Raw genomic sequence first — 115,343 nt, 5'->3', positions numbered from 1 at the left:
TCAAAAGCAGCGATTTGTTCCGCGGTTAAATCACGATGAGCACCGGAGTACTTCGGAACCTGACCATTAGCTCGTTGCTGTTCTCTTTCTGCCTCAAGCTCTTCTTCCGTCATATAGCATTTATAAGCCAAGCCTCTTTCTAACAGCTCCTCCACATATTTTTGATATACATCGAGACGCTCCATTTGTCGGTACGGTCCGTAGCTTCCACCTACATCTGCTCCCTCATCCCATTCAACACCTAACCATTTTAAAAATTTCAGCTGGCTTTCTTCTCCGCCTGCTACATTTCGCTTATCATCTGTGTCTTCAATACGAATGACCATTTTTCCGTTAAAATGTTTCGCATATAAATAATTAAATAATGCTGTGCGTGCGTTTCCGATATGCAAATGACCTGTTGGACTTGGTGCATAACGTACACGAACCTGATTTGTCATGGTTCTTCCCCTTTCTATAATCAAACAATTAAAATGAAATCAGAAACCTTCTTATGCCTCAAGATAGTTAGCGAGTCACGGCAGCATGGCACTGCGCTATAAACGTCTCTTGAACAATTTTTAAAGCTTCTTATACGGTGTGTATGTATGATGGTTTCCCATCCACCCCGTGTATGCTATTTTCCCTTAAGGAAGACAAAAAGTATAAAGTGAACCCTCAATCAACAGGGGCCTTTTATCCCTACTGAGTTAGCACTGCAAGGGAATGATCTAAAGGTCTCTGAAACAAAGGCGCAAGCGCCCGTTTAGCAACGTAGCGAATGGAACGAATCAACTAAAGATAAAGGAATCATGCCACTAAAAACAGGGGTATGCCGACGCCTGAGCGGCACGGCAAGCCCGGTTTTAGTCGGCCTTCCTCTTTGCCGCGAACCGATGAGGCCTTATCGTAGGGCGCATTTCTAAAGTCGCATCGTTGCTGGGCTCATGCGCCGGACGTGGCTATTCGGTTCGTTACCCCAAGCACCTCATTTTATACTTTTGTATGAAAAAAACGCTATTTTACCATTATATAAGTTATTTATTTTAGGTAGTATTTCAATAATCTAAACATTATATAGCAAAATTTTTCATCATAGATGGTGGCTCGCGCTCTTGGCGAGCCATGGTGGTTTCTTATCTTCAAAAAAATCGAATATTCGCCTCATAGCTACTTGAGAGATATAAAATGATTTCAATATTAATTATACTTTGGTTAACCGTATAACAAAAGTGATAACAACCACTGTTATCACTTTTGCCTATCCTTTATAAGTTATACCCTTTTTATAGCGCTTTTTCAAGTAATTTTGGTTTCGCAAAAATCATTCTACCAGCTGACGTTTGCAACACACTTGTAATTAGCACTTCAATAGTTTTGCCAATATAGTTTCTTCCTTCTTCAACAACAATCATCGTTCCATCATCAAGGTAAGCGATCCCTTGATTATGCTCTTTCCCATCTTTAATCACATGTACCGTCAATTCTTCACCAGGTAATACGACTGGCTTCACAGCATTAGCCAAATCATTAATATTTAAAACTGGAACACTTTGCAAATCACATACTTTATTTAAGTTAAAATCGTTAGTTACAACAATACCATTAATCACTTTTGCCAACTTGATTAATTTGCTGTCCACCTCATGGATTTCTTCAAAATCACCTTCATAGATTTCAACTTTTACAGGTAGATCTTTTTGGATCCGATTTAAAACGTCTAAACCTCTACGACCTCGATTTCGTTTTAATACGTCCGAAGAATCAGCAATATGCTGTAACTCACCAAGAACAAATTGCGGAATGACTATTGTTCCTTCAAGGAAATTCGTCTGACAAATATCAGCGATCCGACCATCTATAATAACGCTTGTATCCAATATTTTTGCTTTTGGATGTATAGGAGAATTACTCGTATCACCTTCAGACACTTTCCGCTTCTCTTTTTCCTTTCGATTAATATTAAATAAATTGACAATCTCTTCACGCCGGCGAAACCCGACTTGAAATCCTAGATAGCCTAATAAAACCGTTACAAACAATGGAAGAGTTTGTGAAACTAATTTAATATTAATATCTCCTATAGGTATGGTAACTAGAAATGCAATAAACAAACCGGCCATGAGACCTAACGTTCCTGAAAACAAATCACCTGCAGGCAGGCGAATAAGTGCTTCCTCTACCCATTTTAAAAACCCTACAATATAATCGACAAGCCAATATGATATGAGAAAGAAAATAATAGCACCGACTATCATTCCCACATACGGAGAAAATATCCAGTTAGAATCAGCAATATTTAATAGTGCTAAAAAAACAGGAACATAAAGATAGCCGATCGTTCCTCCTAAGATAAGAAAAAACAAATGAACAATCTTTTTCATCAGCAATGCCACCTCCTAACTTATATTATTGCCTAAGATGAAAAAAAATAATCCTTGAAAAATAATAAAAAGAAATAATTTCCATATAACAATTTGCATTGCGAATTTCGATGGAAGAAAAAGCTTAAAACCTTATTTATAATAACTAATCGTTATAACCTGTACAAGATCCATACATAAAACGAAAAGTCATTCAGTAAGGCTTTTCCTTAACACCTAACAAGTTCTAAAAACAAGACTTTATATCTGGAAGTCTTGAAAAATAGCAATATATTCCTTGCTAACTTTATTACTCCTTATATATACATAAATCTGCTTATTGTTCTTGTAGTATTGGTGTTTGTTGGATAAAAGCAGTGAACAAAAAAGGATACTTTTTCCGGACATTTAAATAAAACATATTAATTCATATGATTTTATAAATCATAATAAAAACAAAACTTATCTACTTACCCCGATTTGTAACGCTTCCTGTACGGAACTCACACCAATAATTTCAATGTTATTTGGAGCTGTCCATCCACCTAAATTATTTTTAGGACAAATTACTCGTTTAAATCCTAGCTTTGCAGCCTCTTGAACGCGCTGTTCAATTCGAGAAACACGCCTTATTTCACCAGTCAAACCGACTTCCCCAATAAAAATATCTTCCGGTTTTGTAGGTTGGTCACGGAAGCTTGAAGCGATACTAACAGCAATCGCTAAGTCAATGGCAGGTTCATCTAGCTTAACTCCGCCAGCCACTTTTATATATGCATCCTGATTTTGTAGCATTAACCCGACCCGCTTTTCCAACACGGCCATTAGAAGCGGAACGCGATTCTGATCTACTCCCGTCGCCATTCTACGCGGATTCCCGAATGCAGTAGGGGAAATTAATGCTTGTATCTCAACCAGTACTGGTCTTGTGCCTTCCATGGAAGCTACAACAGTAGACCCGGAGGCCCCTTGTGAGCGCTCTTCCAAAAATATTTCAGAAGGATTTAAAACCTCGCGCAACCCTTCCTCTTTCATTTCAAAAATACCCATTTCGTTCGTACTGCCAAATCGATTCTTCACGCCCCGTAATATTCGGTACGTATGATGACGTTCCCCTTCAAAATAAAGTACAGCATCAACCATATGCTCCAAAAGTCTTGGTCCTGCAATTGAACCCTCTTTCGTCACATGTCCCACTATAAATATCGGTATACCGTTTGTTTTTGCTAGTTTCATCAATTCGGAGGTACATTCTCTTACTTGGGAAACACTTCCCGGAGCACTTGTGATTTCTTCACGATAGATGGTTTGAATCGAATCAATAACGACAAAGGATGGCTTTATTGTTTCAATTTGATTTGCTATATCCAATAAATTCGTTTCAGCTAATACATATAATGAATCGGAGGTAACACCTAAGCGATCAGCCCGCAGCTTCGTTTGTCTCGTTGATTCTTCTCCAGAAATATATAGTACGGATAAGCTTTTATCTGCCAATTGTGATGATATTTGCAATAATAAAGTAGATTTACCAATTCCGGGATCTCCACCGATTAACACAAGGGATCCTGGTACAATACCGCCACCAAGCACACGATTAAACTCTTTCATACTTGTTGTTATCCTCGGTTCTTGCTGTGATTTAATTGCGGTTATTTTTTCAGGCTTTCCAACTGATCTATTCCCAGTATGAAAAGCTTGTTTTTGTCTGCCACCAGTGACTTCTATTTCTTCTACAAATGTATTCCAATTATTGCAACCGGGACATTTCCCGAGCCATTTTGCTGCTTCATAGCCACATTCCTGACAAACAAATTTCGTTTTTCGTTTTGCCAACTTACCACTACCCCTTCACTTATCTATTATATACGATTTTAACAACCAAAAAGTTACAGGTTCCTATCATTTTGTCTACATATTTCCATAGTCCTGCCACAAATCCAACATCTACTGTGTTTAATACCATGTGTAATTCATTTCAGTTCAATCTGTTTATATATATATAAATATCTCTTTTTACCCTTATTTTTATTAGTTTAACATATTTTAGTGATAAAAAAATGGTCCGCATCATCTATTATTTTGTAAATAGAACAGGTCGATCTACCTAATTCATAACCAATCTTAATGCTTCATTATTAAAAATTTTGCTAGCGTAAAGCCACTCCTACAGGCATTCGCGGGTTAGCTTAAACAGCGCGAATTTTAAAATTCCACATATAGAGAAAGTTTGCTGTCACTTTTGCAGTTGAGCTGAAGAGTTGCTACTCTGAAAACTACTATCACCTTATGCGTATATCCAATTAAAAAAACTCCTTCCGTGAACCTATTGTTCCCACGGAAGGATCGTTTTTTATGAAAGGTCTGTTCACATTTTCCTTCGATGAAGAGATTACGGAAGAATAATAAATTCCCCTTTATTGTTTAAACCGATTTTGACTCGTTGTCCTTTTTCAATCGTTCCTTTTAGTAATTCCTCGGACAATAAATCCTCTATATTCTTTTGAATGGAGCGGCGAAGCGGTCTTGCTCCATATTCCGGATCAAACCCTTCGTTGGCAATTTTTTCTAATGCTTTGTCCGTAAGTGAGAAGTCAATATCCTGATCCTTTAAGCGCTTCTGTAGCTGCTGGATCATTAATGTGACGATATGCTTCATATGCTTTTTCTCCAGGGAATGGAAGACGATTGTTTCATCAATCCGATTTAAAAATTCTGGTCGAAACGCTTTTTTCAACTCTTCGGTAACTTTTGATTTCATATTTTTATAATCTTGGCCTTCCTCACCTAAATTAAAGCCTACATACTTATTTCGTTTTAATTCGCTAGCACCGACGTTCGATGTCATAATCAATACCGTATTACGAAAATCAACCACACGTCCTTTTGAATCTGTTAAACGTCCATCCTCAAGGACTTGCAATAAGATGTTAAATACCTCTGGGTGTGCCTTTTCTACTTCATCTAATAGCACAACAGAATATGGTTTTCTACGTACTTTCTCCGTTAATTGACCACCTTCTTCATACCCTACATAACCAGGAGGTGATCCGACTAGACGAGAAGTAGCATGCTTTTCCATATACTCCGACATATCAATTCGAATCATAGCATCCTCATCAGCAAACATCGCTTCAGCTAAAGCACGAGCTAATTCTGTTTTCCCAACTCCTGTTGGACCTAGGAAAATAAAGGAACCAATTGGACGTTTTGGATCCTTCAAACCTGCTCGCGCTCTGCGAATTGCTTTTGAAACAGCATTTACAGCTTCTTCTTGCCCAATCACACGATTATGAAGTATCTCTTCCATGTTGAGCAGGCGATCACTCTCGTCCTTTGTTAATTTCGACACAGGCACTCCTGTCCAGATAGATACGACACTTGCTATATCTTCAACAGTAACTTCTGTATCTGTTTGTCCTTGCTTTTCTTTCCACTTCTTCTTTGTCTCAGCGACCTCTTCACGTAGCCTTTGCTCTGAATCGCGAAGCGAAGCAGCTTTTTCAAATTCCTGACTCTGTACGGCAGCATCCTTTTCTTTTCGGACTTCTTCTAGCTTCTGTTCAAGCTCCTTCAAGTTTGGCGGAACTGTATAGGATTTTAAACGAACTTTAGATCCCGCTTCATCGATTAAGTCGATTGCCTTATCCGGCAAAAATCTGTCGGTAATATAACGGTCAGATAAATTAGTAGCTGCTTCGATCGCCTCATCCGTAATCGTGACCCGGTGATGTGCTTCGTAGCGATCACGCAACCCTTTCAAAATTTGAATCGTTTCTTCCAACGTTGGTTCATCCACTTGAATAGGTTGGAATCTGCGCTCAAGGGCGGCGTCTTTTTCTATATATTTGCGATATTCATCTAACGTCGTTGCACCAATACATTGCAATTCCCCACGAGCAAGCGAAGGCTTTAAAATATTGGAAGCATCAATAGCACCTTCAGCACCGCCTGCACCAATTAATGTATGCAATTCATCAATAAACAAGATAATATTTCCGGCTTGGCGAATTTCCTCCATTACCTTTTTCAGCCGATCTTCAAATTCTCCGCGATATTTTGTACCGGCAACAACCGTTCCCATATCAAGAGTCATGACTCGCTTATCTCGTAATGTTTCCGGTACTTCGTTTTGAATAATCTGCTGAGCAAGACCTTCAGCGACAGCGGTTTTCCCTACCCCTGGCTCTCCGATTAATACCGGGTTGTTCTTCGTACGACGGCTTAAAACTTGAATGACACGTTCAATTTCCTTACTTCGTCCAATTACCGGGTCAATATTTCCTTCCTTTGCGCTCACAGTCAAATCACGTGCCAGCGAATCAAGTGTCGGTGTATTAGCACTGGATTGTTGCCCACGTCCTTGGCGATTTGCCTGTGATTCGTTACTTCCTAGTAGCTGTAAAACCTGCTGCCTAGCTTTATTCAAACTAACACCTAAGTTATTTAAAACCCTGGCAGCAACACCTTCTCCTTCGCGGATAAGCCCGAGTAAAATATGCTCTGTCCCTACATAAGAATGTCCCAGCTTACGTGCTTCATCTTGACAAAGTTCCACCACTTTTTTAGCACGCGGTGTATAGTGGATTGTTTGCATTGGCTGCTTTCCAACGCCAATCAGCTTTTCCACTTCTTCTTGAATTTTGGAAATTTCTAGCCCAAGTGATTGTAATGCTTTTGCAGCAATGCCTTCTCCTTCGCGGACAAGCCCTAACAAAATATGTTCTGTTCCAATATTATTATGCCCCAATCGCACAGCTTCTTCTTGGGAAAGCGCGAGCACTTTTTGCGCCCTTTCAGTAAAACGTCCAGACATCATATATTAGTATCCTCCTATCTATTGCTCTAATTGCAACCGTTGGCGAATAAGAGAAGCTCGCAATTGGTCGCGTTCGCTTGCAGCTAATGTTTTTTTAGCATAATGCTGTAAAAATCCTGGTTGTGTTAAGATCATTAATTCATTTAGAATATTTCGTGAAACATTTTTTAATAGTCCCAAGTCAATTCCTAACCGTACATTCGATAAACATGTTGCAGCCTCTTTAGATTCAATAATTCGCGCATACGCCAAAACGCCGTAGGAGCGGTAAATGCGATCTTCCAACTTATCTCCAGACTGCTTTATTAATTGCTGACGAGCGTATCGTTCCTGTTCAATTAATTGTTTTACGACACTTTGTAAATCGGCCACAATATCTTGTTCGGATTTTCCAAGGGTAATTTGATTCGAAATTTGAAAAATATTTCCTTGAGCTTCACTACCTTCACCATAAATGCCACGTACAACTAACCCTAACTGGTTAATAGCCGGAATCATTCGGTTGATTTGCTTCGTTAGAACTAATGCTGGAAGGTGCATCATAACAGAAGCTCGCATCCCAGTTCCTACATTAGTCGGGCAGCTAGTCAAGTAACCTCTTGTTTCATCGAAAGCATAGTTTATTTTCTCCTCCAGCCAATCATCAAATTCAAATGCTTGCTGCAAAGCTTCTGACAATTGAAAACCAGGTAAATAAAGTTGCAATCGGATATGGTCTTCTTCATTTATCATGAGAGATACTTGCTCATTTTCTGAAATAAGCACAGCTGCAGCCTCTGAATGCTTTGCTAATAAAGGACTAATCAAATGTTTTTCTACCAACACACGCCGCTCTATGGCAGACAAATCTCGAATGGACACAAATGCTAAATCTTTATACGAACCAAAATCCTGCCCTTCATATTTCTCTTTAAAGAAACTGCGTATTTCCTCCAATTCCTTTGGATCAGCAGCTATTGGATATGGCACATTAGCAAAGTTGCGCGCAAGGCGAATTCGGCTACTTAATACGATGTCACTATCCGGTCCGTCCTTTCGCATCCAAGGACTAATCGCTTCGTTCATAAACTGCTGCAATGTCATGATTGATCACCTGCCTCTGAATGATCGTCATCCTGATTCAAAGCTCTTATTTGATCCCTTACTTTAGCTGCTTCTTCAAATTCTTCATTTTCAATTAACTTTTTCAAATGCAGCTTTAAATCCTCCAATTGTTTTTTCTTATGCAAATCTCCACCTTGGCGTTTCGGTATTTTCCCATTATGCTTTATATTACCAGCATGCACTCTGCGGAATATGGGGTCTAAGCGTTCATTAAAAGTTTCATAACAAACAGCACAGCCAAATTTTCCTATTTGCTTAAATTGGGAAAAAGTCATTTCACATTTTGGGCATTGTAAATCCTTTGATTGCTGGTAGTTTTCAGCATGTGTACTGGTTAAACCAGAGGTGTCAAAATTAAATAACCCGGAAAGTAAATGATGCAGCGAATAACCGTCTTCTGGATAGGTCATATACCCTTTTTCCTTTGCACAGACATTGCAAACATGAACCTCCATTTTTTGTCCTTGAATAATCTGTGTGAAATGAAGCGTCGCAGGACGTTTATGACATTCTTGACATTGCATGTTCACACTCCTCCCTATTTATTTAAATACTTGAGTGTTGTAAGCATGGACGTTAATACACGTGCACGAATTTCATCTCGTAATGGTAACTGAAATGGCAACGTCGTTCTTTCTATTGCACTTAACATAATTTTTGCCTCTCGTTCAGTGACCAATTCTTCCTCAAGCAATCTTTCCAATATACCGACCGCTTTTTGTTGTGATACGGATGGATTAATCATTTCAATAATTTCATCAATCAGCTTTGACTCATCCTGGTGGATGACTCGCATAATCCGGATATAACCTCCACCACCACGCTTACTCTCGACAATATAACCCTTTTCCACGGTAAATCGAGTATTAATTACATAGTTAATTTGTGAGGGGACACATTGAAATTGGTCAGCTATCTCACTTCGTTTAATTTCAATCACATTTTTACCTTTTGCCTGAAGAATTTGCTTTAAATAATTTTCAATTACATCTGATATATTACTCATATGCCCACCCCCTTTTATATAGAAACAAACTTTTGACTTTGACTATCTTTGACTATACTTTTATTATACGGGAAATTACAGAAGATGCAAATACAAGATCTATGTTTATTGTAGACAAAAATAACTATTAAAAAACACAAAAAGAGAATGGTTTAAAAACAAATAGCATATTCAGCAATAATAGCAAGCAAATCAATTTTATTTAAGCAGCTCACTTGCTACAGAATTTTAAAGCTTATTCTAAGAACAAAGGCGCAAGCTCCCGTTTAACAACGTAGCGAATGCAACGAATCAACTAAAGATAAAGGAATCATGCCACTAAAACAGGGGTATGCCGACGTCTGGGCGGCAAGCCCGTTTTTAGTCGGCCTTCCTCTTTGCCACGAACCGATGATGACTTATTGTAGGGCGCATTTCTAAAGACGCATAGTTGCTGGGCTCATGCGCAGGACGTGACTAGTCGGTTATTTCATTATCCATAAGCTCCTAATTTTATAGGTTCCTATATAATGAAAAAAATGGGTTTCCACTATCATTGGAATTCCCATCTAATCTGAACGTATTTAAAAAGCAATGTAACCCAATTCTAAAATAATTTTGAGACTTGACTATGTTGATGTTTCGTGCTTACGTTAATTCGGTTACACTTCTAACATGATTTATTTGCGAAATTTCAGCAAACAAGGCGATTCGATCTAAATCTGTATTTCTTTCAATAACTATATAGATGTTTCGATGGTTATTTTCTGATTTGGAAATTTCTACTTTCTTGATCGCCATATGATATTTGTCAAACACAGCAACTACTTCATGTACAGGTAAGTCTGGTACTGTGACAATTTGAATAACATGTGATGATTTTCCACGTCTGAATAGACGTTCAAAGTTATTAAGAAAAATAAGACTAAGTAATATAATTGCCGTTGTTAATACTGCTGCTGCATACATTCCTGCACCTACAACTAATCCTAGCCCCGCAACTGTCCATATAGAAGCTGCTGTTGTCAATCCTCTAATCGTACCACCATAAACAATTATTGTACCAGCACCTAAAAATCCTATACCACTGATCACATAAGATGGTATTCTTGCAGGATCAAAGCGAATGTTATCATACTCTTCTAAAAAAAATTCAAATCCAAATAAAGAAAGCAACATCATTAAACAAGAGCCTACTCCAACTAAAATATGGGTCCGAAAGCCGGCTGAATGATTTTTTAACTCTCTTTCAAATCCAATTAATCCAGAGAGGAATAATGCAACAAGCACTCGTATTAATATAATATAAAAATGGTCGCCTAAAAGTTCATTAAATAATTCCTTCAATGCAAACTCCCCCTATTGTTAAAGATTTTAACATATAAATGCAGTGTACGTACTTGAATGTATATGTGAAAAGGATCTTGTTTATTTCTTTATAGCAGGAAAGGAATTCTAGCGATGATATAAGAAAGGGTCCTCTCCTAAAGATCCTACTTAATTTGTCATACCTCTACATATTTATTTTTAATCTCTAGTATATCAACTATTTAAGGTGTCCTTCTTAAATTGGGTAGCGGCAGGTGAGCTAGGCTTAAGTTTAAGAAGGGTTTTACAATGTTAATGGTATTTACTCTTGTCTGTTTTACTTTAACTTTACTTGGGAATATAAGATGCTATATTTAACTGTCAGATTTCATTATATTTTTCATTAATTTCTCGCTATTAACATCTTTTTCACTTACCCATAAATCTAAGTAGAGGACAGTTAATTGTTTCTCAACAACCAATAGACCAGATAGAGTGAGAATGTATTTTTTATCTTAACTCTAATATAGGGGTATCAATACATTTAGTATAGAGCCTGAATTGTATAATGTCCTAGGCACACAAAAAAACTGACCATCTTATTTGATGTGTCAGTTTTCACCTTATTGCCTGGCGGCGTCCTACTCTTGCAGGGGCAAAGCCCCAACTACCATCGGCGCTGGAGAGCTTAACTTCTGTGTTCGGCATGGGAACAGGTGTGACCTCTCCGCCATTACTACCAGGCAAAGTTGCTATTTGTTATGTTGTGCTAAAAAATAGGCACAAATCTTATTATAAGCGTTTTTGAGAAAAAATCAAGATTTTTGTTGAAAAAAATCGATTCCTGATTTATACCTCGAAAACTAAATAAGAGATCATCCAACGATTCATCTTCCAAAATGGTTAGTTAAGTCCTCGATCGATTAGTATCCGTCAGCTACACGTGTCACCACGCTTCCACCTCGGACCTATCAACCTCATCATCTCTGAGGGATCTTACTCACTTTTAGTGATGGGAAGTCTCATCTTGAGGGGGGCTTCATGCTTAGATGCTTTCAGCACTTATCCCTGCCACACGTAGCTACCCAGCTATGCTCCTGGCGGAACAACTGGTACACCAGCGGTGTGTCCATCCCGGTCCTCTCGTACTAAGGACAGCTCCTCTCAAACCTCCTGCGCCCACGACGGATAGGGACCGAACTGTCTCACGACGTTCTGAACCCAGCTCGCGTACCGCTTTAATGGGCGAACAGCCCAACCCTTGGGACCGACTACAGCCCCAGGATGCGATGAGCCGACATCGAGGTGCCAAACCTCCCCGTCGATGTGAACTCTTGGGGGAGATAAGCCTGTTATCCCCGGGGTAGCTTTTATCCGTTGAGCGATGGCCCTTCCATGCGGAACCACCGGATCACTAAGCCCGACTTTCGTCCCTGCTCGACTTGTAGGTCTCGCAGTCAAGCTCCCTTCTGCCTTTACACTCTGCGAATGATTTCCAACCATTCTGAGGGAACCTTTGGGCGCCTCCGTTACCTTTTGGGAGGCGACCGCCCCAGTCAAACTGCCCGCCTGACACTGTCTCCGGACCGGATCACGGCCCTGGGTTAGAAGGTTCGTACAGCCAGGGTGGTATCCCACGGTTGCCTCCACGTAAGCTAGCGCTCACGCTTCGATGGCTCCCACCTATCCTGTACAAGCTGTACCAACATTCAATATCAGGCTACAGTAAAGCTCCACGGGGTCTTTCCGTCCTGTCGCGGGTAATGCGCATCTTCACGCATAGTATAATTTCACCGGGTCTCTCGTTGAGACAGTGCCCAAGTCGTTGCACCTTTCGTGCGGGTCGGAACTTACCCGACAAGGAATTTCGCTACCTTAGGACCGTTATAGTTACGGCCGCCGTTTACTGGGGCTTCGGTTCTACGCTTCGTGCCGAAGCACTAACGTTTCCCCTTAACCTTCCAGCACCGGGCAGGTGTCAGCCCCTATACTTCGCCTTTCGGCTTCGCAGAGACCTGTGTTTTTGCTAAACAGTCGCTTGGGCCTATTCACTGCGGCTCCTCCTTAAAGGAGCACCCCTTCTCCCGAAGTTACGGGGTCATTTTGCCGAGTTCCTTAACGAGAGTTCTCCCGCTCACCTTAGGATTCTCTCCTCGCCTACCTGTGTCGGTTTGCGGTACGGGCACCTATGAACTTACTAGAGGCTTTTCTTGGCAGTGTGAAATCCGGAACTTCGGTACTCTATTTCCCTCCCCGTCACAGCTTGAAATTATCGGACGGATTTGCCTATCCGACTTTCTCACTGCTTGGGCGCACACATCCATCCGTGCGCATTCCTTATCCTACTGCGTCCCCCCATCGTTCAAACGTTCATGAGGTGGTACAGGAATATCTACCTGTTGTCCATCGCCTACGCCTTTCGGCCTCGGCTTAGGTCCCGACTAACCCTGAGAGGACGAGCCTTCCTCAGGAAACCTTAGGCATTCGGTGAAAGAGATTCTCACTCTTTTTTCGCTACTCATACCGGCATTCTCACTTCAAAGCGCTCCACCAGTCCTCACGATCTGACTTCACTGCACTTTGAACGCTCTCCTACCATTGTTCGTAGAACAATCCGCAGCTTCGGTGATACGTTTAGCCCCGGTACATTTTCGGCGCAGAGTCACTCGACCAGTGAGCTATTACGCACTCTTTAAATGGTGGCTGCTTCTAAGCCAACATCCTGGTTGTCTGGGCAACTCCACATCCTTTTCCACTTAACGTATACTTTGGGACCTTAGCTGGCGGTCTGGGCTGTTTCCCTTTCGACTATGAACCTTATCACCCATAGTCTGACTCCCAAGGATAAGTAGCTGGCATTCGGAGTTTGACTGAATTCGGTAACCCGATGAGGGCCCCTAGTTCAATCAGTGCTCTACCTCCAGTACTCTTTCCTTGAGGCTAGCCCTAAAGCTATTTCGGAGAGAACCAGCTATCTCCGTGTTCGATTGGCATTTCACCCCTACCCACACCTCATCCCCGCATTTTTCAACATACGTGGGTTCGGGCCTCCAGTCAGTGTTACCTGACCTTCACCCTGGACATGGGTAGATCACACGGTTTCGGGTCTACGACCGCATACTATATCGCCCTATTCAGACTCGCTTTCGCTGCGGCTCCGTGTCTTCCACTTAACCTTGCATACGATCGTAACTCGCCGGTCCATTCTACAAAAGGTACGCCGTCACCCATTAACGGGCTTCGACTACTTGTAGGCACACGGTTTCAGGTTCTCTTTCACTCCCCTCCCGGGGTGCTTTTCACCTTTCCCTCACGGTACTGGTTCACTATCGGTCACTAGGGAGTATTTAGCCTTGGGAGATGGTCCTCCCGGATTCCGACGGAATTCCTCGTGTTCCGCCGTACTCAGGATACACTCCGGAGGAGATTCCTTTTCGATTACAGGGCTGTTACCTTCTTTGGCGGATCTTTCCAGATCGCTTCATCTAAAGAATCTCTTGATAACTCCTATGGAGTGTCCTACAACCCCAGAAGGCAAGCCTTCTGGTTTGGGCTGTTTCCGTTTCGCTCGCCGCTACTTGGGAAATCGCATTTGCTTTCTCTTCCTCCGGGTACTGAGATGTTTCAGTTCCCCGGGTATGCCTCTTCTATCCTATGAATTCAGATAAAAGTACTACTCCATTACGAGCAGTGGGTTCCCCCATTCGGAAATTCCCGGATCGACGTCTACTTACGACTCCCCGGGACATATCGGTGTTAGTCCCGTCCTTCTTCGGCTCCTAGTGCCAAGGCATCCACCGTGCGCCCTTATTCACTTAACTAACTTTCTATTTATGAATAAGCATATTACTTTTCAGCTTTTGGTTTTCTAGCTTCAGCTCATAGCAATAGCATGACTTCCTTCCTCTCCATACGATAAGTCAACATCGATTCACTTGCGTTCACCGTGTTTCCTTTATCTCCTTCGAGTCAGTCCAGTCTGTACATCGCTACACATTCGCTTCCGCTTTTAGTTTGATGTCGTTGTTACTCTTATTTAGTTTTCAAGGTACAAAGTTTCTACAGGATGTCGTGACTTCTGTGTTCGTCACAGGACGTGACGGATTTTAACAGAAAATCCTTTTATCCTTGAGAGGTATAATTTACTCTCTCAAAACTGAACCAAACAACCAAGTATGTCTTCCGCATAGTCTAGCTTCAACGTTCAAACAACGCCAAAGCTTCCTATCTATTCCTTAGAAAGGAGGTGATCCAGCCGCACCTTCCGATACGGCTACCTTGTTACGACTTCACCCCAATCATTGGTCCCACCTTCGGCGGCTGGCTCCAAAAGGTTACCTCACCGACTTCGGGTGTTACCAACTCTCGTGGTGTGACGGGCGGTGTGTACAAGACCCGGGAACGTATTCACCGCGGCATGCTGATCCGCGATTACTAGCGATTCCGGCTTCATGCAGGCGAGTTGCAGCCTGCAATCCGAACTGAGAATGGTTTTATGGGATTTGCTTGGCCTCGCGGCTTCGCTGCCCTTTGTTCCATCCATTGTAGCACGTGTGTAGCCCAGGTCATAAGGGGCATGATGATTTGACGTCATCCCCACCTTCCTCCGGTTTGTCACCGGCAGTCACCTTAGAGTGCCCAACTAAATGCTGGCAACTAAGATCAAGGGTTGCGCTCGTTGCGGGACTTAACCCAACATCTCACGACACGAGCTGACGACAACCATGCACCACCTGTCACTCTGTCCCCGAAGGGAACTCCCTATCTCTAGGGGCGTCAGAGGATGTCAAGACCTGGTAAGGTTCTTCGCGTTGCTTCGAATTAAACCACATGCTCCACCGCTTGTGCGGGTCCCCGTCAATTCTTTTGAGTTTCAGCCTTGCGGCCGTACTCCCCAGGCGGAGTGCTTAATGCGTTAACTTCAGCACTAAGGGGCGGAAACCCCCTAACACCTAGCACTCATCGTTTACGGCGTGGACTACCAGGGTATCTAATCCTGTTCGCTACCCACGCTTTCGCACCTCAGCGTCAGTTACAGACCAGAGAGTCGCCTTCGCCACTGGTGTTCCTCCACATCTCTACGCATTTCACCGCTACACGTGGAATTCCACTCTCCTCTTCTGTACTCAAGTCCCCCAGTTTCCAATGGCCCTCCACGGTTAAGCCGTGGGCTTTCACATCAGACTTAAAGGACCGCCTGCGCGCGCTTTACGCCCAATAATTCCGGACAACGCTTGCCCCCTACGTATTACCGCGGCTGCTGGCACGTAGTTAGCCGGGGCTTTCTGGTTAGGTACCGTCAAGGTGCCAACCTATTCGAATGGCACTTGTTCTTCCCTAACAACAGAGTTTTACGATCCGAAAACCTTCATCACTCACGCGGCGTTGCTCCGTCAGACTTTCGTCCATTGCGGAAGATTCCCTACTGCTGCCTCCCGTAGGAGTCTGGGCCGTGTCTCAGTCCCAGTGTGGCCGATCACCCTCTCAGGTCGGCTACGCATCGTCGCCTTGGTGAGCTTTTATCTCACCAACTAGCTAATGCGCCGCGGGCCCATCTGTAAGTGACAGCATATGCCGCCTTTCAACATCTCGTCATGCGACGATATGTATCATCCGGTATTAGCCCCGGTTTCCCGGAGTTATCCCAGTCTTACAGGTAGGTTGCCCACGTGTTACTCACCCGTCCGCCGCTCGTTCCACAAGCGTCACCCCCGAAGGAGATCTGCTTGCTTCCCGCGCTCGACTTGCATGTATTAGGCACGCCGCCAGCGTTCGTCCTGAGCCAAGATCAAACTCTCCATAAAAGTTTGTGATGATGAACACCGTTCTTCATCATTCTTAGCTTCTTCCGAGATTGCTCTCGGTCGATTTTTTAAAAGAAAAACAGAGATTGCTTTTCTTGACATACTGGTTGTTTTGTTCAGTTTTCAAAGAGCAAATTTGTTTTGGTGGAGCCTAGCGGGATCGAACCGCTGACCTCCTGCGTGCAAGGCAGGCGCTCTCCCAGCTGAGCTAAGGCCCCGTATATAAACTGGTCGGGAAGACAGGATTTGAACCTGCGACCCCATGGTCCCAAACCATGTGCTCTACCAAGCTGAGCTACTTCCCGTATGATGGCGCGCCCGAGAGGAGTCGAACCCCTAACCTTTTGATCCGTAGTCAAACGCTCTATCCAATTGAGCTACGGGCGCATATGGTGCCGAGGGCCGGACTCGAACCGGCACGGTAGAAACCTACCGCAGGATTTTAAGTCCTGTGCGTCTGCCAATTCCGCCACCCCGGCTTGGCTTGGAGCGGAAGACGGGATTCGAACCCGCGACCCCCACCTTGGCAAGGTGGTGTTCTACCACTGAACTACTTCCGCATAAAGACCAAACTCTTATTTTATGGTGCGGGTGGAGGGAGTTGAACCCCCACGTCCGAAGACACTAGATCCTAAGTCTAGCGCGTCTGCCAATTCCGCCACACCCGCAAAAAAAACGAATGGTGAGCCATGGAGGATTCGAACCTCCGACCCTCTGATTAAAAGTCAGATGCTCTACCGACTGAGCTAATGGCTCGTATATTTTTTCATTCAAGATTTGCGCTATTACGTTAAATGGTGCCGGCCAGAGGACTTGAACCCCCAACCTACTGATTACAAGTCAGTTGCTCTACCAATTGAGCTAGGCCGGCAATGGTGGAGGATGCAGGGCTCGAACCTGCGACCCCTTGCTTGTAAGGCAAGTGCTCTCCCAGCTGAGCTAATCCTCCAACGCACGCAACGATAATTCGTTACGAACATCAATGAATAAATAATGTATTGCCTGGCGGCGTCCTACTCTTGCAGGGGCAAAGCCCCAACTACCATCGGCGCTGGAGAGCTTAACTTCTGTGTTCGGCATGGGAACAGGTGTGACCTCTCCGCCATTACTACCAGGCAAAGTTGCTATTTGTTATGTTGTGCTAAAAAATAGGCACAAATCTTATTATAAGCGTTTTTGAGAAAAAATCAAGATTTTTGTTGAAAAAAATCGATTCCTGATTTATACCTCGAAAACTAAATAAGAGATCATCCAACGATTCATCTTCCAAAATGGTTAGTTAAGTCCTCGATCGATTAGTATCCGTCAGCTACACGTGTCACCACGCTTCCACCTCGGACCTATCAACCTCATCATCTCTGAGGGATCTTACTCACTTTTAGTGATGGGAAGTCTCATCTTGAGGGGGGCTTCATGCTTAGATGCTTTCAGCACTTATCCCTGCCACACGTAGCTACCCAGCTATGCTCCTGGCGGAACAACTGGTACACCAGCGGTGTGTCCATCCCGGTCCTCTCGTACTAAGGACAGCTCCTCTCAAACCTCCTGCGCCCACGACGGATAGGGACCGAACTGTCTCACGACGTTCTGAACCCAGCTCGCGTACCGCTTTAATGGGCGAACAGCCCAACCCTTGGGACCGACTACAGCCCCAGGATGCGATGAGCCGACATCGAGGTGCCAAACCTCCCCGTCGATGTGAACTCTTGGGGGAGATAAGCCTGTTATCCCCGGGGTAGCTTTTATCCGTTGAGCGATGGCCCTTCCATGCGGAACCACCGGATCACTAAGCCCGACTTTCGTCCCTGCTCGACTTGTAGGTCTCGCAGTCAAGCTCCCTTCTGCCTTTACACTCTGCGAATGATTTCCAACCATTCTGAGGGAACCTTTGGGCGCCTCCGTTACCTTTTGGGAGGCGACCGCCCCAGTCAAACTGCCCGCCTGACACTGTCTCCGGACCGGATCACGGCCCTGGGTTAGAAGGTTCGTACAGCCAGGGTGGTATCCCACGGTTGCCTCCACGTAAGCTAGCGCTCACGCTTCGATGGCTCCCACCTATCCTGTACAAGCTGTACCAACATTCAATATCAGGCTACAGTAAAGCTCCACGGGGTCTTTCCGTCCTGTCGCGGGTAATGCGCATCTTCACGCATAGTATAATTTCACCGGGTCTCTCGTTGAGACAGTGCCCAAGTCGTTGCACCTTTCGTGCGGGTCGGAACTTACCCGACAAGGAATTTCGCTACCTTAGGACCGTTATAGTTACGGCCGCCGTTTACTGGGGCTTCGGTTCTACGCTTCGTGCCGAAGCACTAACGTTTCCCCTTAACCTTCCAGCACCGGGCAGGTGTCAGCCCCTATACTTCGCCTTTCGGCTTCGCAGAGACCTGTGTTTTTGCTAAACAGTCGCTTGGGCCTATTCACTGCGGCTCCTCCTTAAAGGAGCACCCCTTCTCCCGAAGTTACGGGGTCATTTTGCCGAGTTCCTTAACGAGAGTTCTCCCGCTCACCTTAGGATTCTCTCCTCGCCTACCTGTGTCGGTTTGCGGTACGGGCACCTATGAACTTACTAGAGGCTTTTCTTGGCAGTGTGAAATCCGGAACTTCGGTACTCTATTTCCCTCCCCGTCACAGCTTGAAATTATCGGACGGATTTGCCTATCCGACTTTCTCACTGCTTGGGCGCACACATCCATCCGTGCGCATTCCTTATCCTACTGCGTCCCCCCATCGTTCAAACGTTCATGAGGTGGTACAGGAATATCTACCTGTTGTCCATCGCCTACGCCTTTCGGCCTCGGCTTAGGTCCCGACTAACCCTGAGAGGACGAGCCTTCCTCAGGAAACCTTAGGCATTCGGTGAAAGAGATTCTCACTCTTTTTTCGCTACTCATACCGGCATTCTCACTTCAAAGCGCTCCACCAGTCCTCACGATCTGACTTCACTGCACTTTGAACGCTCTCCTACCATTGTTCGTAGAACAATCCGCAGCTTCGGTGATACGTTTAGCCCCGGTACATTTTCGGCGCAGAGTCACTCGACCAGTGAGCTATTACGCACTCTTTAAATGGTGGCTGCTTCTAAGCCAACATCCTGGTTGTCTGGGCAACTCCACATCCTTTTCCACTTAACGTATACTTTGGGACCTTAGCTGGCGGTCTGGGCTGTTTCCCTTTCGACTATGAACCTTATCACCCATAGTCTGACTCCCAAGGATAAGTAGCTGGCATTCGGAGTTTGACTGAATTCGGTAACCCGATGAGGGCCCCTAGTTCAATCAGTGCTCTACCTCCAGTACTCTTTCCTTGAGGCTAGCCCTAAAGCTATTTCGGAGAGAACCAGCTATCTCCGTGTTCGATTGGCATTTCACCCCTACCCACACCTCATCCCCGCATTTTTCAACATACGTGGGTTCGGGCCTCCAGTCAGTGTTACCTGACCTTCACCCTGGACATGGGTAGATCACACGGTTTCGGGTCTACGACCGCATACTATATCGCCCTATTCAGACTCGCTTTCGCTGCGGCTCCGTGTCTTCCACTTAACCTTGCATACGATCGTAACTCGCCGGTCCATTCTACAAAAGGTACGCCGTCACCCATTAACGGGCTTCGACTACTTGTAGGCACACGGTTTCAGGTTCTCTTTCACTCCCCTCCCGGGGTGCTTTTCACCTTTCCCTCACGGTACTGGTTCACTATCGGTCACTAGGGAGTATTTAGCCTTGGGAGATGGTCCTCCCGGATTCCGACGGAATTCCTCGTGTTCCGCCGTACTCAGGATACACTCCGGAGGAGATTCCTTTTCGATTACAGGGCTGTTACCTTCTTTGGCGGATCTTTCCAGATCGCTTCATCTAAAGAATCTCTTGATAACTCCTATGGAGTGTCCTACAACCCCAGAAGGCAAGCCTTCTGGTTTGGGCTGTTTCCGTTTCGCTCGCCGCTACTTGGGAAATCGCATTTGCTTTCTCTTCCTCCGGGTACTGAGATGTTTCAGTTCCCCGGGTATGCCTCTTCTATCCTATGAATTCAGATAAAAGTACTACTCCATTACGAGCAGTGGGTTCCCCCATTCGGAAATTCCCGGATCGACGTCTACTTACGACTCCCCGGGACATATCGGTGTTAGTCCCGTCCTTCTTCGGCTCCTAGTGCCAAGGCATCCACCGTGCGCCCTTATTCACTTAACTAACTTTCTATTTATGAATAAGCATATTACTTTTCAGCTTTTGGTTTTCTAGCTTCAGCTCATAGCAATAGCATGACTTCCTTCCTCTCCATACGATAAGTCAACATCGATTCACTTGCGTTCACCGTGTTTCCTTTATCTCCTTCGAGTCAGTCCAGTCTGTACATCGCTACACATTCGCTTCCGCTTTTAGTTTGATGTCGTTGTTACTCTTATTTAGTTTTCAAGGTACAAAGTTTCTACAGGATGTCGTGACTTCTGTGTTCGTCACAGGACGTGACGGATTTTAACAGAAAATCCTTTTATCCTTGAGAGGTATAATTTACTCTCTCAAAACTGAACCAAACAACCAAGTATGTCTTCCGCATAGTCTAGCTTCAACGTTCAAACAACGCCAAAGCTTCCTATCTATTCCTTAGAAAGGAGGTGATCCAGCCGCACCTTCCGATACGGCTACCTTGTTACGACTTCACCCCAATCATTGGTCCCACCTTCGGCGGCTGGCTCCAAAAGGTTACCTCACCGACTTCGGGTGTTACCAACTCTCGTGGTGTGACGGGCGGTGTGTACAAGACCCGGGAACGTATTCACCGCGGCATGCTGATCCGCGATTACTAGCGATTCCGGCTTCATGCAGGCGAGTTGCAGCCTGCAATCCGAACTGAGAATGGTTTTATGGGATTTGCTTGGCCTCGCGGCTTCGCTGCCCTTTGTTCCATCCATTGTAGCACGTGTGTAGCCCAGGTCATAAGGGGCATGATGATTTGACGTCATCCCCACCTTCCTCCGGTTTGTCACCGGCAGTCACCTTAGAGTGCCCAACTAAATGCTGGCAACTAAGATCAAGGGTTGCGCTCGTTGCGGGACTTAACCCAACATCTCACGACACGAGCTGACGACAACCATGCACCACCTGTCACTCTGTCCCCGAAGGGAACTCCCTATCTCTAGGGGCGTCAGAGGATGTCAAGACCTGGTAAGGTTCTTCGCGTTGCTTCGAATTAAACCACATGCTCCACCGCTTGTGCGGGTCCCCGTCAATTCTTTTGAGTTTCAGCCTTGCGGCCGTACTCCCCAGGCGGAGTGCTTAATGCGTTAACTTCAGCACTAAGGGGCGGAAACCCCCTAACACCTAGCACTCATCGTTTACGGCGTGGACTACCAGGGTATCTAATCCTGTTCGCTACCCACGCTTTCGCACCTCAGCGTCAGTTACAGACCAGAGAGTCGCCTTCGCCACTGGTGTTCCTCCACATCTCTACGCATTTCACCGCTACACGTGGAATTCCACTCTCCTCTTCTGTACTCAAGTCCCCCAGTTTCCAATGGCCCTCCACGGTTAAGCCGTGGGCTTTCACATCAGACTTAAAGGACCGCCTGCGCGCGCTTTACGCCCAATAATTCCGGACAACGCTTGCCCCCTACGTATTACCGCGGCTGCTGGCACGTAGTTAGCCGGGGCTTTCTGGTTAGGTACCGTCAAGGTGCCAACCTATTCGAATGGCACTTGTTCTTCCCTAACAACAGAGTTTTACGATCCGAAAACCTTCATCACTCACGCGGCGTTGCTCCGTCAGACTTTCGTCCATTGCGGAAGATTCCCTACTGCTGCCTCCCGTAGGAGTCTGGGCCGTGTCTCAGTCCCAGTGTGGCCGATCACCCTCTCAGGTCGGCTACGCATCGTCGCCTTGGTGAGCTTTTATCTCACCAACTAGCTAATGCGCCGCGGGCCCATCTGTAAGTGACAGCATATGCCGCCTTTCAACATCTCGTCATGCGACGATATGTATCATCCGGTATTAGCCCCGGTTTCCCGGAGTTATCCCAGTCTTACAGGTAGGTTGCCCACGTGTTACTCACCCGTCCGCCGCTCGTTCCACAAGCGTCACCCCCGAAGGAGATCTGCTTGCTTCCCGCGCTCGACTTGCATGTATTAGGCACGCCGCCAGCGTTCGTCCTGAGCCAAGATCAAACTCTCCATAAAAGTTTGTGATGATGAACACCGTTCTTCATCATTCTTAGCTTCTTCCGAGATTGCTCTCGGTCGATTTTTTAAAAGAAAAACAGAGATTGCTTTTCTTGACATACTGGTTGTTTTGTTCAGTTTTCAAAGAGCAAATTTGTTAGCGTCTTTTTTGCGACGCAACTTCTTAATTATACCATTATGAAACTACTTTGTCAACAACTTTTTTTCAAGATGTTTTTTCGCTTCAAATTGGCGACTTTATAAATATAACATGCGTTCATGATAAAGTCAACATATTTTTAAAGAGATTTTTGTTGTTGTTTAATAACTCTGCTTTCAAGCTGTTTATTAAAGCAACGTACATTAGATTACCACGTTTAATAACGGAAATCAAGACTTTTTTTTAATAAAACCGACGAAAAATCTATTTCTATTGTTTACATAATTCGTTATTTTATTCACAAATTAATGTTTGCATATTTGATTTACGATTATAGATATCACCTTTAATTACATTGGACCATTTAATGAAAGGAAACAGACTGCACTCTCTTCTAATAGAAGCATAAGTTTTATCCTAAAACCTTACCTAACTTTCCGTTTACTTACCTAGCGCGACTAAAACAGCACGTATTGTATTAAGTTTAAGCTATAAGAAATAATTTCGCTACCTCTTCTGGCTCATCTATCTTTTAAAAGAGCTCTATCCTTTTAGAAGGTTATTCAGCAAACCCAAATAAAAAACGCAAGGTCATAATGGTTCCTTGCGTTTTTATTACATGTTACATTTATTTATTTTTCATTTGCGGAAATAATAATACATCGCGGATAGACGCTGAATTAGTTAGTAGCATGACTAAGCGGTCTACCCCTATACCAAGTCCCCCAGTTGGAGGAAGTCCATATTCTAACGCTTCTAAGAAATCTGTATCCATATAGTGAGCTTCATCATTACCAGCCGCTCTTTCTTTCACCTGAGCTTCAAATCGCTCCCGTTGATCTATTGGATCGTTCAACTCACTAAACGCATTAGCATGTTCTCGTCCCACAATAAACAATTCAAATCGATCTGTAAACCGATCATCTTGATTATTTTTCTTAGCTAATGGCGAAATTTCTACTGGATGTCCATAGATAAATGTTGGTTGTATTAGCTCTTCTTCTACTTTTTGTTCAAAGAACTCATTTACTACATGGCCATATGTCATGGAATTTTTAATCTCAACGCCGTGCTCTTTAGCTAGCTCTCGTGCTTCTTCATCACTCATGTGTTGCCAAAAATCAACGCCAGTTTTTTCTTTAATTGCATCAACCATATGCTTTCTTGTCCATTTCGGAGCCAAGTCCACCTCATATTCACCATACGTGACCGTAGTGGTACCTAAAACTTCTTTGGAAATATGTGCAACAAGTCTCTCCGTTAAATCCATGATATCGTGATAATCTGCATACGCCTCATACAATTCTATCATCGTAAATTCTGGGTTATGTCTCGTCGACACTCCTTCATTTCGAAACACCCTGCCAATTTCGTATACTTTTTCTAAGCCACCGATAATCAATCGTTTCAAATGCAACTCAATAGCAATCCGCATATAGAGGTCTACATCTAATGCATTATGATGTGTAATAAAAGGTCTTGCGGTAGCACCGCCAGGAATTCCATGTAACATAGGTGTTTCTACTTCTAAAAAGCCTTGTCCGTCCAGATAACGGCGCATTGCTTGAATAATTTTGCTTCGCAGTACAAATGTTTCTTTACTATCCATGTTCGTAATCAAATCAAGATAACGTTGACGGTATCGTTGTTCAATATCTTTTAATCCATGATATTTCTCCGGTAATGGGCGTAACGATTTCGTAAGCAACTTAAAATCAGTCACTTTAACAGATAGTTCCCCTACCTTCGTCTTGAACATGGTACCTGTTACACCAATAATATCTCCTATATCGCTTGATTTAAAAATTTCATACGCGGCTTCCCCAACAGAGTCTTTTCGCACATAAAGCTGTATTTGACCGCTAATATCTTGAATATGAGCAAAGCCAGCTTTTCCTTTCCCACGCTTTGTCATCATTCTTCCTGCAACGGTTACTTGCTCTTCTTTGTTTTCCAGTTCTTCCTTAGAATACCGATCGTATAAATCTTTCAATTCACTTGCGACGTGTGAACGAGGGAATCGCTCTCCAAAAGGGTTTATTCCCTGTTCTATTAATTGTTCCATTTTCTCTTTACGCACACGCATATGTTCATTTATTTCCTCAGACACCGTGATCACTCCAGTCCTTTTCTATAGGTAGTATAGCCGATATTTTTATATCTTTCATGTATTGCGCTTTTTCTTGATAAAACCGTAAAGGAAAACACAGCTGCGTAATAATATAACAATGTCCAACTCATAAAAATTTAAAGCGTTCAAATCGATAATAAGTGGTAAAAACCTGTCGGCATTTGGCTGACAGATCCCATCTTAAGTTCAACAAATAGGTACCACATACGTTTAGTGCATTGGCATATGGATTCCTTGCAAACGGACAGTTAACAGCAAAAACAAAGCCATGAAATCCCTACGTTTTAAAAAGCTTTCATATCGTTATAACTCGTTAACCTAGGTATATAACATATTTAATCATCCATCTCGTGTTTCCACGTCATGACCTTTCGACGAGCCTTCCCGTCTCCACAGGTCTTTTCCTTTTCTAAATTCATCACTTACCTATCTTGATTATCTTCATAATGGAGCATTAGCTCATCTTTTGAAATATTAAGTGTATGCACTACTATATCTATAAGTTCATCAGAAATCGGCTTAACGCCTCGCTCTATTCCACCAATAACAGATAGCGGAATGTCCAGCTCTTTTGCAAATTCCGCCTGGGTATATCCCTTTAATTTACGAAAAGCTTTTAACCGTCTTCCGATTCTTTTTTGGTCCATATCTCTACATCCTTTAAGTCTTTTCCTGGAAGTTTCTTCACAGCCCCAGTTACGTCCTTTTCTCCATCTGGTAAAGGTAATATTACATGCGGTGCAATTTCGTTTAATGGAACAAGCACAAATGCACGCTCGTGCATGCGAGGATGCGGAATCGTTAAACGTTCCATTTCTATATTTTCTTGATTATATAATAAAATGTCAAGGTCTAATGTACGCGGTCCGAATCGAATCGTTCGTTTTCTCCCTAATTCACTTTCTATTTGTTGACAGTAGTCTAAAAGTTCCAATGGTGAACAAGTTGTCTCTACTTCAATCACCATATTCAAAAAATCAGCTTGCTTTGTATATCCTACAGGAGCTGTTTGGTAAATGGATGATGTTTTCATCACGTTTATCTCTTCATGATCTTGTAGTCGATGTAAACCTTCTTCTAAAAACTTTTCCCTTGGCTCAATGTTTGTTCCTAATGCTATATATACCTGATTCATTTTCACTTCTCCCTATATATCTCTACGGCAACCGAATGATATTGACCTGGAATTGGTGGATCTGGCTTAATTAGCTTAATTTCACATGCCTGAAGCAAGTCGAAAGAAGCCAATAACTTTTCCGCAATCATTTCCGCAACAGCCTCGATTAATTTTTTTGCTTCTCCTTCGACAATCTCTTTTATATACTCATAGGCTTCACCGTAGTGAATGGAATCATTCATATCATCACTTTTTCCAGCCTTACTTAAGTCAAGATACAATGTAGCATCCAATTGGAAGCGTTGACCCAATTTATTTTCTTCTGGAAGTAACCCATGAAAACCATAGAACTGCAATTGTTGTAAATGTATTTTATCCAACTTACTCCCCTCTTTCTACTCGAAGCATTGCGTCCATCATTTTAGCAAGCTGCCAGTTCGTTTTCACATCATGTACACGTACCATTTGAGCACCCTTCATAATGCCCATGCAAGTAGTTGCGCCTGTTCCTATATCACGATTTTCTGCTGGCTCATCCAAAATATGTCCAATAAATCGTTTTCTGGAAGTTCCTAAAAGCAGTGGATAGCCTAGCTTAGAAAAACGCTCTAACTGATTCATGACGAGTAAATTATGTTCAGCTGTCTTAGCAAAACCGATACCAGGATCAATGATAATTTGTTCATTAGGAACTCCAGCCTTTAGCGCTATCGCTATACTTTCTTCTAGATCAGCGATCATATCTATAATTAAATCTTGATAATTAGTATTGGTTCGATTATGCATCAAAATAATCGGTACGTCATACGCTTTTGCAACTTGGACAATTTCTGGCTCTCGCTTTGCTCCCCAAACATCGTTAATGATGTCAGCACCAGCCTCTATAGCCGCTTTAGCTGTTTCTGCTTTATATGTATCGATAGATATCGGAATGCTTATATGCTTCTTAACTTCTTGAATAATGGGGACCACGCGGGCAATTTCCTCTGTTTGGGAAACCGGCTCATGGTTAGGGCGTGTAGATTCACCACCAATATCAAGTATATCAGCACCTTCTTTTTCTAGCTTCACTGCTTGTTCAATGGCTTTTTCAAGCGTATTATAATTGCCACCATCAGAAAAAGAATCAGGTGTGACATTTAATATCCCCATAATATGTGTGCGATTGGTTAAATCATAAGTTTGCTTTTTCGTTTTTAATCGCATCATACGTCCATCCTTCTTTCCATCTTTTTTTCTTATCGTATCATACAACGTTTTCGTAAGCGACCGGTATCAATTATGTAAATTGAAAACGAGCTTTTATTCTCTATCATTCATGTTGAAATTTCTCTTACTTCAACAGAGTTATATCTTCCATAGGAAATCTTTGAATGTTAGAAGAAGAAAAAGTCACACGAACCTTATGATGACTATGGAGAATAGTTACAAAATGAAAGGTGACAAAAAAACTTTATAAACAAAACAATTCCTTTTTAATCTTACTACACTTTTAAACCGGACAAATCCACCTCCATACAAAATAGCAACTCGTTATACCAAAATATGATTTCTTGTGAAAATAGGAAAAACCAGCACCGAATATCGATACTGGTCTTCTTTCACACTTTATAAGAGAAGCTCCTCTACTCCTGATCCCCAAATTGATAAAGAGGTGTCGACAAGTAGCGCTCCCCGTTATCAGGGAAAATAGCCAATACTTTCTTACCTTTACCAAGTTTCTTTGCTACTTTCTTAGCAGCCGCAACAGCTGCACCAGCAGACACTCCTCCAAGAATGCCGTTTTTAGTAGCCACTTCTCTTGCGACTTCATATGCCTCATCATTTTCAATCTGGTAAATGTCATCGTAAATAGTTGTATCTAAAATACGTGGTACGAACCCTGCGCCTATGCCTTGAATTTTATGTGGTCCAGGCTTCTCTCCAGAAAGAACTGCTGAAGCTGCAGGTTCTACAGCATATACTTGCAGGTTATCGAAATGCTCCTTTAAGACTTTACCAGCTCCCGTAATCGTACCACCTGTACCGATACCAGCAATAAATGCGTCCAACCCGCCGTCACCCATTTGTGCAATGATTTCTTTTCCTGTCGTTTTGGCATGAACTTCGGGGTTTGCAACATTATTAAATTGCTGTGGCATAAAATAACCATGCTCTTTTTGCAGTTCTTCTGCTTTTTGAATCGCACCCTTCATTCCTTCAGCTCCTGGAGTGAGAACAAGCTCCGCTCCATAAGCACGTAAAAGGTTACGGCGTTCTTGACTCATTGTGTCAGGCATAACTAACACTGCTTTATAATCCTTTGCAGCAGCGACCATCGCTAAGCCTATCCCTGTATTACCGCTCGTTGGCTCAATAATGGTATCCCCTGATTTTAATAGTCCATCTCTTTCCGCAGCCTCGACCATCGCTAAAGCAATTCTATCCTTTACGGAACTACCTGGATTCATAAATTCGAGCTTTACATAAATATCTGCGCTTTCATTATCCGTAATTCCTTTTAATTTTACAATCGGAGTCTCTCCAATAAGTTCTGCTATACTTTGAGCAACTTTCATTTTTCAGCCTCCTAATTCCTACTTTTTCGATAAGATTAATTCTAATTTACGCTTTCTTATGAAGAATGTCAACCTTTCCATTTTGTTTGATTATAAAAAATTCAAATGCCATCACAAATCAACATTTGTACTTTGCAACCATTATCATGAATTATTAACAATAGCACAAAGCATTGGAGTGCATTCGATAGTCGAGGTGAAAAATGCTTCATACATAGTTTTATTTTTCATAACATATTTTTTAAATTAATATCATCACTTTGAGCATAACCGTTACCTTCGACTTCATTTTTAAGTGTCTACGCCTCTTGAAGCAAGGACTATGGATCGGTTGAAGAATATATCCATTCTATATCTTGATTTTTCCAAAGTGGATCTGCTTCTAAAGTCTGGTTTTTCTGATGTAAAGCTAATTCACTTTTTATATACGGTTTCATCTCTTCATACGTAAAGGTAATAGAAGGCAGTTTTCGATGAAGATAAATAATTGCTACACCTTCATCTACCTCAAATGGTTGACTATACGAGAATTCAACCATGTCAGCAGCGATATTTTCATAGTCCTTTGGGAAATATTGGCTCTCGGTAGAAATATACCCTAAATATCCTCCCTCGTCTTTTGTTTCTTTATCCATGGAATACTCTTGAGCTAACAAATTAAATGACGCGCCATCGTCTAGCTCATGGTAAACTTTCTCAGCCGTTTCTGAATCTTTCACTAAAATATGAGATATTTGCATAGATGATGTAAAATTATATTGTTCCCCATATGTATCATAATGCTCTTTTATTTTTTCATCCGATACGGATACATCTTCTGTTAACAGCATTTCCAATTGGTAACGATATCGAATATCATTCTCCCATTCAGCTTCCAGATGTTCATATTCGGGCTTTGAAATAATACCTTGCATAGCAAGCAACATTGATATTTCTCTTTCAACAACTTTATCACTTATAGAAATATCTTTCTCATCTGCTAATTGCTTCACAAGCTTTTGATCGATCATCGATTTTAACTGTTCTTCCCCATATGTATTTCGTAAAGCCTCTTGCCACATCTGAAAACTGATTTCTTCTCCATTAACCGTGGCTGCGGCTTCATTCAGTTTATACTTCTTATGTTCACCTGTTCCTACATCAACTTGTCCGCCTTGATTCCATACTAATAAAGTTGCAATATTTGTTACAAGAAGAATTACAATAATACCTAATAGTAATTTTTTTGACATTCTTCATTCCCCCTGTTAAGGATACATATGAACTTTCTATTAAAAAACTCGCTTCTATTATTTTAACCAATACACCGTTAAGATTATCCATCCGAGAAAAAATTTACAGCAGCCGCCAACCCTTCGCTCTCTTATGTAGCGCTTGCACATAGACATGTGTGATAATTCAGATTATTTCGTTCATCCAAGCTGTATATTCCCTTGAAAACTACCTAGGCAACTGACTCTCAAGAATAAAGCAAGGGGGCACTTCATTAGAAAAACTTGGCTTGTCGCCATGTCTTATGGCGGAAGCCTTTGTTTTTCTTCGTCGCAAACAGGAATTGGACCATTACTTTATTTCCATGTATCACGCTCATTGTTATTAGGAAACTAAAATGCTGCATTTTCGGACACAGCTAAAGCTCCCTTTTTCTGGAATTCATCGTAAACGTAACATCCCCACCAAAAGACTGTCCATTCGCGAAAGTCTTTGGCAGGGTACTTATTGATGCGTTAAACTTAAGACTCACTAAGGTTTTGCTTTAATATACGCAGCTCTTCTTCGGTAAACTGATAAATCTCGTTACAAAAATGACAGCTTGCTTCTGCTCCGTGATCTTCTTCAATCATACTTTGGATTTCTTTTTCTCCAAGCCCTTGAATCGCTCGTTCTAACCGTTCCTTAGAACATTTACAACGAAACTCCATCGGTACCGTTTCATGTATTTTCACCTCTTGATCGTTAAAAAGCCGCTGTAAAATTTGCTCTGGCGTATTTCCTTCTCGAATTAACGTAGATATAGGAGGAAAAGCTTGAATTTGCTCTTCTAGTTGTTGAATAACTTCTTCACTTGCTCCAGGCATGAGCTGGACAATAAACCCTCCAGCAGCTAAAATACTATGATCTGAATTAACTAAAACACCCGCTCCAACAGCTGAAGGAGCTTGCTCGGAATTTGCAAAATAATAGGTGAAATCTTCACTAATTTCCCCGGAAATAATCGGAACTTCTCCGGTAAAATAATCTTTTAATCCTAGATCTTTAATGACGCTAATTGTACCTTCTGTTCCAACTGCTCTCGCGACATCTAGCTTTCCCTTTGAATTAAGTTCAAAATCCACATGTGGATTGGTGACATACCCCCGAACATGACCGTTCGCATTCGCATCAGCAATGATTGCACCCATAGGGCCATTCCCCATTATCTTTGTCGTAATGGTATCATCTCCTTTTAGCATGGCTCCCATCATACCAGTAATGGTTAGTGTTCTCCCTAAAGCAGCTGAGGCTGTTGCCCATGTATCGTGACGGCGACGCGCTTCCTCAACTGTATTGGTGGAAGTAGCAGCATACGCACGCACCATGCCGTTATAGGCTGTTGCTTTTATAATAAAGTCTTTCATACTCGACTTGTCTCCCTTCTTAGCAAAGCTTGTCTATTACCAAGGATTTAGCAAAGACGATTACCGTTTTATATTGTTCCGACTGTAAAATTAATTGTGCTATACGTTGTTAGGATTATACCTGTGCTTATTCTTATCATAGATAATCCGCAGCCCTTTTAAAGTTAAATAAGGATCTACATAATGAATCACCTCTGATTCATCAGCTATCAAAGGCGCTAATCCTCCTGTAGCAATAACTGTTGCATTAGCATTCATCTCTTTTTCCATACGGCGAACAATGCCTTCAATTTGACCAACATATCCATAAAGCGCACCGGATTGCATAGCTTCTACGGTAGAAGAACCAATAACATGAGCAGGAACTTGTATTTCGATTTTTGGCAATTTCGAAGCTCTATTATATAAAGCCTCCATTGCCACATTTATTCCTGGGGTAATAACTCCACCATAGTATTCTTTTCGTTCGTTAATATAACAGTAGGTTGTTGCTGTACCAAAATCAATAATAATCAGTGGTGCTCCATATTCTTCAATTGCTCCTACCGCATTAACAATCCGATCTGCACCAATTTCTTCTGGATTCGGATATTGCATTTGTAAGAAGTTGTGAACAGATTCTTTTCCAATAATCATTGGTTCCAATTGAAAATAGTCCGTACACATCTTTTCTAACGCATACATAATTGGAGGTACTACGGAAGAAATAATCACCCCTGTAATAGATGAAAAAGCTATCTCTTGATAATCAAACAAAGATTTAATTAATATTCCATATTCATCTTCTGTTTTATGGCGATCCGTTTTAATTCGCCATTGGTGCTTTAGTTCTTTCCCGTCAAAGACCCCTAGCACTGTGTTTGTATTCCCAACATCTAGCACAAGTAACATATGGTTCCATACCTTTCTTTTTCAAACTCTTTTCTAGTTTCTTTTTCCTGGTTTTTAATATACCATATTTATTTTGTCATGAGTATGTTGGTGCTTTAGTCATCTAAACAAAACAACTCCCCACTTAAACAAAGCTATAGTGGGGAGTTGTTTATACTTATTTGTCTTCATCCTCTGATGAAGGTTTATTATCTGTTGTTATATCCTCTTTAGATGAAAGTTGTGTTGGTTCCGTCGTTGAACCATTTGTAGAATAAGGCTTATTATCAGTTGTAATTTGATCATCTGGCTTTTCTTGATCTTTCGTCGTAGCTTTTTCTTTTGCCTCTTCATACGTCTCCGGAGTCTCATCCTTTGATTGGATATTGACCTTTACATCACCTTCTTCTGGTTCAGGAAGGACACCCTTTTCAAACAGCGATTGAATCTGTTTCGCATCTAGTGTCTCTACTTCAAGTAAGGTCTGGGCAATTAATTCAAGCTTATCTTTGTGTTCAGTAAGAATTGCTTTAGCACGATCGTAACAGTGGTTAATAAAGTTCTGCATTTCCTGATCAATCTCATATGCAATTGCATCACTATACTGTTGTTCATTGCTAAGATCTCGCCCTAAAAATACTTGACCTCCACCAGAAGTGAACTGTAATGGACCAATTCGATCACTCATACCATACTCGGTAATCATTTTACGGGCAATAGCTGTTGCACGTTGGAAGTCATTATGAGCTCCCGTACTTACTTCACCAAACATAATCTCTTCCGCTACACGACCACCTAGAAGGCCGGTTATCTTATCAAACAATTCCGGTTTCGTCATAAAGTAACGGTCTTCTCTTGGAAGCATAACGGCATATCCACCTGCTTGACCTCGAGGTACGATTGTAACTTTATGAACCATATCGGCATCATCTAAAACCATCCCGATAACTGTATGACCACTTTCGTGATGTGCTACAATATTTCGTTCTTTCTTAGAAATTACCCTGCTCTTCTTAGCGGGACCTGCAATAACCCGGTCTATCGCTTCATCTACATCAATCATATCGATCTTGCTACTATCACGTCTAGCTGCTACTAATGCTGCTTCATTTAGTAAGTTTTCCAAATCAGCACCTGAAAACCCAGGAGTACGCATAGCAATCGTTTTTAAATCAACATCTTCAGCTAATGGTTTGTTTCTGGCGTGTACTTTTAATACTTCTTGACGCCCTTTTACATCTGGACGGTCTACCATAATTTGTCGGTCAAAACGTCCTGGACGCAATAAAGCGGGATCTAAAATATCTGCTCGGTTCGTTGCTGCGATGATAATAATACCTTCATTAGCACCAAAACCATCCATTTCCACAAGCAATTGGTTCAAGGTTTGCTCGCGCTCATCATGACCGCCTCCAAGACCTGCGCCACGTTGTCTACCAACCGCATCTATCTCATCGATAAAAATAATACAAGGTGCATTCTTTTTTGCATTTTCAAATAAGTCACGTACACGGGATGCACCGACACCTACAAACATTTCTACGAAGTCAGATCCACTGATGGAGAAAAAGGGAGTACCAGCTTCTCCTGCTACAGCACGTGCTAGTAATGTTTTACCTGTTCCTGGAGGTCCAACAAGAAGTACCCCTTTTGGAATTCTAGCACCAAGAGCAGCAAACTTCCTTGGGTCTTTTAGAAATTCTACTACTTCTACCAATTCTTGTTTTTCTTCGTCTGCACCCGCTACATCTTTAAAACGAACTTTCTTTTTATCCTCACTATACATCTTCGCCTTACTCTTCCCAAAGTTCATCACACGGCCTCCACCGCCGCCACCTTGAGCCTGACTAAGTATAAACAAGAAGAAAAGTCCAATGATTAAAAATGGAATCATTGTCGTTAACAGAGTTACCCACATACTAGGCTGTTCTTCTTCTTCCACATGAAGCACACTTTGTTCATTTGCTTGCTCCGTAATCGAAGAAACAATATCTGTATTATCTGGAACCTGTGCAACGAACGGCTTTTCGTCATCATTTAAAACACCTTTATAACGAATAATACCGTTAGCTGGTTGCATGGTCATTTCCTTAATCTCACCATTATTTAAAGCATCCATAAATTGCTTTACATTATATTCTTTCGCTTCTTCATTTTGCCCACTGAATACTGAAATAACCGAAATAATTACAAGGACGATCAGTATCCAGAAGATTGCATTCCGAAATATCCGGCTCATTGCTTACCTCCTCCCAAGCGGGGAAAAACTATATTACATCGTACCATACAAAAAAGTTAGAAGACAACTAATTTACCTTAAAAAAACATGATAAATACTGTAAGGGAAATTGAGCTGCTGTAAAGATTCCTGACATATGGTTCCAGCTACCTTTATAGTATTTACTGAATTTAATGAATAGAGCATTTCATCTTTTTTCCGTAACATAACAATTCATATTAACCATTCCCAGTAAACACCACTGTAAACGATAAACTTTTAATCCTGCCTGTTTTGTTGTTTAATCCAAAGCCTGCTACTTTATGACTAAACCAATATAGCATAGTTAGTTCTTTCATGAATACAATTATCCTACACTTTACCAACAAAATAATGGCTTATGCAACAGCTTGCAAAAATTACTCCCCTCCATATACTTCTGGCTTCAACACACCAATATAAGGCAAGTTTCTATATTTCTCTTGATAATCTAAACCATAACCTACAACAAACTCGTTTGGTACTTCAAAACCAATGAGATCCGCTTTTATATCCGCTGTTCTACCAGCTGGCTTGTCGAGTAATGTTACAATTTTAACAGAATTGGCCTTGCGATATTTAAACAGATCTACCAAATAACGTAAAGTTAAACCGCTATCGATAATATCCTCAATGATAAGCAAATCGCGGCCTTCCACTTTTGTATCAAGGTCTTTGACAATTTTTACCTCTCCAGAAGAACGCATCCCTTTGCCATAACTAGAGACGTCCATAAAATCCATCTCTAAATACGTCTCGGTATAGCGCAATATATCGGACATAAATGGCATAGCACCTTTTAAAACCCCAATAGCCAGCGGAAATTTCCCATCGTACTCTCTGGTCAATTGTTCACCTAGCTCTTTGCATTTATTTGCAATTTCCTCCTGTGATATTAACACTTCTTTAATATCGTTATGCATATATCCTGCTCCTCCTACTTGTTGCCTTTTTCAAAATATAGTTGTATTTGTGAGGTATTCATCCGGGGTCTTGCAAGCGCTGCTTTTCGCAACCCAACTAACCAAAGAATCTCCCCGTCATTATCTGTTACAATTGGCCAAGTTGCTCGTTTATGACGAGGCACTTTAGCATCAATAAAAATATCCTTTACCTTCTTCCTTCCGTTTAACCCTGCAACACGCATCTTATCTCCGTTTTTTCGGGTTCGTATATGTAATGGAAGTGCTACCTGATCAGCACTAAAGCTAAGGCTATACTTCGTTTGTTCATATAATGTGTCTACAAATTCAGCATGCATGACTGAACCATCAGGTAAAATTGTTTTTCCTGGAATGACCACAAACTTATGAAATGACGATGAGCCATTAAGGTCATCATGGAAGTAACACCTTATTTGGTCGTAGGATTTCTCTACTTTTAGGCCTTCGGGGAAATCAATTTGTGCATTGCCCATTTGGCGATGAATAAATGCAAAAAATTGTTCTTCATGAACATAGGATAAATCGTTTGGTACATCCACATACAGATAGTTTAATATTAGATGATAGGCACGCCTTTGTAAAGCAAATGCATACGTTTTAAAGGTACGGATTTCAAACGATAATTGCCGCTTTTCTGGCTCAAAACAGACAACAGAGGCTACCATTTTTTTTGCTTCTGCTAATAAATAAGTCTGATCATCGGTTATTGTCTCACTCAGATGCTGCACCGTTGTATGTAAACTGTTGTTTTTTTCTTTTAGCAGAGGTAAAATATGGTGCCTTACATAATTGCGCATATACACGGTTTCTTCATTTGAAGGATCCAGACGTGGTGAAATATGGTTTGCTTGGCAGTAGTTCCATATTTCATCTTTCGTTACACAAAGCAAGGGACGTACAATGGTTCCACCAGCAAATGCTCGTTTTACAGGTATCCCTTTAAAACTTTGTGAATCTGCAGCGCGAATCAGACGCATCACCATTGTTTCAATTTGATCGTCACCATGATGTCCCAAAGCTAAATAATCCGCCTCTAATTTCTCCATTTGTTCTTGAAATACAGCATAACGTAACGTTCTAGCAGCCATTTGAGTACCTTGTTTGTTTTCTTGCTTCCATGCAGGTACATTAACAGATGTACCGATAAACTCAATTTGCCATTGCTGACAGATTTGTTTGACATAGGTCAGATCAGCTAATGACTCTTCGCCTCGAAGCTGATGATCGACGGTTAATGCAATAATTCGCAAATCCCAATCTTCCTTCATGGCATACAAGCAATGCAACAACGCCATGGAGTCAGGCCCCCCTGAAACACCGATTACAATCGTCGCACCCTTGGTAAATAAATGGTGTCTCTGTATAAACTGTCGCACTTTTGATTCCATTTGCCCATCTCCAACAAACGTTTTTATTCTTTTCTCTTATACGTATAACTTAATCCTATCACAATACCTCTTACTGAAAAAGCAAAGAAATTACATAATAAATGATTACTAGTATCGATATACCTCCTATATCGACAACTATAGAGGACGAACGCGTTTGATGTACTGGCCGATGAAAGGATTGAATATTTTTTGGTTGCATTTTATAAATAACTTGTAACAGCTCCTTCTTCATATGCTCGCTCGTATCATAATTGCTGATAATCGCTTTTTTTAAAATAGCTCGATATGGTGCGAGTGCTTTTACTCCATCAATTTTTCGGAATAGTTGTTTTTGTGGTGACGCTTCTTTCACAAACTTGTTTGGATAATAAATTTGTAGAAATACCATAGCAAACGAAAATAAATCATAGCTCGGCTCTGCCTTCCGACTCCCTAACTCCCAATACCCACGGTCATAGAATTCTGTATACTCTTTAATTGCCCTTCCTATTTGCGTGGTTCCACCAACATCTACCCAACGAACTTTTGGCGGTGAGGATACAACAAGTAAATTTTCAACCTTTAAATCACCAAACACCCAGCCGTTTTGATGAAGTTCCTGCAAAGCGTCCAAAAGCTGTAACATAAAAACACCGATCCACGCTTGCCCGCGTCGTTGAATATATGTAATCAATGGCTCCCCCTTTAAATATTCCATAACATAAAAGGAATACTGTGATCCTTGTGGTGATATCCAATCATCAACATCTAACAAGTAAGGTCCAAGCCTGTTACCTTGGACCTTTCCCAATGACTTGAGCACATTTACTTCTACCGTCATGGATGAGCGTTTATCACTAATTTTCAAAGCTGCCTGTTTCCCATTATATTCACAAAGATATACAACGCCAATAGCGCCCGCACCAAGCTTTTTCTTAATAAGATAGGTCTTCCCATACCATTTCCCACGAAGCTTTATTCCTGGACGAACATCGTTATTAAGCTTCTTCCATTCCTGGCTGTTCATCTTCATACTTAAAGCTCCTTCGTAAGCTCTTCTTGCCAAATAAATACATGGCATCACGAATTGCCGGACCAGTTGGAGTAACCCCGCCACTTGTCAACTTCGGGAAAATAGAAGAAATCGTATCTAGTGCTGGAGACCAATCCAGTATTTTTTCAATCTGTTTTCGTTTACCAGGAAAACGATAAATAGCAAACCGATTACGTCCAATCCGAGCGTTTAAACTGATAGATAAATCCATTAATGCTTCTTTAACTGTCGGAAGCTTATCATACATGCTTGCACTCGTATCTACAAGAACTAACACCTCTAAGTCACAGGTCTCGCCCATATCTTCGACAACTTCCATAATTTCTCCGCGTTTTTCCGGTTCAAGGTCTTCGATCGATTGTCCCTTTCCTAGAATTTGTTCTAGTTCTCTATTAACAAATCCTTGCATCGTTTGTGTCATCGCTTGCTTCGTAACAGCCTGCACAGTTTGAGATAATGCTTGCTTATAAACAAGCTGACTAACACCACCTCCAGATAGGGCAATATCCTCCACTTCTTTTAAGCTTTCATCTTGCTCCGAATGCGCATCATCCAATATACCAATTACATTGATAGTAATGCCCTGCTGATGCGCTAATGAAGCTACTGCCACTGGATCCTCTCCTTGATTGGAGCAACCATCGGTAATAAGTAATATTTGCTTTAAGGTTCCTTTTCTCAATGCTATCTACCTCCCAACTTTTCAGTACCATCATCGCCATTTTTCCATTTATCTATACATGGTCTAGTAGCGTATATATTAATAGAAAGCGTGCAATAGTTAGGAAGTAGCATGATTCTGCGAAACTATGATGATACAGGGTAAATAGGAGCTCGAGCCCATTTTGGGATATTTTTCTTTATTTTAGCAACAACGACTGTCATGTCATCTTCAATCTCTCCTGCCCTTGTCCGAATAACCTCCTCTAAAATTAAATCTGCTATTTCTTGAGGATCATTCGTACGCATATCACGAATTTTCCGTTTTAGCCATATATCCGTATTTTCGATATGCTTTGGTCCATCAAAAATCCCGTCACTCATCATAATCAGTAAATCATCAGGAAGTAATTGCTCATTAACGATCTCTACATCAAATTCCTGGATAATTCCCATTGGTAAATTACTTGCTTCAATTTTAATTAACTCGTTTCCGCGCTTAACAAAACTTGGGGAAGAGCCGATTTTTAAAAACTGTACAAAGGCATTATGCAAATCAATAACAGCTAAATCGAGGGTCGCAAACATTTCATCTGTAGAGCGTAAGGCTAAAATCGAATTTATGGACTTAATGGCGACTTTCTCTGGTATACCTGTTTGTAGGATTTGCTGTAAGAGCCTTAATGTTTCTACACTTTCTTCTTGTGCACGTGCTCCATTTCCCATTCCATCACTTATTGCCATCGCATATTTCCCTGCACCTAACTCTATCGTTGTATAACTATCGCCAGAGATTAGACCGCCTCCTTTAGCAGCATTAGCGGCCCCTGTTTCTACTACAAACTCTCTAGCAGACCCAAACGCTAAATAACTGTATCCATTTGGAAATGGAGCGATCTCTTCTTGCTTTACAACAATAACCTCCTTCAATATATCGGATAGTACTGGCGCAATCAGTTTGGCCCCTTCACCACGATAATCATAAAATGTTAACGTCATTTCAATATCTACGTTCCCCTTGTCCAAACTATAAATTTCCAGCTTCTCTAACTCCATCCCGATTTGCTTTAACGCATGAACAATTTGTAACTCCTGTTGTTCATGATGCTCGCGTTCTTTTAATATTTCCTTTGCGAAATCCTCCATCACTTCGGATACACCTTGCAGTTGATCAGCGACCAGTTTCTTACTTTCTAATACTTGCTGCTTTAGCTTTTGATTTGCTTCGAAGTACGATATTTCCTCTTTTATTGCATCTAATACTTTTTGCGGTTTGACACAAAAATTTTCAAATTCCCGCATCGTTTTCTTCGGCGGTCTTCCCCCTTCCTGTATTCCATCTTTCAGCAACTCCATTAATGAATATGTTTTATCAAACTCCTTTTGCCAACACCTTTCTTTCATGAAACAATTTTGACATGATTTCTCAGTAACTTGGCTTAAGAAATAGTCCGTTTCCCTTTGTACCTCTTGTTCATCTTCGATTTGCGCCTCCGCAGTGGCAAAACTATTGGACAATGCTTGAAACACACCAGAAAACTGTTCCACCCGTTGTGCTGTTACATTTCGTACTTTTTGTAAATATTGCTCCTGTTCTTTGGTATACTCTTCCGTACCCGGTATCAAACGCGATAGACTTTTAAACCAAGCTGCCGGTGTAAGTAAAAAGAGAGCTACCGCCATAGACGTTTCTAAAATAGAAGGGATAAGCGCTGTCATATTACCATAAATCCCTATTAGGAATGTTCCAACAAATAAACCAATTGCTACTCCTGGTTTTTTCCCCTCTTTTAATAAACCTCCCAAAAGCCCTGAAAACGCCAATAAACTCATTTGATATAAATTAGCAACGTTTGCAAGCGACAGAATTAAACCAGTCACAACACCAACCGTCGATCCAATGGCCGCTCCACCAATATAAGCAAGAATAAGTACAAAATAGCGAGAAAGCACCTGCTCTATGGATGCTCCGTACAGTGTCCAGCCAATCGTTCCTGTAAGGATCGAAGCAAGAAGAATAATCATACAAACGATTTCTTCATTTTTTAATACAGGATTATATCTTTTTGGTGATAATAAAGGAATGCTTTGCATAAATATTAAAACGAGAACCGTGCCTAAGACGCCTTCTACTAAGACAAGCATCCATTCATAAGCTGCTAGCTGCTGTTCAATGGAATATTGAAAAACCCGAGTACTCACAGAGGCAAAAAATACAAATAATGGTATGAGCATCTGCTGGTTTTTCGCTTGCTTAAACAAGCCTGCTAAGAAAATAAAAACAAGTAAACCTAAAGCGATAAAAATCCCATGATGCACAGAATAGCTTAAAGCACCTAATAATACTGCTATCATAGATTTAAACGCTTTTTCTTTATAGACAAGCCACATGGTAGCTAAAAAAGCTACCGCAAATGGAGAAACAACAGATAAAATGACTGCCCTCCCCAACAAAAAACCAATCATATAAAACAGCCAGCCTCTATCTACCAATATCATTTTCAGCTTTGCATATAGACGTCCTCTCAGCTTGTCCAATTGATTTGTTCGTTGTGCTGCAAATGCTTTTGGCTGTAATCTTGAAAGTGACTCCATCATAACCACCACTCCTTCTCTGTGCCTAATATTAAATCACATTATGCCAACTATTTTTGTCAAAACATAAGAGCCTTTAAAAAAATCGTTCGACTCCTTTCTATCGTTTAAACAAGTTTCAACACGAACAAATGTTAGGCAAGTTTAGCAACTAATGGGGTTCCGTTTATGATTTTGTTTGGAGGCAAACTCACTTGGCAGTATAAAAACAGATCCTAAAAGCTACTCGGTTTCTGTAACAATTTGAAAATTTTTTAGTGAGAATATTTATTCGTTTCCATAGCTAAAGGATAGAAGTCCCCATTTTCCTCAGGCGGCGTTTCGCTACCGTAGCGCTATTTCTTATCTTATAAAAAAGTGGTTGACAGAGACGTAATCCTACTGTATTATATTCAATGTTGGCTTGTTCGGCGGTGTAGCTCAGCTGGCGAGAGCGTACGGTTCATACCCGTGAGGTCGGGGGTTCGATCCCCTCTACCGCCATCACAAATAAAAAACAGAGATTAACTATTTGTTAATCTCTGTTTTTTGTATCGTCATATACGGAAAAAGCGCCCTTTCCGACAACTAAAAGCGGGTAGCAAAAGGCGCGAAAAACCATATTTCCTGTTTTACTTAAAACCATATGTTCAAGTACAACATTTATTTTTAGAGCATTATCTTTTTTTAGACAGCAACTGCTATCCCCTTTTAGCACCTCGACCCCCGCGTTTGGATTCCGTGTGCTTCTTTAAAGAGGCAAGGCGGTCTTCAGAGTCCTTTAAAAAACGGTTCATTTTTGACTCAAAAGATTCCACCCGTTCACGGTTATCTCGTTGACGTTTCGGCTTATCAACCGCTTTTTTTATCGACAAACCAATTTTTCCGTCCTTTTCAACATTAATGACCTTTACCTTCACTTCATCGCCGACAGAAAGGTGATCATTAATGTCTTTCACATAGTTGTCGGCAACCTCACTAATATGAACAAGTCCTGTTGTTCCCGGTTCGATCTCTACAAAAGCCCCGAAATTAGTGATGCCAGTTACCTTACCCTGCAGCTTGCTGCCTACTTCAATTGACATAAAAAAAATGCTCCTCCTTAGAATTTTTAGGAAACTAATAATAGTTTAATCGCTAATGATATCATTAGCTTACTACTATATTATAGCCAAGCAGACAAAAGTGTGTCAATAAGATGGCTCCTTATCAGGAAGTTTAAAAATCAACTCGCCCTCTTTGGATAAGAAATAATTTGTTCTTGCTATCTCTAACACATAATCTTCATTCTTTAATCGTTCCGCTTCTTCCTTAAGGCTACTTTGTTCTTCCTTTAAATTAGCTAATTCCTCTTGTAAACTTTCATATTCTGCTGTTTTTTCCGCATGAAGAGAACGTTGCTTCATATGATACGTAGTCATACTGCCAATAGCAATGAGAGCAATGACGCTAAACAGCACCAAACGACGAATTAACCGTTGCTTTTTCCGTTTTTGTCTTTCTACATATGCATCATACTGTTGCATGTAGTTCGAATCGAGTTTTGTTACGGTTCGTTTACTTGCAGCCAAAGTTCATTACCTCCTCTTCCAGCTAACTCGGTTCCAGACCTTTCTTAAGTTATTCTTTATTGTACTATAAAATCCTGCTATTTTTAATAGAAAACGTTGAACTTTTTTAGGAAGTAGCTGATAGAGCCCTCGTAACAGCCATTGAATGGGCTTTAGTATAATTGCTAAAATGAAGAAAAAAACGGAAGCAAAGAGCTTTAAGAGCCATACCAAGACGGCATAAATGACAAATAAAATTCCTTTGATCGGAGAAATAATGAAGATTTGTACCAGCCTTGAAAAAAAACGATATATGACAAGAGCAAGACGTATACCATGCTCCAGCAATTTCTTATAACTATTAGAGAGAATAGCTTGGTAAAAAGAAAACCCTAATAAGCATGCCAGCACAATATATAATCTTATCTCCCCACCATTTACTAAAAATAGGATATAAAATAGAAGTAATGTTTGCGTAAACCAAAACCCTATCTCCATGACATAAACCATGATGCGTCTATTTTTCCAGTAAGGAGAGAAGCGACGAAATGTATCCAGCATCACACCAGTAGATAATCCACCGGTAATCATTGATAGCATCGTTAACAGCTGTGTGCTTAAACTCATTTAAATAACTTGCTAAAGAACCCTTTAGCCTTCTCCTGCTGCTCATCGATATAAGAAAGCTCATAGATTTTCCCTTTGATGACAACAGAACCATCATTTACATCCAAATTCTTCAACTGAAGGTTTTGTCCACGAACAATCAAATAACCCATTACCGTCTCTAACAAAAACTCTTCATTGTCAAAGCTGTCAACCTCTTTAACCCCACTTATCTCTAAGTTTTTACGATTATTAATCTTTACATTATGGTCTGTCGTAACACGTGCTATATTCTCTTTATTTTCATAATAGTTCATCGAAAAACACCCTCCTTATCACTATTACTTTATGATAGGAGGGACAAGTATAGAACTATCTAATTCGTTAATTTTTCTTCTTTGATAATTGTATATAACGTTTCCGCTTCATCTTTTTTTACTGTTTCTCGTAGCTCATTAATACGAAGCGTAACCACCTTCTGCCCAAAACGGATCACGAGTTCATCCCCGACTGTTAACGTCGTAGATGCCTTGGCAGAGTTGCCATTTACTGTAATTCTGCCCTGATCAGCCACTTCTTTTGCTAGTGTACGACGCTTGATTAAACGAGATACTTTTAAAAATTTATCTAAACGCATCACATTACTCCCTTTCTTTTGCCTCTTCCCATAGCGCATCCATTTCTTCTAAAGTTGCTTCTTGCAATGAACGCTTACGTTGATGTAGAGCTCGTTCGATATTCGAAAAACGAGCAATGAATTTCTCATTCGTTTGATTTAACGCAATTTCCGGATTTATTTTATAATACCTGGCTATATTGGTAAGTACAAACAATATATCTCCAAATTCCTTTTCTTGATCTCGTACAGAACCTTTACTTATAGCTGCTTTAAATTCATTTAACTCTTCGTTCATTTTTTTCCACATATCAGACACTGTATCCCAATCAAATCCTACCTTTGCTGCTCTTTTTTGTAATTGATATGCTCGTGCAAGTGCTGGTAAATGCTTCGCAATCCCATCTAATATGGATGTCCGTGTATCTCCTTTTTCGTCTCTTTTTAATTGCTCCCAATTCCGCATAACATCATCAACACTATGAACATGTTTATCTTGAAACACATGAGGATGTCGATGAATCATTTTATCTGTAACTGTCCGTATTACGTCATCCACAGTAAAATAACCGTTATCTTCCCCTATTTGACTATGAAGCATTACTTGGAGAAGTACATCACCTAATTCTTCTACAATCCCTTCATCATCCTGTTGATCAATCGCATCAATCAGCTCATATACTTCTTCGATGGCATATTCACGCAAACTCTCATGCGTCTGTTTCTGATCCCAAGGGCAACCGCCTGGGGCTCTTAATTTCCGTATTACTTCCCGAAAATGTATAAAAGTATGATGCAATAAATTATCCGATACAGGAGGGACGTAGACACTCGTTAAATTGCTAACCTTAACACCGCGATCCATCTCTTCTAATGTAACTTTTACTATTTTTTCAGCTGCACTTCCTGCTGCCTCAATAATGGTAACTGGATAGTCTGCGGGCAAATCCTCCAATAAAGTTAGTTTGACTTCAGAAGCAATCATTTGATCATAGACTTGTGAGAAGACAAGGTGGTTGTAATAATTTAACTCTTTACGTTGAAAGGAGGTCGCATCAACAAACTGAAATCCATCAATCGGGTCTATTTTTAAAGCTGTAAACAGATCATCTAAATAACTGCTTCCGCCAATTATTTCTACATCGCATTCCGATTGTTCCAACAATAATTGCACCGTTTTTTCAGCAAGCATCGGGTGACCAGGAACAGCATACACCACATGCTCGTTCTCTGCTCTTTCTTGAATAAATGAAACAATTCGCTGATACACATCCGCAAACTGTTCTTCTTCTTCATACATTGTATCAAATGACGTAAACTTCACTCCTTCTGCTTGCAGGGCATTAATGACAGGATGCTTTATTGTTCGGGTGTATATTGGTATTGTTAAAGCTATTAACTTTTTGTAAATACCTAAAGGCAACTGATCCAGGTCTCCTGCACCGAGGCCAATAATTTCAATTTTATTCATGTATGTTCCTCCTCTTGACATATTACCGCAGATTTGTGTTTGCTAACTCTATGAAACACTTGGCCATTTCTCATCACAGGCTACCGAAGTTTTCTTCAGCTCTCTTTTCTGTTACGGTCTGCAGCAGAGCGATTTTTACGCGTTAACATAAGGAAAAGACGGGACGGGAGCATCTGTAATTGTTGTTCCGTAAATGCTTGTAATCTAATCAAACAGTATCCATAGACAGCAGCCCCTGTAATAGAAAGGAAACCAACGCATACAAACCAACCAGCTCTTGAATGAGTAAGCCAAGAGTACGCCAGCCATTTAATTATCATTAAATAGCTGACCATAACCAAAATAGCAATTAGCAACGCCTTCCACTGAATGTTCCTTAATAACTGCAACAGAGGTAGTTTTCTGTGTAACTCCACCAAAGCAACTAAACTAAACACGAGTAACGAAAGCACAGTGGCAAGAGAACTCCCAAAGATACCAAACGTTGGAACAAGCCATTGATTACCAATCCATTTTATAAAAAATACAAGTAAAATAATCAGAGCAACTCTTTTAACATGTCCTAACCCTTGTAATATTGATGCCGCTGTAATTGCAAGGGAACTTAATAGAATGGCACTCATTAATAAACGTAAAGTAGTGTTCCCTTGCCGATCGAGAAAAAGAGCCTGATTCACTTCAGGGAAAATCACCATCAGTCCAGCAGTTGCACCTGCTGCCAAATAAATACTGAATAGCATCGCACCGCGAATGTAAGGATAAAAGATGTCTGGTTGTTCAGCCATTTTCTTTTTGGAAATGGATGGCATTAGAGCTAGTGCAAATGATGAACCAAGCACTGTTCCAACTTGAATAAGCGGCTGTCCACGGTCAAACACCCCTTTAGCTTCCATGGCAACTATTTTTGAATAGCCACCTTTTAGCAGGCTTGGAAATAGTGTAAACGTGTCTGCAAACTGTAATAAAAGTAACACCATATGATTTAACGTTGCAACCATTCCCAAAATAATGATCGTATGTACATAATCACGCAAAACATATGCTTGCTTTTCTAATTGAAACGGCTTTAGCCGCCAAAAAAATAGTCCTAATACTACACCTGCTGCCAATAAACCGATAATAGCGGCAAATACGGCAGCTTTTCCAATCAGATAAATTTGTTGACCGCTTGCGGTTACTAAACCAGCAGCCGCAACAATAACTGTTACGCGAAAAAGCTGTTCTGCCAGCTGTGAAAAAGCAGTCGGTTTCATCAGAAAAATTCCTTGAAAGGCTCCACGCAACAACGCAATGATCGGTACAAATAAGAATGTAAAAGCACCTAAACGATATGTTTCTGACAATTGATCGTCGCCAACCCATCTAGCAATATATGGTGCATTCATATAGATAAACAGAAATAGGCTGCCACTTAACAAACAGAGAATCAAGAAAATGGGCATATAGAAGCTTTGCAAAGATAAACATTGATAATGCGTTTGTCTGTCTGCTGCTAGCTTTGAAATTGCTGATGGGAATCCATATAAAGCTAGCATCAAGCCAATCCCTAAGATGGGGTATATCTGTTGATAAACATAAAACCCCATATCTCCTGTTAAATTTTGTAATGGAATGCGGTAGGCAGCACTTAACACCTTACTAATAACGCCCGTTATCGTTAATAATAATGCTCCTTTTACGAGCTGATTCGTTTTATTTCCATTCATGCAGAACTTCCTTTTACGATGTGTTCAAAAAGTGGCAAAATAATATAGGACTTCTAACACCTCAAGGGGGGTCCTTAACAAAACAGGTAACTTATCGCTGTCATAGCTTTCTTTCATATTCTCACAAAGGCTATAACACATCCCGTCCACCAAAGCATAAGGCAGCATCGCTCCTAGATTCGATTTAAAAACAAACCAACAAGAAATGCCAAATGTCATTTTAACCGGGCTTTTTGAACATTTTCTCTTTTAAGATCAAACGTTATTGTTCATTATAGCATAGTTCCTAAATAGCCCAAGTGAGAGAATTTTCCGTTGTACTATGTTACATAGAATAAGCTGCCCTTCCAATGAAAGGCAGCTCCCCAGTAAAGCATTTGCTTATTCCATTTGTTTTGCTAAAAAACTTGCAGCCGTCTCTGCAGCTTTCTGTTGAACAGCAGTAAAAGCTTCCCCTTCCTTAGCAAATAACACCACTGATCCAATTGCGTCGCCATTAGCTATAATTGGACTAACACAATATGTTGTCATTTCTTCTTCATGACCATCTATGATTTCAAGTGGTTTCGGTTCTTTTTCCAAAACTTGTTGCCTTCCCTCAATAATATTTGTTAGAGGGGTTCCAATATTTTTGTTTAAGTAGTCTTTTTTTGATTCTCCAGCTACAGCAATGACTTCATCTCGATCCGATATGATAACGGGAGTTTGTAAAGAGTCAAACAACGCTTCGGCGTATTCTTTGGCAAATTGACCTAGTTCATTAATGGGAGAATATTTTTTTAAAATGACTTCCCCTTCACGATCCACGTAAATTTCTAGCGGATCACCTTCTCTAATACGTAACGTTCTCCTTATCTCTTTAGGGATAACTACTCTCCCAAGGTCATCAATACGTCGTACAATTCCAGTTGCTTTCATACTTCCTTGCCTCACTTTCTTATGATGATTAACTATGCCCTTTTCACACATGAAATTCGTGTAAAAAATCATCCGGTGTGGTTTTAGTATGAGGCAAAGCAGGATAACTATACATACAATACTAATTTTTACTAACTACGATTTACATATTTTAATTTATCGATAAATTCTTCAACGGTTTTATAACATTGCTGCTTCGTTCGACTCGTATATTTAAATACAAGCTTTAATTTATTATTTTCTGTTCCAAGCTGAACATCTCGTCCATATTCATTCGCCATCTCAAACAATTTCGCCCCATCAATTTGTTGACTGCGCTTTTCATCAACGAGCACTTCCATTTTATTGTTCTTCTCAGTGATGGATGTGATTCGTTCCCGTTTCGCCAACATTTTCAAGGTAGCTACCGTAAATAAATGACTTACCTCCTCTGGGTAATCACCAAACCGATCAATTAATTCATCATGTAAATCTGCAGCATCCTCTTTGGTTTCCATCGATTGAAATTGTTTATAAATATCCACTTTCTGCTTTTCATCATGAATATATTCGTCTGGAATGTATGCATCGATTGCTAATGTCAGTTCTGGGTCAAACGGTTTGACATCCTTCACTTCTTTACCTTCTTTTCTAACATCAATCGCTTCTTTCAGCATTTGTGAATACATATCAAAACCAACAGAATCGATAAATCCATGCTGCTGGGCACCGAGCAGATTTCCAGCTCCGCGAATCGATAAATCTCGCATCGCGATTTTAAATCCAGATCCTAGTTCCGTAAATTCTTTAATTGCTTGTAAACGTTTTTCTGCCACTTCTGTTAGCACTTTATCTTTTCGATACGTAAAGTAAGCATACGCTACCCGATTGGAACGCCCTACACGACCACGCAATTGATATAACTGACTTAATCCCATTCGGTCCGCGTCGTTCACAATTAAGGTGTTTACATTCGGTATATCAACACCTGTTTCTATGATGGTAGTGCTGACCAATACATCAAATTCCCCTTCTAAAAAGGCAAAAATGATATTTTCCAATTCTGACTCATTCATTTGCCCATGTGCAACTGCGATCCTCGCATCAATATGGGTACCTAATTCTCTAGCTACTTCTTCAATATTTTCTACACGGTTATGAAGAAAGAATACCTGTCCTCCACGTGCCATTTCGCGCTCAATAGCCTCTCGAACAAAGATCGGATTATATTCCATCACGTACGTTTGAATCGGAAACCGATTTTCGGGAGGCGTTTCGATAACAGAAAGGTCACGTACTCCTAACATAGACATATGCAACGTACGAGGAATAGGTGTAGCTGTCAACGTAAGCACATCTACATTTGTTTTTAGCTGCTTAATTTTCTCCTTATGCTTTACTCCAAAACGTTGCTCTTCATCAACAATTAATAAACCTAAATCATGATATTGAACATCTTTGGATAAGATACGATGTGTTCCAATTACAATATCAACGGTCCCTTTTCTTAGCCCATCCAATGTTTCCTTCTGCTGCTTTCTCGTTCGAAATCTGCTTAATAAACCAATGGTGATTGGATAATCTTGGAAACGTTCTCTTATTGTCTCAAAATGTTGTTGTGCCAGAATCGTAGTCGGAACTAATAACGCAACTTGCTTCCCATCAGCAATCGCTTTGAAAGCTGCTCGAATGGCCACTTCTGTTTTTCCGTATCCAACATCACCGCAAAGCAGGCGATCCATCGGGCGCTCGCGTTCCATATCTTGTTTAATTTCTTCAATACAACGCAGCTGATCCTCTGTTTCCTGATAAGGGAATAGTGCTTCAAATTCGCGTTGCATTTCAGTATCTTCAGAAAAAGCATACCCTTTCTTTGCTTCACGTTCTGCATAGAGCTTAATCAAATCATCGGCAATATCCTCTACAGAAGATTGCACCTTCCGTTTTACTTTTTTCCATTCACTTCCACCTAGTTTATACAGCTTCGGCTCTTTGCCCTCTGACCCTACAAATTTCTGTACTTGATCGATTTGGTCTATTGGGACAAATAATTTATCATCACCGGAATATTTAATCAGCATGTAATCCTTATGCAGATCATTTACTTTCAACGTCTCAATACCGAGGTATTTTCCAATTCCATGGTTGGCATGTACGACATAATCTCCAACTTTTAATTCCTGATAATCCTTAATCCGCTCAGCATTGGATATTTTCTGTTGCTTTCTCGTTCGTTTAGCGCGCTTTTTGAATAGCTCTTGTTCAGTCACTAACACAAGCTTGTGCATCGGTAACTCTACTCCACTGGAGATGTTTCCTACAGCAATAGTTGGTTTATCGACAGGCAGTTGTAAATATTTCGCTATACCAAACTCGATATCATAATCCATAAAAATAGAATGAATTTTTTCTGCTCGCTGTTGGTCCGGTGCTAAAACGACGACAGAATAATCCCCTTTTTCCCAGCGGTTCAGTTCATTTTTAAATAAATGCATCTGACCATGAAATTCTTGCATCGGTCTTGAAGATAAGTTTACAATGTTTTGTGGCTGTGTATTAGGAATATGCCGTAAGAATACAGACATGTACAAGCGCGGCTGCTTCATCCGCTCCCAAATTGCATGCCAATCAAACGAAAAGAAACTATTCTTCACCATTTGGTAAGAAGCTAGTAAATTACTATACCAATCAGCTTCTTCTGTATCCAAATGCAAGGCTGTCTCCTGAATCCGGCTCATTTCATCAAGGATAATCTGACCATCTGCCGGTAAATAATCTAGTAAGCTAGCAGGGGTATTGTACAAATAACCAATATATTTATACATTTCTGGGAAATGCTCCAGATTTTTTAACCGTTCTACATCACGTTGCACCACTTCTGCCAACGTTTCCTTTGCCTCTTGTGTCTTTAATGTTTTCAACGTATTCGCAAGGGCTTCCTCTAAACGCTCTCCGGCAGCATAAATGTCTGATTCTGTTAAAAGTAGCTCTGTTGCTGGTCCAACTGTTAGCTCCTGTAGCTTATCCAACGAGCGTTGCGTCTCAGCATCAAAATAACGAATCGAATCAATTTCTTCATCAAATAACTCAATTCGAATCGGGTGCTTTTCTGTGATTGGATATATATCGATAATCCCGCCGCGCTTACTAAATTCACCAGGAGAAGTAACCATGGAAACGCGATCATATCCCATATCTATTAATGACGTTAAATAATGATCCACATCAATTTCATTTCCAAGTTTAAAAGGTAACTGGTATTTTCCCCAATACGCAGGAGGTGGAAGTATCCGCTTTAAAGCAGCTACAGGGGCTATTAAAATTCCAGATTTTTTTTGTGACCAAGCAGTTAATGACTCAATCCGCTGACTTCGTAATTCTGGGCTTGCGATAGCTATTTCTGATGCTATCAGTTCATTAACAGGATAAAGGTGAACATCTTCCTCACCAACAAAACCAACAAGGTCGTCATATAGTTGCTGAGCCTGTACCAGTTGATGTGTAACTAACAGAACAGGCTTATTAATTTCACCTCGAATAACAGATACAAGCAGCCCTCTAGCAGAACCTGATAATCCAGCTACTAGTTGCTCATCCATCCCCGCTAGCACCCCATTGATAATGGATTGTATATCTTCTTTTTTCTGTAAATATGTTTGTATTCCTTTCATTCCTAAACCTCCACTTACATAGGGCCTATGCGAACCAATCTCGTATCACCCAATAATTTCTCTAGTCTTACCCTTCAATTAAGAAAACGTAACGGGCGCCTACCCTTGAGGTGTAGACGAATTCATTACATATATGGCCATATTTCATAAAAAAATAGTATTCTTAAGCTAATGATTTGTCTTCTCCAATAAAAAAACTAGACCTATCTAAAAGCGCAAAAACGCCTTGGCTTCATTTCACCAAAGGCTATTACCTTTTCTATTGTAAAAAAAAATCTAACTCATGGTAGTGAGGATGATGACCTAAAGCTTCTTCACAGTTTTCGCAAATCACTTGTATATGCATATCCCCATTTGGTTTATAAGTAATCATTTCTTCTTTATCCTTCACTGATAATTGGTCAAACCCTAATATCGATGAATCAATTACCTGTTGTTGAATACTGCCTATTTTTTGCCCACAGTGCCTGCATAAATATATAATTGTCAACGGGAACCGCCTCCAGTACGATTTTACAATCAGAGGTCGTTCAAAAATCTTGCAGCAGCTACCAATGAGCCACAGCTATAGTATCCGCTATTTAAAGGGAATCAATTTTTGAACTAGTTATTGGTTGGTTTTTAACCAACGTTACTTAGTAACTAGTTTAACCGATACACCCTCAACCTATACAAATAGCCCCCGTTGAGAACAAAGGCGCGGGGCGCCCGTTTAGCGACGTAGCGAATGGAACGAATCAACTAAAGATTTAGGAATCATGCCACTAAAACCAGGGGTATGCCGACGCCTGAGCGGCAAGCCCGTTTTTAGTCGGCCTTCCCCTTAGCGACGAACCGATGATGCCTTATCGTAGGGCGCATTTCTAAAGTCGCCTAGTTGCTGGGCAATGGAGCCGGACGTGGCTTCGGTTATTTCGTTATCTCCAAGCGCCTAAATTTATACTTTCTTATCTCTTAAAATAAAACCTCATTCCAAATAAGGAAAATAACAAAAGCTACAAAGCCTTGAAAAATCACGATGATGTAGTTGCTATCAAAATGTCCCCTGTCATGGAAACGTTTTATTACATCGCGCTTCCCCTGTCCCACTCTACACTTTGGTTATCACATCAACCCAACGCAAAGTTGAATCAAGTACATACAAGTACCGATAAATCCCTCTTTGACTCTCCACCACTTGAAGTGTACGAAAAAACAGTTTTGCTATTTTTTTATATGATGTAGTTATTGATTATATTCATTCATTACCTCTGGAAACGGTTTGTGCACCCATGCTTCACATGCATCTGCAGCTTTATTTACACTATTCATTACTTCTTCCGTATCACGTTTAGGGAAAGTTTGCAGAACGTAATCAATAATCGATAGCGATGAATCAGGTCTGCCTATCCCTATTCGAACACGTTTAAAGTCTTTCGAACCAACATGCTCAATAATGGATCTAATTCCATTATGTCCACCATGGCCTCCTTTTTGACGGAGCCTAATTTTTCCGATTGGTAAATCCAAATCATCAAAAATAATCAAAATATTTTCTAAATGAATATGATAATAATCCATTAGCGGCCTTACAGCATCTCCAGAAAGGTTCATAAATGTTTGCGGCTTCACTAACATCAGCTTTTCATTTTCTGTTTGCACAATGGTGTAGTCCGCTTTAAATTTGGACTTATCTAATTTCCATTGGTGGCGTTGAATTAATTCATCAATAACCATAAAACCAACATTATGCCTAGTACGATCATATTTTTTCCCTGGATTTCCTAAACCAATGATACATTTCATAAGCTTACTTCCTTTGTCTTCATATCATTCTTATCCTATCAATAAAACTTGTTGAAAAGCGCGAAAAAAGATTTCGCTTTCGTAACTTGGAAAAATCATACAACGCAACTCTCCCCCCTTATTTAGGAGGGAGAGTTGCGTTTAGATTGTCTTTTGAATGAACCTAATCAATGAAAAATAATTTTGTTTCATTGCAGATTCACTAACCGAGGCTTGAAAAATGCCAATATCTACTAGTTAAAAGTATTTATCTATAACAAACACTTGTTCATGTAAATTTGGCCCTTCTATATGAGTTAAAGTAACTCCCCTTCACCACTGTGTGATTTATAGTGAAAGTTAACAAACGCTTCAGTTTATGCATAGCTTGTCCCCCGCCCTATATGGAAGATACTATTCAACATCTTGCTAAAAAGACACTTCAATATGGACGTTCTATTTTATGCTTTTATAGATATGCTTTAAGCTTACTCTTTTTCTGCATCAACTAATTCTGGTTCTGCATTTTCTGACGGAGCCTCTTCTACATCTTCTAAGGTATCCGGCGCTAATACTGTTGCAACCGTAGTAACCGCTTCGTCTAATATTTCGAAATTACCTTTGATAGCAATATCAGAAACAGCAATACTATCACCAATTTCTAGTTCAGAAACATCGACGACAATTTCTTCAGGGATGTCAGCTGGTTTAGCACGAACTTGCAATTGATATAGTGGTTGTTGCAAGACTCCACCATCTTTCGTCCCTTTTGCCTCTCCTTCTAAACGTAAATTTACTTCTACGTCCATTTCTTCAGCCATATCGACGATATAAAAATCTGCGTGAACAAGCTCATCTCTTATTGGATCGATCTGATAATCATGAAGCATCACATCTACAGGTTTTTCATCTTCAATGTGAAGTGAGATAATCGCGTTTCTACCCTCATCACGAACTGTTTTGATCAATTCAACGCTACTTACAGCAATCGATTTCGCTTCTTTCGCTTTTCCATAAATGACAGCTGGAACACGACCGCTATTTCTAATTTGCTTTGTTGCTGATTTTGTATGATCTTCTCTTCGTTGAGCTGCTAATTTTACTGCCACAATAATCACCCTCCAAATAGTTAAAAACCTACGCTTATTGCAATTACTCAATATTACAGTCTTTTGTTTATTCGGTAAAATGTATAAACCATTCAGGAATAAACATCCATCTTAGATATTACCCGTTTCAGCTAAAACTTAAACATTAATCAAACAAAATACTAACGGATTGCAGTTCATGCACACGAATAATCGCTTCACCGATTAAAGGAGCGACAGAAAGCTGTGTAATCTTATCGATTCGCTTATCGTCCGGTAAAGGAATCGAATTGGTTACAACTAATTCTTTAATTTTTGAATCGTTAATACGTTCCATTGCCGGACCCGATAATACTGGATGTGTACAACAAGCATATACTTCCTTGGCACCATTTTCAACTAATGCATTTGCAGCCAAAGTTATAGTGCCAGCAGTATCAATGATATCATCAATTAGAATTGCTGTCTTCCCTTCAATATTCCCGACAATATTCATTACCTCAGCTACATTAGGGCGTGGTCTGCGCTTATCGATAATTCCAATTGGTGCTTTTAGGCGATCAGCCATTTTTCTCGCCCGTGTCACTCCACCATGGTCAGGTGACATAATGATGATATCTTCCAAGTTCTTTGCTTCAAAATAATCGGAAAGTATTGGTACTCCTTGTAAGTGGTCAATTGGGCTATTAAAGAACCCTTGAATTTGCGGAGCATGCAAATCAAGCGTAATAACACGATCAGAACCTGATGTTTCCAGTAAGTCCGCCACTAACTTTGCTGCAATTGGTTCTCTCGATCTTGCTTTACGATCTTGCCTTGCATATCCGTAATAAGGCATAACAATATTGATGGATTTAGCAGAAGCACGCTTTAAAGCATCAATCATAATTAATAATTCCATTAAATGCTCATTCACCGGTGAGCACGTTGACTGTACGACATAAACATCACAACCACGTATGCTTTCTTCAATGTTAATTTGAATTTCCCCATCGCTAAATCGTGATACAGTACATTTCCCCAGTGTTGTGCCAATATGTCTGGCGATTTCCTCCGCTAATTGTGGATTAGAGTTTAGTGTAAATACCTTCAAGGATGAATCCTTGTAACTAGCTGCCATGAGTTAAAACCCTCCGTTAGTCTTTTTTCCGATTTTTAATTTTTGACGCATACCCTTCTTTATTCGTTTGCTTTGCTCTTGCAATCGATAAAGAATCTTCTGGCACATCCTTGTTAATAGTAGAACCAGCAGCAATGTAAGAACCTTTTCCAATTGTCACAGGTGCAATTAGATTCGAATTGCAGCCAATAAATGACTCATCTTCAATGGTTGTTACATATTTATGCTTTCCATCATAGTTCACTGTAATTGTACCACAACCTACGTTCACATTGCTTCCGACTTGCGCATCTCCAATATAACTTAAATGTGAAACCTTACTATTTTCGCCCAAACTCGTCTTTTTGATTTCAACAAAGTTTCCTATTTTTACCTTGTCACCAATAGCACTATCTGGACGTATATGCGCATATGGACCAATTTTCACATCGTTACCTATATTGCTATCGTTCACAACACTTTGTCTAATTACTGTTCCACTTCCTACATAACAATTGCTCAACTCTGAATATGGACCAATTTCCGCATTTTGCTCAATGACTGTGTTACCTTTAATAATCGTACCTGGATGAATAGTAGTGTCAGCAGCAATCATTACGTCTGGTTCGATATATGTTTGATCCGGATCAATAATTGCTACACCATTACGCATATGATATTCATTAATACGTTGTTTCATAATTTTCTCCGCTTGCGCTAAAGCAACTCGGTCATTTATTCCGAGCGTTTCAGCAAAATCCGGAGTTTGATATGCGCTCACTGTTTCACCTTGAGTTTGAAGGATCTCGATCACATCCGGCAAATAATACTCACCTTGCGCATTATCATTGGAGACATGCTCCAAAGCTCGGAACAGAGCCTGATTATCAAAACAATATGTACCTGTATTAATTTCGTCTACAAGTAGTTCTGCTTCATTTGCATCCTTATGTTCTACAACCCGTTCCACATCATTCTGCTGATTTCGAAGTACTCGTCCGTACCCAGAAGGATTAGGAGCTTTTGCTGTCAGGATGGTTGCTTTTGCACCTGTTTGCTCATGATGATTAATCAATGCTTGATACGTTTCCTTTGTTATTAAAGGTGTATCCCCACAGACAACAACCGTTGTTCCTTCCTTATCTTCTAAAAGTGCTTTAGCTTGGACAACTGCATGTCCAGTTCCCAGCTGTTCTTCTTGAAGGACGTACTCACTAGCAGCACCAATCTGTTTTTTTACATCTTCAGCGCCAAAACCGACAATAGTAATTATTTTATCGACGTTTACGCCACCAATTTGTTCAATAACATGTTGAACCATGGGGCGACCCGCTACAGGATGGAGTACTTTGTAAAGCTTAGATTTCATTCTTGTGCCTTGCCCTGCTGCCAATATGACAGCATATCGATTCGTCATATAAAGAACCTCCATCATTTCAATTTATCCATTATGAATATATCTTAAATACCTGCTCTTTTCAATAGATAAACCGTGTAAATCAAGAAGTGCCTGCAATAAAGTCAACCCTCATTAATGAGGTTTTTCTCATCCTTCACTGATTGAAGTAGAACAGAGGTTAAGTATCCAAGTAGCCTTGAGAAAGAAAAAACACTTTTTCTGCGTATCACGCCTGCTACGTTCAACATCCTATCTAACGAATCCGAATATAAGTGCTGTTATCTCCCCACTTCGAGCTCTTTGTTTCTCCTCAACCCTTAGAAGTATTAGTCTTAGGAAACATTACATTTGTTAGAAAAACTTGGCTTGTCGCCAAGTCTTATGGCGGAAGCCTTTGTTTTTCTTATACTTTTCCTATAGTGGAACAAAGAAGGCGCAAGCGCCCGTTTAGCAACGTAGCGAATGGAACGAATCAACTAAAGATTTAGGAATCATGCCACTAAAAACAGGGGTATGCCGACGCCTGAGCGGCAAGCCCGTTTTTAGTCGGCCTTCCCCTTAGCGACGAACCGATGAGGCCTTATCGTAGGGCGATTCGTGAAGTCGCCTAGTTGCTGGGCTCATGCACCGAACGTGGCTATTCGGTTATTTTGGTATCCCAAGCACCTCATTTTATACTTTTGTATGAAAAAACGCTATTTACCATTATATAACTTATTTATTTTAGGTAGTATTTCAAGAATTTAAACATTATATAGCAAAATTTTTCACCATAGATGGTGGCTCGCGCTCTAGGCGAGCCATGGTGGTTTCTTATCTTTGAACAAAAGCTTTTCGCTTAAGTTGATGTTTGAGACGAATAACCATTTTACCACTTAAACAAGCTAAATAGATATTTCTAAAAGTAAATCAGTAAGTAACACTTGTATTTTGCAAACGTAACTATGTCTCACCCTTTCAAAAATAGCAAACGTTTACAAACAAAAAAAGAAGGCTAACCTTATGTAGATTAGACCTCTAGTTGTTATGCTAACATATTAGAAAAAATAATTAGGAAGCCCCAGCTTCTTCATACTTTACTTCTTCATCACCTGCTCGGTGATACTCTTCTAATACAGCGTCCTGAATTTTTGCACGGGTCCCAGAATTAATTGGGTGGGCAATATCTCTAAATTCCCCATCCGGCGTTCGCTTGGATGGCATCGCAACAAACAGTCCATTATTACCGTCAATTACACGGATATCATGGACAACAAATTCCTGATCCAAAGTAATCGATGCGATCGCTCGCATTCTGCCTTCTGTATTAACGCGGCGTAACCTAACGTCAGTTACTTCCATGATGTGTCACCACCTTTTCACATTTGAATCTATATTAACTAGTTCAACAAAACTATCAAAAGTCCTGCTAAAATATTAAAAAAAATAAAATATTTTTAATACAGCACAAAAATAATAGCGCTTCCATAAAAACATAATTAATTCATGCTTTAATTATGGGCATCTCCTCCTACTAGCCCGTTCTATGTTTGAGCTAACAAAAGTGGATTGGGTAAATTTCATATGTGGCATACATTGAAAATGTAAGTTCCTTATAGCTCAAGTGGAGGAGTAGAAAAATGCAGAGATAATATACCTTTTTTGGTAAACGATATAACTTACTGCATTTCAAACATAATTATTATCTAATGTAAAGCCACATGCCGCAAGATCCTTTTACGGCATGTTTATTCCTAAAGATTAAATTGATATGTCTCAATGAGATTTATGAGTCCTTATTGTGTAAAGCAGTTACATTTTAAAAACGATGGTTGACTAATCTGTAGCAGCATAGTTCGTCTCTACACATGCTATTGCATCAAATTGCCGACATGTACATCAATATACTTCTTTTTCATATCTACATTTGATATTTTTATCAAGGATGTATAATCATCAATAACACGCTCTTCTTCTTCGTCATCTGCTTCAGCTAATACCCCTATTGCTTGTACCGTTGCATGAAACTCTTCCAGTAAATTAATCATCCCTGTTATGGTTCCACCAGCTTTCATAAAATCATCGATGATACAGACCTTTGCCCCTTCTGATAAACTGCGTTTAGGTAATACCATTGTCTGAATCTTCCTAGACGATCCGGATACATAATTAATACTTACGGAGGAGCCCTCCGTTACCTTTGGATCTCTGCGAACAATGACAACGGGAACATTGAGAAATGAGGCAACTGCGTATGCAAGTGGAATGCCCTTCGTAGCAACAGTTACAACCACATCGATATCCATTTCAGAGAATGCCGACGCAAAAACACGCCCAATTTCTCGTACGGTCTTTGGATCTCCTAACAGATCACTCATATATAAATACCCACCAGGCAGGATACGAGCTGGATCTTCAAGCTTTCGTCGTAATTCTTCAACAAACAGCTTATTTTTCTCATGTACCCGTGCAGGGATATATTTCACTCCTCCTCCTGCACCTGTCGTCCGTTGCAAATAGCCAATCCCTTCACTTCGAAATACTGCATCAATTATATCCATATCTTCACTTACAGAAGCTTTCGTTGTATCTAGTTGCGACACAAAATACGGAAATTGTGTGTGTGTTCGGGGATTTTCAAGAAAAAAATTGGTTAAAGCAACTAAACGGTTACTTCTTTTCATCTCCACACCTCAAAACCGAATATTTTCCTCTTAATATACCATCAATATATGTTTTTTACCAATATAATCATCCTAATAATCGCACATAATAAACTTCTTCACAAAAACCTCTCATCCCATTATATATTCTTTTAGCTTTGCTTTCATGTTCAACAAGACCATACACGGTTGGTCCGCTCCCGCTCATAAGTACACCAGAGGCCCCTGCTTGCTGCAATACATTTTTAATCTGTTGCACTTCTGGATGTTGCCCCATCGTTAACGGCTCCAGCGCATTTCCTAGACTAAGACACAGCTTCTCAAAGCTTCCTTCTTCTAATGCATTCATAACTCGTCTTGTTTCCGGATGAACAAGATCTTCAACTACAATTCGCTGGAAAATGGTCCTTGAAGATACACCAATATCTGGCTTGGCTAAAACAACCCAACAAGGAGGTGGTGAAGGAAGTGCTTCTACGATTTCTCCTCTACCTTTAGCTAGTCCTGTTCTACCGTATATACAAAATGGCACGTCTGTACCTAATAACGCACCTAGTTGCGCTAATTCAGCTTGAGAAATCTTTAGTTCCCAGAGGCGATTTAAACCCTTCAATACTGCCGCGGCATCCGCGCTGCCACCGGCAAGTCCCGCAGAAACAGGGATGTTTTTTTCAATCGAAATATGCACACCTTTGCGAATACCATATATTTGTTTTAATACCAATGCAGCTTGATATGCTAAATTACGTTTATCACTTGGGACAAATCTGCTTTCCAAAGATATTTCAATTCGATCCTCAGGCAATTCAAATAAACGAATCCGATCAGCTAAATCAATCGTTGTCATAATCATTTCGACGTTATGGTATCCGTCACATCTTTTACTTAAGACATCCAGTGATAAATTTATTTTTGCAGGTGCTTTTTCAAAAATTACCATCACCCGTCACCTTCTTGTTTATAGATAATAAAATTGTAACACATTCCATTCTGCCACGTGAATGACAAATAAAAAAACCAAAAAGCTAATATACAAAAGTCAGCTAATGAAAACAAGACAAACCCAATTAGGATTTGTCTTGTTCCATACTAGCTTCCGCTCTTTCAATGGCACGTTTCACCATGTTTCCAGCATCACGAGATCTAATGCCGCCCCATCCTTCCCTTTGCACCGTGTCGTAAAACCCCAACTCTTTCGCAATTTCTTCTTTTAGTTGATCTGACATCATTCCACGCCTTCTAGCCACGAAGACAGGCCCCCTTTTAATGAGTATTGGTCACGACAGTTTTAGTATGTACTTTATCAGCAATTGCACACCAGTTATATGTAAGCAAAAAAGGAAATAATAAGGAATTTATTTTCTCACTATTCTGTTAATTAGTTTTAAAATAAAAGCAGTAAACCTAAGGGTTACTGCTCAAGCACTGAAGCGATGCTTCTGTCATCTGTAAAGCGAAGCTCCACTGTTTCTGTCAAAACGTCTGCATAGCTGTATGAAACACGTTCGAATGCATTTTCTTCTTGGTCAAGCTCTACAATAAATACAGAAGGGTATGTTTCTGCAAGGATGCCAGATCGCTCAATGGTTTTCCTTCTACCACCATTCGCTTTAAGCTTTAACCGTTTTCCAACATGACCTTCAAGACCTTGCTTAATTTCGATTAATGTTTTCGCCACTATACTCCACCTCACTGTAAACATCATACCATGAACTTGTACATTAGTCAAGTGAAACTATATATTATATCAGGATTACTTTTTTAATGTCAATATATTTTTTGGTATTTTCGTATATTATTTGTTTTTATTAACTTTTTATGCACATTTTTTAGAAATTCTTGACTTCATTAGCCAAAAAGCTTATAGAGGCATAGGAGCAATCTATTGGGTATACATATATTTCATAAGCACGTTAGATAATATATCCGGCTGAACATACCTCATCGAAATGTCATTGGTCGCATATGGATTATTCATGTAAAAAAATATATGGAAAAAGTATTTATGAAAAAATGTAATCAAAACATGCCAGAGAGAATAGCGAGGGGGAAGTAGAAAGGCTAACACAATAAATACGATTGTTACTGTTACTTCATTCGTTGCTTTTTCCTTCCTCTCCCATATACGGTAGACCTGTACGCAAAAGACCTCTCGTTTCAACACCACCCATTCCTTTGTTTCCTGTCAAAGTATTTCGAATAGCATCCCAGACGCTCACTTTTTCCATAAAAGGTGTGTACGCAACTTTTGCGGCAATATATACTGGGTCTAACGCATGAATATTAACACGTAAAGGAGAACTGGCAAAATTAGCACCCGCACGAATCAGCAGTTCAAAATGAGATTGGCATGCACCTGCAAAAATCACGAGCTGATCCAAATTCGGATTCATTCTTCGCGCTTCTCGTACCGCTTCAATAAAGTATTTCGAGTTACGATATGCACGAAGATCCTGCTTTTCCCCTTTGTTTTTTGAAAAAGCATCATGCCCTGTTATAACGATAATATCCGGCTGAATCTTTGCTATTAATTCTGTAATTTGTACAGGCATATCGCGTTCATATAAGTGTACACCGTGCACTTGCAGCCCAATGCGCTGATATAGATCGATACATTTTTTCAAATACATAGGATCACCATCTATATGCAAAACCTTAGCAGGCAACTGAAAATAAGACACCTCATGCAAGAATCCATCCGTAGCCTGATACTGCCGTTTTTCCTTCAACAATTGATAATCTTGGCGAAATAAACGATAGGAAGACTCTTCTTTTTCTTTTCCTAGCCGTCTCCGCTTTTGTAATTCCCTTTCTTCAACCAATCGCAAGTCAGCTGTTGGAGCATCCGCTTTGAGGCGAATATCCTCACCTACTAAATCTACCTGTTCTTTTTTCACAGAAGAAATCCGAAATAATATATCATGTTGATAAGAGTATCGTGTGACTAAATCGCCTCTTGTGTAACTCATACTATACTTCACAGCCTTCCTGAGCTTTAGGATTATGATATATAGTATGAATATCTGTAAAAACTGTGCGTTTGTATCAGTTAGGTATATTTACATTGTAGGATGAGCTTCTTTTTTAAAATTACGTATGGTGCAGGTAAATTCAAAAAACACCCCAAAGATTAGATTTACACTCTAATTTTAGGGTGCAACGTAACACACGTCATTACGATAGGTTGTTGAACGAAAAACGCGTTTGTACCACTTTTTTCGCCTATCTGCATTGCTTACAATATAAAGTAAACCTTCCATCATTCAGGAACTAGTAAATCAAAGGCTAGAAACTCAAGCGTCCTTGAAAAAGAAGAGCACTTTTTCTGCGTGTCACGCCTCCTATGAACAACATTCTACCTGCATGAAATCGGAAAGTTAGGTGCTGTTAACTCCCCCCTTTCATGAAGTAGGGGTCTTACGGCGTTTTACATTCGGGATAAAATAGGTTTGCCAGTATAGCAAATTCTTCCATTGCTAAAGATTCTCCACGTCTTCCTCCATCAATACCAGCCTGTTCTAGCATGAGACTAATTTCTTCTTTCGTTAACCGCTCATTGAAATAATTTGATAAATTATTACGCAATGTTTTACGACGTTGAGCAAAACTTGCTTGAATAAGTGCAAAAAAGAAATCTTCATCCAGTACGCTTACAGGTGCTTTTGTACGCCTAACTAACCTTAAAATGCTGGAGTCTACATTAGGTTGCGGCATAAAAGCGCGTTTTGGTACATGCATAACCACTTCTGCTTCCGTATAATATTGTACAGCCAACGTTAAAGAACCGTAGCTTTTCGAATTAGGCTTTGCTGCCATTCTTTCAGCAACTTCTTTTTGAATCATCACTGTGAAACTGTCGATCGGTAACTTATCACGCAATAATTTCATTAAGATTGGAGTAGTTATATAATAAGGCAAGTTTGCAACAAGATGAACAGATTGCCCAGGGTGAAAATGCGTAGCTATCATGTTACGTACATTAGCTTGTAAAATATCCTCATGAACAATTTCAACATTGTTATAAGAAGCGAGCGTATCCTCTAATACTGGGATTAGACGTTGGTCTATTTCAAACGCCAACACCTTTTGCCCATGGATGGCTAATTGTTCTGTCAAAGCACCAATTCCAGGGCCTATTTCAATTACTCCCGTCTCTTTTGTAATACCTGCATGGCGAATAATGTTACTCAAGATATTACTGTCAATTAAGAAGTTCTGTCCTAGGCTTTTTTTAAAAGAAAAATGATATTTCGCTAAGATTTCTTTCGTTCGTGATGGCGTTGCTATATATTTATGATTGGTCATTTTTCGCTTTCCTCTCTCGGCCAATTTGTCTTACTGCTCTTTTAAGCTCAGCTTTGCCAATGCCAAACATCGTTAATCGTTTTAACAACTGCTTGCCATTAGTGTGTCCAATTTGTAATAACTCACCAAGTTGCTCACGTCTCTTGTTAGCTTCTAATCCACCAATGAATCCATAATGAATTAAATCCGCTTTGGTTATCTCACTTTCCCGTACCGGTTGTAACTCATATACAGCGGCTAGCGCTTGTTTAATATCAGCGATAGAGGCATGCTCAATTCCTAAACTTTTCGTAGTAGAACGCTTGTCACGCGCCTGATCACGTGTTAAAAAAGCATGCTTACAGCCTGGTATGGCCTGATCCACAATGTGACGAATCCGTTGCCCAGGATAGTCTGGATCTGTGAAAATAATGACACCTCGCTTCTCTTTGGCATGCTGAATTTGTTTTAAAATACATGAATTAATGGCCGAGCCATTTGTTTCAATTGTATCTGCATGAACAGCTTGGAGAACTTTTGCTGTATCATCTTTTCCTTCTACAACGATTACTTCTTTAACCTTCACAAGTTTCCCTCTTCCATATCTTTCTTAATGGTGCGTAACATAAAGGAGCAGGTGATAAAACACGAACTCCATCTTACATTATCTCAATTATAAACAATCTCTATAAGTGTATCATAAAGTGAAAGTTCATTCAGGGAGGTGTTTCTTTATCCTTCTCTAATTATGGGTGAAGGGGGTATGTAACTTACCATGAAATTCTCCATTTATTTATCTATCTCGAACCGAAAGTTCCAAGTTAAGTGTTCTCTTCCAATTACATACGGGATAAACTAATAAAGAAAATCATCAATTTGTGGAGATTTTTCATTCATCCCCCACGGCTTGTTAGTACCGTAGTGGTATGACCTAAAGGGCGCTTACAAATAGCATTTAGGCGCTGTTATCTCCAATGTAGACTTGTTGCATTGAAAATTATCCAACTCCTGAAGTAGGAGGCTTACTGCACCTTATATACGGGATAAACTAATAAAAAAAATAGCTCTTACCACGATACGGTGGTAAGAGCTCGAAACTAATTAAGAACTTTCACAGTTACTGTTTTTACACCCCAACTATATGCAGCTTTTTTGGATGGGACATGGACATCAATCCGATTTCCAACAATATGGCCACCTGTGTCGCCAGCAACGGCTTCACCATATCCTTCTACCCAAACTCTTGATCCTAAAGGGATAACACTAGGGTCAACAGCAATTACTTTCATATTTGGATTAGCATTTAAATCAATCCCTGTTGTGGTAAATCCTGAACAACCTCCACAGCTAGCCGTGTAAGCACTCGCGGACATCGTAAAGGTGTTCCCTGAGCTTGTTTCCTTCTCCTTAGTTGTTGATACAGTGCTAGGCTTATTATTTGATTTCGGTTGTTTATTTGCTAATGTTACTAGATCGTTGTCCTGTTGCGCTTCTTTTGTTCCTATTGCAACAATCCGATTTTTACTTTCCTCAACAACCTCTTCATCAATTAGGTCTCTGCTTACTTCTTTTCCATTCTCTTTTACGATCTGGTAAACCTTCTTCACCTTGCCAGCTTTTCCTTCAGTAAGAACACGTTCCTCACCTTTTGGCAAATTACTATCTTCTCTCTCTTCTGTCTCAAACGCCATTTCTTCCGTTACATGATCTTTTTCCGTTTTAACACGGACAACGGAAATGACTGTATCCTTTGTCACTGGCTTGTTTAAAGCAGGCTCCACTTTGTCAGCGCTGTCTTTATCAAATGTTACGTTTGATTGTTCCAGTACTTCTGCAACAGTGCCTCCAGTCGTCCAAATACGCTTCTGATTTTCACCATCGTTAACCGTAATCTCATACGCTTGGTTGATTTTCAAATGCAATCCATCTGTAATTACATCCCCTTTAGTGAAAGAAACATCATCACGTTGATGGTACGACAAGTTATTTTCCTTCAAAAATGCATCTATAGTATCTGTAGTAGTGTAATATTCCGTTTGTTTTCCATTGATTGTCACGAACACTTGCTTTGCTTGTTTGTAGTTGATTTCCATTCCGTTTTTAATGGAATCATTCATGTTGTGGGATAAGTGATCATGCTCTCCGACACGAATACCTACTTCTGCCAGTACTTCTTTTACGGTGCTTTTGTGTGTTTTTACCGTTTGCTCTTCGCCATCGTTTGTTATGACTACTTCTGCCTTTGTAGCATCAAATAAAATGAATCCGGAAAATGCAACAAGTGCTAAAACACCAATAAAAGATAGAACCAGTTTCATTGTCGACGCCGGCATTAGCTTTGAAAACTTTCGCATGCTTTTGCCTCCCTCTTAATGCATTTTGATTATAGTAACAGTTATATGTAAAGTCAAAGTAATTACCGTTACGTTTGCATTACAATTCCATTACACTGCAATAGAGCTAGGCTATTTACTACGTTTCTTATTCTATAAACCATTGATACAACAAGGTTTATGTCAAAAACAAAACAAGGTAAAGTAAGCAGGGTTTTATTAAAACTTCCCCGCTGTTTTTACCTTGTTTTTCCTATTTTTTAACAAATTAATTCAGTTTTATGACAACCGCCCTAATTATAACCGAAAGAGAGAAAGGGCGTTTTTTGTCGTAATTTCACCAATTTCTTCCAGACTAGTCCCTCTTAGTGCAGCAATTTTTTCTGCAACTAATTTGACATAAGCTGGTTCATTTCTTTTACCCCGATAGGGGTGTGGGGCTAGAAATGGTGCATCGGTCTCAATTAACAATCGCTCTAATGGAACTTGGACAGCAACTTCCTTTGGTAAGGTCGCATTTTTAAAGGTAACTGGTCCCCCAAGTGAGATATAAAAATTCATATCCAGGCAATCCTGTACATAGTCTACCGAATCATTGTAGCAGTGCATGATTCCACCTATCGACTCCGCCTTTTCTTCCTTTAAAATCGAAATGATATCTTCTGTTGCCTCGCGATTATGAATAATAATTGGCAGCTGTACTTTTTTTGCTAATTGTATCTGCTTGCGAAATACTTCCTTTTGCACCTCTTTCGGCGACTTGTCCCAATGATAATCCAAGCCCATTTCACCAAGTGCTACTACTTTAGGATGAGAAGAAAGCTCTTCTATCCACTCTAACTCTTGTTCTGTCATATCTACCGCATCCACTGGATGCCAGCCAACCGCAGCATAAATCGTCTCATACTGTTCTGCAATTTCGATCGCTAACGGAATGGTTTCACGATCAAAGCCAACGACTAACATACGTGTGACACCTGCATCAAAAGCCCGTTTTATTGTTTCTTCACGATCCTCAAAAAAATCTCTTGCGTTCAAATGCACATGTGTGTCAAATAACAATTTGTTCACTCCTTAACAACTTTAGGAAAAGAGGCTGGGACATAAGCAAATCCTATACAACAACAGCCGCGATCCATTTTTCCGTATATAAAATGCTGTAAGTCACTCACTTCAAGAGTTGGAGAAATATACTACAACGAGCGAAGCGAGAGATAACGATACGTAAATTCTTCATTCGTTTAGAGACCTTTGTCATACCATTTGTATGAAAAAAACGCTATTTACCATTATATGACTTATTTATTTTAGGTAGTATTTCAAGAATTTAAACATTATAAAGTAAAATTTTTCATCATAGATGGTGGCTTGCGCTCTTGGCGAGCCATGGTGGTTTCTGATCTTACAAAGAAAGGGCGGATAAAAGAATCCCCCCACTCATTGAAGATTCACTTTAGTCTTCGTTTTTTTAATTAGCTGTTTTAGTTATGTCCCAGCCTCTGTTAAATTCCTTTATTTTACAACTGAACCATTCGGTAGTTCGGCTTCTACAGTAGCTAACACTAGCTTCCCTGTTGCATCCTCTCCACAAAGAATCATGCCTTCTGATTTTTCTCCACGTAATTTCACTGGTTTTAAGTTCGTTACACAAATTACTTTTTTCCCAACTAAATCATCGGGTTGGTAATATAGAGCAATGCCTGATACTACTTGGCGCTTTTCTGTTCCTAAATCTAGCTGTAGCTTCAATAATTTGTCTGCCTTTTTAACAGGCTCTGCCTTCAATACTTCTGCAACACGCATATCTACTTTCATGAAATCATCGAACACAATTTCTTCTTTTATTGGCTTCTCTTCTACCTTTGTTTTCTTTTCTTTAGGCGGATTCATCATTGCTTTAATAGCTTGAATCTCTTCTTCCACCTCTAAGCGTGGAAAAATCGGTTGCCCTTTATTTACAATTGACCCTCCAGCTTTCATATTACCTTCTTCATAAAGGCTATCCCACTCTTTTAACTTGGCATCTTCTATACCCAGCTGTCGGAAAATTTCTGCTGGAGCTTCTGTTAAAAATGGCTGAAGCAAGACAGCTGCTTTCCGTAAATATTCGGCCAGATGAGCCATCACGTTACCCAGCCGGACCTTTTTCGTTTCATCTCTGGCTAAAATCCATGGTTCTGTCTCATCAATATATTTATTCGTACGACTAATGAGTTGCCATATAGCCCCTAAAGCTACAGAAAACTGCATTTCCTCCATCGCATCTTCTACTTTTTCTATGGTCTGTTTACCAAATGCTTCTAATGCACCATCAATATCTGTTTCAGCAGCTTGATATGCTGGCATCTCCCCTGCAAAATATTTATTAATCATGGCTACAGTACGGTTCAATAAATTACCTAAATCATTAGCCAAGTCATAATTCGTTCGTTCCACGAAGCCTTCAGGTGTAAATACCCCGTCCGAGCCAAACGGTACTTCTCGAAGTAAATAATAACGAAGAGCATCCAAACCATAACGATCAATTAACTTCACAGGATCAATGACATTTCCTTTTGATTTTGACATTTTTCCATCCTTCATTAAAATCCACCCATGAGCAAACACCTTTTTCGGCAATGGAAGATCAAGCGCCATTAACATAATTGGCCAATAAATGGTATGGAACCGCACAATTTCTTTGCTCATTAAATGAACATCTGCCGGCCAATATTTTTGATACTTCTCGTCATCATCAGTCCCGTATCCTAACGCAGTTATATAATTGGTCAATGCGTCGATCCATACATAAATGACATGTTTCGGATCACCAGGAACCTTAATTCCCCAATCAAACGTTGTCCGCGAAACAGCTAAGTCCTCTAGCCCAGGTTTAATGAAATTATTCAACATTTCATTTTTGCGACTTTCAGGCTGAATAAATGTAGGGTTGTCTTCATAAAACTGAACAAGTCGGTCGACATATTTGCTCATTTTAAAGAAATAGGACTCTTCTTTTACCTTCTCAACCGGTCCGCCACAATCCGGACAGCGCCCTTCATCTAATTGGCGTTCTGTAAAGAATGATTCGCAGGATGTACAATACCAGCCCTCGTATTCATCTAAGTAAATATCGCCCTGCCTAACAAGCTGATCAAAGATTTGCGCAACCATTTTTTTATGCCGTTCTTCCGTCGTACGGATAAAATCATCATTCGATATTTTTAGCTTTTTCCATAACTTTTGAATACCATCGACGATATGGTCGACATATTCCTGTGGAGAGACCCCATTTTCTGTCGCCTTTTTTTGAATCTTTTGTCCATGCTCATCAGTTCCAGTTAAATACATAACATCGAAGCCACGCAACCGTTTATATCGAGCCATCGCATCTCCAGCAACTGTCGAATACGCATGTCCAATATGCAAATTTCCACTAGGGTAATAAATCGGTGTCGTTATATAAAATGTTTTTTCATTATTTACCATCTGCTTACCTCCTTGTGCATTACCTAACATCCTTTTTTAAGCTATTACTATTGTAGCTTTTATCAGCTTATTTGCCAAATAGAGTGTTAAATACTTTACAATTTAAGATACAAAATGTAAAGTCGAATTATAGTAGAGATATTTTGAAATTAAGATAAAAAACTACCCGCAAACAATTGTTTGAATAGTATGTTAAATTGAATGATGGTTTTGTTATACCCCTAAATTCAAATAACATATACGAAAACAAAATTATCTTAAAAATTTCTGCGTTGTCAATAATATACACCAGTCTAGTATACCAATCAGTAATACTTATATAAGTTTGTTTGCACCCTTTTGGTAAAATGAGGAAACAGCTTTTAGTATAACCTTAAAACAGACGAAAAAGCCTGATATGGTAAGGTTTTTCAAAACAATCCAAATTATTTAATTTTCTGGTAAATATTTATTGACAGAAAAAAGAAACACTGGTATTCTATTGCATAGAAAGATGTCGAATTATGACGATTTTTTTAGTTTACTAATTTTGAAGAACGACGGCGTGTGCGCCCCATGAAGGCTGTCCCGTTTTTCGAAAGTATAGGGGGGAAGTAATTTGAAATCTACCGGAATTGTACGTAAAGTTGATGAACTTGGCCGTGTAGTTATCCCGATGGAGCTTCGGCGTACGTTGGAAATTCAAGAAAAAGACGCAATGGAAATCTACGTTGAAAATGACAAAATCATACTTAAAAAGTATAAGCCGAACATGACTTGTCATCTTACTGGTGAGGTATCCGATGATAATCTTTCACTAGCCAACGGCAAAATTGTCCTTAGCCCAGAAGGTGCACAACAACTCCTGCAAGAAATAGAATCGAGACTAAATAAATAAAGTCTTAAAAAGACCTGACGCTTGCGTTGCCCGTCAGGTCTTTTTTCTATACGTTATTATTTATATGATGCGATCACCATATAAGTCGGACTTTGATTTTTGCCCCTATTCCTCCGTCATACCTTCTCTAACATGGTACTTTTGATAAACTTCTCGTTTTGAAAGTTTCCTTTCTTTGGCAACACGTTTTATTGCTTCCTTACTGGATAAGGCTTCTGACTTTAAATAGTGTTCTACATGCTCTACAATCGTTAAGCTGCTCCACCACAAGTAGTCTGACTGTTCTGTTTTCGTTGTGCCTTCCAACACAATACAGCATTCCCCTTTAATTTCTGATTTATCTAGATAGGCGATTACTTCATCAACAGTACCGCGCAAATAGGATTCGAATCGTTTAGTCAGTTCTCTTGCCAGCGCAACATGTCGATTCCCAATTACCTCTCTTATCGCTTGCAATGTTTCCTTCACACGATAAGGTGACTCGTAAAACAGCAGGGTTGCCTGTAATGAAGCCAACCGCTGTAATTCAATTTCCTTTTCTTTTTTCTTTCGTGGCAAAAAACCATAAAAATAAAACTCTTTAGCAGATAAACCGGAACCAACTAAAGCACATAAAGCTGCATTAGCGCCCGGCAAAACAACGACAGGAATATCATGCTGGATCGCTGCTTGGATAAGCTCATGTCCAGGGTCAGAAATTGCTGGCATACCCGCATCGCTCACCAGTGCAATCGATTCCCCTTGCTTTATTTTCGTTAATATTTGCTCTTCACGTGTTAATTTATTATGTTCATGATAACTGATTAACGGAGTAGCTATATCAAAGTGACGTAATAAATTTTTTGTGTTTCTCGTATCTTCTGCAGCAATCAAAGATACAGAACGAAGTGTTGTCAGTGCACGATACGTAATATCTTCTAAATTACCAATAGGTGTCGGTACAACATAGACAGTTGCACGCTCTTTTTCAAAACTGCTCTGTTTGTTCATTTGTCACCACTTCTTTCAGTCTATCCCGAATAAATTGCCATTTTTCTTCTCTTGTTAACTGTTTAATTGCATATTCTTTTTTCATTGCTTGTTCTTTCGTCTCAAAATGTTCTACGTAAACCACCTGAAATGGACCTCGACCTCTCGTATACTTTGCTCCTTTTCCTTCATGATGCATTTTAAGTCTGCGTCCCAAGTTATTCGTATACCCCGTATAAAGTGTACGATCTTTACACCTTAATATATAGACAGTATGTTTATTTTCCATAAATAATATCCTTTGCTTCTGTTGTATATGCTCCATCCTCATCGTAAATATAGAGGGAGGGCAAGATTTTTAAATCTGGTTTGCCATCTCTAGTAGCTTCAATTAAGAGCATATTTGCCTCACGCCCTTGTTTCGGGTAGACAAATTGCAACCGCTTTGGTTCTAATTTATATTGGCGAAATAAATGGATAATATCCACTAGCCTGCCTGGACGGTGTACCATAGCCACCTTTCCACCAGGACGGACATATAGTTTACAAGCCTTTACCACATCTTCTAATGTACAATATACTTCATGCCTTGCAATCGTTAAATGCGGATTTTCATTATGCTCTGATGGCAATGGCGTTGGAAAATAAGGTGGATTACAGGTAATGACATCAAAGCTGCTATGACGAAGCAGTGGCTGCAAATGATTTAAATCAGCATGAAGTATATTTATTTGTTCCGTTAAATTGTTTAATGTCACACTTCTTTCCGCCATTTGATAAATTCTTTCCTGTAATTCCACACCAGTGATGAAAGCTTTTGTTTTTCTGGATAATAGTAATGGAATGACTCCATTTCCTGTACATAAATCAAGAATTCTTCCCCGTTTTATCGGCACATATGCAAAGTGAGCCAATAAAACAGCATCCAAGGAAAAAGAAAAAACGTCTGGGCTTTGAATGATTTGCATTCCTTTTTCTGCCAATAAATAATCCAATCGTTCATTGTCGTATAACTCAACCATAGATCTATCCTTTCTCCTGCTTTATAAAAAATATGATTAGTGCCTCCCAACAACTGATACAATAATAAAGTGAATCTTCAATCAGTGGGGGGTTTTCATTCACCCCCACTGTTTGTTAGTACCGTAATGGTACGAACTAAAGTCCTCTTACGAAATGGGGCATTTAGGTACTGTTATTTCCCACTTAGACTTGTTGTAATACAGATTATCCAACTCCTGAAGTGGGAGTCTTACAGCACCTTATATACGGGATAAATTCTTTGTTCTTCATTTTATTAGATTTTATATTATCTATTATCATTTTACGCATATTAGTGGCTGTTCAAACAAGTTGGCAAAAATGTTGTATTCATTTCATTTGTTTTCCACACAAGCTGGACGAAGCCGTTAGTTAAATAATAAAAGTGACTTTTCCTTGAGAAGAACAATTAAAATGTTGACAGCAATTCAGCAACTTTTCATAAGATATTATCATTTTCGACCTATGTCCCTATTTCCAACTTCCTTCATTTAAACACGTCCTGACTAAAATAACGTGAAAAGAAAAGCTGCCCGATCCAGGCAGCCACATTTACGCTTTTCCTTCATAAAAAAAGGAAAACAAAATTACTTTGTTTATGTTATTTCGTCTTATTAAGAAAGTCTAAGCAAAAGATGCAATCTTCATTTCGTCTTGGACTACCAAATTCCAGATTACAAATATGGAATCCTTCCTCGTACAAGCGAGCCAAATTATCATAACCTTCCCCCGGAAAAGTCTTTTCTTGCTGCTTTGTTTCGTCCGTTACATCAGCATTATTATTTGTATGCTCTAAATGACTGCGCAAATGATGATTTTCCATTGTTAGCCGATGATTTTCTTCTAATAAATCACTCAACTCCCCTTTCAAATCACCTAATTGCTCATATAACTCGCCTATTTGTTTTTCCATATCCGAAACCTGATCAAATATTCGCCTATTCTTCACGCTACTCACCCCGTTATTCTGTGGCTTGCGCTAAAATGCCTTCATCAATTAGTTCATCTAACGTATATTCGATTACCCGTTCTTTATCAGGGATTTCTATTTGGATGAGTCGTTCCAGGATGTTTAAGCCAACCACTTTACCGCTTCCAAAGGGAGTTTCCATCTTTTCTCCTATGTCCGGTAATTCACGTTTAGCTGTCTCATAATCGTCATTCTCATATTTTAAACAGCACATCAATCTGCCACATAATCCAGATATTTTAGCAGGATTCAATGATAGATTCTGATCTTTCGCCATTTTAATAGATACTGGTTCAAAATCCCCTAAAAAGGTAGAGCAACAAAGCATTCTACCACAAGGACCTATTCCACCTAACATCTTTGCTTCATCACGAACTCCAATTTGACGCAATTCAATTCGCGTTTTAAACATGGCCGCCAGATCTTTTACTAAATTTCTAAAATCCACTCGGCCATCTGCTGTAAAATAGAATATGATTTTATTACGATCAAATGTATACTCTACTTCCACTAAGTTCATATCTAAGTCATGTTGTTTAATTTTTTCCGTACATGCTTCTAAGGCTTTTTGTGATTGTACCTGATTCTCTAAAACCGTTAATTTATCCTTATCTGTCGCTAAACGGATGACTTTCTTTAATGGTAGGACGACATCTTCTTCATCAACATGCTTGTTTGTAATAACCACTTTACCAAACTCTATGCCACGTATCGTCTCTACAATAACATAACTATCTAGTGAAATCGACTCTCCCCCTGGATCAAAATAGTATATTTTACCCGCTTTTTTAAAGCGGACGCCAATTACTTCTATCATTCCCTATCACCTCTGCATTTGAAGTGTAAGCTGTTCCATCACTAATGTAGGATGAACATTTTGCTTCAATTTTCGCTTTGCTTGTAAAACAGCCTGTAAATCAGTTAATAGTTTCTCCTGTGAAAAATACATAGCTGCTCTTTCCAGCAATTCATCAGAAGGGGCGAAAAACACCATCCCAGCTTCATGTTCTATTTGGTAATAAAGAATATCTTTTATGGCAAAAAGCAAGAGATCCAATCCTTCTTCCTGCTCATTTCGCTCTTTGAAATGAGTCACCCAATGCTGATGAATGAATAAATAAACATCTTCAGGATTGGTTAAAAGTATTTCAACTAATTGTATCACTATCCGTCGTGCTGTGGCAAACGACTCGTCATGACTTTTGTCCGATGCTTCTTGTAAATTATTTGTAATGGCACTCATTAGTATCGCACTACGTTGATCCAATCCTTGCTCTATTAATTGCTTTTGAAATTCACCTGGGTGAAGGGGGCGTAAATCAATGACCTGACATCTGGAGCGAATGGTCGGAAGGATAGCTTGACTATTGTCTGTTAACATAATAGCGGTAGTTTTTTTGCTCGGTTCTTCTAAGAATTTCAAAATTCGGTTAGCTGCATTGACCGTTAATGTTTCAGCACCATTAATAATATATACCTTTTGATCAGACTCCATGCCAGAATATGTAAATTCCTTTTGCAAATTTCGAATCTGTTCTATTTTAATAGATTGTCCATCAGGCTCAATCCAATGCACATCTGGGTGATTACCTGAAGCAATACGTTTACACGCATTACACTCTAGACAAGGATCAGAAACTGGATTTTTTTCACAAAATAGCCCTTTAGCAATCAGGAGAGCAATCGCTTTTTTACCAGTCCCTCGTTCCCCCTGAAGCAAATACGCATGAGAAATCCGGTCTTTTTTTATACTATTTAATATAATTTTGCTTGCTAATGGTTGTATGTTAGCAACCTCTGACCATGTTTCCATATGTATCTCCTTCATCATTTACTTTTACGTATATAAGTTAATCAGCAAACCTTTAATCTCTCCTATTAAGCCGAGTAGGTCTACTGCCTTCTTTTCTTGATTCATTATATCTTCCGTCAATTGCATTAGTTTTTCATCAATTTGTTTTACTATTGCTAGTTGTCGATTGTTACCATTCATACTAAAGCTCTGTGATTTTTGTAAACGGAGACCACTGCCTACCGTCTCTCGTAAAAAACCTTTCACTAGTCGTTTAAATTTTGCCAAGTCTTGGAACGAGCGAAAACGAGCCAGTTTTTCTCCTTGCAGAGAAATATTCTTCACAATTACTTGTAGCTCCTGTTGTTTCACATGTGCGGATTGGGACTGAAGCATATTTTGAAAAGCACGTTTTCCCTCACTAGACATGCGAGAAACATGCGTTTCTGGTTGTGCTCTGACTTCTTGACTTATTTTCATACCTTCAGCCCCTTTTTCGTTTTGTAGCCCTTAAAATTGAAAAAATGATTCGATTGGTAAAATAAACACCGTCGCACCGCCAACCTCTACTTTTACCGGTTTTGGAATGTAAGAATCGGCGTTCCCTCCCATAGGAGAGATTGGTGCAACCATTTGTTCACGGTGTGAGCAATTATCTTTGATAATCGTTAATGCATCATCGACGTAATCATCCTCACAACCAATCATAAGCGTCGTGTTACCTTCTTTCAAAAATCCGCCTGTTGTAGCAAGCTTAGTTGTTTTAAAATTTTCTTCTCCCAATGCATCCACCAGACGATTAGCGTCTTTATCCTGAACCACTGCGATAAGTAATTTCATTGTTAGCCAGCTCCTTTTTATTTTTTTAATAAAGATAGGATACGGTCAAAGGCTTCCTGCTCAACAGTTTCCAGCGTCTGATTCGCATCAATAGACTGAATTCGTGCTGGGAATCTTTCTGCAAGTATATGATAAGCTTTGTATACATGTTCGTGAAATGTAAGATTTTCTAAATCTAAGCGGTTTTGTTCTCTATCTTTATTCGCCGCAATTCGTTCTAATCCTTTTTTTGGCTCTATATCAAAAAATAGTGTCAGATCTGGCATGCAATCACCAATTGCAAATTGGTTAATTTTTAATACTTCATCCATACCTAGTCCACGAGCGTAGCCTTGATATACAAGACTGCTATCTACAAAGCGATCACAAAGCACTATTTTACCTTGCTTTAGTGCTGGTACGATCTTCTCGGCAAGATGCTGGCTTCTCGCTGCTGCATATAGTAACGCCTCTGTATGCTCTTCCATCTCTGTATGGAGCGGATCTAAAATAATCTTTCTAATCTTTTCTGCAATTTTTATTCCACCTGGCTCACGGGTAGCAAGCACATCATAACCAGCTTGGCTTAGCCTTTCTGTTACGGTATGCAAAACTGTTGTCTTCCCAGCTCCCTCGCCGCCTTCAAATGTGATAAAGTATCCGCCCAATGTCATTCTTCCCCTTTTTCTATTTCTGCATAAACATAAATGCCATTTGTATGTCGCTGTTGTATGCGTAATCCAAGTTCTTTCATGTGTTGTATCTTTTCAATATGTGCTTTGGTTATCTTTTCTCCCTTTAGAATAAATGCAATTCCAGGGGGATATGGAATAATTGCTTCTGCAGCAATATATCCCTCAGCAGCTTTCAAAGGGATACACTTGGTAGAGAGTTGATTCATCATACCATAGGATAATTCTAACTCTTGTATACGAGCAAGTGTAAAATGATTTATGTCTATTGTATCATGCTTTACTATATTTTTTAATTGCCCGTTCACTGTTTTCATTGCTTTTTTTAAATACCCTATGTCTGTAAAAGGAGCTAAGCCATGGATCAATAAGATCTGCTTCTCCGTCACAAGTTCTGGGTATATTTGCTGTTGTTCCAACAAATTGCCAACTTTTTTTGCTGACAAGCCATCTTTGACATGGAGCGTGATTTTTAATGGGTCGTCACTTGCTATAAGGTCCCAGTAGGTCGAATTCGCAAAAATATGTTTAACAGTTTGGACACTCTCCATTAATTCTGTAATCGCCTTTCGCGTCATCGATGCCAAATAAAAACGTGCCAAATCTAATGAAGCTAATAGAGGGTAAGACGGGCTACTCGATTGAAGCATTTGTAAATAGTGTACTATCCGCTCGCTCGAAATCCGCTTAGAATTACAATGTAAATAAGAACTCATCGTCATCGCCGGTGCCATTTTATGCGCTGATTGGACAACCACGTCAGCCCCTTGACTTAAAGCCGATGCAGGAAAGTTCTCTCCAAGCGAAAAATGGACCCCATGAGCTTCATCTACTAACACAGGAATACCAAAAGAATGCACCAGTTCAATCATGTCACCAAGATTATAAGTAGACCCAAAATAATCTGGGTAAGTAAAAATAACTGCCTTTGCATCTGGGTACTGTTTTAACGCTGCCTGCAATCCAGAAAAAGAAGGGTGCGTGTATCGACGTACGTTTTCATCGTATTGTGGTGCAATAAATACTGGTTTGGCTCCACTCAATTCCAACCCGTTCATTACCGATTTATGACAATTACGCTGGACGATAACGGTATCGCCTTGCTTACATGCAGCTAAAATCATTGCTAGATTACCTACTGTGCTTCCCCCGATAAGAAAAAATGTCTGCTCCGCCTGAAAAAATGCCGCTGCTAATCGCTCTGCATCAGCAATTATCCCGTCTGGTGCATGTAAATCATCCAGTCCAGTTAATTCTGTCACATCTATTTTTAAAATGGATTGAAAAACATCCTTTGCTTCAGCTGGGAATACATGACCATTTTTATGACCTGGGACATGAAAAGAAATAGGATGCTTTTTATGAAATTCTAGTAATGCGTGATACAAAGGCAATTGCTGCTGCTCCATATATGTATACTCCTATATATTGATCTACTAAATACTTCACTCCATCAAACATTCTGATAAAGTGAATCTTCAATCAGCGGGGTTATCCCCCACTGATTGTTAGACGAACGAATCCGGCATTTAGGTGCTATGTTCAGTACTGATTATCCAACTCCTGAAGTGGGAGTCTTACAGCACCTTATATACGGAATAAAATAGTCAATTATCGTTTTTATCTAGCTTAACATATCTTGGATGCATAGCAAGTTTATTGGTCATTGTTCCTAATACAACAAAGGCGCAAGCGCCCGTTTAGCAACGTAGTGAATGGATCGAATCAACTAAAGATAAAGGAATCATGCCACTAAAACAGGGGTATGCCGAAGTCTGACGTCTGGGCGGCAAGCCCGTTTTAGTCGGCCTTCCTCTTAGGGGCGAACCGATGATGACTTATCGTAGGGCGCATTTCTAAAGTCGCATCGTTGCTGGGCGATGGATCCGGACGTGGCTATTCGATTATTTCGTTATCCCCAAGCACCTCATTTTATAGTTTCCTATACAACAAAAAAGCCTTTGCAAGCAAAGACTTTTTAAACTAGGAATATAGTTTCGGTTTCGTTATATTTTTTAATTTACGTAAATAATAGTTATATTTCTCTTCTCTAGGTTCTGTATGAATCATATTGTGCTCACATTCACAACAAATAAACATCGTATATAAATGAATGCCATCCTTCTTTTCCTCTTCACAAATGCCACAACGTTCATATATGGTACGCTGTTTCATATCCCCACCTCCATATTCATTAGCTTCTCCTAATCTAATGAATTTTATACAGGGAATCTTTGAAACTTTTTCCACAGGCTCATAGCTTGTCTTACGGAATAATAAACAGATGAATTGCAGCTAAAGAAGCTATTCCAAAAATGCCAAGAAAACCAGATACTACAGCCGTGAAAAAATTGATCGGGATGTGTAAACCAATTGCACCACCGAATACATTAATAAAAAATAGCAACAAAACCCCTATCCCTAGCTTTACAGTAGTTTGCCCAATGATACGCATAAATTTTACAGGCGTGCCTACTAACAACAACAGGATGATTAATCCTACCATAATCGAAATGACTAATGTCGAGCTCAAATCCTTCACCTCTTTTTCTTAACCAATCGCAAGTTTTTTCTGTACCCTCTTTTTACTATGTATGCATGTATAACACATAAAAGAACCTGTCTGAGCTAAACTTCCAAAGATAGAAAGTTGAACAAAGGCTCGGGGCGCCCGTTTAGCAACGTAGCGAATGGAACGAATCAACTAAAGATTTAGGAATCATGCCCTGCAACCAGGGGTATGCCGACGCCTGAGCGGCAAGCCCGTTTTTAGTCGGCCTTCCTCTTGGTGACGAACCGATGATGCCTTATCGTAGGGCGCATTTCTAAAGTCGCATCGTTGCTGGGCTCATGCGCCGGGCGAGACTAGTCGGTTATTTCGTTATCCCCAAGCACCTCATTTTATACTTTCTTATCTTTTTAGAAAAACTTGGCTTGTCGCCAAGTCTTATGGAGAAAGCCGTAGTTTTTCTTATACTATAAACCAAAAAAATCTTATACCTTCCTATAGCGTAAAAAAGACAAGCTCTCCATCGTCTTGTCTTTGTGAATATAGTATTCTGTTGTATGTTGCTTCAATACAGCGGCTAAGACAGCATTTATATCAATCCGCTAGCTTATCTTTGAAAATACTAATGAAAGTCGGCACGTAATTTTCGGTGCCTTGCTTCCCTGAGTAAATAGATATATTTAGCTCTGGAAATAGCTTCCCAATAGTGCCCATCTATGGTAGGCTCTACACTTTTGGAAACAATGGATTGTATTTGCTTCCACTCTAATTCCAGCTCTCTCATCGTACGTAATAATTCCCCGTCTACATCTTTTTTCTTTATTTTTTTTGCCATGTATCCACCTAATTCCTACACATCTCTTCTACCTTCCAGTGCTTTAGAAAGTGTAACCTCATCTGCATACTCCAAATCACCGCCTACAGGTAAACCGTGAGCAATCCGTGTGGTACGAATGCCTGATGGTTTAACAAGTCGGGAAATATACATCGCTGTTGCTTCTCCTTCAATATTTGGATTGGTAGCAAGAATTAACTCCTCTACTTCTTCATCCTTTAGTCGCTGAATCAAACTAGGTACATTAATATCTTCTGGTCCAATACCATCCATTGGGGAAATCACGCCATTTAATACATGGTATTTTCCATGATATTCTTTCATTTTTTCCATTGCGATAACATCTTTCGGATCTTGAACGACACAAATAACAGATTGATCTCTTGATGTGTCCTGACATATCGCACAAGGGTCTTGATCGGTAATATGTCCGCAAACAGAACAATGTGTCAGCTCACGCTTGGCATTTACTAATGAATTAGCAAAGTCCAAGACATCATCTTCTTGCATATTTAGTACAAAGAATGCCAGACGGGCAGCCGTTTTCGGGCCAATACCTGGCAATTTGGTAAAACTGTCGATCAGTTTAGAAATCGGTTCTGGATAATACATTCATGTGCCTCCTAGAATTAGAACATTCCAGGCATATTTAACCCTTTCGTGAATTGTCCCATCGTATCATTTGTTTTATCATCAATTTGCTTTAATACATCATTCGTTGCTGCTAGGATAAGGTCTTGTAGCATTTCTGCGTCATCTGGATCGATCACTTCTTCTTTTATTTGTACATCGGTTATTTCCTTTTTACCATTAGCAACAACCGTCACCATACCACCTCCGGCAGATGCTTCGAATGTCATCTCATGCAGTTCATCCTGAGCTTTCATCATTTTCTTTTGCATTTTTTGCATTTGCTTCATCATATTATTCATATTTCCCTTCATGGAAAATACCTCCTTTTAAAAGTGTAATCAAATTAATCGTGAATTTCTATTATATCATCACCAAAAAGTTTCTGTGCTTCTGTCACAACTGGATCTTCAGTCATTTCTTCTTTGGCGGATGTTTTTTCTTGTTTGGCAACATACTCATTGCGAAGTTCAACCCAATCCTTCTCTGGGATCGGAATAATGGTCAACGTTTTTCCTAATACAGAAGTCAAAACGGATTCCACCGTTTCCTGATTATCTAAAAACAATGAACAGTGAATCTCATATTTAAACGCTACGATAAGCGCTTGGTCGGATGCTGCTGCGGGTTTACTATCCTGAATCGTAGCATGTGCAGGAGCGCTTGCCTTTTTCAATTGCCCTAAAAATGTTCCCCATTGGGAGTGAACTTGCTTTAAGGCTGATTTTTCTGCTTCACTCAACACATGTCGAATCCGCTCGTAAGGTATTTTATACGTGTTTTTTGCAGACCGATTAGGTGCTTTTCTGCTTTCACGCTGTGATGCTGGCTGTGTTGGTATGACTGGATTTTCCTTCAGCAGCTTGATTTCCTTTTCCAGCTTGCCAACTTGTGAAGAAAGTCTTGTAATCGTATCTGAATCTGCCAAGGAATTATTGTTTTCCACTTGTTCCTGTATACCATTGGCTATCGTTAAAATAGCAATTTCAATATAAACTTTTGGGCTATTCGTCCATTTTATTTCCTGTTGACACTGATTTAATTGTCTCATTGCTTCCTGTATCCATTGGTTTGGTACAGTATCTGCTAACACTTGAAAAGGCTCATCCACCCTCGCTCGTTCCAATAATCCTTCCAATGTTGGAGCACTCTTGTATAACAGCAAATCACGCAAGAAATAAATCATATCATAAACGAAGCGAGCAGGATCTTTTCCTTTTTGAATTAATTCATTCAATTCCATTACCGCTTGCTGGACATTTTTTTCATACATATGACGAATAATATTCGTTAATGTGTGTTGGGAGACCCCACCAGTAACAGCTAAAACATCCTCCAGTTCTACGGATTCATCACTGTAGGAGATAGCTTGATCAAGAATACTTAACGCATCACGCATCCCACCTTCAGCAGCCAATGCTACGGTGTCTAAAGCTTCCTTAGATACAGTAACCCCTTCTGCTTCCACAATCGTTTGTAATCGATTGATAATAGAAGTGTTGGAGATCGGCTTAAAATCAAACCGCTGGCATCTGGATAAAATGGTTAGTGGGATTTTATGTGGTTCCGTTGTCGCCAAAATAAATACTACATGGCTTGGTGGTTCTTCCAGCGTTTTCAGTAAGGCGTTAAAAGCATTTACCGATATCATGTGTACCTCATCAATGATATATACTTTGTAAGGTACCTGGCTGGAAGCGTATTTTACATTTTCTCTAATCTCTCTTATATCCTCTACGCTTGTATTGGAAGCAGCGTCAATCTCAATGACATCGGAAATCGATCCATTCTGAATTCCTTTACATGCAGCGCATTGATTACACGGCTCCCTAACTGGGGAACGTTCACAGTTGATTGTTTTGGCAAAAATCTTCGCAGCACTCGTTTTTCCTGTTCCTCTTGGTCCAGAGAATAAATAAGCATGAGAGAATTTCTCCTGTGCAATCGCATTCTGCAATGTTCGAGTAATATGGGCTTGCCCAACGACATCGGCAAAAACCGTCGGACGCCAAACGCGATATAAAGCCTGATAGCTCATGATATGATTCTCCTTTAAAATCTCTTTCTAATTATACTCTATTTATGGGGGAAATGTGAACCATAGCGATACATAAAGTGGAACTTCCAATGACAGAAGGTCTATTCCCCCGAATGGTCAAATGAACAGAACTTGGGTGGAGTTGCTTTTTCCCCACACGTTACTTTAATTTAAAGATGGGAATTGGAGGCTTACTATCAGTTTCTGACAGCATAAAGTTCATTGATTTAGTAGAAGCTTCTAGAAATGAATATGCTTCATTCCGATTTTTCCTTTATAATATGTATATATATTTAAGTGATTCAGGCTTTTAAGAAATGATCAAAGGATTCTTCTTTTAACCTTGATTGCTACAAATAAAGCTTGTGTAATAGATATAAGGAAACAAATCAGTCGTTCATTTGGTTCTCTATATCCATTGGACAGCTTTTATATTTCACTAAAAAGGGGTTTTGTATATGAGTCTTTTAGGAGAAATCTTAACGCATAACCAAGATTTTGTAGAAAAAAAAGAGTATGAAAGCTATCAAAGCAGTAAGTTCCCCAATAAGCATGTCCTGATTCTTTCCTGCATGGATACTAGACTTGTGGAACTATTGCCAAAAGCGATGAATATCTCTAATGGAGATGCAAAAATTCTTAAAACAGCAGGAGCGCTTGTTTCCCATCCGTTTGGAAGTATTATGCGCAGTATTTTAGTCGGTGTCTATGAGCTTGAAGTAGATGAGATTTACGTTGTTGGTCATCATGATTGTGGTATGGCTAGCGTAAAAGCAGAGCAAACGTTAGAAAAAGTAAAGCATCGAGGCATCTCTCAAGAAACGTTGGATACGCTGCAGTATTCAGGGGTTGATTTTAACCGTTTTTTTAAAGGCTTTGATAGTGTAGAAGACAGTGTTAGACATAGCGTCTCTACGATTGGAAATCATCCGTTAATGCCTGGTACAGTACCTGTTCATGGTCTCGTGATGGATCCTGAAACAGGTAAACTTGATCTTGTTGTCGACGGCTATAAGAAATAATCTAATGATTATTCAACAGGCTGGGACAAAACTAAAACAGCTGATTAAAAAACGAACAATAAATCGTACTTGTATATACGCAAGTTTTTAGTGTAGTCAACATATGTAGACTCCTGCGGGAATAGCTCGAGCTGAAGATCCCGCAGGAAAGCGATCTTTGCTTTCCGAGGAAGCTGAGGCCGTGCCCGCGGAAAGCGAAATATGTTGACGTAGCGAGGATAGGAATTTTTTAACACAAACAAACCGAACAATTATAAATGAATTGTTCGGTTTTTGCTATTTAGTATTTGCTTATGTCCCAGCCTCTTTATTTTTTATAGAATGTCACAAAGGAAAAATAATTGCCGATTGATCGTTATGACTCTATATTATAGTTTATTATTTAAATATTTAAGTTTCAACCACAAGTTCACCAAACTATGGTTTATAGTTTCTAAATCCTTTTCAATTCGTTTTCTCTACTTCATATCGAACTGAATAACCCTAATATATAGTATGATCAATCTATCATTCACAGTTAGGAAGTGTAACGATGATAAAAAACAATGTAGTATTAAACTAGCTAAGAGTCAGTTTAACTCACGTATTCAAGCGTTGCTCGAGTGAATTGGACTGTAATAGCGAGCGACACACCGCATAATGATGGCAGATGACCAATTAGCTTGCACTTTATCTTGGGGATGATACCAGTTATAAAGCCACATCACTTAATAACAGCTATTTATTTAACCACCACTATGAACCATCAAGCTTAGCAAAAACTTTCAATGTTAAGGGTAACGTGACTATGATCAGAGAATAAGTTCCGACAATACTACTGTATATTGGAAAAAATAAACAGAAATTTTACCTTACGGAGATCGTGTCGTGAACATGAAAAACGGACAATTAGAAGAGATGGATGCAAACATATTTGCCACAAACTATTTTTTATAAGCTCATTAAAATGGTTCCATAAGAAAACAAGAGCTAATTCTTTCTGCAAAGCTATTGTGTTTCTTATAGTATTAGAAAAGCTCTATCCAATGTTGGACAGAGCTTTTTGTAGCCGTTATGTATACCGTGCACCCATCATCGATACGGTGACCCTATGCGTTACTCAAGTTCATGGCTCGGCTTAGGCTTCCCCGCGGCACACAGAAATGACCACTTACTGCTGCTTCCTTCCGGACCTGACAGGGTTCATGGGTTTCTGTTGCGCAGGACCTAAGCGTCAACACCAATCCCTTGAGGCAGACCATAAAGTCATCGTACCTCAGACGGGAATTCGGCCTCGCTATAGCGGATTGCGAGTATAGGGCACCGCTACCTCCCCGCTTAGCACGGTACTAACCATTATAACGAGAATACGAGCAAATTGCAATAGAAGATGATGGAAAGATAGTAACCGAATTTGTTCAAAAGGACGCTTAATGAGAAAACGTAATTGCTAAAATTTATGGAACGCATACTAAAACTTCTAATCCTCTTTTTGATGCAACTTCTTTCGCTCGCGAAGCCTTTTAAAAAAATCCTTTAATAAATTGGCACATTCTTCTTCCAATACGCCTGCAGTCACATCAACCTGATGATTAAATCGTGCATCATCTAGTAAATTAAACAGTGTGCCAGCACAGCCAGCTTTCGGATCATATGCACCGTAGACTACCCGTTTTATTCGTGATTGTACTATCGCACCTGCACACATCGGGCATGGCTCTAACGTAACATACAACGTACAATCCTCTAAGCGCCAGCTGCCAATCTTTTCATTCGCTTGTTGAATGGCAAGTAGTTCTGCGTGTGCTAATGTACTTTGGGTCGTTTCACGTAAGTTATGCGCAGTGGCGATCACTTCATTATCATACGCAATAAGAGCCCCAATCGGAACCTCCCCTTGCTCTGCTGCTTGTTTTGCCTCTTGAATAGCAATTTTCATCATATGTTCATCCATCAAAGGTATCCCAACATTTCATTTTAGTTTGAAAAATAGAGAATCGGTAATAATACATAAAAGCACTTTTGGAAAAGCAAAGATGTTATTAGAACCTTTTGTTTATTCACTTTTCCGTAACAATTGCGCATACTGAAGAAAGGAGCAACTATAGTGAACGTACCTTTAAACGATAGCGCTGTTTTGTTTGTAGATATTATTAATGATTTTAACTTTTCTGGCGGGAAGGAATTAGAAGCGAATACGAAACAAATCCTTCCAAATCTAATTAAATTACGTAACTTTGCAAAAGAAAAGAAGCTTCCAATCATTTATGTTAATGATCATTACGGACTTTGGCAAGCAGACTTTCGGAAAATCACCGATTATTGCTATAACGATAGAAGTAAAAATATCATTGAAAAGTTAGAGCCAGATGACGATGATTATTTTTTAATTAAACCACAGCATTCTGCTTTTTTTCAAACTCCTTTACAAGCATTGTTAACAGAGCTTGGGAAAAAACGTCTCATTATGGCAGGTATCGCTGGAGATATCTGCATTCTATTCACGGCTAAAGACGCTTATATGTATGGTTATAGCATGTATATACCAGAAAATTGTATGGCTTCAGAAGGAAAGGATAACAATGACTATGCTTTATATTTATTACATGCTGTCATGAAAGCAGATACTACAGCAATATAATTGACATATCCAAGCTCCCCTCCTCATAAAATAAAAGTAGCAAAACTTTGAAAGGAGGGAGTTTGTTTGCAAATCCACGTCGTTACTGCTGGAGATACGTTGTTTGAAATTGCTACTACATACAGTACATCGACCCAAGCAATAATCAACGCCAATGAGCTGGATGCGCCTAATAATCTTGTGGTCGGTCAAGCTTTGGTTATTCCTATCATTGGACAGTTTTATTTTGTCCAGCCTGGTGACAGCTTGTTTTCAATTGCACAACAATTTGGGATATCCTATGAAATGCTGGCACAAATTAATCGTATTCCTCCAGGAAATGTTTTACCCGTAGGATTTCGGCTTTATATACCACCAGCTCCTAAGGTTCCCATAACGACAAATGCTTATATTGAGCCTACCGGCGATACCGTTTCGGAAACGCTTAAAAACTCAGCCCGAAAAGCAGCACCTTATTTAACCTATTTAGCCATCTTTAGCTATCGAGTAGGTCGAGATGGTAGCTTAACGCCACCACCGTTAAATGGGCTTGCAGAAATTGCAGAGCAGAATAATACAGCAAAAATGCTCGTCGTAACCAACCTCGAGGGAGGAGAATTCAGTCAGGAACTCGGTCATATTATTGTAACTGTACAAAGCGTACAAAATACACTACTTGATAATATTATTAATACCGCAACCACTGGCGGATATACGGATGTTCATTTTGATTTTGAATTTTTGCCGGGTGGAGATCGTGAAGCATATAATGCATTTTTACGTAAGGCAAAGGAACGACTCTCCCAAGCAGGATTACTAATGTCAACTGCATTAGCACCAAAAACACGTGCCGACCAGCCAGGTCAGTGGTATGAAGCACATGATTATGCTGTGCATGGGGAAGTTGCTGACTTTGTTGTCTTAATGACCTACGAGTGGGGCTATAGCTATGGTCCACCATTAGCGGTTTCCCCTATTGATGAAGTACGAAAAGTAGTGGATTATGCACTCACAGAAATGCCTGCGGACAAAATTTTATTAGGGCAAAATCTGTATGGTTATGATTGGACATTGCCTTATGCAGCCGATGATGGAGAGCCTGCACAAGCTATTAGTCCGCAACGAGCAATTGCTATTGCTCGGGAAAATAATGCAGAAATTATGTTTGATCAAGGAGCACAGGCACCGTTTTTCACCTATACAGATAACACAGGAACGAGACATGAAGTTTGGTTTGAGGATGCAAGATCAATTCAGGCAAAGTTTAATTTAATTAAAGAATTAGGCTTGTTAGGCATTTCTTATTGGAAGCTAGGGCTCGCCTTCCCGCAAAATTGGTTATTATTACAAGATCAGTTTACCATTACGAAGCTAGAATAATACCATATTGCCGTATCTTTTTATTGATTAACTTGCTTCTTGCAACTCCAAGCAACTCCAAGTCAATCCAGATTACAGCGATTACACTTAAAGCAATATTACGTTTCTTCCTTTTGCCATTATTTTCAGCAATTTTCCTCGGCTTTATTTTCTGCCTTATTAGTCAAAAAAATAAGTCCTCTACAACCAGAGGACTTATTTTTTATGCTTATTTATCCTAAATGCAAAGTAGACCGCAATACTCCTGATTCAAGTGTTGAGGAAGAAGTTAAAGCGGGAGATATAGGACATCTAAATTCACGATTCGTGGATCTGTAAGATGTCGATCTCTAGGGGCATTGCAACAGGATTTTGAATACATCACCCGTAAAAATAGCGCATTCCTTTTTTTAGAGAAGCCTAAAGATTTAGCCTTTGTTATACTTCAATCAGTGCGGGACGAAAGAGCCCCGACGCTAATTGAAGGTTCAATTTATTTCAATACATTTAAAGCTTCTCGATTAAAAGCAGGAATATCATCCGGCTCGCGGCTTGTCACTAATTGGTTTTGACAAACAACCACTTCTTCGTCTACTACATGAGCACCAGCATATTCCATGTCTACTTGAATCGACTTAAACCCAGTTGCTTTTCTTCCTTCTAACGTTTTTGCTGTAATTAACAATTGTGGACCGTGACAGATTGCAAATACGGGTTTCTTTTCATCCATAAAATGCTTCGCAAATGTCACAAAACGTTCATCTGCACGTAACATATCTGGAGAAAACCCACCTGGGATAAATAGCGCATCAAAATCACTTGGATTTACATCGTCAATACCATAATCAATCGTAACCGTAGCATCATTGTTTTTTCCGGTTACTTGCTTTCCTTTTTCTTTTTCAATAGTAATCACTTCATGACCAGCGTCTTGAAATGCTTTCGCTGGATTTGTGTACTCTACATCTTCAAACATATCTGTAAGGACGGTTGCGATTCTTTTACCCATCTATCGATTCCTCCCTTAATCATTGTACACAATTATGTATTCCCACATAGAACAAGTTTAAACATCAGATGCCCATCAGTTTTCGCAGCTCTTGCTCATTATTAATTAAATCTTTTAATGTATATTCATCAAGCACTTGAAAAAAAGCCATTAATGCTTTGTTAAGCACATGCTTTAACGTACACGCTGGAGAAATAATACAGTGATTCGTTTCCTTGTTGAAACACTCCAATAATACAAAATCATTTTCCAATATGCGCACAAGTTGACCTACATTAATTTCTTCTGCTGGCTTCGCTAAACGAATACCCCCATTCCTACCACGAATGGATTCAATGAGCTCCAGCTTTGTTAAGTTGTGAACGACTTTTCGTAAATGCTCTTGTGATATATGAAAAACAGTAGATATCTCCTTTATAGTTGCTAATTCCTGTTCCGATTTCATTCCAGTCAAAATTAAAACTCTTAATGAATAGTCGGTGTATTTTTTTAGATTCATGATTTCACCTACTAAATAATAGTTTTTGTTTTTCACAATATTGTAACACAAAAATAGTGAAAGTGGTTTTATATCATTTTTCTTCATTATACAATAAAGATGTATTTTAAATACATCTTTATTGTATGGGAGGAGTTTTATTATGAAAACAAAAGCAACAACGACTCAGTTAGACGAACAAAGTAAACAACTGATTAAGGCTACGATTCCAATATTACAAGAACAAGGGACTGCAATTACAAAACGATTCTATCAATTAATGTTAGGTGACCACCCCGAGTTAAATCACCTTTTTAATCAAACAAACCAACGACGAGGTGATCAACCTGCCGCATTAGCAAATACAGTATATGCTGCTGCTGCAAATATTGATCAATTAGAAAAAATTGTACCTCATGTTTATCAAATTGCACATAAGCATAGAAGTTTAAATGTTAGACCGGACCAATACCCAATTGTTGGTAAATACCTACTGTTAGCGATGAAAGATGTACTGGGGGAAACAGCTAGCGATGATATTATCGCTGCATGGGAAAAGGCATACGGAATCATTGCGGATCTATTTATTCAAGCAGAAAAAAAGCTATATGAAAAAACAGAAAAGCAATCTGGCGGTTGGGCAGGGTTTCGCAACTTTAAAGTCACTCAAAAAATAAAAGAAAGTGATGTCATTACATCATTTTATTTACAGCCTGAAGATGGTCTAGCAATTCCCGATTTCTCACCAGGACAATATATAACGATTAAAGCGGAGATTCCAAGCGAACCTTATACACATCTTCGCCAATACAGCTTATCTACGTCCCCTGGAAAGGACTATTATCGAATTAGCGTAAAACGTGAAGCAGGTGATTCACAGACACCAAAAGGAATCGTCTCTAATTTCTTACATGATTTCGTTCAAGAAGGAAGTATCTTACCAGTTAGTGCCCCTGCTGGAGATTTCACCTTGGATTTAAACGACAACAGACCGCTCATTTTAATTAGTGGCGGGGTAGGAGTAACACCAATGATGAGCATGCTGGAAACGGTGATCCAAGAACAACCGGCTAGAGAAGTTGTGTTTATACATGCTGCGAAAGCTGGTAATTTCCATGCGTTGAAAGATCGAGTTCAAGCCATCAGTAACGAATACGATCATGTTTCAAGCTACACGTTGTATAGTGAACCTGAAAAAGAAGATAGATGTGATGTAAGTGGTTATATTAGTTACGAATGGTTACGCACCATTCTTCCTGCTACAAATGCTGCCTTTTATTTCTGTGGCCCAAAAGGCTTTATGAACAAGACGTACCTTATTCTGAAACAGTTGCACGTTGCAAATACTGATATGCATTACGAAATTTTCGGTCCGGCTGCAGATATTACAGCATCCTAAGAAGGATGAAGTTAACTCGCCGCCTTGCTCTATTCCAGTTTTAAAATCCTATGCAGTTAGAAGATCATATGAAATAGCCCCTACATGATTTAGTAAAAAGGATTGAATCTGAATACCTCATTAATGGATGTACAACCATCCGTTATTTTGCTATTTTTTCGGTAAAAGATTGGTTACTTAGCGATAAAAAGCTAATACCGAAAATTACTAACAAGTATTGATTAAGAACAGGGCGAAATCATTTTAATACAAGAAAGGACATAAAATTTTATACGAGTAATCGGTTATCCTTCATTTGTGTTGTGAATTTAGGCCACGATCATAAAAATCGCTCTACTTTGTGTTTTCTTAAGCATACATGTAACTATATGAACAGTTGTTCTTGTAATCATATCATCGAGCAACGATGTTTTGTTTTGACATTAAAAAGTAATAAATTATTATCCAATTGATTTAGTCTCAGAAAGAACATTAAGCGGATTTCTGCTAGCAATAGAAACCAACTCTAAAAATAAGTAGAGGGGTGCATAACCCCACTACTTACATTTATGTTTTCTTAAGTACCACTTGCACGACATGGCACAATCCTGAATGTCTCGTTCCTTCATGTCTTTCTGCTTCACCATAATAAAAGTGAATCCATTTATGACCATCCAGCCAATTCAACAAATCAGTTGGCCGATATAACATGGTTTTGTCCTTTGGTCCGCCGGTTTGATATTCCAGTTGATCCTCTGAATATACTTCTAACATAAGATAGCCACCAGTCTTGAGTGACTGTAGCATATTATCCATTAAAAAATGCTGCTGTTCTCTAGGAACATGACCAAACACCATGATAGCAGCATCATATTTGTTTTTAACTACGTTTTCCTTGGTAAGATCTTTTTGGACAGTCTTTACGGATACGCCGTTTTCATGAGCTAATTGACTTGTTTTGTCAAGCCCCACAGTTGATTGATCATATGCCGTTACATAATGGCCACATTCCGCTAAGTATACCGCATTTCGTCCTTCTCCTTCAGCAAAACAGGCTACAGCTGATTCTGCTAGCATTAGTTGACTCATAGACTGGATAAAATCATTGGCTGTTTTACCATACACAAACTTGTTATCGGAAAAACTCTCATCCCAAAATTCCTTTGACATCATTTCATCTCCTTGCTGATTGTATTCTACGTCCTCATGTTTTAAATAATTAAGTCGTTAAAAACAATCTACCGATGGAATGCTTGCTGAGCCAATTTTTATGGGCTTTTGATTGCCCTCTTTAAATACCCCCATATGTAATGTAACAGATAATACTAATAGATAAAATGATTTGAACTTATAAATGAGAGCGAATGACAAAATTATATTCTTTATTTAGCCTTTTAAGACTAGGGCTCGATTTAAATAACGCCTACTATATATAATGAATCTTTACTTTATTCCAAATTAATTGCCAATTCTTCTCACTGACCCGGTCACGATATATCTTCATCCTTTCCTCTGTTTGCAAAAAATACGTTGTTGGTCTTACTTCTAATTGAATTGCATCTTTTATCCCATGAGGGGCAGTTAAAATAACCTTTTCGTTCTGATCTAACCGTACTCCTAGTGCTGTTGCAGTTTCAGGAAATTTTGAAATAGCGTCCTCCGAGGAAGTATATGGAGGCACATGGTTTCTGTTATGCATTCTCGCTTGATTTTTTACTGACCAAGGAACAGGAGATAAAATCTGATGTAACTCTTTCTCTAATTGTTTATCTCTCTCTTCTTCCATGCTTTTCTTATCAAAATAAATGACATCAATATCAGGAAGAGGAGTTTTTAAACCATGTAGTGTATCCCATATTTTTCCCCTAACAAAACCAGCACATATCCACCAATCTGGTAAATACATGGACCTAACTGCTTTCAGTAGCGCCATCATATCAGCATCTTCTTGAATGATTTTTACAATATCTTGTTCGATTGCTACCATTTTTCTTCACCTTCTACTCAAAATTCTCCTATAATTATGTTGTTCTCGATACGTACACTAACAAATTCCTTTATATACCGTAAAAGAATTCTCTCGAACAAAGGCGCAAGCGCCCGTTTAGCAACGTAGCGAATGGAACGAATCAACTGAGATAAAGGAATCACGGTGAGGTAACGAACCGATGATGACTTATCGTAGGGCGATTTCGTGAAGTCGCCTAGTTGCTGGGCGCTGAAGCCGGACGTGGCTATTCAGTTATTCCCTTATCCCAAAGCAACAAATTTTATACTTTCTTATCTTAGAACAAAGGCGCGGGGCGCCCGTTTAGCAACGTAGCGAATGGAACGAATCAACTAAAGATAAAGGAATCACGGTGAGGTAACGAACCGATGATGACTTATCGTAGGGCGCATTTCTAAAGTCGCATCGTTGCTGGGCTCATGCGCTGGACGTGGCTATTCAGTTATTTCGTTATCCACAAGCACCTAATTTTATACTTCTTATCGTTTTAAAAAACAACCTAAACTTTTTGCCTTATGTACTTTCAACGTGTTATCTTATTGGGCTTACAGTCTTTCTAAATTAAAAAAGAATAGCTATCAACCAGTCTTCGTGCCATTTAACCCACTTGTAAGGTCCCGCTTTCAGAGCTTTCAGAAGCCTGGAAGCGACACAATGAAGTTTAAGTCGGAGATAACGACTACTAAATTCCCGATTCGTTTAAATATCTTTAAGGTAACACCCTTGATGTACAAACATTCAGTAGGAGATGAAAAACTCCTACTGAATGAAGCTTCCATTTATTCTTCTAATGTAGATGTATCACCCGTAGGTAATCCTAGTTCCCAAGACTTTAATAGTCGGCGCATGATCTTTCCACTCCGTGTTTTTGGAATAGTATCTCTTACTTCTAACTCTCTAGGTGCTGCATGGGCACTTAATCCGGTTTTTACAAATTGTCTTATTTCATCTCGTAATGCTTCCGAGTCCTCGTATCCATCATTTAACGTAATAAATGCTTTAATGATTTCTCCCCGTTCTGGATGTGGCTTACCAATTACACCAGCTTCTGCAACAGCAGGATGCTCGATAAGTTTGCTTTCCACTTCAAACGGACCAACTCGTTCCCCTGATGTATTAATGACGTCATCTAAACGTCCCTGGAACCAAAAATAACCATCTTCATCTTTATAAGCGCTATCACCTGATACGTACCATCCATGGATAAAGTAGCTTTCATATTTTCCATGATTATTCCAGACTGTACGCATCATCGAGGGCCATCCTTTTTTAATAGCTAAATTCCCCATTTGATACGGGGGTAATTCATTTCCTTCATTGTCAATAATCGTTGCTTCAATGCCTGGAATTGGTTTACCCATGGAACCAGGCCGTATTTCCAAGCAGGGAAGATTGACAATCAATTGTGCTCCCGTTTCTGTCATCCACCATGTATCATGAATGCGAAGTTCAAAAGCCTTCAATCCCCACGTAATAACTTCTGGATTCAAAGGCTCACCAACACTTAGGATATGGCGTAATGCAGAAAGATCGTATTTTTCAACCGTTTCTTTCCCTGCACTAACCAACTTACGTAATGCGGTTGGTGCTGTATACCAAACTGTAACGCTATATTTTCCAAGTGTATGATACCAATCATCAGGCGAAAATCTTCCCCCACGGACGACATTCGTCACGCCATGGAGCCAAGGTGCAAAAATTCCATAGCTGGTACCTGTTACCCAACCAGGATCAGCGGTACACCAATAAATGTCATTTTTCTTTAAATCCAGCACCCAATCGCCTGTTGCATAATGCTGCAGCATCGCATTGTGCACATGGTAAACTCCTTTTGGTTTTCCTGTAGACCCAGAGGTGTAATGAAGCAGCATACCGTCTTCCAAGTCAACCCATTCAATCTCTGTTTCATTGGCGGCTGCTTCCATTTCCACTTTATAATTAATATATTGATCCACCGTTTCTTCATGCTCACCAATAAGAATTATTTTTTCCAATGCGGGCAAATCAGCTTGTGGAACTCGTTTCAATAAATCAGGGGTCGTAATCAGCATTCTTGCCTCACTATCCTGTAAACGGTCTCTAACAGCTTGCTCCATAAAAGCTTCAAATAAAGGTCCAGCAATAGCACCTACCTTTATAATACCGAAGAAAGACGCATAGAATTCAGGGCTTCTCGGCATAAATAAAAACACTCGATCCCCTTTTTTTATTCCATACTTACGTAAAACATTTGCAAACTTATTACTCTCTCTACGCAGGTCGTCAAAGGTTAGCTTCTCTTCTCGATCCGGTGATGAAAATAACAACGCAGTCTGATCTTTTTTATCCGGATTATCAGCGTGACGATCCACTGCCTCAAAAGCCATATTTACCTTGCCTGTTTCAAACCAAGAAAAGTTCGATTTTATACTGTCCCACGAAAATGTTTGTCTCGCTCGTTCATAATCCTTAAGATTATGATTCCCTTCTCTAGCGGGGATCTTCTCCATATCCACGTATCATCACCTCGTATGTTTTAAAATTGGTATCGGTTACATATTCCTGCTGTTTACACCTTATTTAAGCTGATTCATACTTAAACACCATCTAATATGAAAGCAACCAAGAGACATTCTTTTTAAAATTATGTAAACATTTAGGTAACTAGTATCTATTTTAGAACATTTTGTGACATTTTTAAAGTGTTATCTTTATTTTACATCCATACAATAAATGAAAAAGGGAGGCGGGAACCCCATGAACAAAGGCGCAAGCGCCCGTTTAGCAACGTAGCGACTGGAACGAATCAACTAAAGATAAAGGAATCATGTCACTAAAACTGGGGTATGCCGACGTCTGGGCGGCAAGCCCGTTTTTAGTCGGCCTTCCTCTTAGTGACAAACCGATGATGTCTTATCGTAGGGCGCATTTCTAAAGTCGCATAGTTACTGGACGATGGATCCGGATGTGGCTATTCGGTTATTTCGTATCCCCAAGCACCTAATTTTATAGGTTCCTATACAATGAAAAAGGGGCAGGAACCCCATCAAAATAAACACGCCTACGGATAGACGTGTTTTAAAGCTAACATGGTTTAAGCTGATTTTTCCTCCAGCAGATCATTTTTGCGTTTTTCATTTTCTGAAATGATATATGCACACGCCGCATCTCCTGTTATATTTAAGGATGTACGTAACATATCCAATAATCGATCTACTCCAATAATTAAGGCAATTCCATCTACAGGTAAGCCTACTTGTTTTAACACCATCGCTAGCATAATCAATCCTACCCCAGGAACCCCTGCTGTTCCAATACTTGCTAGCGTAGCTGTTAAAACAACCATTAGCATTTGACTTAAGCCTAACGGTTCTGCATAAACTTGCGCAATAAAGACAGTAGCAACTGCTTGCATAATTGCAGTTCCGTCCATATTAATCGTCGCACCCAATGGTTGAACAAAACTACTGATTGATTTTTTTACACCCAGCTTTTCTTGCGCCATCTTCATCGATACTGGTAATGCAGCACTTGAACTAGAAGTACTAAAAGCAACGGACATTGCCGGGAAAAACGATTTATAAAATTTTACTGGGCTTGCCTTTCCTAATGTCTTAATGGCAATGCTGTACGTAATTGCACCATGTAACACTAAGGCTAAAATAACTGCAAACATATACATAAACATCGAACCTAACGCGTCTAATCCAGCTTCTCCCACCGCTGAGGCAATTAAGGCAAACGCACCGTATGGAGCAGTTTTCATAATTGCATTAACAAGGAAGATCAATATTTCATTTGCCTGTTCAAATAAATTGCGTATACCGCTCGTTTTCTTACCAAGCACAGCTAAAGCTACTCCAATAAAAATAGCAAAAACGATTATTTGTAACATGTTTCCTGTAGACATTGCTTCAATTGGATTCTTTGGTATAATTTGGACAATTGTATCCATAATTGGTGGCGCTGCCTCTTCTTCATATGAAGCATCACCTATGTCAAACGTTCCACCTTCACCTGGTTTCAGAACCAATCCTACCCCTAAACCAATAACTAAAGCGATAGCTGTAGTTATTAAGTAAAAGCTAATCGTTTGTATCCCTATTTTTCCTAATTTGGAGGGATCACCCAATCCCACTGTGCCGAGTACAATAGACACAAACACAATTGGTACTACAATCATCATAATTAAATTTAAAAATATTTCTCCAACTGGGTTCAATGCATACGTATCAATCACAGAAAACACATCAGTAGGTGCAAATGTTAAGCCAATACCTACAGCAACACCTAATATTAGGGCAATCAATATTTTCTTTGTAAGACTCATAAGCATCTTCCTTTCCTGTTCTATCTCTGTTAACAGTAGACCAAAAACACCGAATAATGAATAAAATGGAAAGCGATAGACTTCTCAGTATTCTCTAACTTTTATTTTGGGTCTCATCTTTTAACTCCTTTGAGTTCAGTTAAAAGAATGCGCTTTCTTTGTTTTTTCGTTATAGAAGGTCTTTCTTCAGATATAAGAACTTGCTTTTTGAACAACCTTATCCTATTGAATATTTGGATGAGTGGTAGAGTTTAAGAAATGGGATATAACGAGCAGCGTCTTGCAAGGTTTAGAAAAAAAATTAGAGTTGCTTTTTTATTTTATCATTTTTTTTACTGCTTGAATAGTCCTATTTTTTGGAAGACAGAAAAATAGCATTTTTCTCTTTATAATATCTATTAAATTATCAGTTTCACATAAAGCAATAGAATATCGCACTCTCTTCTTTAATCACATGTAAGAAGTAAGTTAACAACACTATTATTACTGTTCATAACCTTGACATTTCCTTACATTTGCATTATCGTTAACCAATATAAAAATAGGTTAACGATAATACGATTCTATGTTATTCTTAATTACATATAAAAATGAGAGGATGAAATTCTATTTATGTTAAATTTCCAATCATTAGCAAATGCTGTTGTAGAAGGATATGCACTAACCGAGGGAGAAAGCTTAGCCATTTTAAATTGCCCAGACGATGCCATTCTACCGTTATTGCATAGTGCTTTTTCTATTAGAAAACACTATTACGGCAATAAAGTAAAATTAAATATGATTATAAATACGAAATCTGGGGCATGCTCGGAAAATTGTGGGTATTGTGCACAGTCCCGTGATTCCACAAATCCCATTCAAAAATACAAAATGATGGACAAAGCCTCCATTATAAAAGGGGCAGAAAGAGCCATGCAAATGAATGCTGGTACGTACTGTATTGTTGCCAGCGGGCGAGGACCAACAAAACGGGAATTGAATCACATTACAAGTGCTGTTAAGGAAATTAAAGAAAAGTACCCTTTAAAAATTTGTGCCTGTCTTGGCATCTTAAAACCAGGACAAGCAGAGCAACTAAAAGATGCAGGTGTTGACAGATATAACCACAATATTAATACGTCTAAAGCTCATCACCATAATATTACTACGAGCCATACCTATCAAGATCGTGTACAAACCTTAAACCAAGTAAAAAAAGCGAATATATCGCCCTGCTCAGGAGTCATTATCGGAATGAAAGAAACGAAACAAGATGTTATCCAAATGGCATTGGCCTTAAAAGAATTAGAAGCTGCTTCTATTCCTGTTAATTTTTTACACGCAATGGAAGGAACGCTACTTGAAGGAACGGATGAGTTAAACCCATTGTATTGCTTAAAGGTATTATGCTTGTTTCGTTTTACGAATCCAACCACTGAAATTAGGGTGTCCGGAGGGCGTGAAGTGAATTTAAGAAGTCTACAACCTCTAAGCTTATATCCAGCAAATTCTATATTTATAGGAGACTATTTAACCACCGCTGGACAAGTAGCAACAAAAGACTTTCAAATGCTAAAAGATCTTGGTTTTGAAATAGATTATGGAGAGACGAAAGCACCTGTATATTAAAGACAGCGATAATTGGATGCGCTATCTATGCATAAACGATAAAGTATGGAAGCAAACTATTCCCTTATCGTTTATGCTTGTCTTGTTGAAGGAGGATTTCTGAGAAACTGCCGTCTCTTTTATATTCGCCATGAAGCTTCATACTTAGCGCTATTAAAAAGGCTATTGCTAAACATCCTGCTAGGAATAAATGTGTTCCTGTTCTTCCCCATATTTCTACCATGACAAGCGTAATCGAACCAAGAGAAGCACCAATAAATAGAACAAATGCATAAAATGAGGAAGCAGCAGATCTTTCTAGTCCACTGATGTCACCAATTATCTTCATAATAATCGGGAAGGTACAAGCTATCCCGGCTACATACGTTATACTCATAGTCACGATAAACTGCAGACTGCTACTTATACCCATCAGTATTAAACTAATCATACTGAGGCACAGGCTAAAGCGAAGGAGCGTCAGTTCTTTTACCCGACCAGCTAGTTTCGCTGCAAGCGGTGAAAAAATCATACCAATAACCCCTAATGCCCGAACATAGTAAATGGCTTCATCTGATAAATAATAGGGAGCCGCTTGCAAATAATCTCCTAAAATCGTATACATGCCAATAAAAGTAAACAGCAGGGGAAAAGTAATACCGTAGCATAATAGTAAATTTTTCCGTTTTGAGATCACTTGCAATTGTCGCATGTATTCAGCCATAACATTTTTTTTCGTTTCATTGCTTACTTTTGGCAATAACCATATGAACAAAAGAGCCGTAACAATATAAATAGCAGCAAACATATAGAACACCGACTGCCAATCAAATATCTGGTTCACGTGATCTGCAACAGCTTGACCAGTAACCCCAGCTAACACATAGCCAAAACTAATATAACCAATTACTGTAATACGCCAATAGTCAGGAAATAGTTCAAAAACATATGCAAGAGCTGTTGGAGCGAAGGTTGCTGCAAACAAACCTTGCAACGCTCGGAAGGTTAAAACCGCATTAAAAGCTTGGGGAAGCGCTGTCAAGAAGGTAAAGCAAGCTAGTACCAAAAAACCAAAAACGATAATCTGTTTTTTTCCAAATTTTTGTGATAAAGGAGCAAACAACAGAAAACCACAAGCATAAAAAATAGAAAACACACTGCTCATCCAAGCAGCTTGTTGTTCTGTAACCTGAAAATAGGCTGCTAAAGAATCCGTAATAGGGATTATTATATAAACAGCAGAAACAACAACAAGGGCACACCAAAATAAGAGAATCGTATAGATGTAATTTTTGGGTAATGGTGGCTTCACCATAAAACCTCCCATTTTATTTCACTCTTGTTTTAACTATATGATTCCCTGCTGATTCATGTGTCTATGGTATCATTCTGAAAAAGCGAAGAACCTTTACAGCATGCAATATAAAGTCGGTCAAAAAAGGTGAGGTAAAGAAGAGTTGAATAAAAATTTTTACGGACACAATTTTTTCAAGTTGGAAACATAGAATTGGATATCATGAAAAATAGAAGGAAAGACAAAATATTTGTGAATAAGCCCTATATGGGAGCATTTTCAAAGCGGATAATATCGGAGTTCTTAACAGTTAACAGAAAATATGTAAACCAGAAAGCAAGGAAAATGGGATGGAGGCGTATAAAAGCTCCGACCCTTGATTAGTACTTTCCTATCTTTTCTCGAGTTTAAATAATATGTTTCATCCCATTCATTCTTAACCATTGCTCAATCTTTTTGTCTAATAACCGAACTCGTTCTAACGCAACTTTATCATCAATGCGTCTATAATGATGATTTCCACCACTTTCTTCATCAGCTTCATCCGCCAAGTGAACCACTTGCTGTAATGGCTTTAATTGCAATTCACCGGTTGGCAAATAAGAATCTGTATGAAGGAGGATAGCTACTGCTATTTCCTTAGCCACCTGACGATCCTCACCAATTCGAATGAGTAATTTATGCGCACGGCTTGCTCCTTTAATCGCATGAATATCATTTTTTCGATACATATCATAATCCCATTTGCCTTCCCGATACCAGGTGTAGTGACCCACATCGTGTAATAATGCAGCCTTAGTAGCATGGTCAGGGTTTACGTGATACTGCTCCGCTAATACAAATGCATGCTCTGCTACAGCAATCGCATGAGCCACACCTGAACGTTTCAGATATCGTTGCGTAATCGGATGTAAAAATACAGCTTCTAATGTTACATTCCTCATTTAAACATACCCCCCTCTATATAATTAAAATATCTTCCAAATGCTCTTGTTTTCTTAGAATTTCTCAAACACCTCCTTTAATTATTTGACATATTTTCCACCATGTTACCCAAGTAATATGAGTAAATTTTAAAAACTATAGCATATAAAAGGCATCTATTGCAAGTTATATTTATCCCACGAGTCTGGAAAATATTTACCGGGCTTCCTCTCACCTTGTCTTTTCTTTCTATTATATCGCTTTAATAAAATCGCAACCACATCAGCGAGAGTTTTTTTCCAACTTTAATTATTAGTTACACAGGGATGTAGCCTAAAGACCTCTGAACAAGATTGGATATTTTTACAGCCTCTCATCTGTCCGCCTCTGGTTTACCTTGCAGAAGAGAGAGGCTAGTCTTACTTGAAAGTCACCTGTGGGATAAAGATGTTGGAAGGATACTTGCATCTTTACCTGTAGTGAATCTATACTTTCGAAAAATGTTAGTTGTAAAAAACAACTGTCGTAAATAAAAGCACCCAATAGCATGCTTCTATTTACGACAGTCGTTCAGGGCACGTTACATTTCTAGCTCAAAATCTTTTACATATGCTCTTGGTGTCAGAATTGCTTTTCCATCAAATGTATCTAGCGGTTTTCCATTTTTTACTCGATTTGGCGTATCAGGATTGGCTAACGCCTGACGGGCAATTGCTATAAAGTCAGCTTGTCCCTGTTCAATAACCGTAGCAGCTTTTTCTGGGTCGCCCAAGCTTCCACAAGCAATAATTGGCTTACCGGAATATTTTTTGGCTGCCTCTGACATTGTCATCGTTCCATCACCGAAGCCTGGCGTAGTGGCGTCATCATCCGAAATATGAATATAATCCACATCTGTTTTTCCAAGCTCAGAGAAAATAGTAGCCGCTTCTTCTTCTCCACCAGGCCACTTATAACTTTTATCTGTTGCTTTTAATTGGGAAATGCGAATACCTACAATCATCGTCCCTCCTACCGCCTCACGAACATCAACTATCAATTCTTTTAAAAGGCGGACCCTATTTTCTACACTGCCGCCATACTGATCCGTACGCTGATTAATCCCTTTCGATAAAAATTCATCGAGTAAATAACCATTTGCTCCATGCAATTCCACTCCATTAAAACCAGCTTTCTTCGCATATTTAGCCGATTGAACAAACCCTTGTTTCACTTCTTCAATTTCAGCAAGTGTTAATTCCTTTGCTTCAGGGTAAGGACCGCTACCTCCGTAAATTTCAGCTTTATCACTCGGAGGAGTGAATGGAGATGGTGCGACAGTAACATCCGAATAATAATTCCCTTGGGTTTGTGCCCCGCCATGCATCAATTGTGCAATCATTAATGCACCATGTGATTGGACACTTTCTACAATTGGTTTCCAGTTTGCAGCGTGTTGTTCAGTAGCTAACCCGCCCTGAAATTCATAGGCTTGACTATGTTTTGTATCAGGATAAACGCCTTCCGTAATAACAACGGCAAAACCACCTTTTGCGTATCTTTCGTAATAACGGTGTACACGTTCATTGGGTGTTCCATCTGCTTCCGAGCTAACTCTAGTCATGGGCGCTAAAATATAGCGATTTTTTAATACTTGTGTACCTAAATACCCTTGTTCAAACAGTTTGTTCATCTTAATCACCCTATTCTTGTTGTTATTTTAAAATTAACTATTTCGTTAATTTTATGCCATTTATTATTCCAGATAATTTAATATTCTACAACTCATTTGCTCAAGGCAAACTTTAACAAACATCTTTAGTACTTTGCATTTTTTCCAATACTAATTATTCTTTCTCGCTTAGAGAAATCATATAAATTAATAACTATTCTAATATTTTTGAAAAACATCTAATGAAAGTGATTGTAAGCCTTGTTAATTCCTTAAAAATATTATATACTCTCGATTAACAGAAAGGTTGGGTTAATCAAATTATTCAAAAATATATGTATTATCTTGAAGGATAAGGGGGTTTTATTTTGTCGCAGAAACAACAAGCCCAAAGCGTACTTGAAATTAAAAATTTACATACAGGTTTTTTAATAGATAATGAATTACATCATGCCGTAATGGATGTGAGTTTTAACGTCAACTCTAAAGAAATTGTTTGCGTCGTTGGCGAATCAGGATGTGGAAAAAGTGTTATGTCATTATCTATTATGCAGCTTCTTCCAAAGACAAATTCTAAGATTTCTGCAGGAGAAGTTATTTTTAATGGAGAAGATCTGGTCCAAAAGTCGGAAAAGGAAATGAACCAAATTCGTGGTAAAGATATTGCAATGATTTTTCAAGAACCTATGACAGCATTAAATCCTGTTTTTTCGATTGGCTGGCAGTTGAGGGAGGTTTTATTTAATCATTTGGAAATATCCAAGCAAAAAGCTACAAATAAAGCCATTGACCTGTTGAAACAAGTAGGAATATCCCGTCCAGAAAAAATTATGGATGAATATCCGCACCAACTATCTGGTGGGATGCGTCAGCGTGTCATTATCGCTATGGCGATTGCACTGCAGCCCAAACTATTAATTGCAGATGAACCAACAACAGCATTGGATGTAACGATTCAGGCACAAATACTAGAGCTTCTTAAAGGTATACAAAATCAAGTCAACATGGCAATTATGCTCATCACTCATGATTTAGGTGTCGTTGCAGAGATGGCCGATAGAGTAATCGTTATGTATGCTGGACAAATCGTAGAAAAGGCTGGTGTCGTTGAATTATTTACAAAACCTAAACATCCGTATACGCAGTCATTGCTGGAAAGTATACCAAAGATGGATAAGACAGTGGAAAAACTAAACACCATTGATGGTATAGTACCTTCATTGGATAATATGCCTGAAGTAGGTTGCCGTTTTGCTGGCAGATGTCCAAAAGCATTCGGAGATTGCCCGCTTATAACACCACAACTTGCTGAAGTGGCTGCCGGTCAATATGCACGCTGCCTCTTATTTGATGAATGTTATCCACATAAGACATCACGTATTAAGGAGGTAGAAAAGGTATGATCCAGAATACGGAAGTAAAGAAAAAAGATTTAACGCAAAGAGGTTTACTTTTAGAAGTCAAAAATTTGAGAAAATACTACCCTGTTCATACTGGCTTTTTCAAACGAAAAACAGGCGGTGTGAAAGCCGTAGATGATATTTCCCTCACCCTTCGCAAAGGGGAGACGTTTGGCCTCGTTGGTGAGTCGGGATGCGGAAAATCTACCGCAGGTCGTACTATTTTAAGGTTGACGAATGCAACAGATGGAAAAATCTTTTTTGAAGGTAAAGATATTACTAATTTAAGTGGTTCTGCTCTTCGTAAAGCAAGACAGGATTACCAGATGGTGTTTCAAGATCCATATGCTTCACTAAATCCGAAAATGATGGTGGGGCATTTAGTGGATGAACCTCTTCGAAATTATCGAAATAAATCCCATAAGGAACTAAAACCAGAAGTGCAACATCTATTAAAACGTGTTGGTCTTCGTGAAGAAGATTATTATAAATATCCGCACGAGTTTTCAGGAGGGCAGCGTCAACGGATTGGAATAGCAAGGGCACTGGCTTTAAACCCTAAATTAATTGTTGCTGATGAACCAGTAAGTGCACTGGATGTATCCATTCAATCGCAAGTGTTAAACCTTTTGAAAGAACTGCAGGAAGAATTTGATTTAACTTATTTATTCATTGCCCATGACTTAAGTGTAGTCAAACATATGAGTGATCATATTGGTGTCATGTACCTAGGTAAAATGGTAGAAGTCGGAGAGAAAGAATCCATTTATAGAGAACCATTGCATCCTTATACACAAGCACTAATTTCCGCAATTCCTGAACCAGACCCATTAAATAAAAAGGAACGCATTATCCTAAAAGGTGATGTCCCAAACCCACAAAGTCCGCCGAACGGCTGCGTTTTCCATACAAGATGTCCCATGGCAATGGATAAATGTAAAGAAATTGTCCCGCAATTAAAGGAGGTGAAGCCTAACCACCAGGTCGCATGTCTATTATATGAGAATGAATAATCACTTATTTTTAGGGGGGCGTAAGTGTTGAAAAAGAAAGTTTGGTTGTTTTTATTAATTTTTCTATCGTTATCTTTATTTCTAGTAGCATGTGCCGATACGACATCCGAGGAAGGTGAAGGTAGCTCAGGGGATGAGAAAGCAGAAGGGTCTGGTGATGACGCTGAAGCAAAGGCAGGTGAGCCTAAAAAAGGCGGCACCGTTACATTTGCCTTTACACAACCATTCCAAGGCCTTTTGGATCGTGGGTTTTATGAAGGTGAGGATGATGAGAAAATTTTAAGATTTATAACAGATAGTCTAGTCGATACGAATGATGAGTTACAGCCAGAACCAGGTATGGCAGACTTTGAAGTCGATAAAGAAAAGAATACTGTTACTTTTACTCTAAAAGACGGAATTACGTGGCATGACGGCGAGCCACTTACTACGGAGGACGTCGCCTATGCCTATGAAGTTATTGCACATCCGGATTACGAAGGGATGCGCTATACGAATGTGAACATGATTGAGGGTGTAGAAGCCTATAACAAAGGAAAAGTAGACAGCATTTCAGGAATTGAAATTGTCGACGAGAAGACGATTGTACTAACGTTGACAGATGTTGCACCAAATACAATTTCAAATCTATGGAGCTCCCCAATGCCAAAACATCATTACGAGGGTATTGAAGTAGCTGATTTACCTGAATCGGATGCTGTCCGTAAAAACCCAATTGGTACTGGACCGTTTAAGGTAAAAAACATCGTACCAGGCGAAATGGTAGAAATGGAAAAATATGCGGATTACTGGCAGGGCGAGCCATACTTGGACGGTGTCGTTTATAAGGTTATTGATGCTTCTGTGGCAACAGGCTCTCTTAAAAATGGGGAGATAGATATCATGCAAGCTCCAAGTAGCCAATACCCTGAAATTAAAAAGCTTGATAACGTAGAAGCGATTGAAGAGCCAGCACTGAGCTTTAACTATATCGGCTTTAAATTAGGTCATTGGGATGCCGAGAAAGGCGTAAACGTGATGGACAATAAAAAATTTCAAAACAAACAGCTACGTAAAGCAATGGCTTATGCAATTGACATTCAAGGAATTTTGGATTCCTTTTCCAATGGTCTTGGTGAAGTAATTGGAGCACCGGTACCTCCTGTCAGCTGGGCATATGCGGATCAATCAGAGCTTGAACAATACAATTACGACCCTGAAAAAGCAAAAGAATTATTGGATGAAGCTGGTTATGTTGATGTCAATGATGATGGCTGGCGTGAGGATCCAGACGGAAAAGAGTTTACGGTAAACTTCGATACTATGTCAGGTTCAGATATTTCTGAACCACGTGCTCAATACATTTTACAGAACTGGCAGGATGTTGGCATCAATGCGAAATTAAACGGTGGTCTTAAAGAGTTTAATTTATTCTATGATGTCTTGGAAAAGGATGAACCCTCTGTCGAAACCTTTATGGGCGCTTGGGGACTTGCTTCTGATCCAGACCCAACAGGTTTATGGAAATCAGATAGCGTATCAAACTATGCGCGTTGGGTAAATGAGGAGTCAGATAAGTTAATCGAAAAAGGACTTAGCGATGAAGCTTTTAATCAAGAATACCGTAAAAATGTTTATGTTGAATGGCAAAAACTGATTAACGATGAATTGCCAAACATTTTCCTATACGCACCAGTGGATGTATATGCAGTGAACAAACGTCTACAAAATGTTCACACCAATTCATTTACATCTCAGCAAAACACACATTTATGGTGGGTAACAGACGCTAACGAAGAATAAAATATAAAACTAGTGATAAGGGGAAAATAATATGCTCATATACACATTAAGAAGAGTAGCCATCATGATCCCCATTATTTTCCTTGTCTCTGTAGTGGTATTTTTCCTGGCAAACCTAATGCCAGGAGATGCCCTTACAGGGAAAATTGATCCATTAAATACAGACCCAGCGTATATTGAAGAAATGCGAGAAAAGCTTGGCTATAATGATCCCACTTATGTTCAGTATTTAAACTGGGTCAGTGGATTTTTTCAAGGGGATTTTGGGCAATCATTCGTGCATAAAATGCCCGCTTCAGAATTAATTTTATCGCGACTGCCTAATACCATATTACTAGCTGTTGTAGCCATGATCATTACATACATAGTGTCCTTTTTAATGGGAAGATATGCAGGCCGCCATCCCTACACATTAGGCGACTATGGTGTACAAGTATTAAATTATTTAGCACTTGCCATGCCGAGTTTTGTAGCAGCTTTATTGCTCATTTACTTTGTTTCCTTTCAATTAGGGTGGCTCCCAGCAACTGGAAGTATTGGTTCGGGGGTAGACCCTGGGACATGGAAATATATCGTTAGTAAAGTAGAACATGCTATCTTACCGTCATTATGTCTTGGTTTATTGCCAATTGCTAGCTATACGCAATTTTTACGTAACGACATGATTGAAAGTTCTCAAAAAGATTTTGTGCGTATGGCACGCGCAAAAGGAACACCTGAAAAGAAAGTATATAATAAACATATTTTACGTAATTCTGTCATCCCTATCGTTACGCTATTAGGGTTTGATTTAGCTGGTATTATCGGAGGATCTGTTATTATTGAAACCATTTTCACGTATCCAGGGGTAGGTCAACTATTTGTAGATTCAATTAATAATCGAGATTACACAGTAGTTATGGCGATCACGATGCTATTAACCGTTATGACACTTATTGGAAATCTGCTCGCTGATATTTTCTATGCGTTAGTGGATCCTAGAATACGATTGGATTAATGGAGGAGGTAGATTAAATGGAACCAATTACAAACCAAACTGTTCAGCAGACCCCTCCAAAGAAGAAAAGTTTATCACAATGGGCAATGGCCCGAAAAAAATTTATCCGAAATATTCCTGCAATGGCTAGTCTTATTTTCCTATTAGTTGTAACAGCATTATCCATGGCGTCACCACTTTTATCTGATATTGATCCGAGTCGCATAAACCCAAAGCTTGTTGAAGCACCGCCTTCTGCTGAACATTGGCTTGGTGCAGATAGTGCAGGTAGGGATATCGTTACCATGCTATTATATGGTGGACGGACATCGTTATTAATTGGCTTTTCTTGTACGGCCATCATTATATTCATTGCTACGTTAATAGGAACAATTTCAGGTTATTACGGGAATAAAATTGATAGTATTCTCATGCGATTTACTGATTTTATGATGAATTTCCCGTTCCTGATTTTTGTTATTGTATTACAAGCGATTTTTGTTGACAGTGGTGTGTTAGCATTAATTCTTGTTATTAGCTTACTCAGCTGGACCGGAGCCGCAAGAGTAATTCGAAGTAAGGTTATGTCGGAAAAGGAAAATGAATATGTATTAAGTGCGGTATCAATCGGTACCAAGCCTTCTAAAGTAATGATTAAACATATACTCCCTAACGTCATATCAACCATTATCGTTCAGGCAACACTTTTATTAGCAGCGATGATTGTGGCCGAAACTGGATTGAGTTATCTTGGCTTCGGTGTACCAGTTGGCACGCCAAGCTGGGGGAATATGCTACAAGCAGCCCGTGACCCTGGTACGTTCGAAAACCTGTGGTGGGTATGGTTACCACCTGGTTTGTTAATAACGTTAACCATTTTATCAATTAACTTTATCGGCGAAGGATTTAAAGATGCTTTTAACCCGAAAACAAAGAAATAATAGTTTGAGCCTGGGTTTTATGAATGATAAAACCCAGGTATTTTTATTGAAAAAACTAATTTCCTTTCATTGTTCTTTTGACTTGTTGTATTTTACTACGATCAAGCGAATGAGCAAACGAATTATTTATTCGTACACCTGAACCAAAGTGAAAGGCTTGTGGCTTTACTTGATGATAGACATCGGCAAATGTCTCTGGCCTTAAACCGTGACCAACCATAACGGATAAATGCGTATCATTGGCTAAATCAATTATTTGCTGCAGTTGTGGAATTGCGTCAGGAGCTTTATAATTACCACCGGCTGTTAAAATCGTTGTAATTTGCTCATATTTTGCTAAGCATTGTAATGCTTCTACTTGATCACGGGCAAAATCAAACGCCCGATGGAAGGTTACTTCCAAACCATCAGCCACATCCAACAACTGTTTTAAAACTTCCTCATCAATGGTCTGTTTAACCGTCAATGCACCAATAACAATCCCATTTGCTCCAACTTTCTTAATTAACTCTATATCCGCTTTCATTGTGTCTAAATCATGTTTATTATATACGAACGATTGACTATGTGGACGAACCATTACATTCATAGGAATGTTTACAGCTTCTACCGCATTTTTTAGTAAACCGAAGCTTGGTGTTAAGCCAATTTCCGCCATTGCAGGACTAAGTTCAATCCGATCTGCACCATACTGCTCTGCCTCAATCACATCTGTTAAATTCGTTGTAATTACTTCTAAAAGCATGAATATTCCTCTCCTTTACATACTCTACCCTCATCCTACCCAAACTGAGTACCATTTAACAGACCAAAAGCATGCAAAGTATCCATTTAATTATACTTAAGAATTGAATTCTTATAAATATTTCAATCGGTACGGGAATAAGCGGGCAACAACTATCCATAATCCCAGTCGTTTAAAAAATATTCCACAACAGGGAAAAGAATCAATAAGACACCCATACCCTATTGAAATAATCCGACTTTAGCTAACTGATTTTTATTGCCTTTAAAAATTGATTCATTAAATCCTGAAATTACGATGAGTAATTTCTTGTTCCAAAATGAACCACCCTAACAACATGAAAATGCAACTGATAATATAAAAATCGACGGGGTACATCCTATCCCCATCTCCTTTTTTTAATTGTTTAAATACACAAACATAGTTTGGCTATTTCAAGTTATCAATCTATAAAGATAACACTTGTTTTCTCATTTTATTTGCTCTATTTAATCAAATATGATTAAATAGCCTGTAAATAGTTTCATACTATATGTTTCACTAGGGGAGCAATTTTATTGCTGAGAAAGGAAACTTGACCCTTTGAACCTGATCTAGTTTACACTAGCGTAGGGAAGTGATGACTTGCAACAGATTAACAAGCTAGTCAAGCATGCACTCCCATTCTTTACAATCGTTGAATGGGATTTTTTATGACTTTTGCTTCACTTCGTTACAGAGCTAAGTGATCTTCCTCAAAACTGCAAAGGTGAGTTGTTTCCATAACTTCTCTAGCATTAAAATAATAACATGGAAGAGGAGAATTAAACGTGCAACCATTATTTACAGACCGTTTATGGAAAAAGGTGGAGCCCATTTGGAAGTCATATTTGGAGCACCCGTTTGTGAAGGGACTAGGGGAAGGTTGGCTGGACAAAGAAAAGTTTAAACATTGGATGAAGCAAGACTATGTTTATTTAATCGAATATTCCCGTCTGTTTGCACTAGGTAGTGCAAAGGCAAATGATTTAACAACTATGACAACCTTTGCCAATCTATTACACGGCACATTGCATATGGAAATGGATTTGCATCGTAACTATGCAAGTAAATTCAGTATTACCGCACAAGAGTTAGAAGAAACAGAAGCAGCTGCGACAACGACTGCATATACAAGTTATATGCTAAATGTCTCTCAACGAGGTGGCGTAGAAAATACAATCGCTGCTGTTCTCGCATGTGCCTGGAGCTATAACTATATAGGGAAAATACTAGCAACATGGCCAAACGCATTGGAACATGAATTTTATGGGAGTTGGGTACAAATGTATTCCTCAGATGAATTCACAGCACTTGCTAACGACTGCATTGATTTAATAAATGCTATTGCTAAAGATAAACCAGAGCATGAGCTGGCTCTATTAGAAGATATCGTTGTCAAGACAAGTTACTTTGAGTATATGTTCTGGGATATGGCAGAAAATCAAGCAATGTGGCCAATCCCTTCCACAGCATTAGTTTAAATGTGCATGACACTCCATTACTAATATTCTATCTAATTATTATAAAGAAAGACTCCCTGCTATATTTCTATTTCAGAAGGGAGTTTTTCTGCTTTCGGATATACATTTATTCTTGAGATAAATATTCCTCTAATGTTAGATCATTCTTCATGATTTCTTGAGCGGCTTTCTTACCAACATAACGAATATGCCATGGTTCATATTGATATTGTGTAATTTCTTCTTTTCCCTTTGGAAAGCGAATGATAAATCCATATTCAGCCGCATTCTCTGCCAACCATTTACCTTCATCTGTATTTCCAAAATCCTCGTTTAATTGGAAATCAACATTAGGACTAGTCACATCCATCGTTAAACCCGTTTGATGTTCACTTTCACCTGGACGAGCACTTACTTGGTTTGCTTCTGCTTCACCTAAAGATTGTACATTAGAAGCAAATATCGATGTTTGCCGATCATAGGAACGATATCCAGACTGGGCAAACAACTCCAAGCCTTCCTTATCTGCAGCTGCAAATAACTCTTCAAGCGCTGGAGCAGCAATTTTACGCATTTGTTTTTTCGGTAAATCTTCAGTAAAAGGAAAACGAACATTGGGTGTCACTAAGTCCACAGGCGTATAGTCTGGTGGTAGGGCATTTTCCTTATTTACTAATACTAATTGTTCGTGGGGATTTGCAGTAACTTTTGTCCCACTATCCGTGGTAACAGGCTCTGCTTTAACAGGCAATTCTTTACCCGCTTCAAAACCACTAGATTTATCTTCAAGTAGTTGCCGAACCACTTTTGCAGTTTCTTGTTCATAGATACCAGTTAAAGGTAAATCTTTCTGCATCTGTAAGTCTGTAACAGCCCATACAGTAGCATCATCAAATTCACCATTATCTTTTATATCGTAGCCAATATTCTTTAAAGCAATTTGTAAAGCTTTTACATCTTTGCCACTATCTAATTTTTGTAAATCCGCTTCAGGAAGCTGTAAGCTCTGATTTGTTTCACCGTTTTTTTCATCATTGGACTGAGTTGATTCTTCTTTATCGTTATTCGTACATGCTGATGTAAATATAAACATAAGCAATAAAACAATAAAGGTGATGATATGTTTCCGTTTCATAATTTCCTCTCCTTCGAAACGTCCCTAGATGGAAGCATTCTAGCTTGCTTCAAAATAGTTTTTCAATCCATCTACAATTGCAGCACCCACTATTTGATCATATTCCTCAGACTGTATGGTTGCTAATTCTTCTGGATTACTCATAAAACCTAACTCTAACAGGATAGATGGTGCATCGTTATCATTCAATACAAAATAATTGTTTTCCTTGACTCCCCGATCTCGTAATTCAATAGCTGCTGTAAGTGACTGATTAATACTCTGCGCTAACTGATGATCCTTTTCCTTAGAAAAATAATACGTACTAAAACCACTTACACTTGGATCAGTAAATGTATTGTAATGAACACTGATAAAAGCCTCTGGTGATTCTTCATTACTCATGTTCCTTCTATCTTCTAACGATACTTTTTCATCTTCTGTCCTTGTCATTATAACATTAGCTCCAGCATTTCGTAATGCTTTTTTTATCGCATCTGACGTATTCGTAATTAAATCTTTTTCATGTACAACGTTAGACTCTACGGAACCTGGATCTCTTCCGCCGTGTCCAGGATCAATCATAACCGTGTGTCCCTTTAGTGCTACAGAATCAGTTGTAGCATTTAATGTCTCCTGTTTTGTTTCACTAGCTGTTTTGGTCTTTCCTTCGGAGGTTTCTGCATTGCCAGCCCCGCATGCAGCTAATAAAATAAAGAATAAAGAAAATATAATAAACTTGAATATATTTCTTTGCTTCATAAATCACATTCCTTTCGCCAGTCCCTTTTATCGCTTACTAATATTTATCGTTAACCCATCCATTAAGATAGTTTTTCATATTCATTACTTACTAATAAAAAATCAAACCTGATTGATAGTCTAACAAACTAAGGCTTCAAATTGCTATATTTTTGATTATGATTAGATTTGGACACCTCGTATCATACCAAGGGGGCGTTTTTAGTTCAATCCTCATTTTGCTTTATTACAGGAATGCTTTCCTATAGTGCAAAAAACCGCCCTAAAAGTTTTTTCTCCTTCTAGGACGGCTTATTTTATTGCCAGCTATTGATATTTAAGATAATTCTGGCCAGTATGCTTTATTCGCTTCATATAAATCATCAAGTAAATCTTTAGCAACTTTTGCACTCGGGACAATCTTAGATAACGTAAGTGCCTGCCATAGTTTTTGGTATGATTTTTCTACCCAAGCTTCTACTACCAGTTTTTCAACTGCCACTTGTTGCTCCATTAATCCTTTTTGGAAACGAGGAATTTCTCCCATAGCAAGTGGTTCAGGGCCTTGGCTGCCAACAAGGCAAGGGATTTCAACCATTGCTGTCGGTTCAAAATTACTAATTGCGCCGTTATTTTCAACAATCAGCAGCATACGTTCTTTTGAATTATAGGCTATGGCACGTGCTAAATCTACAATATAGGAAGCATGTTCATCAATTTCTAGTTCAGTTCCTTCAGCGGTTTGGTTATCAATAATTTTTTGACATTCTCCGAATACAAACTTCTCGCGTCCATCCATCACTTCATTCGCTCGTGTATATTCAGGATTAGACTGTTCCACCACATAATCTGGATAGAAGTAATATTTCAAATATGTGTTTGGCACGGTCATTGGATCAAGTGCTTGCACATCTTTTGCTTTAGCAAAGGTACTATTCCAGCTTGCATCAGAATGCTGCTTACTTTCATCTGCTGTCACATAGCCATGTTTGGAAACATGCTCGCGAATTTTTGGCATTAGGTCATTTCCCTGTTTATCACGAATATCAAACCACCAACCGAAATGGTTTAAACCATAATATCGCACTTCCATTTCTTTACGAGACGACAATCCAATCGATGCCGCCATTAACTCCTCAATTCCAATTGGCATATCGCAAATATTCAATATTTTAGAATTTGGACGTAATCGCCGTGTTGCTTCAGCAACAATAGCTGCAGGGTTAGAATAGTTTAAAAACCATGCGTTTGGTGAGTATTTTTCCATATAGTCCACAAGTTCAATAACCGGTCCAATCGAACGCATTCCATAGGCAATTCCACCCGGTCCACATGTTTCTTGTCCAACTACCCCATGCTTAAGCGGTATTTTCTCATCTTTTTCACGCATTGCATATTTTCCAACGCGAATATGAGCCATGACGAAATCAATATTACTAAATGCTTCTTCTGGGTCAATCGTTTCGACAAAGTTAATTTGCGGTGCTTTTTCTTTTAATAGAATTCTGCAAGCTCCAGCAACGGTACCTTGCCGTTCTTCATCATTGTCATAAAGCTTTATTTCTTTAATCGGAAATCTGTCCAAGTTTTCTAATAGCATTAATATAATCCCTGGAGTAAATGTACTTCCTCCGCCAGCAATTGTAATTGAAAATTGTTTCATGTTCTTTTTCCTCCTTGTGTAGTTTACTGTTTATCACTTAAAAATGTATCTATGGAATCACGAATCTGCGGTACGGATAATCCAACAATCACTTGAATGCTCTTATTATTCCTTACCACGCCGTGGGCTTCCCCATATTCTTTAAAGTACATGTCATCTTCTACTTTGCTCGGGTCATATACCGTAACCCGTAAACGAGTTGCACAATTTGTAACGTTTTCTATATTGTCTGCACCACCAAGCCCTTGCAGGTAAATAGCTGCTTTTCGCTCATATTCATTGTTATATTTTTCAGCATCAGCAGATTCTCCAGCTGCTGCTGTCTGCTCCTTGCTTGCACGATAATCCTTTTTCGTATAAAGTTTTGTTTCACCATTGTCATTTTTTTCACGGCCAGGCATTGGAATATCAAACTTCAAAATTAAAAATTTAAATGTGTAGTAATAGATTACAATGAAGATGATTCCAATGATAAATTGAGCGAGATAAACACCCCAATGATTTCCCATAAGCGGTACCCAGTTTGTTGCCGCTATTTCAATTAAACCGCCGCCCATATTACCAACAAGACCAAATCCATGCATGATCGTAACCATGGTAGCTCCTAAAATGGCATGAAGAGCAAATAGGTATGGAGCGATAAATAAGAACGTAAACTCAAGTGGTTCAGTAATTCCAGCAAAGACAGCTGTTAACGCTGCAGCAAATAGTAAAGCGCCAACTTTCTTACGCTTTTCTGGTTTGGCTGTATGGTATAATGCAAGTGCGATTCCAATGGAACCAAACATTTTTGTATTTCCTTGTAATAAGAATCCGCCACCAGGGAAGATATCATTTAAGGCGCCCGTAGCCTTTGAGTACTCTGTCAAATGAGAAATCCAATATGACTTCATACCACCATCCACAACAGCTGGCCCATATTCAAACGGTGTATAGATGAAATGGTGCAAACCGGTCGGAATTAAAATCCGCTCTAAGAAATGGAATAGCCAGACGCCAACGTAACTTGATGAAACTAAAAAGTCCTGTAACGAAGCAATTCCATTTTGCACCATTGGCCATATCCAACTTGTAAGAAATGCTAGTGGAATCATTAAAAAGAATGAAATCATAACTACAAATGGTCCGCCTTGGAAAATACCAATGGATTCAGGCAATTTTTTCTCGTAAAAGCGATTGTGCAAATAAATAACAATCGCAGAAATAAAGATAGCACCAATTATATTTGTATCTAATGTTTTAATGCCAATAATTTCTTTTAATCCACTTG

The 115,343-nt window shown here is 39.5% G+C and carries 90 protein-coding genes, 10 tRNA genes, 6 rRNA genes, 1 other RNA gene, 1 pseudogene and 1 riboswitch (2 of these 109 running past the window's edge); of the genes and pseudogenes, 13 read left to right on the top strand and 95 right to left on the bottom strand.

Annotation, left to right across the window (positions count from 1 at the left end; all coding sequences use genetic code 11):
* The 38 genes from gltX to spoIIE all read right to left on the bottom strand — a co-directional run.
* On the bottom strand, positions 1-440 hold the start of the coding sequence (gltX, locus tag BKP57_RS11435) for a glutamate--tRNA ligase (protein WP_050349657.1). It extends 1,030 nt beyond the left edge of the window; 440 of the gene's 1,470 nt are visible here — the first part of the coding sequence; it begins with the start codon at positions 438-440; its stop codon lies off the left edge, out of view.
* Positions 441-1,265: 825 nt separating this feature from the next.
* Positions 1,266-2,366 (bottom strand): PIN/TRAM domain-containing protein, encoded by a 1,101-nt coding sequence (locus BKP57_RS11430; protein ID WP_050349676.1) that lies wholly within the window; start codon positions 2,364-2,366, stop codon positions 1,266-1,268.
* A 438-nt stretch (positions 2,367-2,804) separates the two neighbouring features.
* Complete coding sequence (gene radA / locus BKP57_RS11425; RefSeq protein ID WP_072741554.1) at positions 2,805-4,178, bottom strand: DNA repair protein RadA; 1,374 nt, start codon at positions 4,176-4,178, stop codon at positions 2,805-2,807.
* A gap of 556 nt (positions 4,179-4,734) precedes the next feature.
* Positions 4,735-7,161 carry an ATP-dependent protease ATP-binding subunit ClpC gene (gene clpC, locus BKP57_RS11420; protein ID WP_050349659.1) on the bottom strand — a complete coding sequence of 809 codons (2,427 nt, stop codon included), beginning with the start codon at positions 7,159-7,161 and terminating at the stop codon, positions 4,735-4,737.
* Positions 7,162-7,179: 18 nt separating this feature from the next.
* Positions 7,180-8,244, bottom strand: a complete 1,065-nt coding sequence (locus tag BKP57_RS11415; protein WP_050349660.1) for a protein-arginine kinase McsB — start codon at positions 8,242-8,244, stop codon at positions 7,180-7,182.
* Positions 8,241-8,789 carry a protein-arginine kinase activator protein McsA gene (locus BKP57_RS11410; RefSeq protein WP_050349661.1) on the bottom strand — a complete coding sequence of 183 codons (549 nt, stop codon included), beginning with the start codon at positions 8,787-8,789 and terminating at the stop codon, positions 8,241-8,243. Before BKP57_RS11410 ends, BKP57_RS11415 begins: the two co-directional genes overlap by 4 nt.
* 14 nt (positions 8,790-8,803) lie before the next feature.
* Entirely contained in the window at positions 8,804-9,271 is a 468-nt protein-coding gene (locus tag BKP57_RS11405) for a CtsR family transcriptional regulator (RefSeq protein WP_050349662.1), read from the bottom strand.
* A 627-nt stretch (positions 9,272-9,898) separates the two neighbouring features.
* A complete protein-coding gene (locus BKP57_RS11400) occupies positions 9,899-10,597 on the bottom strand; it encodes an MgtC/SapB family protein (RefSeq protein WP_050349663.1) in 699 nt (232 codons plus the stop codon).
* 589 nt (positions 10,598-11,186) lie between these two features.
* Positions 11,187-11,302: ribosomal RNA gene (gene rrf / locus BKP57_RS11395) — 5S ribosomal RNA — on the bottom strand.
* Positions 11,303-11,461: 159 nt separating this feature from the next.
* Positions 11,462-14,379 (bottom strand): 23S ribosomal RNA (locus tag BKP57_RS11390).
* Positions 14,380-14,797: 418 nt separating this feature from the next.
* A 16S ribosomal RNA gene (locus tag BKP57_RS11385) occupies positions 14,798-16,362 on the bottom strand.
* 142 nt (positions 16,363-16,504) lie between these two features.
* Positions 16,505-16,580 (bottom strand) — tRNA-Ala (locus BKP57_RS11380).
* A 10-nt stretch (positions 16,581-16,590) separates the two neighbouring features.
* A tRNA-Pro gene (locus BKP57_RS11375) sits at positions 16,591-16,667 on the bottom strand.
* A gap of 5 nt (positions 16,668-16,672) precedes the next feature.
* Positions 16,673-16,749, bottom strand: a tRNA-Arg gene (locus BKP57_RS11370).
* A gap of 3 nt (positions 16,750-16,752) precedes the next feature.
* A tRNA-Leu gene (locus tag BKP57_RS11365) sits at positions 16,753-16,841 on the bottom strand.
* Between the two features lie 6 nt (positions 16,842-16,847).
* A tRNA-Gly gene (locus BKP57_RS11360) sits at positions 16,848-16,922 on the bottom strand.
* A 23-nt stretch (positions 16,923-16,945) separates the two neighbouring features.
* Positions 16,946-17,030, bottom strand: a tRNA-Leu gene (locus tag BKP57_RS11355).
* Between the two features lie 12 nt (positions 17,031-17,042).
* Positions 17,043-17,118: transfer RNA gene (locus tag BKP57_RS11350), tRNA-Lys, on the bottom strand.
* Positions 17,119-17,157: 39 nt separating this feature from the next.
* A tRNA-Thr gene (locus BKP57_RS11345) sits at positions 17,158-17,233 on the bottom strand.
* Positions 17,234-17,235: 2 nt separating this feature from the next.
* A tRNA-Val gene (locus BKP57_RS11340) sits at positions 17,236-17,311 on the bottom strand.
* Between the two features lie 51 nt (positions 17,312-17,362).
* Positions 17,363-17,478: ribosomal RNA gene (gene rrf / locus BKP57_RS11335) — 5S ribosomal RNA — on the bottom strand.
* A 159-nt stretch (positions 17,479-17,637) separates the two neighbouring features.
* Positions 17,638-20,555: ribosomal RNA gene (locus BKP57_RS11330) — 23S ribosomal RNA — on the bottom strand.
* A 418-nt stretch (positions 20,556-20,973) separates the two neighbouring features.
* Positions 20,974-22,538: ribosomal RNA gene (locus BKP57_RS11325) — 16S ribosomal RNA — on the bottom strand.
* The 16S, 23S and 5S rRNA genes sit together here with 9 tRNA genes alongside, the layout of an rRNA operon.
* A 770-nt stretch (positions 22,539-23,308) precedes the next feature.
* Positions 23,309-24,790: a lysine--tRNA ligase gene (lysS, locus tag BKP57_RS11320; RefSeq protein ID WP_050350461.1), complete on the bottom strand. Its 1,482-nt coding sequence runs from the start codon at positions 24,788-24,790 to the stop codon at positions 23,309-23,311.
* A 443-nt stretch (positions 24,791-25,233) separates the two neighbouring features.
* Positions 25,234-25,458: a helix-turn-helix domain-containing protein gene (locus tag BKP57_RS11315; RefSeq protein ID WP_050350462.1), complete on the bottom strand. Its 225-nt coding sequence runs from the start codon at positions 25,456-25,458 to the stop codon at positions 25,234-25,236.
* Positions 25,428-25,946, bottom strand: coding sequence for a 2-amino-4-hydroxy-6-hydroxymethyldihydropteridine diphosphokinase (gene folK / locus BKP57_RS11310; protein ID WP_050350463.1), 519 nt, complete (start codon positions 25,944-25,946; stop codon positions 25,428-25,430). The genes BKP57_RS11315 and folK overlap by 31 nt, the downstream gene beginning before the upstream one ends.
* A 2-nt stretch (positions 25,947-25,948) precedes the next feature.
* On the bottom strand, positions 25,949-26,308 hold the full coding sequence (gene folB, locus BKP57_RS11305) for a dihydroneopterin aldolase (protein ID WP_072741553.1): 360 nt from the start codon (positions 26,306-26,308) through the stop codon (positions 25,949-25,951).
* Position 26,309: 1 nt separating this feature from the next.
* Positions 26,310-27,134, bottom strand: coding sequence for a dihydropteroate synthase (folP, locus tag BKP57_RS11300; protein WP_050351146.1), 825 nt, complete (start codon positions 27,132-27,134; stop codon positions 26,310-26,312).
* A gap of 419 nt (positions 27,135-27,553) precedes the next feature.
* A complete protein-coding gene (gene cysK, locus BKP57_RS11295) occupies positions 27,554-28,486 on the bottom strand; it encodes a cysteine synthase A (RefSeq protein WP_072741552.1) in 933 nt (310 codons plus the stop codon).
* Positions 28,487-28,806: 320 nt separating this feature from the next.
* Positions 28,807-29,718, bottom strand: coding sequence for a peptidylprolyl isomerase (locus tag BKP57_RS11290; protein ID WP_072741551.1), 912 nt, complete (start codon positions 29,716-29,718; stop codon positions 28,807-28,809).
* A gap of 501 nt (positions 29,719-30,219) precedes the next feature.
* Positions 30,220-31,104 carry an Hsp33 family molecular chaperone HslO gene (gene hslO / locus BKP57_RS11285; RefSeq protein ID WP_050350466.1) on the bottom strand — a complete coding sequence of 295 codons (885 nt, stop codon included), beginning with the start codon at positions 31,102-31,104 and terminating at the stop codon, positions 30,220-30,222.
* A gap of 99 nt (positions 31,105-31,203) precedes the next feature.
* Positions 31,204-31,995, bottom strand: a complete 792-nt coding sequence (locus BKP57_RS11280) for a type III pantothenate kinase (RefSeq protein ID WP_050350467.1) — start codon at positions 31,993-31,995, stop codon at positions 31,204-31,206.
* A 157-nt stretch (positions 31,996-32,152) separates the two neighbouring features.
* Positions 32,153-34,213, bottom strand: a complete 2,061-nt coding sequence (ftsH, locus tag BKP57_RS11275) for an ATP-dependent zinc metalloprotease FtsH (protein WP_050350468.1) — start codon at positions 34,211-34,213, stop codon at positions 32,153-32,155.
* Between the two features lie 398 nt (positions 34,214-34,611).
* Positions 34,612-35,154, bottom strand: a complete 543-nt coding sequence (gene hpt, locus BKP57_RS11270) for a hypoxanthine phosphoribosyltransferase (protein ID WP_050350469.1) — start codon at positions 35,152-35,154, stop codon at positions 34,612-34,614.
* Positions 35,155-35,168: 14 nt separating this feature from the next.
* Positions 35,169-36,563 (bottom strand): tRNA lysidine(34) synthetase TilS, encoded by a 1,395-nt coding sequence (gene tilS / locus BKP57_RS11265; RefSeq protein WP_050350470.1) that lies wholly within the window; start codon positions 36,561-36,563, stop codon positions 35,169-35,171.
* A 70-nt stretch (positions 36,564-36,633) separates the two neighbouring features.
* The gene (locus BKP57_RS11260) at positions 36,634-37,578 is read right to left on the bottom strand and encodes a protein kinase domain-containing protein (RefSeq protein ID WP_050350471.1); all 945 of its coding nucleotides are present in this window, start codon (positions 37,576-37,578) and stop codon (positions 36,634-36,636) included.
* Positions 37,544-38,281 carry a VWA domain-containing protein gene (locus BKP57_RS11255; protein ID WP_050350472.1) on the bottom strand — a complete coding sequence of 246 codons (738 nt, stop codon included), beginning with the start codon at positions 38,279-38,281 and terminating at the stop codon, positions 37,544-37,546. Before BKP57_RS11255 ends, BKP57_RS11260 begins: the two co-directional genes overlap by 35 nt.
* Positions 38,282-38,406: 125 nt before the next feature.
* Entirely contained in the window at positions 38,407-40,857 is a 2,451-nt protein-coding gene (gene spoIIE, locus BKP57_RS11250) for a stage II sporulation protein E (RefSeq protein WP_072741550.1), read from the bottom strand.
* Positions 40,858-41,263: 406 nt separating this feature from the next.
* Between spoIIE and BKP57_RS11245 the strand changes: the two genes are divergently transcribed.
* Positions 41,264-41,337, top strand: a tRNA-Met gene (locus BKP57_RS11245).
* Between the two features lie 197 nt (positions 41,338-41,534).
* Here BKP57_RS11245 and BKP57_RS11235 read toward each other — a convergent pair.
* From BKP57_RS11235 to metG, 25 genes are all read right to left on the bottom strand, one after another.
* Positions 41,535-41,918: a S1 domain-containing RNA-binding protein gene (locus BKP57_RS11235; RefSeq protein ID WP_050350475.1), complete on the bottom strand. Its 384-nt coding sequence runs from the start codon at positions 41,916-41,918 to the stop codon at positions 41,535-41,537.
* A 105-nt stretch (positions 41,919-42,023) separates the two neighbouring features.
* Positions 42,024-42,404, bottom strand: a complete 381-nt coding sequence (locus BKP57_RS11230; RefSeq protein ID WP_050350476.1) for an FtsB family cell division protein — start codon at positions 42,402-42,404, stop codon at positions 42,024-42,026.
* 6 nt (positions 42,405-42,410) lie between these two features.
* Positions 42,411-43,010: a spore cortex biosynthesis protein YabQ gene (yabQ, locus tag BKP57_RS11225; RefSeq protein ID WP_050350477.1), complete on the bottom strand. Its 600-nt coding sequence runs from the start codon at positions 43,008-43,010 to the stop codon at positions 42,411-42,413.
* Complete coding sequence (gene yabP / locus BKP57_RS11220) at positions 43,007-43,306, bottom strand: sporulation protein YabP (RefSeq protein ID WP_050350478.1); 300 nt, start codon at positions 43,304-43,306, stop codon at positions 43,007-43,009. Before yabP ends, yabQ begins: the two co-directional genes overlap by 4 nt.
* A 59-nt stretch (positions 43,307-43,365) precedes the next feature.
* Positions 43,366-43,626, bottom strand: coding sequence for an RNA-binding S4 domain-containing protein (locus BKP57_RS11215; protein ID WP_050350479.1), 261 nt, complete (start codon positions 43,624-43,626; stop codon positions 43,366-43,368).
* A gap of 4 nt (positions 43,627-43,630) precedes the next feature.
* Positions 43,631-45,076, bottom strand: a complete 1,446-nt coding sequence (gene mazG / locus BKP57_RS11210; protein ID WP_072741549.1) for a bifunctional methyltransferase/pyrophosphohydrolase YabN — start codon at positions 45,074-45,076, stop codon at positions 43,631-43,633.
* Between the two features lie 95 nt (positions 45,077-45,171).
* Positions 45,172-46,782, bottom strand: coding sequence for a putative polysaccharide biosynthesis protein (locus tag BKP57_RS11205; RefSeq protein ID WP_050350481.1), 1,611 nt, complete (start codon positions 46,780-46,782; stop codon positions 45,172-45,174).
* A 381-nt stretch (positions 46,783-47,163) separates the two neighbouring features.
* Positions 47,164-47,700: a stage V sporulation protein T gene (gene spoVT / locus BKP57_RS11200; protein WP_072741548.1), complete on the bottom strand. Its 537-nt coding sequence runs from the start codon at positions 47,698-47,700 to the stop codon at positions 47,164-47,166.
* A gap of 131 nt (positions 47,701-47,831) precedes the next feature.
* Positions 47,832-51,350 (bottom strand): transcription-repair coupling factor, encoded by a 3,519-nt coding sequence (gene mfd / locus BKP57_RS11195; protein WP_072741547.1) that lies wholly within the window; start codon positions 51,348-51,350, stop codon positions 47,832-47,834.
* 259 nt (positions 51,351-51,609) lie between these two features.
* A complete protein-coding gene (locus tag BKP57_RS11190) occupies positions 51,610-51,840 on the bottom strand; it encodes an anti-sigma-F factor Fin (protein ID WP_050350484.1) in 231 nt (76 codons plus the stop codon).
* A 734-nt stretch (positions 51,841-52,574) separates the two neighbouring features.
* Positions 52,575-53,135, bottom strand: a complete 561-nt coding sequence (gene pth / locus BKP57_RS11185) for an aminoacyl-tRNA hydrolase (protein WP_050350485.1) — start codon at positions 53,133-53,135, stop codon at positions 52,575-52,577.
* Between the two features lie 467 nt (positions 53,136-53,602).
* The gene (locus BKP57_RS11180; protein ID WP_050350486.1) at positions 53,603-54,223 is read right to left on the bottom strand and encodes a 50S ribosomal protein L25/general stress protein Ctc; all 621 of its coding nucleotides are present in this window, start codon (positions 54,221-54,223) and stop codon (positions 53,603-53,605) included.
* Between the two features lie 145 nt (positions 54,224-54,368).
* Complete coding sequence (locus tag BKP57_RS11175) at positions 54,369-55,322, bottom strand: ribose-phosphate diphosphokinase (RefSeq protein ID WP_050350487.1); 954 nt, start codon at positions 55,320-55,322, stop codon at positions 54,369-54,371.
* Between the two features lie 16 nt (positions 55,323-55,338).
* Positions 55,339-56,718 carry a bifunctional UDP-N-acetylglucosamine diphosphorylase/glucosamine-1-phosphate N-acetyltransferase GlmU gene (glmU, locus tag BKP57_RS11170; RefSeq protein ID WP_050350488.1) on the bottom strand — a complete coding sequence of 460 codons (1,380 nt, stop codon included), beginning with the start codon at positions 56,716-56,718 and terminating at the stop codon, positions 55,339-55,341.
* Between the two features lie 1,032 nt (positions 56,719-57,750).
* Positions 57,751-58,041, bottom strand: a complete 291-nt coding sequence (gene spoVG, locus BKP57_RS11165; RefSeq protein ID WP_050350489.1) for a septation regulator SpoVG — start codon at positions 58,039-58,041, stop codon at positions 57,751-57,753.
* 509 nt (positions 58,042-58,550) lie between these two features.
* A complete protein-coding gene (gene purR, locus BKP57_RS11160; RefSeq protein WP_050350490.1) occupies positions 58,551-59,363 on the bottom strand; it encodes a pur operon repressor in 813 nt (270 codons plus the stop codon).
* Positions 59,364-59,430: 67 nt separating this feature from the next.
* Positions 59,431-60,282 (bottom strand): 4-(cytidine 5'-diphospho)-2-C-methyl-D-erythritol kinase, encoded by an 852-nt coding sequence (gene ispE / locus BKP57_RS11155; RefSeq protein WP_050350491.1) that lies wholly within the window; start codon positions 60,280-60,282, stop codon positions 59,431-59,433.
* Positions 60,283-60,409: 127 nt separating this feature from the next.
* On the bottom strand, positions 60,410-60,589 hold the full coding sequence (locus BKP57_RS11150; protein WP_050350492.1) for a small, acid-soluble spore protein, alpha/beta type: 180 nt from the start codon (positions 60,587-60,589) through the stop codon (positions 60,410-60,412).
* 164 nt (positions 60,590-60,753) lie between these two features.
* Complete coding sequence (veg, locus tag BKP57_RS11145) at positions 60,754-61,020, bottom strand: biofilm formation stimulator Veg (protein WP_050350493.1); 267 nt, start codon at positions 61,018-61,020, stop codon at positions 60,754-60,756.
* A 415-nt stretch (positions 61,021-61,435) separates the two neighbouring features.
* Entirely contained in the window at positions 61,436-62,311 is an 876-nt protein-coding gene (gene yabG / locus BKP57_RS11140) for a sporulation peptidase YabG (RefSeq protein WP_050350494.1), read from the bottom strand.
* A 448-nt stretch (positions 62,312-62,759) separates the two neighbouring features.
* A complete protein-coding gene (gene rsmA / locus BKP57_RS11135) occupies positions 62,760-63,647 on the bottom strand; it encodes a 16S rRNA (adenine(1518)-N(6)/adenine(1519)-N(6))-dimethyltransferase RsmA (protein WP_050350495.1) in 888 nt (295 codons plus the stop codon).
* The gene (gene rnmV, locus BKP57_RS11130) at positions 63,634-64,212 is read right to left on the bottom strand and encodes a ribonuclease M5 (protein WP_050350496.1); all 579 of its coding nucleotides are present in this window, start codon (positions 64,210-64,212) and stop codon (positions 63,634-63,636) included. The genes rsmA and rnmV overlap by 14 nt, the downstream gene beginning before the upstream one ends.
* A gap of 511 nt (positions 64,213-64,723) precedes the next feature.
* A complete protein-coding gene (locus BKP57_RS11125; RefSeq protein WP_072741546.1) occupies positions 64,724-65,980 on the bottom strand; it encodes a resuscitation-promoting factor in 1,257 nt (418 codons plus the stop codon).
* 276 nt (positions 65,981-66,256) lie between these two features.
* The gene (locus BKP57_RS11120; RefSeq protein ID WP_050350498.1) at positions 66,257-67,021 is read right to left on the bottom strand and encodes a TatD family hydrolase; all 765 of its coding nucleotides are present in this window, start codon (positions 67,019-67,021) and stop codon (positions 66,257-66,259) included.
* Positions 67,022-67,471: 450 nt separating this feature from the next.
* Positions 67,472-69,427 (bottom strand): methionine--tRNA ligase, encoded by a 1,956-nt coding sequence (gene metG, locus BKP57_RS11115; protein ID WP_072741545.1) that lies wholly within the window; start codon positions 69,425-69,427, stop codon positions 67,472-67,474.
* A gap of 598 nt (positions 69,428-70,025) precedes the next feature.
* On the opposite strand from metG, the gene BKP57_RS11110 reads away from it, so the two are divergent.
* Positions 70,026-70,304 (top strand): transition state genes transcriptional regulator AbrB, encoded by a 279-nt coding sequence (locus BKP57_RS11110; RefSeq protein WP_050350500.1) that lies wholly within the window; start codon positions 70,026-70,028, stop codon positions 70,302-70,304.
* A 105-nt stretch (positions 70,305-70,409) separates the two neighbouring features.
* Here the strand turns inward: BKP57_RS11110 and rsmI are convergent, their stop codons facing one another.
* The 16 genes and pseudogenes from rsmI to dnaX all read right to left on the bottom strand — a co-directional run bounded on the left by rsmI (position 70,410) and on the right by dnaX (position 82,599).
* Positions 70,410-71,294, bottom strand: a complete 885-nt coding sequence (gene rsmI / locus BKP57_RS11105) for a 16S rRNA (cytidine(1402)-2'-O)-methyltransferase (RefSeq protein WP_050350501.1) — start codon at positions 71,292-71,294, stop codon at positions 70,410-70,412.
* The gene (locus BKP57_RS11100) at positions 71,272-71,562 is read right to left on the bottom strand and encodes a GIY-YIG nuclease family protein (protein ID WP_050350502.1); all 291 of its coding nucleotides are present in this window, start codon (positions 71,560-71,562) and stop codon (positions 71,272-71,274) included. Before BKP57_RS11100 ends, rsmI begins: the two co-directional genes overlap by 23 nt.
* Positions 71,552-72,295, bottom strand: coding sequence for a tRNA1(Val) (adenine(37)-N6)-methyltransferase (locus BKP57_RS11095; protein WP_050350503.1), 744 nt, complete (start codon positions 72,293-72,295; stop codon positions 71,552-71,554). The genes BKP57_RS11100 and BKP57_RS11095 overlap by 11 nt, the downstream gene beginning before the upstream one ends.
* A 620-nt stretch (positions 72,296-72,915) precedes the next feature.
* Positions 72,916-73,263: a DNA replication initiation control protein YabA gene (gene yabA / locus BKP57_RS11090; protein ID WP_050350504.1), complete on the bottom strand. Its 348-nt coding sequence runs from the start codon at positions 73,261-73,263 to the stop codon at positions 72,916-72,918.
* Between the two features lie 13 nt (positions 73,264-73,276).
* Positions 73,277-74,101, bottom strand: a complete 825-nt coding sequence (locus BKP57_RS11085; RefSeq protein WP_050350505.1) for a PSP1 domain-containing protein — start codon at positions 74,099-74,101, stop codon at positions 73,277-73,279.
* A gap of 6 nt (positions 74,102-74,107) precedes the next feature.
* Positions 74,108-75,097: a DNA polymerase III subunit delta' gene (gene holB / locus BKP57_RS11080; RefSeq protein WP_050350506.1), complete on the bottom strand. Its 990-nt coding sequence runs from the start codon at positions 75,095-75,097 to the stop codon at positions 74,108-74,110.
* A 24-nt stretch (positions 75,098-75,121) separates the two neighbouring features.
* Positions 75,122-75,556, bottom strand: a complete 435-nt coding sequence (locus BKP57_RS11075) for a YaaR family protein (RefSeq protein ID WP_050350507.1) — start codon at positions 75,554-75,556, stop codon at positions 75,122-75,124.
* Between the two features lie 30 nt (positions 75,557-75,586).
* A complete protein-coding gene (locus tag BKP57_RS11070) occupies positions 75,587-75,916 on the bottom strand; it encodes a cyclic-di-AMP receptor (protein ID WP_072741544.1) in 330 nt (109 codons plus the stop codon).
* Positions 75,885-76,563: pseudogene (gene tmk, locus BKP57_RS11065) on the bottom strand (dTMP kinase). Before tmk ends, BKP57_RS11070 begins: the two are co-directional and overlap by 32 nt.
* Positions 76,564-76,565: 2 nt before the next feature.
* On the bottom strand, positions 76,566-77,996 hold the full coding sequence (locus BKP57_RS11060) for an aminotransferase class I/II-fold pyridoxal phosphate-dependent enzyme (protein WP_072741543.1): 1,431 nt from the start codon (positions 77,994-77,996) through the stop codon (positions 76,566-76,568).
* Positions 77,997-78,570: 574 nt separating this feature from the next.
* Entirely contained in the window at positions 78,571-78,762 is a 192-nt protein-coding gene (locus BKP57_RS11055) for a sigma factor G inhibitor Gin (RefSeq protein WP_050350511.1), read from the bottom strand.
* A gap of 91 nt (positions 78,763-78,853) precedes the next feature.
* On the bottom strand, positions 78,854-79,120 hold the full coding sequence (locus BKP57_RS11050; protein WP_050350512.1) for a pro-sigmaK processing inhibitor BofA family protein: 267 nt from the start codon (positions 79,118-79,120) through the stop codon (positions 78,854-78,856).
* 598 nt (positions 79,121-79,718) lie between these two features.
* A complete protein-coding gene (locus tag BKP57_RS11045) occupies positions 79,719-79,931 on the bottom strand; it encodes a YaaL family protein (RefSeq protein WP_050350513.1) in 213 nt (70 codons plus the stop codon).
* Between the two features lie 15 nt (positions 79,932-79,946).
* The gene (gene recR / locus BKP57_RS11040) at positions 79,947-80,543 is read right to left on the bottom strand and encodes a recombination mediator RecR (protein ID WP_050350514.1); all 597 of its coding nucleotides are present in this window, start codon (positions 80,541-80,543) and stop codon (positions 79,947-79,949) included.
* A gap of 17 nt (positions 80,544-80,560) precedes the next feature.
* Positions 80,561-80,875 (bottom strand): YbaB/EbfC family nucleoid-associated protein, encoded by a 315-nt coding sequence (locus BKP57_RS11035; RefSeq protein ID WP_050350515.1) that lies wholly within the window; start codon positions 80,873-80,875, stop codon positions 80,561-80,563.
* A gap of 32 nt (positions 80,876-80,907) precedes the next feature.
* Complete coding sequence (dnaX, locus tag BKP57_RS11030; protein ID WP_072741542.1) at positions 80,908-82,599, bottom strand: DNA polymerase III subunit gamma/tau; 1,692 nt, start codon at positions 82,597-82,599, stop codon at positions 80,908-80,910.
* A gap of 458 nt (positions 82,600-83,057) precedes the next feature.
* Here dnaX and BKP57_RS11025 point away from each other — a divergent pair, with 458 nt between their 5' ends.
* Positions 83,058-83,621 (top strand): beta-class carbonic anhydrase, encoded by a 564-nt coding sequence (locus tag BKP57_RS11025; RefSeq protein ID WP_050350517.1) that lies wholly within the window; start codon positions 83,058-83,060, stop codon positions 83,619-83,621.
* Between the two features lie 1,060 nt (positions 83,622-84,681).
* On the opposite strand, the gene ffs is transcribed toward BKP57_RS11025, so the two are convergent.
* Positions 84,682-84,947: signal recognition particle sRNA large type (gene ffs, locus BKP57_RS11020), an RNA gene on the bottom strand.
* Positions 84,948-85,080: 133 nt separating this feature from the next.
* Positions 85,081-85,554, bottom strand: coding sequence for a tRNA adenosine(34) deaminase TadA (tadA, locus tag BKP57_RS11015; RefSeq protein ID WP_050350518.1), 474 nt, complete (start codon positions 85,552-85,554; stop codon positions 85,081-85,083).
* Between the two features lie 153 nt (positions 85,555-85,707).
* Between tadA and BKP57_RS11010 the strand changes: the two genes are divergently transcribed.
* Positions 85,708-86,241 (top strand): cysteine hydrolase family protein, encoded by a 534-nt coding sequence (locus BKP57_RS11010; protein ID WP_050350519.1) that lies wholly within the window; start codon positions 85,708-85,710, stop codon positions 86,239-86,241.
* Positions 86,242-86,307: 66 nt separating this feature from the next.
* Positions 86,308-87,600 (top strand): glycoside hydrolase family 18 protein, encoded by a 1,293-nt coding sequence (locus tag BKP57_RS11005; RefSeq protein ID WP_050350520.1) that lies wholly within the window; start codon positions 86,308-86,310, stop codon positions 87,598-87,600.
* 472 nt (positions 87,601-88,072) lie between these two features.
* Here the strand turns inward: BKP57_RS11005 and BKP57_RS11000 are convergent, their stop codons facing one another.
* Positions 88,073-88,588 (bottom strand): type 1 glutamine amidotransferase domain-containing protein, encoded by a 516-nt coding sequence (locus BKP57_RS11000; RefSeq protein ID WP_072741541.1) that lies wholly within the window; start codon positions 88,586-88,588, stop codon positions 88,073-88,075.
* Positions 88,589-88,652: 64 nt separating this feature from the next.
* The gene (locus BKP57_RS10995; RefSeq protein ID WP_050350522.1) at positions 88,653-89,087 is read right to left on the bottom strand and encodes an RrF2 family transcriptional regulator; all 435 of its coding nucleotides are present in this window, start codon (positions 89,085-89,087) and stop codon (positions 88,653-88,655) included.
* A 142-nt stretch (positions 89,088-89,229) separates the two neighbouring features.
* On the opposite strand from BKP57_RS10995, the gene hmpA reads away from it, so the two are divergent.
* Positions 89,230-90,465, top strand: a complete 1,236-nt coding sequence (hmpA, locus tag BKP57_RS10990) for an NO-inducible flavohemoprotein (protein ID WP_072741540.1) — start codon at positions 89,230-89,232, stop codon at positions 90,463-90,465.
* A gap of 546 nt (positions 90,466-91,011) precedes the next feature.
* On the opposite strand, the gene BKP57_RS10985 is transcribed toward hmpA, so the two are convergent.
* From BKP57_RS10985 to BKP57_RS10970, 4 genes are all read right to left on the bottom strand, one after another.
* A complete protein-coding gene (locus BKP57_RS10985; RefSeq protein WP_050350524.1) occupies positions 91,012-91,614 on the bottom strand; it encodes a class I SAM-dependent methyltransferase in 603 nt (200 codons plus the stop codon).
* Positions 91,615-91,870: 256 nt separating this feature from the next.
* Positions 91,871-92,431, bottom strand: a complete 561-nt coding sequence (locus BKP57_RS10980; RefSeq protein WP_072741539.1) for a nucleotidyltransferase family protein — start codon at positions 92,429-92,431, stop codon at positions 91,871-91,873.
* A gap of 800 nt (positions 92,432-93,231) precedes the next feature.
* Positions 93,232-94,947 (bottom strand): acetate--CoA ligase, encoded by a 1,716-nt coding sequence (gene acsA, locus BKP57_RS10975; RefSeq protein WP_050350526.1) that lies wholly within the window; start codon positions 94,945-94,947, stop codon positions 93,232-93,234.
* Between the two features lie 578 nt (positions 94,948-95,525).
* Positions 95,526-96,761 carry a dicarboxylate/amino acid:cation symporter gene (locus BKP57_RS10970; protein WP_050350527.1) on the bottom strand — a complete coding sequence of 412 codons (1,236 nt, stop codon included), beginning with the start codon at positions 96,759-96,761 and terminating at the stop codon, positions 95,526-95,528.
* Between the two features lie 612 nt (positions 96,762-97,373).
* Between BKP57_RS10970 and bioB the strand changes: the two genes are divergently transcribed.
* Complete coding sequence (bioB, locus tag BKP57_RS10965; RefSeq protein ID WP_050350528.1) at positions 97,374-98,369, top strand: biotin synthase BioB; 996 nt, start codon at positions 97,374-97,376, stop codon at positions 98,367-98,369.
* Between the two features lie 64 nt (positions 98,370-98,433).
* On the opposite strand, the gene BKP57_RS10960 is transcribed toward bioB, so the two are convergent.
* From BKP57_RS10960 to BKP57_RS10950, 3 genes are all read right to left on the bottom strand, one after another.
* Complete coding sequence (locus BKP57_RS10960; protein ID WP_083547246.1) at positions 98,434-99,675, bottom strand: MFS transporter; 1,242 nt, start codon at positions 99,673-99,675, stop codon at positions 98,434-98,436.
* Between the two features lie 374 nt (positions 99,676-100,049).
* Positions 100,050-100,586: an HD domain-containing protein gene (locus tag BKP57_RS10955; RefSeq protein ID WP_050350530.1), complete on the bottom strand. Its 537-nt coding sequence runs from the start codon at positions 100,584-100,586 to the stop codon at positions 100,050-100,052.
* A 560-nt stretch (positions 100,587-101,146) separates the two neighbouring features.
* Entirely contained in the window at positions 101,147-102,238 is a 1,092-nt protein-coding gene (locus BKP57_RS10950) for an oxidoreductase (protein WP_050350531.1), read from the bottom strand.
* 347 nt (positions 102,239-102,585) lie between these two features.
* Here BKP57_RS10950 and BKP57_RS10945 point away from each other — a divergent pair, with 347 nt between their 5' ends.
* The 5 genes from BKP57_RS10945 to opp4C are packed head-to-tail and all read left to right on the top strand — an operon-like array spanning position 102,586 to position 108,329.
* Complete coding sequence (locus tag BKP57_RS10945; RefSeq protein WP_072741537.1) at positions 102,586-103,620, top strand: ABC transporter ATP-binding protein; 1,035 nt, start codon at positions 102,586-102,588, stop codon at positions 103,618-103,620.
* A complete protein-coding gene (locus tag BKP57_RS10940; RefSeq protein WP_072741536.1) occupies positions 103,617-104,630 on the top strand; it encodes an ABC transporter ATP-binding protein in 1,014 nt (337 codons plus the stop codon). Before BKP57_RS10945 ends, BKP57_RS10940 begins: the two co-directional genes overlap by 4 nt.
* 27 nt (positions 104,631-104,657) lie before the next feature.
* On the top strand, positions 104,658-106,412 hold the full coding sequence (gene opp4A, locus BKP57_RS10935; RefSeq protein WP_072742417.1) for an oligopeptide ABC transporter substrate-binding protein: 1,755 nt from the start codon (positions 104,658-104,660) through the stop codon (positions 106,410-106,412).
* Between the two features lie 31 nt (positions 106,413-106,443).
* Positions 106,444-107,409, top strand: coding sequence for an oligopeptide ABC transporter permease (gene opp4B / locus BKP57_RS10930; protein WP_050350534.1), 966 nt, complete (start codon positions 106,444-106,446; stop codon positions 107,407-107,409).
* 17 nt (positions 107,410-107,426) lie between these two features.
* The gene (opp4C, locus tag BKP57_RS10925) at positions 107,427-108,329 is read left to right on the top strand and encodes an oligopeptide ABC transporter permease (RefSeq protein WP_072741535.1); all 903 of its coding nucleotides are present in this window, start codon (positions 107,427-107,429) and stop codon (positions 108,327-108,329) included.
* A 55-nt stretch (positions 108,330-108,384) separates the two neighbouring features.
* Here the strand turns inward: opp4C and BKP57_RS10920 are convergent, their stop codons facing one another.
* Entirely contained in the window at positions 108,385-109,074 is a 690-nt protein-coding gene (locus BKP57_RS10920; RefSeq protein ID WP_072741534.1) for a copper homeostasis protein CutC, read from the bottom strand.
* A 532-nt stretch (positions 109,075-109,606) separates the two neighbouring features.
* A riboswitch (TPP riboswitch) is annotated at positions 109,607-109,706 on the top strand.
* 177 nt (positions 109,707-109,883) lie between these two features.
* Here BKP57_RS10920 and tenA point away from each other — a divergent pair.
* On the top strand, positions 109,884-110,576 hold the full coding sequence (gene tenA, locus BKP57_RS10915) for a thiaminase II (RefSeq protein WP_072741533.1): 693 nt from the start codon (positions 109,884-109,886) through the stop codon (positions 110,574-110,576).
* Positions 110,577-110,682: 106 nt separating this feature from the next.
* Here the strand turns inward: tenA and BKP57_RS10910 are convergent, their stop codons facing one another.
* The 4 genes from BKP57_RS10910 to BKP57_RS10895 all read right to left on the bottom strand — a co-directional run.
* Positions 110,683-111,690, bottom strand: a complete 1,008-nt coding sequence (locus tag BKP57_RS10910) for a D-alanyl-D-alanine carboxypeptidase family protein (protein WP_072741532.1) — start codon at positions 111,688-111,690, stop codon at positions 110,683-110,685.
* 39 nt (positions 111,691-111,729) lie between these two features.
* A complete protein-coding gene (locus tag BKP57_RS10905; RefSeq protein ID WP_072741531.1) occupies positions 111,730-112,431 on the bottom strand; it encodes an N-acetylmuramoyl-L-alanine amidase family protein in 702 nt (233 codons plus the stop codon).
* Between the two features lie 316 nt (positions 112,432-112,747).
* Positions 112,748-114,073, bottom strand: a complete 1,326-nt coding sequence (locus tag BKP57_RS10900) for a 6-phospho-alpha-glucosidase (protein ID WP_050350540.1) — start codon at positions 114,071-114,073, stop codon at positions 112,748-112,750.
* Between the two features lie 23 nt (positions 114,074-114,096).
* A protein-coding gene (locus BKP57_RS10895; protein WP_072741530.1) for an alpha-glucoside-specific PTS transporter subunit IIBC crosses the window boundary here: on the bottom strand, positions 114,097-115,343 show its 3' portion. It continues 364 nt past the right edge of the window; 1,247 of the gene's 1,611 nt are visible here — the last part of the coding sequence; the start codon falls outside the window, past its right edge; the stop codon is at positions 114,097-114,099.

The sequence above is a fragment of the Virgibacillus sp. 6R genome, assembly GCF_001895305.1.
Taxonomy (GTDB): Bacteria; Bacillota; Bacilli; order Bacillales; family Amphibacillaceae; genus Virgibacillus; species Virgibacillus pantothenticus.
Note: the sequence above shows the minus strand (reverse complement) of the source record. Positions and strands in the feature narration are given on the sequence as shown.

Bases quoted from the DNA above. Each gene is read 5' to 3' on its own strand.
- clpC (WP_050349659.1), bottom strand. From the start codon at position 7,161: ATGATGTCTGGACGTTTTACTGAAAGGGCGCAAAAAGTGCTCGCGCTT.
- BKP57_RS11415 (WP_050349660.1), bottom strand. From the start codon at position 8,244: ATGACATTGCAGCAGTTTATGAACGAAGCGATTAGTCCTTGGATGCGA.
- BKP57_RS11410 (WP_050349661.1), bottom strand. From the start codon at position 8,789: ATGCAATGTCAAGAATGTCATAAACGTCCTGCGACGCTTCATTTCACA.
- BKP57_RS11405 (WP_050349662.1), bottom strand. From the start codon at position 9,271: ATGAGTAATATATCAGATGTAATTGAAAATTATTTAAAGCAAATTCTT.
- BKP57_RS11315 (WP_050350462.1), bottom strand. From the start codon at position 25,458: ATGGACCAAAAAAGAATCGGAAGACGGTTAAAAGCTTTTCGTAAATTA.
- folK (WP_050350463.1), bottom strand. From the start codon at position 25,946: ATGAATCAGGTATATATAGCATTAGGAACAAACATTGAGCCAAGGGAA.
- folP (WP_050351146.1), bottom strand. From the start codon at position 27,134: ATGCGATTAAAAACGAAAAAGCAAACTTATGATTTAACCAATCGCACA.
- cysK (WP_072741552.1), bottom strand. From the start codon at position 28,486: ATGAAAGTTGCTCAAAGTATAGCAGAACTTATTGGAGAGACTCCGATT.
- BKP57_RS11290 (WP_072741551.1), bottom strand. From the start codon at position 29,718: ATGTCAAAAAAATTACTATTAGGTATTATTGTAATTCTTCTTGTAACA.
- hslO (WP_050350466.1), bottom strand. From the start codon at position 31,104: ATGAAAGACTTTATTATAAAAGCAACAGCCTATAACGGCATGGTGCGT.
- BKP57_RS11280 (WP_050350467.1), bottom strand. From the start codon at position 31,995: ATGTTACTTGTGCTAGATGTTGGGAATACAAACACAGTGCTAGGGGTC.
- ftsH (WP_050350468.1), bottom strand. From the start codon at position 34,213: ATGAGCCGGATATTTCGGAATGCAATCTTCTGGATACTGATCGTCCTT.
- hpt (WP_050350469.1), bottom strand. From the start codon at position 35,154: ATGCATAACGATATTAAAGAAGTGTTAATATCACAGGAGGAAATTGCA.
- tilS (WP_050350470.1), bottom strand. From the start codon at position 36,563: ATGGAATCAAAAGTGCGACAGTTTATACAGAGACACCATTTATTTACC.
- BKP57_RS11260 (WP_050350471.1), bottom strand. From the start codon at position 37,578: ATGAAGATGAACAGCCAGGAATGGAAGAAGCTTAATAACGATGTTCGT.
- spoIIE (WP_072741550.1), bottom strand. From the start codon at position 40,857: ATGATGGAGTCACTTTCAAGATTACAGCCAAAAGCATTTGCAGCACAA.
- BKP57_RS11235 (WP_050350475.1), bottom strand. From the start codon at position 41,918: ATGTCAATTGAAGTAGGCAGCAAGCTGCAGGGTAAGGTAACTGGCATC.
- yabQ (WP_050350477.1), bottom strand. From the start codon at position 43,010: ATGAGTTTAAGCACACAGCTGTTAACGATGCTATCAATGATTACCGGT.
- yabP (WP_050350478.1), bottom strand. From the start codon at position 43,306: ATGAACTATTATGAAAATAAAGAGAATATAGCACGTGTTACGACAGAC.
- BKP57_RS11215 (WP_050350479.1), bottom strand. From the start codon at position 43,626: ATGCGTTTAGATAAATTTTTAAAAGTATCTCGTTTAATCAAGCGTCGT.
- mazG (WP_072741549.1), bottom strand. From the start codon at position 45,076: ATGAATAAAATTGAAATTATTGGCCTCGGTGCAGGAGACCTGGATCAG.
- BKP57_RS11205 (WP_050350481.1), bottom strand. From the start codon at position 46,782: ATGAATGGAAATAAAACGAATCAGCTCGTAAAAGGAGCATTATTATTA.
- spoVT (WP_072741548.1), bottom strand. From the start codon at position 47,700: ATGAAAGCAACTGGAATTGTACGACGTATTGATGACCTTGGGAGAGTA.
- mfd (WP_072741547.1), bottom strand. From the start codon at position 51,350: ATGAAAGGAATACAAACATATTTACAGAAAAAAGAAGATATACAATCC.
- pth (WP_050350485.1), bottom strand. From the start codon at position 53,135: ATGAAATGTATCATTGGTTTAGGAAATCCAGGGAAAAAATATGATCGT.
- BKP57_RS11175 (WP_050350487.1), bottom strand. From the start codon at position 55,322: ATGGCAGCTAGTTACAAGGATTCATCCTTGAAGGTATTTACACTAAAC.
- glmU (WP_050350488.1), bottom strand. From the start codon at position 56,718: ATGACGAATCGATATGCTGTCATATTGGCAGCAGGGCAAGGCACAAGA.
- spoVG (WP_050350489.1), bottom strand. From the start codon at position 58,041: ATGGAAGTAACTGACGTTAGGTTACGCCGCGTTAATACAGAAGGCAGA.
- purR (WP_050350490.1), bottom strand. From the start codon at position 59,363: ATGAAAAGAAGTAACCGTTTAGTTGCTTTAACCAATTTTTTTCTTGAA.
- ispE (WP_050350491.1), bottom strand. From the start codon at position 60,282: ATGGTAATTTTTGAAAAAGCACCTGCAAAAATAAATTTATCACTGGAT.
- yabG (WP_050350494.1), bottom strand. From the start codon at position 62,311: ATGAGTTACACAAGAGGCGATTTAGTCACACGATACTCTTATCAACAT.
- rsmA (WP_050350495.1), bottom strand. From the start codon at position 63,647: ATGACCAATCATAAATATATAGCAACGCCATCACGAACGAAAGAAATC.
- BKP57_RS11125 (WP_072741546.1), bottom strand. From the start codon at position 65,980: ATGCGAAAGTTTTCAAAGCTAATGCCGGCGTCGACAATGAAACTGGTT.
- metG (WP_072741545.1), bottom strand. From the start codon at position 69,427: ATGGTAAATAATGAAAAAACATTTTATATAACGACACCGATTTATTAC.
- rsmI (WP_050350501.1), bottom strand. From the start codon at position 71,294: ATGAACAAACAGAGCAGTTTTGAAAAAGAGCGTGCAACTGTCTATGTT.
- BKP57_RS11100 (WP_050350502.1), bottom strand. From the start codon at position 71,562: ATGGAAAATAAACATACTGTCTATATATTAAGGTGTAAAGATCGTACA.
- BKP57_RS11095 (WP_050350503.1), bottom strand. From the start codon at position 72,295: ATGGTTGAGTTATACGACAATGAACGATTGGATTATTTATTGGCAGAA.
- BKP57_RS11085 (WP_050350505.1), bottom strand. From the start codon at position 74,101: ATGATAGAAGTAATTGGCGTCCGCTTTAAAAAAGCGGGTAAAATATAC.
- holB (WP_050350506.1), bottom strand. From the start codon at position 75,097: ATGGAAACATGGTCAGAGGTTGCTAACATACAACCATTAGCAAGCAAA.
- BKP57_RS11075 (WP_050350507.1), bottom strand. From the start codon at position 75,556: ATGAAAATAAGTCAAGAAGTCAGAGCACAACCAGAAACGCATGTTTCT.
- BKP57_RS11070 (WP_072741544.1), bottom strand. From the start codon at position 75,916: ATGAAATTACTTATCGCAGTGGTTCAGGATAAAGACGCTAATCGTCTG.
- BKP57_RS11060 (WP_072741543.1), bottom strand. From the start codon at position 77,996: ATGGAGCAGCAGCAATTGCCTTTGTATCACGCATTACTAGAATTTCAT.
- BKP57_RS11055 (WP_050350511.1), bottom strand. From the start codon at position 78,762: ATGAAACAGCGTACCATATATGAACGTTGTGGCATTTGTGAAGAGGAA.
- BKP57_RS11045 (WP_050350513.1), bottom strand. From the start codon at position 79,931: ATGGCAAAAAAAATAAAGAAAAAAGATGTAGACGGGGAATTATTACGT.
- recR (WP_050350514.1), bottom strand. From the start codon at position 80,543: ATGTATTATCCAGAACCGATTTCTAAACTGATCGACAGTTTTACCAAA.
- BKP57_RS11035 (WP_050350515.1), bottom strand. From the start codon at position 80,875: ATGAAGGGAAATATGAATAATATGATGAAGCAAATGCAAAAAATGCAA.
- dnaX (WP_072741542.1), bottom strand. From the start codon at position 82,599: ATGAGCTATCAGGCTTTATATCGCGTTTGGCGTCCGACGGTTTTTGCC.
- BKP57_RS11025 (WP_050350517.1), top strand. From the start codon at position 83,058: ATGAGTCTTTTAGGAGAAATCTTAACGCATAACCAAGATTTTGTAGAA.
- tadA (WP_050350518.1), bottom strand. From the start codon at position 85,554: ATGGATGAACATATGATGAAAATTGCTATTCAAGAGGCAAAACAAGCA.
- BKP57_RS11000 (WP_072741541.1), bottom strand. From the start codon at position 88,588: ATGGGTAAAAGAATCGCAACCGTCCTTACAGATATGTTTGAAGATGTA.
- BKP57_RS10995 (WP_050350522.1), bottom strand. From the start codon at position 89,087: ATGAATCTAAAAAAATACACCGACTATTCATTAAGAGTTTTAATTTTG.
- hmpA (WP_072741540.1), top strand. From the start codon at position 89,230: ATGAAAACAAAAGCAACAACGACTCAGTTAGACGAACAAAGTAAACAA.
- BKP57_RS10985 (WP_050350524.1), bottom strand. From the start codon at position 91,614: ATGTCAAAGGAATTTTGGGATGAGAGTTTTTCCGATAACAAGTTTGTG.
- BKP57_RS10980 (WP_072741539.1), bottom strand. From the start codon at position 92,431: ATGGTAGCAATCGAACAAGATATTGTAAAAATCATTCAAGAAGATGCT.
- BKP57_RS10970 (WP_050350527.1), bottom strand. From the start codon at position 96,761: ATGAGTCTTACAAAGAAAATATTGATTGCCCTAATATTAGGTGTTGCT.
- bioB (WP_050350528.1), top strand. From the start codon at position 97,374: ATGTTAAATTTCCAATCATTAGCAAATGCTGTTGTAGAAGGATATGCA.
- BKP57_RS10960 (WP_083547246.1), bottom strand. From the start codon at position 99,675: ATGGGAGGTTTTATGGTGAAGCCACCATTACCCAAAAATTACATCTAT.
- BKP57_RS10955 (WP_050350530.1), bottom strand. From the start codon at position 100,586: ATGAGGAATGTAACATTAGAAGCTGTATTTTTACATCCGATTACGCAA.
- BKP57_RS10950 (WP_050350531.1), bottom strand. From the start codon at position 102,238: ATGAACAAACTGTTTGAACAAGGGTATTTAGGTACACAAGTATTAAAA.
- BKP57_RS10940 (WP_072741536.1), top strand. From the start codon at position 103,617: ATGATCCAGAATACGGAAGTAAAGAAAAAAGATTTAACGCAAAGAGGT.
- opp4B (WP_050350534.1), top strand. From the start codon at position 106,444: ATGCTCATATACACATTAAGAAGAGTAGCCATCATGATCCCCATTATT.
- opp4C (WP_072741535.1), top strand. From the start codon at position 107,427: ATGGAACCAATTACAAACCAAACTGTTCAGCAGACCCCTCCAAAGAAG.
- BKP57_RS10920 (WP_072741534.1), bottom strand. From the start codon at position 109,074: ATGCTTTTAGAAGTAATTACAACGAATTTAACAGATGTGATTGAGGCA.
- BKP57_RS10910 (WP_072741532.1), bottom strand. From the start codon at position 111,690: ATGAAACGGAAACATATCATCACCTTTATTGTTTTATTGCTTATGTTT.
- BKP57_RS10905 (WP_072741531.1), bottom strand. From the start codon at position 112,431: ATGAAGCAAAGAAATATATTCAAGTTTATTATATTTTCTTTATTCTTT.
- BKP57_RS10900 (WP_050350540.1), bottom strand. From the start codon at position 114,073: ATGAAACAATTTTCAATTACAATTGCTGGCGGAGGAAGTACATTTACT.